Genomic DNA, 115,343 nt, shown 5'->3' on the forward strand with positions numbered 1-115,343 from the left:
TACGCACTACGGCGCCACCAGGTTTATGCACATTATTGGAGCCGCCAATCACCACGATGCTCTCTGGCTGAAGAAGTTGCTTGTTTATCATAGCGTTTTTAGTATTTTGTTGCAAAAATAATACAATTCAGGGAAAAGGCAAAAAGTTTCAAGAGGATTTTTTGGCTGAAAGCATTATTTGTTGTACTTTTGCACTACACAAACCTAAAAACATAGACATGATTTGGAATCCTAACAAAGAGTGCATGAGCCGCGACGAGATGAGCGCGCTGCAAGGCAAACGCCTACACAAAATTGTAGAGTATGTGTACCATAATGTTCCTTTCTATCGCAATAAGTTGCAAGAGATGGACATTCGTCCAGATGACATCCAGACCATCGAGGACATCAAGAAGTTGCCATTTACCACGAAGCAAGACCTGCGCGACAACTATCCCTTTGGTCTCCAGGCAGCCCCGCAGAGCGAGATAATCCGTATCCACGCCTCAAGTGGCACCACAGGAAAGCCTACTATCGTGGGATATACACGTAAGGATATCGGTATATGGAGCGAGACCATGGCTCGCTGTCTGACAGCCTTTGGCGTGTCGCGCGATGACATTTTCTCTGTGGCCTATGGCTATGGCCTGTTTACCGGTGGACTGGGTGCCCACTATGGTGTGGAACATCTGGGAGCCAGCGTCATCCCTGCCGGCACGGGTAACACAGAGAAACACCTGAAACTGATTCGCGACCTGGGCATCACCGGTATTGCCTGCACCCCGTCGTACGCCCTCTATCTGGCCGAGACGATGGAGAAGATTGGCATCAGCAAAGACGATATCCGACTGCGTATCGGTGCTTTTGGTGCTGAGCCATGGACAGAGCAGATGCGCAAGGAGATTGAGAATAAACTGGGACTGAAAGGCTATAACATCTATGGTCTGTCAGAGATTATGGGTCCCAGCGTGAGCTATGAGTGCCAGATGCAGAATGGTTCACACATCAATGAGGACCATTTCTATCCGGAAATAATCAATCCCACCACACTGGAGCCCCTACCCTTGGGACAGACGGGCGAGTTGGTGTTTACCACACTGACCAAAGAAGGTATGCCGTTGCTGCGCTATCGCACACGCGACCTCTGCTCTCTGATACCAGGCACCTGCGACTGCGGTCGTACCAACGTACGCATGGGTCGCATCCAGGGTCGAAGCGACGATATGCTGATTATCCGCGGTATCAACGTATTCCCATCACAGGTGGAGAGCGTCATCCTGTCGCTGCCTGAGTTTGCTCCACGCTACATGCTGATTGTGGATCGTGAGAAGAACCTCGACACGCTGCTTGTTCAGGCTGAATTACGTCAGGAGGTATTTACCTCTACCTTCGACACACCTGCCGCTGTTGATGCCCTGGAGAAGAAGTTGGCCGCTAAATTAAAGAGCGTGCTCAGCATCGCCGCCAAGGTACAGCTCAAAGCACCAGGCACCATTGAGCGCAGTCAGGGTAAGAGCGCCCACGTGATAGATAATAGAAAACTGTAGACCCACCCCCAGCCCCTCCCTGTGAGGGAGGGGAGTAGATAGTTGAAGCTTAGAATGAGTTACAAAACTGCTATTCCTAACAGTTATGGAGTGCTTAAAGCGCATGCACGCGAAAACAGGAAGAATCCAACCCCTGCAGAAACTATTCTATGGGATTGCTTACGGAATAACAGATTAGGAATCAAATTCCTGCGTCAGCACGTCATCGGAGACTATATAGTGGACTTCGTCTCACGACAAGAAGGACTCATTATTGAGATTGATGGCGGTTATCATTCAGAACCTCGTCAACAGATAGACGACAGGCTAAGAGAAGAAGATCTGGAGCAAATGGGCTACCATGTTATTCGGTTTACAAATGAGGAAGTGATTTATGAGACAGAATATGTCACAGAACAGATAAGAAACTATTTCAAATAATTACTAGATGAAACAAGAAAACGACCTAACGACAAAAGTATCTACTCCCCTCCCTCACAGGGAGGGGCCGGGGGAGAGTCCTTTTTTTAATCCTGAACGCGAGACCATGAGTCGCGAACAGATTGAGGCGTTCCAGCTGGAGCGACTCAAGGAGACTGTTCGCCACTGCATGAACAACGAGTTCTACCAAAAGAAATTCAAAGAAGCAGGTATTACACCCGACGACATCCAGACATTGGCCGACGTGCGCAAGTTGCCCTTTACTACAAAGCAAGACCTGCGCGAGACCTATCCTTTCGGCATGTGCTGCGTACCTATGAGAGACTGCGTGCGTCTGCACTCGTCATCAGGCACCACAGGTAACCCCACCGTTATCCTGCACACGAAGAAAGACCTTGACGAATGGGCCAACCAGGTGGCACGTAACCTGTGGATGGTGGGACTGCGTCCTGACGACGTATTCCAGAACTCATCTGGCTACGGCATGTTCACTGGCGGACTGGGCTTCCAGTACGGCGCTGAGAAGTTGGGTATGCTCACCGTACCTGCAGCAGCAGGTAACTCGCTGCGCCAGATAAAGTTTATCAAGGACTTTGGCACTACAGCCATCCACGCTGTTCCCTCTTATGTTACCCGTCTCTACGAGGTGATGCAGGAACAGGGTGTTGACCCACGTCGTGACACCAAACTGAAGGTGCTGGCTATCGGCGCAGAGCCCCACTCTGAGGAACAGCGCAAGCGTATCGAGGATATGATGGGTGTCAAGGCCTACAACTCATTCGGCATGAGTGAGATGTGCGGTCCTGGCGTAGGTTTCGAGTGCCCTGAGCAGAATGGTCTGCATTTCTGGGAGGACTACTATATCGTAGAAATCGTAGATCCAGAGACATTGGAGCCAGTGCCCGATGGCGAGATTGGCGAACTGGTGCTCACCACGCTGTGTCGTGAGGCCATGCCGCTGCTGCGCTACCGCACCCGCGACCTCACCCGCGTATTGGGACGCAGTTGTCCCTGCGGACGTAATCACGTACGTCTGGATCGTATGCGCGGTCGCTCAGACGATATGATGGTGCTGCGCGGCGTCAACATCTTCCCCATCCAGATTGAGAAAATCCTGATGCAGTTCAAGGAACTGGGCAACAACTACCTGATTACCCTGACCACCGATGAGGACAACGACAACATGACTGTTGAGGTGGAACTGGCCGAGATGTTTACCGACGACTACAACCGTCTGCAACAGCTCAGTAAGGACATCACTCGCGCCCTGAAAGACGAGATCCTGCTCACGCCCCGCGTAAAACTCGTACCCCGCGGCACACTGCCCGTAAGCGAAGGCAAGGCCGTGCGTGTGGTTGACAAGAGAAAAGTTTATCAATAAAAATCTATATATTATGACAATTCATCAATTATCCATCTTTATCGAGAACCGCTCAGGCACCCTGATCAAGGTTCTTGAAGTACTGAAAGAGGCTAAAATTCAGATTATTGCCTCTACCATTGCCGACACGGCAGAGTATGGTATCTATCGACTCATCTGCAGCGAACCTCTGCGTGCCTACGATGAGCTGAAGAAATCTGGTGTCGCCGTGGCCCTGAGCGATGTACTTGCATTGGAACTCGACGACGAACCAGGACGTGCTGCCGACGCCGTGAAGATATTCAGCGATGCAGGCATCAGCATTGCCTATATGTACACCTTCCTGCTGCGCGGCAAGGGAATCCTCGTATTCCGTACCGACAACCGTGAGAAGGCACGTGAGGTCATCATCCTGAACAACATGAAGTTTATTGCAGAACAAGACCTGAGTAAATGGGCATAAACACAGTAAAATACTTGCTGTCAGCGCTGCTCTTAGTGAGTTCGCTGACAGCATTTTCTTATGAACATCCTCGCCGCCACATGCTACCACGTAGCATCAGCAGTAAGCGCGCTGCAGCGGCAAAACGCGCCAAATCATATATTGGTGATAAACGTCAGCTGGTAGTCCTTTCCTCTTTTAGCGACCTGGACTTTGAGAGTGAGGATCCCCTTATGCTATGGAACCAGATTCTCAATCAGCCCAACTATCACGAGGGCAACTATCAGGGGTCTGTACACGATTATTTCTACAACCAGAGCTACGGCAAGTTCAACTTGCAGTTCGACCTGTATGCCTTTAAAGTGAACAAAGAGCATGCCGTCTATCACAGTACTGCTACCGATGACGAGAATGCCTCCATGCTATTTGAGGCACTGGCCGACTCCTTGAAAAATACAGTGACAGACTGGGCACCCTACGACTGGGATGATGATGGCTACATAGACCAAGTATTGGTAATCTATGCCGGCATGGGACAGAACGATGGCGGCGACAAGAACACCATCTGGGCTCACCAGGCAGCACTCTCCATATACGAACACGATCCTGTCGTCGTGAATAGTAGCGACAAGAACTACAAAATAGATAATTATGGATTTATACCTGAGATAGGTAATACCTGTGCGACCTTCGGCACATTCTGCCACGAATTCGGGCACTGCATGACACTCCCTGATTTCTACTTTAACAACCTACAGATCGTTGGCAACTGGGACATTATGGATCATGGCAATTACAACTATAACGGCTATTGCCCGCCCAACTATTCTGCCCACGAACGCATGATACTGGGATGGCTCGACGTGAAAGAACTGACAGAGCCTGCATACATCACCAATATGCCAGCCCTCGGCGATGAGCCTGTGGCCTACATGATACGCAATGATGCCTATCCCAATGAGTATTATATCCTGGAGAATCGTCAGCAGCAAGGATGGGACAGATACCTGCCTGGCAGCGGACTTGTGATCTTCCACATCGACTATGACGAACATTTATGGAAATACGAATATCCCAATAAGTATACAGACAACCACTACAGCATCTTTCCCGCCAACGGCATGAACTATACCGTTATGGAAAGCGGATGGGCCTATCCCTATGGAGAGAAAGACTCGCTGACTAATAACTCAGTCCCTGCTGCCACACTGCGTCATGCGGCACAGGACGGCACCAAACTGATGTCGAAACCCATTACGAATATCCGTGTGGACAACGGACTGGTATCTTTTGACTTCATGGGAGGCAACAATAGTCAGACAGCCATTCAATCCCAAACCTCAAACCTAAAACCTCAAATCAAGGAGGTTTACGATCTGAGCGGACGTCAGATTCCTCAGGGAGCAATGGGAACAGGAATGTATATCATCAAATACGCTAACGGCCAGACCAAAAAGGTGGTCCGTCGCTAGCGGCATTTTTCTTTCTTCTTAATCTTCAACGAACGTGATGCGCCCCTGCGACCTGGCATAGGCGGCATCCACCATACCGTTGGCAAAGGTACTCAGATAATCAGCCACACATTCGGCATACAGTTGAGCTGTTACGGGCAACTGAGGACAATTGTTCATCATGCCACCCTTCAGCGTATAGTCTATAGTGCCTATGGTATAGCGACGCTGCAGGTCAAGAGGCTTATAAGTATTGCTCGCTGGGTCGAGCACCTCTACATCCGTCACCCTGTGACTCTTGCTATGCACGGTGAAGCGCATGCCCGACACATGTGGGAAGTTACCCTCTTCGGCGGGCAGTTGTGAGGTACATTTCTCGAGCATCGTCATAATCTGCTGACCAGTAGCCTCCATCTTGATGACATAATTCTCGAAGGGTAACGTATTGAGCACATCACCATAAGTAATCACTCCAGCCTTGATGCTGTTGCGCAGTCCGCCACCATTGGTCAGACCTATCTCAGCCTGCACAGCCTTACGGTATGCATCCGTCACGAGGTCGCCAAGATTCGTCTCACCGCTGCGCACCAGTCGTTTACCACTGGCATCATTGATGGTCAGTTCAAAGTCCGACTTGCACAACCGTCTTGAAGTTTGCTCACTAATTTGTGCCTTCACATCAGCCAGCGTAGCAGCCACCTTCACGCTCGTATAGGTATTCTCAGCAGCAGGCACGAGGGTGGTATATACCTTACCATCCTTGATAACCAGTTTGCCGAAATTAGCAAACTGCGTTCCTGTAGAACTGACTGGCACCTTCTTGCCATCCAGATTGGTGATATCCGTTCTGGCATAGGTGTGATGTGTATGTCCGTCGAGCACCGCATCGATGCCGCGCGTCGCAGCAGCCAGTCCGTAGGAGTCCACACCCGTATCAGACTCCAGTTCTCCCAGATGGGCCAGCACGATGACATAATCGGCTCCCTCCTTGCGTGCCTTGTCGGCAGCCTGCTGCACCATCTGATAGGTCTCCTTTGTATGCAGGTCGTACAACTGGCGACCCTTGTCGTCAAAGAAAGAGTAAGCCTCAGCATCCATCGACTCAGGCGTACTGACACCCACGAAAGCCACGCGCTGACTGCCATACTGCCTGATGACATAAGGCGCCATCAGCGGTTCTGTACCCTGATAGTCGTAGAGGTTCACACAGACAGCCGACGTATTTAGCCCTGGCAGCAGTTCCATGAGGCGCGGCATACCGAAGTCGTACTCATGATTACCCAGCGTCACGGCATCATAGCCCACGCTGTTCATCAGCGTCACGATATACTCACCCTTCCTTAGCGAGCAGGCCACACCACCCGAGAGATAGTCGCCACAGCTCACCACAGCCGTCCAAGCCGTATCACTCTGACTGATGGCATCACGCAGACCGGCCAGTTTGGGATAACCGTCAATCTGTCCGTGCACATCATTCTCGTAGAGCACCACGATACTTTTCTGATGCTGCTGTCTGGCAACATGCTGACCTGTAGAGCAGCCTATCAAGGCACCCACTGTCAATAGCAGGATACAAAGGTTCTTTTTCATAGGTATTTCACTTTTATGTTACAAAGGAAGTGTCATCACGAAGCGGGCACCCGGCTGGTAAGTGGTATCCAGTTCCACATCGCCACCCAGTCGGCGGGCAATAGAACGAGCCACCGTCAGACCGATACCCGTACCATCATAGTAGTTGTCCAACTGCACGAACTCCTCAAAGATATGCTCGGCCTCAGCAGCGGGTACACCGATACCCGTATCCTCCACCACGAAGCGCATCATCTTGTCCGTCTTCTCCAGTATCAGCCTGACGCTGCCCTGCTTGGTGAACTTACGTGCATTATCCAGCAGGAGCATCAGGGCACGTGAAGCCTGACGCATATTCGTGTGCAGCATAGCAGATTCCACATCGGGTGCCACCTGCATCTCGAAGGTGATATGACGATCCTGTTGCATACGTGCCTCTTCTGCGGCCTGCGATGCTATCTGCGGAGCCGACACATCATCATGGCTCTCGATCACAGCCGTACTGTTGGCATCACTCAGTTCCAGCATCTTGTTGACCAGTCCTGTGATACGGTCCGTACTCTCGATGATACGTGTATTGATATCATTCTTCGTGGCCTCATCAAGTTTCACATCCGGTGCCGTGATAATCTGCGTAAAGCCGGATAGCACATTCAGCGGCGTGCGTATCTCGTGCGAGATCTGCTGGATGAAGTTGGTCTTCATCTTCGAAGACTCCTCTGCACGGGCGTTGGCCACCTTCAGCAAGGCATGCTCACGGCGCAACTTTGCTGCTGCCACATGTCTGAGATACATCGCCAGCAGAAGGGCTACGACCAGTACGACAGCCATACCGATGAGGAAGCGCGAACGCTCCAACTGGGTCTGCATCTTCAGTTCGTCAACCTTATAGAGCGTGTTCAGCTCGTCCAACTGGATACGCATCTCGCGGTTAAACACTGAGTCCTTCTGATAATAGAGGTCGCGGAAGGTCTTGGCAGCCTCATCCATCCGTCCCATCTGCAGATAGGCCTCACCACGGAAAGCGGCCACATCGCCACCAGCATTCAGGTCGAGCGCCTCCAGACTGTCGCAATAGGCCAGCACCTGCTCTGCCTGCTTGGCAGCAAGGGCATAGTGCACACGTACGTAATATATACGGTATTGTCCCAGAGGCGTACCACAAGCCTTCTGCATCTCCTCCGCCTTGCATATCTCCTGTTCAGCTTCCTCAATTCGGTTCAGTCCGGCAAGGGCCGAAGCCTTATTACAACGACAGGCGATATAGGTGGGAAAATGCAGTTCTGGGAATGCCCCCTTACGCTGCAAGCGACGCAAGATGCCCTGTTCCCACTCGTTGGCAACATCGAGCTCCTCAGTATAGCGGTGACTCTCGTCAAGCGTCTGACAAAGGTAGTCGAATACCGTCGTGAAGGCCTCCACCTCGCTCTCGCGCTGTTTCAGCTGTTTGATACACTCACGAAACACATCGATAGCCTGGTCATACTGACCCATGCTCTCATAGACCACACCCATCAACTGATAGGCAGCAGCCTTACCGAAGTTGTCATCATTCTTCTGGGCATCGGCCAACATATCCTGGGCTTCGCGCAGGGCCGTCTGGATACGTGAGGAATACATATAGACGCAGGCCTTACTGTCCCACGTATCATAATAACGGTTCCACTGACGGTGTTTCTTAAACCACGCCATCTGCTCAGGAGCCTCCTTCAGCAGCATGGAGTCCATGGCACAGTTGGTCAGTACGGCCACCTTGCTCCAGCGGGCTTTTCCCTCGCCTTCGATATTATGCTCACCCTGCTCGAAAGCAATCCATTCATCCAGGCAGTCGAGGGCTGCCTGCGGATTATCTTCGCTACTGAGCAGTTGCGAGAGTTTCATATAGGCCTTAGAACGCTCATTGCCTTTCAGCGTGGGAACAACCTGGCGCAGGGAGTCGATGGTAGACGCACCCATCTGCAGACAGATTCCGCATAATAGTATGATAGCTAATTTTATGATTCTCATTATTTCCTCTATACCTTATTCTATTCAGTTTGCAAAGGTAAGCAAAAAAATGCATTCCCGCAAAATTTAATAATAAAACTTAAAAACAGAACAATTTCACTTAACTACCCTCAATTTATTTGGAGGGTACGGATTATTGTATTAATTTTGACAAAACAAAACCATTAAAAGGTACAATTAAACTTTTTTTGAAAAAAAAATCGCGAAAGTGCGAGATATTTTCCTAAAACTGTCGTATAACAAATAGAGATAGACAAAAAGATGAGTGCTCTGACAGAGACAGAACTTGTAGAGGCCGTCAGGCAAGGACGGCGCGAGGGACAGACAGAGATGGTCAGTCGCTATGCCGAGCGTGTCTTCGCCATGATAGCGAGACAGGTGCCCGACATGATGGACGCCCAGGAGCTGACACAGGACACCTTCCTGCGGGCCTTCAGTCATATCGACAGCTACGCCCCTCACAAGGCTTCGCTCTCCACCTGGCTCTGCCGCATCGCCTACCGGCTGACACTTGACCATCTGAGACGACGACGGCCTGTGATTGTAGCGATGGAAGACAATACTGACATCAGCGACGAGGAGCTGGAGGCAGAACTGAGCACTGGGCGCGAAGAGAGGATAGAGCAACTGATGGAGGTGATTGACGAACTGCCAGACGACGAGCGAATGCTCCTGACACTCTACTACTTCGAAGACCGTCCGCTCGCAGAGATAACCTATATCACAGGTATCGAACCTGCAGCACTGGCCAACCGCCTTTACAGGACGAGAAAGAAACTCTATCGCAAGTTAAATAATTGAAGATTCATTCAGCGCTGAAAAGAATGTTTCATGTTTAATGATTAATGTTTAATGAACAAGATAAAAGATACAGACCTGCGCGAGGCGCTACATAGGAAATATGCTGAGACACCCAAGCTGCCTGCCGACTTCATGACGAAGATGGAGGAGAAGCTGAAAGCCGCGCCTTCCCGCGTGCCCAGCGATCCTGTCGCAGGGAAAGCACGCCGCCATTGGCGCTGGATAGCCGCAGCCGCCTCGCTACTCCTCCTCATCGGCATAGGCGTCACGCTGATGCCCTCAGGAGAAGAGGGAGAGACAGGAGGTCTGACAGCACAACATACTGAGACAACGGAGCAGCCCTCTATTAGCAAAACGACGAGCTACGACCAGCAAAACGACGAGTTGCCATCAGCAATACAACGAGTTGCTGTCAACGACAAGGAGGCCGCAATTGAAGAAGAGGTACCCACGGAGGAAAAAGTTCCTGCCTACACCTCTGCAGACGATCCGAACCTGCATTACGCATCGAACGAAACTAAGACAGATACAGTGCCCTATCAGAATCCAGCCCGTGTGGACGAATTCATCACCAAGTTTGCCAATTATTACAAGGTGAAGGAAGGTGAGTTGAAGTGCTCCGCCCAGAACGACAGCAACGTCGTCAGCGCCGTTTACGTCTTCCCTGACACAAAGGAAATAGACGTTTTCAGCAGATTACTGCAAGCCGCCTGCTGGTATAGCGACGAGACACCCGGCTATCTGTTGAGTTTCTCTCACCAGCAGTTCTTCTTCGAACTGAAGGATATGCGGAAGCAGTTGCACTACCGTTGGATTGCCGAGCGTGTAAATGGAAAGATTCTGCTCTACTGCACCCACGCACCATTGGGCACCAAAGAGTCGTCTACCTGTTATCAAGAATATCGCGATGAGCTCATGCATATAAAGAGTATTAACAACAAAACAAGGAAAATATGATTATGAAATGTATTCTAACCTATAGTCTCTTGACTATCGCCTGTCTGTCTATACAGGCGCAAACAACTTGGTATCAGGCAAAGCCTATGCCGACGCAGAAACAGAAACAGAAACAGGACGTCAAGTTCCTGGCAAAATGCGATGCTTTTTTTATGGCAGCCGTCCCTGAAGCAACCATTGATAAGAAAACCAAGAAGAAGACTGTTGTCTGGAAAGACACAGAAAACAACTCCTGGCACGAGAACATGGGCTTTGTGAAGAATGTGCCCACCATCGACAGCCTCGAAAGCATCTTCCCCAATTTCATAAATCGTGAAGATTATGCCTACCTTCCCGTTGTATGGCAATTGACAGAGGAGAACGACGAGACCGTGCTCCATTGCTATTTCCGTATGCCTGCCGACATCGTAACGAACCTATGGCTCTGTAGCGACGAGTGCGTCATCCTCGACAAGGAAACAGGCGTTATCTATCAGTCGCGTCGCACAAATCCCGATTGCTACGGTAAGGTGTTCAGCGTGAAGGAGAAAGAAGGCACCATCCTGGACTTCCAGATCTTTTTCCCCAAGCTGCCTGAGACCACCAAGGAAATCTGCATCTATGGTGTGCCCAACTGGTATATGCGAGGCATGGATGTGAACCTCAACACACAGACAGGTCACTTCTGGCAGGAATACAGAGGATTAGGCTCCTGGGACAAAGCGCCTAAGTTCCACGAGGCCCACCTCGTGAGCGAGGCAAAAGATTATGACAAAGACAACTACCAGTCATGGGCTGTCTATAATGATGCGCATCTCATCAAGCCAGTACCAGAAGGCACCTATGCTATGTGGTGTACGCCTGAAGCCACCTATCTGGCTGAGGCCTGCGAGATGAACTGGATGCGCGAGTATTTCGGTCGTGGCGGCAACAATATTCTTGTTGACCAGCGGGGTCATCAGTATAAGTGCAAGGACGTGATTGGTTATCCTAACAACGATCTATTCTGGGTAGAGGGATGCACAGGCGACTACTTTGCCATCGTAATGGTATTCGAACCCATACCTGATGAGACAGAGACAATTACCTATATTGTTCCTGAGGGCGAACCTTTCGCCATGTGGGGAGCCAACTGGAGCGGCTCGGTAAAGAGCTTCAACATCAAGGAACTTCGCGACAACCAGAAACTCTTCGAGTATCATCCAAGGAAAGTTGTGAAATAAATTACTCATCATAAATAAAACAAGTTTTTCTCACCCTAGGGGCAAGACATGGAACGCAGAGATTGCGTCCCATGTCTTTGTCCGATAAAGTGATAAAGAAATTTAAAAGTACATTTTTTTCGTCAACTACTATTAAATGGTTTTGGCGTATATTACAGAACATACTATATTTGCAGTACTAAAACTATAGTACGCCCTAAAACTCTAATAGACACGAGTATCTAACAGTAAACCAATTTTTAATCATTATGACAAAAAACATTATCGGCCTCATGTTACTCATGAGCAGTTTGACATTCACAGAGACACGCGCTCAAGGTAACAACGACTTCAAGATTGACGTCAAGGTAACTCAGGGCATCGAGGATGCCGGCTACCTCGTTCAGGTCTTCGACCGTAACCAATCAGCACGTAAGTTCCTCGGAAAAATTGACGTTGTCAACAAGCGCTCTGCATTTGAGACCCATTTGGACGAACCACTCGTTGGTGACCTCACAGCCATCTTTCCTAATGGCGAGGTCTGCACGGCCTGCGTCCGTTTCCCCTTCGTACCAGGCGAGGAATGCCACATCAAAGTGAAGAACGGTACTTTCGAGCTCACAGGCACAACGTTCTATCAGCAGTGGGCCGATGCTGATGATTTAGAAGAGAATGCCCATAAGTATTACAAGCAGTGGGAGACCGACTCCATCATTCTCAACTACTTCAAGAAGCACGCCAACGAGGAGGGTTGTGTAATGCGCTACTGGCAGTACGAGGTATTGCCTCGCCCCACCATTCTGAAACTCATACCCGACAATATGCGCAACGGACGCTTCAAGTCTTTCTTCGACCAGCATAACGAGGACTATGTCGCAGCCATCGTTTTAGACAAACCAGATACGGTCGCAGTCTACGATGCCGAGGTCGATGAAGACGAAGTCGAGGTTGATGAGCCAGAAGGAATAGATGTGATAGAGATGCCCGATGTTCCTGACATAAGCTTCAACTTCGATTTTGACAGCAATGCACCCAAGATGAGCCGCAGACAGATGAAGAAGGCCATTAAGAAGCAGATGAAGGTACTGGAGAAACAAATGACCAAATACATGATAGAGATGCAGAAACACATCGAGAAAATGGGTCAGGAAATCGAGAAACGCAGCTAGGAAGGCTGCTATTGAGTACAGAAAAAAAAATTGCAATCATGAGATTTAAAACCATTATCACTTTACTGCTTGCCCTTGTCGCTCTGACAGGACAAGCTAAAGACATTATTTGGGAGAACCCCTCAGCCTTTATGGGAAACTATAACGGCATGTTTTTCATCAATCAGGTAGAACTGAAGCCTACGGAGACAGTGCTGCACATCACAGCCAACTACCTGCCTCACAATTGGATTCGCTTCGATAAGCATTCCTATCTGCAGACACCCGATGGCAAGAAATACGGAATTACAAATGGTCTGAAAACCAACGAACAGGAGTCAGACCTTACACCCGACTCACTCTTCTGGATGCCTGAAAGTGGCATGGCCCAGCTGGCCTTGCATTTCAAGCCCGTACCCCTCGACACCAAGGTGATGGACTTCTTGGAGAGTTATAATGATGGCGACTTCAAGTTCTGGAATATCTGCGACGGCAAGACGAAACGGGAAGTGGTGATTCCTGAGGACTGGAAGAACGTGAAATATGCCAAAGACGAGACTCTGCCTGCCGCAAAGATCAAAAAAGGAATAGCCACCATCAAGGTGAAGATGCTGGGCTTCAAGAAGGGTATGGAGTTGGATTTCTTCATGCACAACCTTCAGCCACTGGGTTCTAATGACCGATTCAATAAAGTGTTCCGTTTTGCCGACGATGGTACGGTGAAGTTTGAAGTGCCTCTGTGGCTGACACGTGAGGTGACCGTAGGCGTAGAGGGGATGGCTAATGCCAATATCGTTATCGGCCCTGATCAGGAGACCAACATCCTGATGAAGGTCACCTCCGCCCATCAGCCGTTTGTAGCTTTCAAGGGCTACATGGCAAAGACAAACATGGATCTCACAAAAGCAGATAACGAATTTGAGACCTTGATGGACGAAGATAACACCTACCTCAAGGTCAGGGAGTGCAACACGTCGGCAGAACGCCTGCAATGTCTGACGGACATCTTCAACCAGCGCACCGAAGCCATTAAGAAAACCAAGTACACCACCGCAGCCAAGGACCTGCTGTACATGGAGGCCGAAAGACAATTCGCGAAATGGACTCGCAATTTTGCCAGCACATTCAGTCTATATGGGCTGACAGCAAACGGTATGGTGTATAGGGGAAATGACCATTATCTTGAAGATGTAGAGAAGAACAAGGATATGCTTACCCTTCCCGCCGGTGAAGCGAATTACACCTGGAAATACCTCAATGAGCCAGGCTCACCATGCAGCGCGGCATTCTGGAATACGGAGTTGAGATCTTATGACTTAAGAGCCTCTGAGAAGAGTGTTTTCAATACGGATGTGTGCTTGATACCTACCCTTTTGAGAAACATCAAGGACGATGCTTCCGATGATGTAGTAAAGGAAATGCTTACTGATGAGGATTGCAGGAATGTGGTCCGGGAATACATGGCTGAACAACGGCGCATTGCCCAGCAACTGGGCAGTCAGGAGCATGTATTCTATCAGAAACTCGACAACGTTGCGCCTGAGAACATCCTACAAACCATCCTCGATAAATATAAGGGCAAGGCCGTGCTTATCGACATCTGGGCTACGTGGTGCGGACCCTGCAAGGCTGGTCATGCGGCTATGAAGCCTTGGAAGAAGGAGTTAAAAGGCAAGAATATCCAGTTTGTCTATATCACCTCACCTACTTCGCCCCTCGCCACTTGGCAGGAGATGATCAAGGACATCGACGGCGACCACTATTATTTGACAAAGGAGCAGTATAACTACATCCTCGACAAGTACGAGTCGCAGGGCATTCCCACCTATGCCATCTACGATGCTCAGGGCAATCAGACCTTCAAGAACATTGGTTTCCCAGGTCTCAAACCCTTCAAGGTGGCAGTAGATAAAGTGCTGAAGTAAGGGTAAAGGGTAAAAAGTAAATAGGTAAAAAGGAAAAAGCAATGAAATCAACCATCATCACTATTCTGCTCGCCCTGCTCAGCGTGGGTATTGAAGCAAAAACCTTTAAGACCATCAAGAACCCCGTGGCGATGGCACACAACATCCACGGGGGTGAGTTGAAAGCCCGCGAAGTTGTCTTCAGGGATACGGCGACGACCGTTCATTTCACCTTAGACTATCCCAAGGGACAGAATTTCAGCATCAGCAGCACCAGTTTCCTGATTGACGAGGAAGGAAATCGCTACCCATTGCGCTCGGCCGAGGGGATAAAGCTGAATTCATTCGGAGAATCAACTGGGTCGAAAGACTTCACGCTGCACTTTGAGCCCATGCCCAAAAAGGTGAAACTGTTTGACTATAGGGAGGCCGACAATATGAGGGCGTTCTATCTGATGGGCATCCACGACCAAAAGACGAAGCTCAAGGTTCCCACCTTACAGGAGATACAGACAAAGAACCCTTACAACGTACCTGCCGACTGGTTCAAGACAGACACGATCACTATCAAAGGTCGCATTGAAGGGTATAACGCAGAGCAGTTTGGTTTCACCTCAATGGAGTGTGTCTTTGAGGATGTCTTCGAGAAGGATGATGCCACGCAAGTGCTCGATATCAACCCAGACGGCACCTTTCAGAAGAAGTTCCAGATCAGCTATCCCATCTGGCAGACATTCCATACATACGACTCCAAAGTTGGCTTCGACGCCATACCGTTCTTTGCCCGTCCTGGCGAAACGATTGACATCACCGTCAGGAAAAATACTCAGGGGAAATATGAGTGCTATTATAATAGTGGTAGCAGCAAGGATGTGGAGCGTCTGCTGAAATCAGAGCACCTCTACCAAAGTCTCTGTTTTCCGCTAGCTTACTTCAAAGGCAAATACTGCGAACTGCCAGCCATAGCTGAAAGCACATGGAAGAACATGCTCTACCTGTTCAACAACGAATGTCGTGACAGGCATTACACGCCATTCGAGGCACAGCTGGCCCTTGCAGATTTACTGACTCTCTATGCTGAATCTATCTTAGACTATGGCATGTATCATGAGATGGACCTGATGAAGCAAGAGCTACGCGATGGCATCTATTACACAGAAATCCTGGATAGTGTGGAATGGCAGGAACTGTCAAAGATGGACAACTACAAGCCGCTGCACCGCATAGATTTCAACAATCCGCTGATGCTCTCCAGCAGTAGCTACAGCCATCTTCTCAACCGCGTTCAGTATGCCACGCCTGTCAGGAATCTCGTATTCAGTACATTGAATATCAACGACAAGGATGAGGGGATGGCCATTGAGGCCACAATCGAGAACGAGGTGAAAAGCATGCAACTTAGCTACGACGGTTGGCGTCAACTGATGGGATGTGACCACGATAACCTGATAGCACAAGTCAGCACCCACAAGGATTTCATGAATAATTTCAATGACTGGCGTCAAAACGGATGGATTGATGAGCTTACGCCCATTTGTGCCAACAGATACGCCAATGCCTATGTCCGCCAGAAGACAGAGCAGTATTACGAGCGCAAGATGGCGCAGAAGGAACTCTCCACCCCTCTGCCAGAGAATAATGTAGCTGCTGATTTGATTCGCAGCATCTCGGCTAAATATCCAGGCCGTTATCTGATGATTGACTTCTGGGGCATGGGATGCGGTCCATGTCGCTCTGCCATCCAAAGCAGCAAGAGCCTGCGTGCCAACATTGCCAAACGCGATGACATCAAACTGGTATTTATCGCTGAGGAACGCATTACCGGAGGTAGCGATGCCTACAAGAAATACGTAGCCGAATGGCTGGCCGATGAAGAAGCCATCTGCATCTCAAGTGCCGAATTCTCCCGCATGCAGGAACTCTTCCAGTTCAATGGCATCCCCCACTACGAAGTCATCACACCCGACGGCCGCCGCGTCCGCGATGACCTCCGTTTTCATGGCTATTATAACCTGGAAATGCAATTAGATCAACTGAAAGAGAAGCTCAAATAAGAACATATATTATATCAATATATATACTTTAAGCAAAAAGAAATGAGAAAGAGGATTTATTTTCTTACAGCGTTGTTCGCGTTTTCTTGCGTCGTATATTGTTTTGCAGAATGCTCCAGTGCAAATCGGAAACTGAAAAAACCAGTTTTCATTGCGAGCAATGATGGATCAAAGATTTACGATATAAAAGCTACCGACAACTACGACAATATCTTTTCATATCATATGGAGATGGTTCAGAATGAGATGGGAGGTGTCAAAGTGAAGCTACATGATGTCGACACTAATGGAAAAGAACTTGTCGATTCGATTTCCTATGCAGGTGTTTTCGTCGAGAAATTCGTATTTCACAAAAAGGGCTTTGAGGACTCCGATACTTTATACGCCTGGCGCGTGCAACTTCATTATGGAATGGAAAATGAAATCATGTTGAATAATGTAGGTACCACGCTAAAGATCTTCGGCAAGAATTATGGCAAGAATGTCTCCGTTTCCACTTCAGATGGTATAATTGCTTCCGAAAAGACCATAACGGATGGTGTTACAGAGATCAGCATTCCTAAAGGAGTGGAATATCTCAATGTAGATATAAAATATGACGAACAAAAACACTTCCATTTCAAGTATCCAGTAAGATAGCAACGATAAAAGAAAAACAAATCGACCAATGAAAAAATCTATTATTGCCTTTCTGCTCACCCTGCTCATCATTCCTATAGGCATGGAGGCAAAGAAGAAAGTGAAGAAAGAAGAGGTGCCACAGTTGCTGAATTATCCCAGCGCAGACTGGAACGAATACCGTATGCATGGTGGTGAGATGGTCATCAAGGGTCATGTAACAGCAGATGATTCTGCTAAGTTAAAACAACTGAGTAACAACGTCAGAATCATCATGCGTGACTACATTGTGCGCAAGGAGGAAACCATCCCCTTCAAAGTCGAGGAAGACGGCACATTTTCGCTCAATATCCACGTACCTTATCCTATGTTTATACTCTTCTATCCGTTGGCAGGCGTGTATGCCTGTCCTGGGGACACAGTCGAGTTGACGTATGACGCTACGAAACCCATGCAGAGACCAGGCGACAATGTCACATTAAGTGGAAAGGGTGTCAGTGCCGAGGCGAGCAAACTTTTCTTCCCTCTTATGTACAAGTACCTTGTTACTCTGAAAAGCCAAACACACGTGGCACATCCTGACTCGCTGCTGAACTGGAGGGATGCGCAGGTGGCAAAGCTGGATGATTTGGTGCGCCAGATGAATGCTGGACTGCCCGAACTTGAAGGTTGCTCACCCAGGACATCCGACGTCCTCCGTACGTATTTGGTTTCGCAATACTTGTATGAAATCTGCCACCGCTACTATATGTTCATGGACTTCGTAAAAGAGAATGACGGCGTTTACGACATTGACAAGGAAGCTTACTGGCAGCAGTATTTCAGCTTCTTGGCACCTCGCGAGAAATACCTGCTCGACAACCCATTGCTGATGATTGCCGCTGACGAATTTTTCTTCAACAGGATGGAGTACACGCTCATGGAACCCGTGCAACAATCTAGCATCAAAGGTTCTACATTAGCCATTGACTATTATCTAGAAGCAGCAGAAATATTGACGGAAAACAGCACATTAAGTCTACGTGAAGCGAGGAAACTGGCTATGAACGAGCTGCACGAAAAGCTGAATCTCAGCCCCACAAACTTCTGTGCTCAGGTTTGTATGGTTCGTGATCTGTTCTACAAATTGGAATGGGGTACCGACTATGGTGTTGCTGCCGAGGAGGTGGCAAGTACACTGCCCTATATCACCAACCCCGAGCTGATGCGCCGTGCCGTGTTGCAATACCGCGAGTTCGTGAAGGTGAAAGAGTCGGAAAAGCAATTTGTCGATGCCAACAGCATCCGTCCATCTACTGATGTGGAGGGCATGAGCGATGGCGAGAAGATACTCCGCAAACTCATCGAACCTTATCAAGGCAAGCTCATCTATGTGGACATCTGGGGAACATGGTGCGCTCCTTGCCGAGAGAACCTGAAGGAGTCGTGGAGGGTGAGAGAAGCCCTGAAGGACTACGATATTGTCTATCTCTTTCTGGCCAACAAGAGCAGCGACGAGGCGTGGAAGAGCGTCATCTCAGAGTACAACCTGACGGGGCCTAACTGTGTTCACTACAACCTGCCCGCAGACCAGCAAAGCGCCATCGAGCACTATATCGGTGTCAACGGCTATCCCACCTACAAGCTCATCGACAAGCAGGGTGTCATCCACCCCCTGAACTGGCAACATGCCGACAACTTGAACACCCTCATTGAAATTATCGACAAATTCAGCAAATGAAATGAAAATGAACAAGAAAACTATCATCACCATACTGCTCGCCCTCGTCGCAATGGCGGGACAGGCAAAAGAGAAAGCGATTGTGTGGGAACAGCCCACTACGGAGTTTGGAACCAGCTATGGCGACGGATTCTTCTACCTCGCCCTTGATGTAACGAAAGTAGAACTGAAGGCCGACGAGACGGTGGTGTATATCACTGCCCAGCAGCGTTCTGACGATCCCGACTACTCTTTTCTGTTTGCCGGCGATACCTACCTGAAGGTGGGCGACCAACGCTATACTATCACGTCAGCCGATAACATTGAACTCAACAAGTTTGTACAGACGAATAAGAACGGTCAGCGCGACATGGCGTTCCATTTCCCACCGCTGCCGAAGGGAACGAAGGTGTTCGACTTCATCGAGGGCGATGGTGATAGGGCTTTCCAAATCAAGGGCATCAAGCCTGTGGAGGAACGATGGAAACAACTGTTCCCTTCCTATTGGCGCGACAATAACGGCGACTGGAAGATTGCCTTCTTCGAGGACTGCGCCATCTACGACTGCAAGTTCTGGAACTACAAGCAACGCGACGTGAACCAGAAGACTGGCGAGGCTATCATCCTTATGACTAACGGCAACGATGAGTTAAAGGTCATGGTCGGCAAGGACAAGAAAGGCCAGCGTCCGATACAGATTGGCAGCGACAAGAAGGTCTATTCGATGATAACCACCCGCTTCCTGCCCGACTATCCCACGAAGGACACCCGTGAGGGCTTTGTGGATACTGGCTACAAGGAGGATACCATTACCGTCGTGGGTTGGATTAAGGATATGCCGGAGCAATTCAAGCAGTTGAAGACCTTTGATTTCGGTTACGAGAACATCTATACGGACGAGCATCAGTCTGTCAGCGCCGACTTGGACGAGCTGGGACGCTTCATAGCAAAAATTCCCGTGCTGAACAGTACGGAGTTCTTCATTGACTGGGAGCGTTGCTTCGTCCGCACGATGTTCGAGCCTGGCAAGACCTACTTCATGCTCTACGACTTCAAGGAGGGCCGCCGTTATTTCATGGGCGACGACTGCCGATTGCAGAACGAACTCTTCAAGTACCCGCTCGACTGGAAGTCCATACGTATGGAGGATGGCGACAAGGATTTCAACAAGTATATCGCTTCGGTCGACAGCCTCCTGAAGGTGCAGGGTGCCGTCATCAACCAACTCTGCGAGGAGCACCCCACGCTCTCCACCCGCTTCAACATATTCAGGAAGGGCAACACGCTGATGCAGCAAGCACGCGACTTCGGACAGTCACGTTTCAGAGGTCCCAACTTCCAACTCCCTGACAACGCCCGCCGTTATGCCTACGACAACTTCTGGACGAAGATGAAGAAGCCCTACACCCTGCACCGCGACATCGGCAGTTTCCTGAACGACTATCTTGATGACGTTATACGCCGTCGTGAATTCAATTTCTCCTACTCCTACATTGACCACTTGCCAGAAATAGCCGCAGATGAGCAGGAACTCAACCTCCTCAATCGTTGGAAGGACTGGATTGCTGATGCTCAGAAGAAAGTGGACGCTGCGGCCACGGACGAAGAACGACATCAGATTGCAGACAAGTTGAACGCCGACAATGCCGAGATGATCGAGCAGGTGAACAAGATTCTCAACGGCTCGCGCTTCAACCGAATGATGGACAGCAAACTCCTCTTTGCGCAGATGAAAGAGCAAGTTCAGGTGCTCGACTCGCTGGGTGCCGACCAGTTTATCAAGGATTTGTGGCTCGCACGGGGGATATATAAGGAGATAGACAACCGTCGTACGGCGATGCTCCCAGAGGTCATCGACACCTTGAAGACAATGGTCAGCAACCCCGTCTGCATCGCGATGGTGGAGAAGCAGAACGACTACTACCTGGCCATCGAGAACCGCGAGTTCGACAAGCTGGTGCTCAAATCGTCAGACAATCTGGCTGACCTCAGCGAGGGCGAGGCACTGCTGAAGAAGATTCTCGAACCCTACAAGGGCAAGTTCGTGCTGCTCGACATCTGGGGCACATGGTGTAGTCCATGCAAGGAAGCCCTCTCGCACTCTACCGAGGAATACGCCCGCTTGAAGGACTACGACATCCAATATCTATATCTGGCCAACGGCAGCCCGCAGACGGCGTGGGAGAATGTCATCAAGGAGTATAATGTCAGCGGCCCGAACGTGGCTCACTACAACCTGCCCGCCGAGCAGCAGGCCGCCATTGAGCACCACCTCAATATCCACAGCTGGCCAACGTACAAGCTCTTCGACCGCAATGGCAACCTGCTCGACCTGAAGGTAGACCCTCGCGACCTCGAAGGTCTCGCTCGCCTACTGGAGCAGATGAAATAAAAAACAGTCATGTACAAATAAACCAATGAAGAAGTTTTTTTTTACGATGCTCGCCCTTGTTGCATTGACGGGGCAGGCGCAGCCTATACCACAAGACTGGTTCCAAACAGATACCATCACCATCAGAGGACGTATTGAGAATTTCGATGCTGAGAAGTTTGGTTTTACAACGATGACATGCTATGATATGGATGTGTTAGAGCATGAGGAAGAAGTAATTATACTCAATATTGCTGCTGACGGCACGTTCGAGACAAAATTCCAAGCCAACTATCCAGTCTTTAATGAATTCTTCAACTCGGATTCAAAGGTCGGTTTCAGAGATATGTATTTCTATGCCCGTCCTGGCGAGACTATCGACATTACCGTTAAGACGAATGCCGATGGTCAGTACGAATGCTTCTACAACAGTGGCAGCAGCAAAGATTTGGAACGTTGGCTGAAGTCGGGATTGACTGTAGAAAACCTTAGCCGGAGTCGTACTTTAGCCCACTTTGAAGGGAAGTTCAGCGAAGTAGGTAAGGAGGCAGAAAGAACGTGGCAGGATATGCAATCTCATCTGCAAGAAAAAGGCAGTCAGTTGCACTTTACGCCTCTAGAAATGCAGATGGCTTTGGCCGATCTGCAAGTGATTTTTGCCTATGCCATGATAGATTATTCATGGAATCATTGGCAAAAGGTCACAAACATAGAAGAACGTGACGGTGTCTGGCATCAAGAAGTTACGGACAGCGCTGAGTTGAAGGAGTTTGACAAGCCGGAGAACTATAAGCCGTTGCGTCACGTAGATTTCAATAATCCCCAACTGATAGCAACAGCATTATTTCCTATCACTCTCAACCGCTTACAATTCTTTTTACCCAGTAAAGCTGCTAAATGCGAGATTTTGGGAACTGATAACGACAATCTCATGGTGCAGCTTCACAACTATAGGAATATGATAAGTGAATTTAAAGAATGGCGTGCCCATGAGGAAGACATTCCAAAAAAAATGCAGGAATATCTCAGCACCGTCACCCATCCCGTCATCCGACAAAAGGCCGAAGCCTTCTATGCTCTGCAGATGGCACAGACAGAGACATCCTCACCCCTGCCTGTCAATAACACTTCAGCCGACCTCATTCGCTCGCTGTGTGCAAAATATCCTGGTCGCTATCTGATGATTGACTTCTGGGCAATGTGGTGCGGATCCTGTCGCTCGGCTATTCAGAAAAGCAAGGAACTGCGTGCCAAGGTGGGCAAGCGTGATGACATAAAACTAATCTTCATCGCTGGCGAGCGTACTGCCGAGGGTAGCGAGGCCTATCACAATTATGTCAAGGAATGGCTTGGTGACGAAACGACAATTTGTCTCACCAATGAAGGATTCTCCCGTCTGCAAGAACTCTTCAACTTCAACGCTTTTCCTCACTATGAGACCATCACCCCTGATTGTCAACGTGTTAGTGATTTCTATCAGATTCACGGATATGACAACTTAGAGACTGAATTGGAATTACTGAAAGAGAAACTCAAATAAGAACATATATGAAATCAACAATCATCACTATTCTCCTTGCTGTCGCCGCTTTGACAGTGCAGGCCCAGACGAAAGTTTGGGACAACATAGTTATGGGCTATGCCAACGCCCCCATCATCAACGTGAACCGTGTAGCTCTCTATGCAGACCGCACCGATGTAAGCCTGCATATCGACTACCGTAAAGGTCGGCAGATGGGCTTCAGTCGGGGAACAGCCCTGAAAGCTGGTGGCAAGGAATATAAGGTGACTGGAGCCACCGTCATCAAACTGGACGAGCCTTACACGATGACGGAAGACACGCTGAATCTGACGTTGACGTTCGAGCCACTGCCTGTGACAACGCAGAGGTTTGACTTCACGTCGCCCGACGGTCTGCAACTGCTGAACATCCGCAATGCCAACAGCCTGCCAGAGGATATCACCAACACCTACTGGCGCAACGAATCGACGGGCGACTGGATGATTGGCATCACACCGAACCACGTCATCTACAAGAATAAGGTGTGGGACATCGTGAGCCAGACGGAAAAGAAGGACGCCTATACGCTGACTATCAACGACGGCACAATCATCAAGGTCGGGAAGATGAAGAAAGGCCAGAGAATCATCACCATCGGCAAGGAGAAGCCCGCGACGTGTAGTCCTATCGTGACGGCAGCACTGCCCGACTACCCCACAAAGGATATGCGCAAGGGTTTTGTGGATAATGGCTACCGAACAAATGACAGCGTGACCATCATCGGATGGCTGAAGGATATGCCCCAACAGGCGTGGGAGCGAGGAAAGGAGTTTAGCGTCGGTATTGAAAACATCTTCAGTGACAAGGAGGAGAGTTCTTATGCCAAGATGGACTCTCTGGGACGCTTTACACTCAAGATGCCGATTCTGAACTCCTCGCAGGCATTCCTCGACTGGGGACGCACATCGAACAGTACCCTGTTGGAACCGGGGAAGACCTATTTCTTCCTCTATGACTTCATGGCAGGACAGATGCTTTGGATGGGCGACGATGTCAGAGTGCAGAACGAACTGTTGGCCCATCCTCACGATTGGAATGAAGACCGCATTGCTGATAAGGAAGAAGGCAAGGTAACAGCTATGCAGTTCAAGGTGCGGACGGACGCCTCGCGAGCCGCCAGCATGACCAAGCTACAGAACTGCCTGACCCAGCATCCCAACCTCTCACAGCGATATATCGACTATCTGACCGGCTATTATCTGACCGATCAGGGCGAATCGATGATGCAGGCCCGTTTCTCCATACCTGGGTACGATCTTCCCAAAGAATATTTGGACTATGTGGGCAACGAACTCTGGAAGAAAGCCTGCAAGCCCTATACGCTCTATCGAGACTTCAGTACCTTTATTCGTGACTATCTCAATCACCTCAGAGACACGCAGCAAGGTGACTGGGGCATACTTTTCAGAAACACGGCCCTGCGTTTAGAACAGCAAGGTGCGGTGACCCTGACCGACAAAGAACGTGAGGCGTTGAATCATTATATCATCATGCGCAATCAACTGGAGGCTGGTGTCAAGAACGATATCTCACAGCAGGAGCGCGACTCCCTTATCAAGGCCTTCAACAGCAGCGAGACCGTCACCGCGCTAAACGCCTTGATAAAGCGCCTGGGGAAACCGCTGCAAGACGAGATGAATCTTGCCAGTTACCGCCAAACATTGGCAGTCCTTGATTCCATAGGCTGCGACCGCACGCTACGCTACATCTGTTTGGCACGCCAGTTCTATCGGGCTATCAACGAGTCGCGCGGGCCCCTCCCCGATGCCGCTGTCAACATGATGGAGCAGGAGGTGCAACTGCCGTCGGCAAAAGCTGCTGTCATGGCATTGCAAAACAAATATCTGGAAATACAGCAGCGTGACATCACGAAGTCGGGCATTCTGAAGAGTAATAACGACGTGGCAAATATGAGTGATGGCGAACAGATACTCCGTAAAATCACAGAGCCTTATCGCGGTCGCCTCGTCTTGCTCGACATCTGGGGCACGTGGTGCGGCCCCTGCAAGGAAGCCCTTTCGCACAGTCAGGAGGAATATGAGCGACTGAAGGACTACAATCTCGTGTATCTCTATTTGGCCAACCGCAGCCCTGAGGATGGATGGAAGAATGTCATCAAGGAGTACAACGTCACGGGCGAGAATGTCGTACACTACAACCTGCCCGCCGACCAGCAGAGTGCCGTAGAGCATTTCCTGCAGGTTCACAGTTGGCCTACCTACAAACTCATTGACCGCGACGGAAAGGTGCTTGATGTCAATGCCGACCCGCGCAACCTCGAAGGTCTTGCAAAACTGTTGGAGAATTTGAAATAAAACATCATATGAAGAAAACTATCATTATCCTCCTGCTCGCCCTCGTTGCAATGACGGGCTGGGCGCAAAAATTCACCATTAGCGGTGACCTGTCAGTCATGACCAACAAGTTCGACCTTCCCCCCGCAAAGGCAAATATCGTATATATATGGAACGACTCTTTGAAGGGTACGCCTATAGAATACGCCGTGAAGGACGGGAAGTTCGAGATAAGCGGAAACGTCAGCCGCCCCATCTATTCGAAACTCATGGTACAACTGGAAATAGAAGTTGAGGGGAGAAAAGACACAACTACCGAAGGCATTCCCTTTATCCTTGAGCCTGGTAATATCAAAATGGATAGCAAATGGGCGCTGTTGAAGGGGACACCCCTCAACGATGCGAGTATTGCGATGTGCATAAAATTAAGCGAGTTGGCGAAGGCTGGCGAGAAAGAGAAACTGAAACAGGAGGCTTTCAACTTCGTGAAGCAACATGCCGCTGACCCAGCATCAATCTTTGTCATCGTTCAAGCACCAAACTTTATGGAAGCCAAGGACATTCTGACTATGATAGATATGTGTAGTGAGGAGATGCAGCACACCAATATCGATTTTTCCCTGCTGAGAGAAAAAGTGACGCTAGAGGCACATGCACCTCAGGAGGGCGACAAGTTTGCCGACTTCGCCGTAGAATACGAGGGCAAGACGACCCGTCTCAGCGACTACGTAGGTAAGGGTCAGTATGTGCTCGTAGATTTCTGGGCATCCTGGTGCAGGCCCTGTCGCCAGGAGATTCCCAACCTCATCGCAGCCTACGACAAATACAAGGATCGTGGTCTTCAGGTTCTCGGCATCGCCGCTTGGGATAAACCAGAGGACACGAAGAAGGCCATCGCAGAAGAACAGATTCCCTATCCGCAGATTATTAACTCGCAGAAGATTGCGACTGATATCTATGGTATCAGCGGCATCCCTGAAATCATCCTTTTCAGTCCCGACGGCACTATCCTTGCCCGCGGCCTGCGAGGAAACCAAATTGAAATCAAACTGGCGGAAGTATTCAATAACAAGAAATAAGCATCTAATTATCTGGTCGTTTGGATTTTTCTGCTCTTTCCAACTTAACTTTTATCCCCCTGATGCGTAATATAGATGTATGACACGCACAGAATTCGAACATATAGCCGCGCAACTGCGCCAGCGAGTACTGAAGGTTGGACTCGACTTCTTTGGCAACCAAGAGGATGCCGAGGATGCAGCCCAGGAGACTATGGTACAGCTGTGGCGCTACTGTGAGCATATTGACGCTGAACGGAATGTGGAGGCGCTGGCAGTCAAGATGGCAAAGAACTGCTGCATCTCTATGTATCGTAAGCGGCATCATGCCGAATCAGGGGATGAGGTCTTTGATTCCCTCCAGAATCACGCAAGCACCTCTGTCGATTCAGACCCACAGGCACAACTGGAAGCCGAGGATATGCAACGGATGCTGGATGCTGCCATGGCCCGATTGAACCCAAGGGAGCGGCAGTTGTTTGAGATGCGCCACGCAGAGGATCTCTCAACAGACGAGATAGCCCAGCAGACAGGCATCCCCAAGGCCTCCGTCGCCGCGATGGTCTCTACAGCACGCCGCAAGGTCATCATCGCCCTGCGTATCATTCTCTCTACAGCAGCCACCTATCTGGTGGGACTGTTCCTCTGGTTGCAGCAAGAGCCCGAGGCACCTGTAGAAACCGTAGCCAAAGAGCACCATACCGAAGAGGTCAACATCCCTTGCAAGGAGGGTACACTCATGGAACAGGCTCAGTGCTATCTGGAGCAAAAGAGGAACCAGCCAAAGACCTATAGTATAATTAAAAAATTGCTTTATGAAAACCAACAGTAGAATTTTCATGGCATTGATGCTGGCATTACTCGCCACCTCATGCAGGAACAAGGACGACCACATGCTCACCGTTATCAACGAAGACGGCACCTGCAGTCGTGAGTATACCTTCAAGACCACCCAACAGTGGCTGGCAGCATCGGCCGACGAGGACTATGACAGCATCATCGACAAGAGTTGGGAGCGCACCTGGTCTGTACAGGGTACTGACTCCGTACGCTATCCTGTACCCCTGACTGAAGCCCAACTCGACAGTATGCAGGAACTGGACCTCAACAAACCGTTGGGCAATATGCTGCTGGTGCACGCCAAGAAGACCTATGACAGCGTGGAGGAGATGAGCGCCGAACTATACCGCTCGGATAATCATCATCTGAAGAAGGTGGAAGGCATCAAAGCCACCAGCACGCTGGAGAAAAGTTTCAAGTGGTTTTATACCGACTACACGTTCAGCGAGACATTCACCTACGAAGGCGAGCCCATATTCCCTATTCCCCTCAGCGATTTTACGAGTGCCGACACCGCCTCGTTCTGGTTCACGGGTCAGCCCGACTTGACACAATACCTGAGTGGTGCAGAGCAGAAAGAGTTGCTGGATAAGATTGAGAAGAAGATAAGCCAATGGAGCAATGCCAACTGGTTTTATGAGATCTGCAACATCATCATCGACAACTACGACAGCATCCAGAATACTCCCGTCAGCAAGGAGCACTTCACCAGTCTGCGCGACTCGCTGGTTATGCAGCCCAGCGTACTGAATGGTAATGTCGAAGACAGTGGCCCAAAGGCATTCCTGTCACAAATAGAAGGCATCCTTCATACAGATGTCTATACCAACTTCCTAAAGACATATGAAGGTGGACCTGCACAGTACGGACAACTGCTCTCCTTTGGCTACCCCTACGACCTCATGATGCCAGGCACCGTAACCGATGCAGGCATGGGCGAATATGATGGCAAGGTGATTCATTACCAGTTGGGCGGCGAGCGCCTCATCACTGGTCCCTACGCCATCACCGCCTCATCACGTGTCGCCAACGTCTGGGCCTATATTGTGACTGCCCTCATCATCCTCCTAGCCCTCGGCAGTTTGTTACTTCATAAGAAGTAAAAACGAAGTGTCAAGATGATTAATAGCCAAAGGGTTTATTGTCTATTTTCCTGACACCAATGGTATATTAGAGGATCAATGCCTTGGAATACGATTTGAAACGGGTATAGGCAAACGGTTGTTGGGGTATAGGCACATGACCGTTTGGGTATAGGCAAATAATAGAAAGAAGACGTTTCTCTCCCTGCAAGCCTTAAGTATAATCTTATCGGTCACACGGTCACAGCTGTGACCGTGTGACCAGTGTCATTTTACGACAGTCCCTCAATCTCACCATTAACGATGGTGATACGCTCAGCCTGCGGACTCTTAGGTAGACCAGGCATACGGAGCATGTCGCCGGCAATAGCCACAATCATCTCACTGCCACAGTTGAGGATCACATCGCGAATGCGAATCGTAAAGCCCTCAGGCGAACCATAGCGGGTAGCATCGGCCGAGAAAGAGTATTGCGTCTTGGCGATACAGATGGGATAGCTACTGATATCCTTGTCGTCAGCAAAAATCTCACGGATAGCCTCCAGGCGCTTCTTACCAGTCTTGGTAAACTCCACAGCAGCAGCGCCATAGATGCGCTTACATACCTTCTCTATCTTACCCTCGATGGTTTCACTTTGAGGATAGGTGAAGTTGATAGGCAGAGGCTGGATGCGCTCGATGGTATCCACCACCTTCTGAGCCAGTTCCACTGCACCTTCGCCACCTTTCAGGAAAGCCTCGTTGACAGCGAAGCCCACGCCACGGTCCTCACAGTTCTTGCGGATGATATCTATCTCCTCGTCTGTATCAGAGTCAAAACGGTTCAGCGTCACAATAACGGGCTGTCCGAAACCTTGCATATTATTGATATGACGATTCAGGTTCTTCAAGCCCTCCCTGAGCCCGTCGGCATTGGGTTCCTTGATATGGTCAAGAGCCACGCCACCGTGCATCTTCAATCCCTGTGTCGTAGCCACGATAACCACCAGCTGAGGCTGCAAGCCAGCCTTACGGCACTTGATATTAAAGAACTTCTCAGCACCCAGATCGGCACCGAAGCCAGCCTCCGTCACCACATAGTCACTAAAGGTCATCGCCATCTTTGTAGCCATCACACTGGAACAGCCGTGGGCGATATTGGCAAACGGGCCACCATGAATAAAGGCAGGCGTCTGTTCGGTAGTCTGTACCAGATTGGGAGAAAGGGCATCACGCATCAACACGGTGATGGCACCGCCCACACCCAGGTCGCGAACGCGGAAAGGCTTGCCATCGGAAGTGATACCCAGGAGGATGTTTTCGATTCGACGACGCAAATCGTCCTCGCTGGTTGCCAGACAGAGGATAGCCATCAACTCGGAAGCGGGCGTAATGTCAAAACCAGTCTCTGAAACCACACCATCGCCACGCAAGCCCGTGACGATATTACGCAGGGCACGGTCGTTCACATCGAGCACACGCTTCCAGTAAATCTCACGCAGAGAGAACCCATCCTTGCGATGCTGATAGAGATAGTTGTCCAAGAGGGCACTAATCGTGTTATGGGCAGAAGTGACGGCATGGAAATCACCAGTGAAGTGCAGGTTGATCTTCTCCATCGGCAACACCTGGGCATAGCCACCTCCTGCAGCACCACCCTTCATGCCAAAACAAGGGCCGAGCGAGGGCTCACGCAAAGATACGGAAGCCTTCTTGCCAATCTTATTCAAGCCCATAGCCAAGCCAATGCTGACAGTAGTCTTGCCGATACCCACCTTCGTAGGACTGATGGCTGTAACCAGAATCAAACGGCTTTTCTTTACTCTCTCTTCATCGATGAGCGACACGGGCACCTTCGCCATAAAGCGTCCGTAGGGCTCCACCTTCTCAGGTGCTATGCCTAACTGTTCTGCAATGTCACTAATCGGTCTCAGCTCGCTTTCGCGAGCAATCTGAATGTCTGTCTTCATATTTAGTTTTACGGGTTAACAAAAGAAAAGAAAAAAAGCAAGCGATGTAGCTGAAGTCACACCGCTTGTTTTTCTCTGAAAAGAAGCTTAAGCCAAGAGTTTCTTTACAATCTCTGAGATGACTCGGCCATCAGCCTTGCCTGCCAGCTGCTTGCTGGCTGTGCCCATTACCTTTCCCATCTCCTTCATGCTTGTGGCTCCCACCTCAGCAATAATCTTCTTCACTTCTGCCTCAACCTCCTCATGGGAAAGTTGTTTCGGCAGATAACTCTCCAACACTTCCACCTGTGCCAACTCTGCGTCAGCCAAGTCCTGACGACCGGCCTGAGTATATGTAGCAGCAGTCTCCTTACCTTGTTTAGCCAACTTCGAGATAATCTTCAGCGCATCAGCATCAGCCAATGTGTCGTTGGCCCCTGGAGCAGTCTTTGCTTCCAAGAAAACTTTCTTAATGTTGCGAAGCGTCTCAAGACGTACCTTGTCGCGAGCTTTCATCGCGGCCTTAATATCTTCACTAATTTGATCGAATAAATCCATAATACCGTTATTATTATCAATCAATACATATTTATGCTGCAAAATTAATCATTTTCCATCTGAACAAATCACTCTTCTAGAAAGATTTAGTTTTATTTAGCGATTATGCCAAGCAAAGCCAATGTTCCATAAAAAGTAACACCCCGCAACCAATATTTCCGCGATTACGGCGTATATATAATAAAAGGTAAAAATAAATTTGAAAATAAAATGAACGATTTGATGTTTCGTGTGTATGCTGTCATGAAATAACCCCAAAACAAGAACAGTATGAAACGGAAAATGATGACATTACTGGCAGCAGCCACGATGATGACCACAGCTAGCGCACAGCAAACAGAACGTATAGACAGGCACCAGATTCTGACCCTATACGGCAACGCAGAGAAGACGGATAGTCTTTACAACTTCTGGAACACCTACGTACAGGTTCATCCAAAGGATGAGGTGGCTTGGCGTAACCTCTTCGAGGTATCGGAGAAGAAGGTTTTCCGCTGGGTCAGCACCACCAAGGACTGGAAAGGCGGTGAGGATTATCGCAAGCAGCTGAACGTGGTGGGACGCATGGAGAAAGCCATCCCTGGCACTTACACCTTTTATTATAGTGCATACGAGGGCAGCTATCTGCCAGAAGAGGTAGAGAAAGAGGCAAAGCAGTATAATATGACAACGTTCTATATGCACCACGATGCCTATGCCGATTCGGCCATTGCCGCGCTGCCTGCCGATGCCTTGGCTGGCGACTACGAGCGCTGGATACAACACCTGATTCCGAAGTGTGACACCGTGAGGATGGACCAGTTGCTGAAGCGCTGCTATGAGAGCGGGCAGTTTCCTGAGGAGACCCTGCAATACCATTTCAACGAACTGCAGGGCATGGAGACGGGCGGTGTCTATTGTGGTGCCCACGAGGGCGACATCATAGGCAAGCTCATCCTGCAACGGGTGCTGGGCGTGCATCAGGACAAGATTCTCTATGACGAGAATGCCTCTATGGATCCCGAGTATGTGAAGGCTGTGTTTGGACACATCGGCATTGCCTTTGATAAGGCGTGGTACTGGGAGGGATACGAAGATCAGATGGAAAAGCAGCGGACTATCATGCGCTACATCTTCGACCATTCCAAGCGACCCGTCTATCTGTCGGCCCACAACATGCAGGGGTATGTTTTGGGATATGGCCTGCCAGACGAGTTGAAAGCCCGCTTATACAACGAGGGGCTGACTATACGTTACTCCACCAAGCCCTACGACAATATGGCCGTGAAGCGTCGCAATATAGAACAGCGCTACCGGCTGGAGTATCTGCGCATGCCGTTCCATCCGAAAATGAAGGACACGCAGCTCTTCTCGTTCAGCGCCAATGCATACGCCATGAACTATATGCGGCTGTTGCACGACCAGCTGCCCTACTACAAGAAGCACAACCGGGAGCGCTATCAGTGGTTGCACGGCATCTTTACCGACATCATCGATCGGTTAGAGAAGGAAAACTTTGATGTGGATGAATTCAAAGGCTATCTGAAATGAGCATCTTCCATTTTAAACCACTGCGCCAGCAGACCGATGAACAACTGATGGCACGTGCTGCGGCAGGCAGCGATACAGCTTTCGAAGAGCTGTATCGCCGCTATGCGCGTAGATTAAAAGGGTTCTTCTTCCTACAGTTAGGTGGCGACGAGGAACTGGCAGCCGATGCCATGCACGATGTCTTTCTGCGTGCATACGAGGCAAGGAGCAGTTATCAGGAGGGACGCCGGGTTGATACGTGGCTCTTCACCATAGCCTATAATATCTGTCGCAACCACTATCGCAGCAATGCCTACGAGGCGCAACTGTTAGCCACCCTCGATTCTGAGCCAGTGAATGATCAGCAGATTGAGGTTGAGTTGGACGAAGCCACATTAGACCAAGCTTTGGAACAGGCGTTGGCAGAACTTCCCCCGTCATTGCACCAAATCTTCTCTCTACACTATCAGGAAGAACTGACAATTCCGCAGATAGCCGAGATTGTAGGCGTTCCTGAAGGTACTATCAAATCGCGTCTCCACAAGACAATGAACATTATCCGTAAAAAACTGAAGAAATATGAAGATAAGTAACGAACAGATTATCCAGTCCGCCCGCCGTCAGCGTGAATCAGTAAACAGCCGTATGGGCGTTGAAACGTGGCATCCCCATCATCGTCATAGCCGTGGCATAGCAGCCGCGATAGCCATTGCCGCCAGTTTCATCAGTTTTATTGCTGGCTACGGCGTTCATGTTAACATGTCACAGTCTGACATCCAGCCAATGGCACAAAACATTCTTGTGCAACACGACACCATTGTGCATACCGAGACCGTCCGAGACACCGTGTATCAGACACGCATTGTCACTAAGTATGCAAAGCCCTTGACTGCTCAGACCTCTCCAGTAATCGACCAAATGGTAATGGATAATCAGATCATTGAGAATGATGCCGAACAAGCGGCTTGTTCCATGCTATGCGATAACATTCCTTATGCCCTATTGGCCACCCCATGAAATTGAAAATTAAACGAAATTATTAATTACAAGCCTGCCTGTAGCAATTACTGGCAGGCTTATTTTTTCGGAGTCTTACATGTGAAATCCACGGAAAATGCGTTACGCAAATTTGTATAATTGTATTTTTAATCCCCTACCACTTCCCAATGGCCCCCCTTATTTGGGCCTATATGCTTAATTTTACCAGACTCTTGTAGTAAATGAAGGTGCTTGCTGATTCCACTTCTAGCCATTTTCAGATTCTCAGCAATCTGCCTTGATGTTATGTTCGGATTATCTGTCAGAAGTTTTATTATTCTTTTCTGGGTAGTTTTTGGTCCACTTTCTGGTCCACTTTCTGGTCCACTTTTCTGTCCACTTTCGGCATCTATGGACTGTAAAGTAGGAACATAAGGAATCTCTATGCGATAAACGTCCTGCTCCTCAATGACGGGTTCCTTGCCATTAGCGTATAGAGGAGTGTACTTGAACATCTTTCTCATACCACTACCAAGCTCTTCTACGATTCCCATTTGAGAGAACACCTTGGCTATCTTTGGGTTCTTACGATGCGGACGCATGGTCTGAAGATCGATATGCCCATAGACGTATGGAATATTCCAGTTCTCCGTAACGATGCTATCTCGATAGATAGTAAACGTCGTAGGATAAGCACTGCTATACTCACGATGTATAATCATGTTCAGAACCACCTCTCGTAAGATTGTGTCACGAAGGCTGAAACGCTGTATGCCTTCTATATAGGGTTGCTCTGGCAGATGCTTCTTAATGAAAGCCATCGTGATAGGGTAAGCCTTCAGCAGATTGCAGCTCAACAATTCCCGGTCATCATAGAGTTCAGTATTGTTTACGCGGCAAAGCAAATCAATGCGATAAGCAGGAAGGGCAGTGGTGATGGCATGGTTATTACCAAACAAAAGAATGGCAGCCAGCGTCAGTCCTTCTTTACCTGTGTCTGGGTCAATAGCAAGTAATTCTGCCGAGCGTATAATTTCTTCGTTCGACAGATTGAGCCAAGGGTGCTGTGAATTCTCAATACGGATGCCCCGTCTCAACTCATCGAAGGCTTCCTCATCCAAATCCTTCATTCCCAACATCGGATAAACCCTATCCTCAGTCTTAAACTTACTCTTACGTATAAACAAGTTCGCAATCTGTTCGGTACTGCGTAGTTCAAAGTCACCGTCTTGATTGCGGTCATAGAAAACACCTTTATAGCTGTGTCCCTGAGTGCTTTCTGGCACATAGAAGTAGATGACCTTCTTGCCATCTAAATCCATTGGTTCAAAGTTCAGATAGTAAGTAGGTTTGAACAACTGAGGGTTGTTCATATCCTTTGCCAACTGGTCTAACTGCTCCTGAACTTTAGAGGGATTGATACCGACGACGTTTCTATCATCATCAACTCCCAACACGACATGACCACCTCTGCGATTCAGAAACGCACAGATGGATTCATAGACCTTACGAGCCAAGCTGTCTTTCGACTCTTTCAGCTCGACTTCAGTTCCTTCGCCTTGCGATATAATCGCTTTTAGCTTTTCTGGTGTCATCATTATTTCTGTTTGACGCTGCAAAATTACAATTTTTCGTTGAGATTCTTTCACTACAAGGCTTCAAAATGCTGATTTTCCGAAAGTTTGTTTCAAATTGGCTCTAACAAGCCAAGATTTAGCACAAACTATATAAGACAATAAAACACCAACGAGACAAACAGATAGAATTTGCTTATCTCGCTGGTATTAAATAGTTTAGACTTAAAGAAGCCTATCAATACTCATCCTCGTTGAACAGGAAGTCTTCTTTTGTGGGATAGTCGGGCCAGATGTCCTCGATACTCTCGTAAACGTCACCTTCGTCCTCAATCTCCTGCAAGTTCTCGAGCACTTCGAGTGGAGCGCCCGAACGGATGGCATAGTCAATTAACTCGTCCTTGGTTGCGGGCCAGGGAGCGTCCTCCAGTTTTGATGCTAATTCTAGTGTCCAATACATATTCTTATTCTTTTTATGTTAGTCGTTTCCACTATTTTTGCCAATCGGTTCTTAAATTGGGCGCAAAAGTAGTAAATAATTTTTTATCTACAAGGTTTTTGCCACATTATTTCATGTTGATGAGCGTTAAAATTTATTTTTTTTGCTAAAACGAAGAGATAATCGCTCAACCGGTTGACATATTTGATAATATCCGTACCCACTTCTGCCACATCGGCAAGGGCATCTATTCGACGCTCGGCACGACGGCAGACGGTACGACAGACATGACACTGGGCAGCAGCTATAGTACCACCAGGTAATACAAAACCAGGACACTCCGGCAGGAGGGGCAGTATCGCATCAACACGCTGTTCCAGGGCCTCCGTCTCGCCCTCTGGCAGGATAGCCGATGGATAGAGCGGCGTCTTACTCTGATCGGTAGCCAGATGAGAGCCCACGATGAAGAGGTTGCTCTGCGTGTGAATCAGGAACTCGCGCTCATCATCATCCTGAGGCAGTTGGGCAACCAATAATCCGATATGTGAACAGAGTTCGTCGATAGTGCCATAAGCCTCCAGACGGACATCACTCTTCTTAATACGTATGCCACCCACCAGACTAGTCATACCTTTATCGCCTGTGCGAGTATAAATCTTGGTCATTTTCATAAGTTTTGAGATTTTAGGTAAGAGGTTTTTAGAAGTTTATGATATAGTTTTGTTTCACGCGTTTAGGGTCGAAGAACACGATTCCACAGTAATAGAGGTCAAAGGTGACTGTTGCCCTTGGGTCGCGCTCAATACTGTGCCAGTATTCTGGGGCACGCCAGATATCTTGAATCACCACCACCGACTTGTCGCTGCATTTCGCGAACAGGAGTCTATAGTCTGTCTTGACAGGCACGATAGCCATATCCACCGCATCGGCATTGTCAACAATCTGCGCCTTGCGACATCCAGCCTGCAGATAATCATGGAAGCCCGTCTTATCAATAACAGTGCAGGGCTGCAGCTCATTAGCCAGACGAAAATAAAGCAGTCCCAGTTTGCGACGCAGCCAGCGGTCATCCGGTCCCAACTCCTCATAGGCATAATACGGCCAGTGCTCGTTGATGACATAGCGCACAAAACGGTAGTCGGTAGGCGACTGGATGCCGAAGCCCCTGCAGTGCCCTATGCGCCTAAGCCATACGAATGCCTGTTGCAGTCTATTCATAGTTGATATCTGGAATTTAAGCGCAAAGATAATCAATTATTCCTAATTATTTAGTAACTTTGCAGCAAAATTTTATGATGATGACAGAAAAGATTAAAGTCATTGCCTTCGATGCCGACGACACCCTGTGGGACTGTCAGGGCTATTTCGAAGAAGTAGAGAATCACCTATACCGCCTTATTGCCCCCTATTGCGAGGATCCCAAGAAGGAACTCTTCAAGACCGAATCGGGCAATATGGCCGACCTTGGCTATGGGTGTAAGGCTTTCACCATCAGTATTTTAGAGACCGCCATGCGCATAGCAGGCAACGACCTCTCAGTGACGCAGCTGGACGAACTCCTGCAAGACTGCAAGCGACTGCTCCACCTGCCTGCCACACCCCTGCCTGGCGTGGAAGAGACGCTGAAGGAGTTGAGAGACAGAATACAAGAGTCAAGCCTCTCACCTCTCACCTCTCACCTCTCACCTCTCAAACTGGTCTGTTTCACCAAAGGTGAGTTGCAGGATCAGGAGAATAAACTAAGGCGTTCTGGTCTGCTGAAATATTTCGATGATGTAGAGATTACCTCCGACAAGACCCAGCGTGAGTTCCTGGCCCTGTGCGAACATCAGGGGATTCATCCTTCAGAACTGCTGATGATAGGCAACTCCCTGAAAAGCGACTGCGCCCCGGCACTGGCCATCGGAGCATGGGCCATCCATATTCCCTTCCACGTGACGTGGCAGTTGGAGCATTTTGAGGATATAGACCACGAGCGTCTTATAAAAGTTGATAAAATCAGCGATATTCTCAAATATATTTAGTAATTTTGCATCCGAAAAATTAATAATGTATATGGAACAGAAAAATTATAAGAGAATAACTGTGACCTCTGCCCTGCCCTATGCCAATGGCGGTGTGCATATTGGTCACCTGGCTGGCGTCTACGTACCGGCCGACATCTACGTACGTTACCTGCGTCTGAAGAAGCGCGACGTGATGTTCATCGGAGGTTCTGACGAACACGGTGTGCCCATCACCGTTCGTGCCCGCAAGGAGGGTATCACCCCTCAGGATGTGGTTGACCGTTATCACAAGATGATCAAGGACTCGTTCGAAGAGTTCGGTATCTCATTCGATATCTATAGCCGTACCACCAGCGAGACACATCATAAATTTGCTGCCGAGTGGTTCAAGAAGCTTTACGACGAGGGCAAACTGGTGGAGAAGACCACTGCACAGCTCTACGACGAGGAGGCCAAGCAGTTCCTGGCCGACCGTTATGTTGTAGGTGAATGTCCCTACTGCCACAACGAGGGTGCCTATGGTGACCAGTGCGAGAAGTGCGGACGCGACCTGAGTCCTACAGAACTGATTAACCCCAAGTCAACCATCAGCGGTTCTACGCCTGTATTGAAGGAGACAAAGAACTGGTACCTGCCTCTGAACGAGTATCAGGACTGGTTGAAGCAGTGGATTCTGGAGGGTCACAAGGAGTGGCGCTCAAATGTCTATGGCCAGTGCAAGAGCTGGTTGGATATGGATCTGCAGCCACGTGCCATGACGCGCGACCTCGACTGGGGTATCCCTGTACCTGTAGAGGGTGCCGACGGTAAGGTGCTCTACGTATGGTTCGACGCACCTATCGGCTATGTATCAAACACCAAGGAGCTCTGCGAGCGTGAGCCTGAGAAATGGGGCAACTGGGAGCAGTGGTGGCAAGATGAGGATACGCGCTTGATACACTTCATCGGTAAGGACAACATCGTGTTCCACTGCATCATCTTCCCTGTGATGATGAAGGCTCACGGCAAGTATATCATGCCCGACAATGTGCCAGCCAACGAGTTCCTGAATCTGGAGAACGACAAGATCTCTACCTCTCGCAACTGGGCTGTATGGCTCCACGAGTATCTGGTAGATATGCCTGGCAAGCAGGATGTGTTGCGCTATGTGCTTACTGCTAATGCTCCTGAGACCAAGGACAACAACTTCACTTGGAAGGACTTCCAGGATCGCAATAACAACGAGCTCGTGGCTGTTTACGGCAACTTCGTGAACCGTGCCCTCCAGCTCACCAAGAAGTACTGGAACGGTGTGGTTCCTGCTTGTGGCGAACTGCAGGATGTAGATAAGGCAGCCCTTGAGGAGTTCAAGGATGTGAAGGGTAAGGTAGAGGCGCTGCTGGAGCAGTTTAAGTTCCGTGATGCCCAGTTCGAGGCTATGAACCTGGCTCGTATCGGCAACCGCTATATCACAGAGTGTGAGCCTTGGAAGGTATGGAAAACCGATCCGAAGCGCTGTGAGACCATCCTGAACATCTGCTTGCAGTTGACAGCCAACCTGGCTATCGCCTTCGAGCCCTTCCTGCCATTCAGCAGCAAGAAGCTCCGCGAGATGCTCAATATCGACAGTTTCGAGTGGGAGCAGCTGGGTTCTACCGATTTGCTGAAGGCTGGTCATCAGTTGGGTGAGGCATCTCTGCTGTTCGAGAAGATTGAGGATGAGGTGATCCAGAAGCAGCTCGACAAACTGGAGGCTACCAAGAAGGCCAATCAGGCTGCCGCCTATAAGGCCGCTCCTATCAAGGATACCGTTTCGTTCGACGACTTCGAGAAGCTCGACATCCGTGTAGGCTTGGTGAAGGACTGTCAGAAGGTGAAGAAGAGTAAGAAGCTCCTGCAGTTCACCATTGACGACGGTTCTGGTACAGACCGTACTATCTGTTCTGGTATTGCTGCCTTCTACGAGAAGCCTGAGGAGCTCATCGGCAAGCGTATCCTGTTCGTGGCCAACTTCGCTCCACGCACCATGATGGGCATCGAGAGTCAGGGTATGATTCTCAGCGCCGTGGATGCTGACGAGAGTCTGAGTGTGGTCACCACAACGAAGGATGTGAAGCCTGGTTCACAGGTCGGTTAAGATAAAAAATGTGTTCTAAAAGACACAATAACATAATAACATGAAATGAAGAGGCTAATATTTTTGGTCATGTGGTTGCCCTTGCTGGCAACGGCACAGTACAAATCATCGGTATGGTGTCCGGACAATGGTGATGGCACCTATACCAACCCAGTGATTAATGCCGACTATTCAGACCCAGATGTCTGTGTGGGAGCCAGTGGTGAGGACTACTACATGACAGCCTCCTCGTTTCAATGTACACCTGGTTTGCCTATCCTGCATTCCAAGGACTTGGTAAACTGGGAAATCATCAACTATGCATTAGGCAACCTCTACGAGGGCAATGACGCGCTCCTTGCCCATTTCAGCAGTAAGCCCCAGCATGGTGCCGGAGTATGGGCACCCAGTATCCGCTACCACAATGGCTGGTACTATATCTATTGGGGCGATCCCGACTTTGGCGTGATGATGGTGAAGACCCAAGACCCAGCAGGAAAATGGGAGGCCCCCGTGTGTATCATCAAGGGCGAGGGCTATATCGACACCTGTCCGCTGTGGGACGAGGACGGACGCTGCTATCTGGTAAACGGATGGGCCAACAGTCGTTCGAAGTATGCCTCTGTACTGACTGTCCGTGAGATGAGTGCCGACGGCATGAGACCTATTGGACAACCCGTCATCGTGTTTGATGGCAACGGCACAGAGAACCGCACCTGCGAAGGACCTAAGTTCTACAAGCGTGACGGCTGGTATTGGATCATGTGTCCTGCCGGTGGTGTGCCAGAAGGCTTCCAGCTGGCCATGCGGTCTAAGTCGCCCTATGGTCCCTACGAGCACAAGATTGTGTTGGCACAAGGCAAGACCAATATCAACGGACCTCATCAAGGCGGTTGGGTGCACACGAAATACGGTGAGGACTGGTTCCTGCACTTCCAGGACAAAGAGGCCTACGGACGCGTGGTACACCTAAACCCCGTAGATTGGAGCACAGGATGGCCGGTGATGGGAAGACTCACCCCCAACCCCTCTCTGGGCAGAGAGGGGAGTAGATACACCGGAGAGCCCGTAGTAACATATAAAAAGCCGAAAGCTTCGAGCACACTCATCCAGAATCCTGTCGAGAGCGACGAGTTTAATGATACGAAACTGGGGCTCCAGTGGCAATGGCACGGCAACTACGATGAAAAGTTTGGTACTGCCACCGCCTTTGGCTGCTATCGTATCTACACATATAAGATGTCTGATGTAAGAGGTCAGAAGGAAGATGTTTCACCCAACCTTTGGGAGGTGCCCAACATGCTCCTTCAGAAGACACCTGCCGACGAGTTTACAGCAACAGCAAAGATACGTTTCACCTCGAAGGCCGACGGACAGATGGGTGGACTCATCATGATGGGCCTCGACTATTCAGCCCTCGTGGTGAAGCGTGTAGACAAAGCGTTCCAACTGATACAGATGACTTGCAAGGATGCCGATAAAGGCAAGCAGCAGACTGAGACCGTGCTGGCCACGCTGAAACCCACGGCAGAAGACAAGATAGACTATAAGCCCGGTATCCACGAAGATATCTACCTGCGCCTGCAGGTGACCAATGCCGAGGCAGGTGCTGCCCACGGCGGCAAACCCATGGTACAGTTCTCCTATAGTCTGAACGGCAAGAAATTTCAGAATTGCGGCGAACAATTTAAGATGCGTCAAGGCAAATGGATTGGTGCGAAATTCGGTTTCCTCTCTGTAGAGACCAACGCTAAAGTTGACCGCGGATGGGTGGATGCCGATTGGATAAGAATAAATAAGAATTAAAGATAAGACCTAAAAACCTGAAACCGCCAATGATGAAAATAATTCTCCTGGCTACCGTCCTACTGACGGCATGCCTGCAGATAAAGGCACAGACACTTGCCACTGAATACAAGGGTACCGCCAGTGGCAATCCCATCAGCGGAAGCGTGTTCTGTGCCGACCCCACCGCCATTGAATACGATGGTCGCCTCTATGTCTATGGCACCAACGACCACCAGCAGTATATCAAGAACGGTAAGACGGGCAGCAATGGCTACGGCAATATCAAGTCGCTGGTCGTTTTCTCAACCGATGATATGGTGAACTGGACCTTCCACGGCACCATCGACGTGAGTAAGGTATGCACCTGGGCAGGACAGTCGTGGGCCCCCTCAGCCGTATGGCGCGAGAAAGAGAATAGCAATGGCACAAAGACAAATGAATTTTATATCTATTTCGCCAATGGAGGCGGTAGCGTAGGTGTGATGAGGAGCACGAAGTCACCCCTTGGTCCGTTTTCCTCGCCTCTCAGTCAGCCCATGATACGTCACGGTATGGCTGGCGTCGACCCCTGCAACTGGCTGTTCGACCCAGGTGTGGTGATCGACTCTACAGGCACGGCATGGATTGCTTTTGGAGGCGGAGACCCGCAGTCGTCAGGTTCCAAGCTATGGCCTGGCAACTCGCGCATAGCAAAGCTAAAGTCCTCGATGACAGCCCTCGACGGTGCTGCCGTGAATATGCCTGCCCCCTATCTCTTTGAGGCCAGCGAACTGAATATCATCGGCGGACGGTTTGTCTATACCTATAACACCTCCTGGGGCGACCGTCCCAACTGGAACACCTACGAGAAGCGCAACGGTCAGGCAGCGCCCTCGGCCTGCAGCATGTGCTACATGGTAACAGACACGCCACTGGATCCTGACTCATGGGAATACCGTGGAGAGTATGTGCCCAATGAAGGCAGTTTCAGCAGTCTGGGCGCCGACTACGGTAATAACCACACCCACCTGCATAAGTTCAATGGCGAATACTACCTCTTCTATCATGGCAATGTGCTTGAGAAGACGATGAAGAGCAAGAATGCGATGGATGGAGGCGCCTCTGGCTACCGCTCCCTCTGCGTCAACAAACTGACGGTGAACGAAGAGACGCAGAAGTTGAGCAAAGTCAGCATGAACAAGACTGGCACGACTGCCATCAAGAATATGAATCCCTACACGCTGCAGCAGGCCGAGACGATGTCGACCTCTGGTGGCGTGAACTATGAGGACTTCAAGAATATCAAAAGCGTATCCAAGAGTTCGCTGGGCAATGATGCCTCAGAGAACCTGTACGTCAAGATGGCTGCAGGCGCATGGACAATGGTCCGCAAGGTGGACTTTGGCACAAACGGTGCCCGCCAGTTCACACTGAGGGCGCGAGGCACAGGTAAACTGGAGATTCGTATTGACAGCAAGACAAAGGCTGCAGCAGCCACAGTGGAATTCTCGTCAACCACGTTCCTGGACTTCACCGTCGACCTGGACCCTGCCCTTTTCAAGAAAGTACACCACCTCTATTTCGTTTTCACCGAATCCACCAATGCCCAGTTTGACTCCTGGCAGTTTGTGGAGTACGACCCCACTGGTGTTTTCGAGATTGAGACGACAGAGGATACACAGTCAGAGAAGCAATTCTTTGACCTCAGCGGACGCCGCCTGCCGAAGGACAGTAAGCATCGCGGCCTCGTGATAGAACAATACACAGACGAAAACGGTACGAAGAAAGTACGCAAGCATTTCTAATTTATGAACTACGCAGTGATTATCGCCGGTGGGTCCGGCAACCGTATGGGACAGGATATTCCCAAGCAGTTTATCAATGTTTATGATAAGCCTGTCCTGATATATACTTTAGAAGGTTTCCAGCGCCATCCGATGATTGATGCTATTGAGGTGGTATGTATTGAAGGCTGGGAAAGTATCGTACAGGCCTATGCCAATCAGTTTAATATCACTAAACTACGTTGGATAGTCAAAGGCGGCAGTTCTGCACAAGAGTCAATCCGTAATGGCGTCTTCAACCTTGAAGGCAAACTATCGCCCGATGATACTGTTATCATTCACGACGGCATCCGTCCGGTGATAGATGATAGCGTGCTGACAGATGTCATAGAAGTGGCCCATCAGTATGGCAATGCCGTTACGTCACTACCCTATAACGAACAGATTTTTGTGGTCAGCGCCGATGATGCCAACACCACCACGCAGTTTATCCCCAGAGAGACCCTACGCCGCGTTTCTACCCCACAGGCTTACACCTTCGGTCTGCTCGACGAGAAATATCATGAGGCCTTCGAGAAAGGCATCGGCATCTATGGTTCCCATTATGCCAATACGATGATGGTAGAACTTGGTGTGCGTCTGCACTTTGCAAAAGGTTCAGACAAGAATCTCAAGTTGACAACAAAGGACGATCTGGAAATATTCAAAGGTTATCTGACTAAAGAAAAAGACAGTTGGTTGAAGTAAGATGAATAAGCAACATCCATTATACAAGGAAGACATTACCAGGATTCTTTCCATAGAAGGAATGAATACCCTGTCAGGAAAAACAATCCTAATCACAGGAGCTACAGGTATGGTTGGCACCATGCTGATTGATGCGCTGATGGCCAAGGGCGATGTGAATGTCATTGCCGTGGGACGTAGTCGTGAGAAGGCTTCCGCAAGACTTGGTATGCATTTCGATAACAAGCATTTTAGTTTCCTTGAACAAGATGTTTGTCAGCCCTTCCCTGCCGATATCCATGCCGATTATATCATCCCTATGGCCAGCAACACCCATCCGTTGGCCTATTCTCAATATCCCATTGAGACAATGATGATTAATCTCAAAGGTGCCGAGCATGCCTTGAATCTTGCAGAAAAGACAGGAGCAACAGTTGTCTATACCTCTACCAACGAAGTCTATGGCAATGCCATTGACGACCAGTCATTCACAGAAGGCAGCAACGGTCTGCTGAATCTCAGTAATGCCCGTGCGTGCTACAACGAGTCCAAGCGTTCTAGCGAGGCCTTGTGCCAGTCGTATGCAGCCGAGAGAGGTGTCAAGGTAAAGATTGCCCGTTTGTGCAGAATATTTGGTCCCACCATGCTGATGGAAGATAGCAAAGCCTCTTCACAGTTTATTCGCAAGGCTGTCGATGGCGAGAATATCGTGTTGAAATCTGCTGGCAACCAGTACTTCTCCTATACCTATGTGGCTGATGCCGTGATGGGACTGCTGACAGTATTGCTCAGAGGCGAGGATGCCGTTGCCTACAACGTCAGTAGCGAGAAGACCAATATCTGCCTGAAGGACTTTGCCCATATCTGTGCCGAGTGTTGTGGCAGGAAGGTGGTATTCGACTTACCTTCTGAGACAGAATCCAAAGGCTATTCCGTAGCAACAAGGTCTATCTTAGCCAATGAGCGTATCAAGGGGATTGGTTTTACCCCCTATTACGACATCCACGATGCCATCAGCAGAACAATAGAAATTTTAAAGACTTAAGCGAAGGGATTCTCTACGCGCTGGTGCATGTCGAAGAAAGCCTTCACGTGGTGGGGCACGCGTTTCTCCTCAGGGGGCAACTGCATATAGTCGCCATACACGCCGCGCAGGTATTCGTCATAACCAGGCATCATACGGATGGCGATATTCTCAAACGGCATATCTACAGGTTTGCCATCCAGTACCCTGCTATCAAATAATTCGCGCATAGCATAGGCACCACCATAATTAATAAGGTGGTGGGTTGAGCCGTAGGGATACTTCAAGCAGATTGCACGCATCTGACGGAGTAGCGAGCGGCGCATGTACTGACGAAAGAGGAATCCCAGTGTCTTGTAGCAGAAGCGACCCCACTCATGCGGCTTCGTGAGCAACATGATATACTCTACAAACGTGCTGCGCGTGCAGATAGCCTCATGTCTGTTCTGCAGTTTCTTATAGCGATACACCAACGCTTCTACCTCAGCCTTATCGTTGCTTGTGCTGTCAAGTGGGAACACATCGATATACAGACCTATGACGCAAGGCACGTCAGCCCGCTCTATCAATGTGGTGTGCTTGTTGCAGAACTTAGGAAACGGCAGGTTGTAAGCCTCGTGCGTCTCGTCCGACACCAGTTCGTAGTCACCAAAATCCGTGGTGCGACAAATCTCCATGAAGCGCTCAAAGTCGGGTCGCGGCATACCCACATCGATATCATCGTCCCAGGGGATGATACCCTGATGACGTACGGCACCGATAGCCGTACCTCCGATGGCATAATAGGTCAGTCCGTACTTCTCGCATATCTCATGGAACGCCCTGAGCACATCCGTGATGATGGCCTTCCACTGGGTCAGTTCCTGTTCTGTCAGTTCATGATTCATCTTGCGTCTTATTTTTTATTGCCTGCAAAATTAGTGATTATTATTTGAACATGCAAATTTCTGTGGAGCAACTCGTCGTTTCTGTGTGGGTAACTCGTCGTTTTTCTATTTCTGACAATTCTGACACCTTTTATTTGTTACATTCATATATTTTTCTTAACTTTGCAGCAAATAAAAAAGATTGTCAGTATAACATATGAAAATAAAAAAGTACATACCAACGAGACGTATCGGTAATGTTTTCAATCAATTAGTATTTCCCTTTTGCATCGCCATTTACACTCTTATTCCTTTTTATACTGAGGTCGGCATAGCATATTACGGATTCCTCGTTTTTGTCTATTCAGTCTTCATGTATTGTCTCATCATGTCTTTTACACCCATGGGGTGGATAAGACGGAGGAATAACTGGCTTACTAACGACCCTAATAATCCTATAAAAAAAGAGAAAATAGAAAAATACAGAATACTGTGGTTTAAAGATGTGAAAAATGGTGTGGCATGCTATTACTATCCATCAGACAAGAAATTCGTCCTTTCACACATCATGTTCCTCAATCCTGCCCGCTATGAGAAAGAGTATGGGGAACGGAAATACCAGGCACAGGTGCGGACGGACCGTATCAGCATACCCCATTACACAGCGATTTCTGATTGCGACAATTGTTTTTCCTTCAATGTGGGTGTCATCATTGACAAACAATCTGCAACAAAAGCAAATATATGCAAAATCCGAGATGAGATAATGGAGCTGGCTAAGGACGACTACGACCAGCATATCTTCGTCCGATTCTCATTCGATGAGGATACCCTATATATGGAAATACACCAATTAGAACACATCAAGTCCGTTCTTGTAAACAAGGACAACGAGAAGGAGTATTACATACCAGAAGAATACGAAAAAAACAACATAACCATCTCTGACCGATTCTATAATATTTTAAATACTATTTCTATTGAGAATTATCTCGGTTCTTTAATGCCAAAAGACATTATTTCAGAAGAAGAGTTTAAAAAGGTATATGGATTAGGAATCGTTTGAAAAGCATAAAGCGTTTGCTAGGGGGAAAAGTGAAATCACAGCATTTTTCCCCATTCTCTTGCATAATTAGATTTTTGTTTGTACATTTGCAGGGTCATCAAGATGATGATTACCTGTGAATAATAAACCTAAAACAATAAAATTATGAAACATCTAAAACTTTTCGGCCTGTTATCAGGACTTCTATTCTCGGCGTTGGTAATGAGTAGCTGTGGCGATGATGAAGAGGATCCATTTGGAGGAGCCAGGAAACCCAGCGATATCCAGTGGGCGCAGCATAGTTATCAGATACATTGCTCTGGCGAAAGCTGGACTGAGATAAAATGGGAAGGCTATTATGCCTCTATCTATGACAAATGGACCTTCAACAAGGGCAGCAAGAAAGACCACAGGATTTTCTTCTCGCACTACAGATGGTTCCCTGCGGACTACGGACCAACCTACTGGACAGAGAAGCTGGACAATGGCGACTGGTATTACGAGGGGCGCTACAGTTCCCACGAATATGAAAGCAAGACCTTGGGGAACGACAGCACACTGATTACCTTCGAGATGCAAGGCCGTACGTGGCATGGCGTTATCACCAATGGCGACATCATTCTTACCACACCCAACGGAGAGGCCTCTGTAACCCTGAAGCGCTTAACCGTAGAGCCCTACGACGGCTCGTATGACGAGACTCTGAAGGATATCCTGTAAGTTGAAACGGATACAAAAAAAAGAAAGCCCGATCTCTCATGGAATCGGGCTTCTTTGTGCTGAGTATTTATCAGGTCCTGCCAAACAGCCATTTCTTCAGAAACGGACTGATGCGCAGGATGTTTGAGGTGATAATGCTGAAACCAATGACCAGCAGGGCAAAGAGCACGGAGAGCGTGGTATCAGTGATAAAATTGTGCTGATAGCTCTTGAAGAACAGACCCACGCTGGGCAGACTGGGCACGAAGAGGAAATGAATCAGATAGATATCCAGCGTGCGACGGCCTATATACTGCAACGAGGCGCCGATGATGGTCATTTTGGTGAAGTAGTGCTTGTAGTTGCGGAAATACATCAGGGCGATGAGCAACAAGAGGAACATGGCTCCCGTCTGGGGGATGATAGCCCACGCCATACGCAGGGTGCGCCATTTCAGGGCATCCATCGTACAGAGGATAGCCAGCAGCACGATGATGGGGAAGAAACACTTCGAGTCCATCAGTTTCTGGAAACCATTCCAATAGCGATGGGCAATATTACCAAAGAGGAAGAACGGCATCCACAGCATCAGTTGCCCCAGACTGGAATCCAGCAGGAAGCGGTGGATATCGGTCATACCGCCACGATAGCCCTTGGCCCATGAGAAATAACGGGGCTGATAGCACGAGTCATAGAAAGCCAGCGAGACAAGGAACAGCAGGGTGATGAGTGCCGCGGATATCCAGAAGGCCTTGTTTTTCGAGAAAAGCGAGGTAATCTTACTCTCCAGATAGGCAAAGGGATAGTAGATCAGGAACATGTAGAGCAGCACCAGCGTAAACCAGTAGCCACCCTTTGTGGGCGAATGGAACGACTCTTCAAGGCCAGGCCAGAAACTGGGTTTCAGGATGGCTGTAGCCAGGAGGAAGAAGCAGATGGTGGGGATGAGTTGCACGCGCATCTTCTTCAGCACCAGCGTACCCAGGTTACGCAAGTCCCACACCTGCGAAGCTTTGTAGGCCAAGAAGCCACTGATGAAGAAGAACAGCGGCATGCGGAACAGCAACAGGAACTGAAGTGAAGAAGAGTGCTTCCACTGTTCCTCGAAACCTATCTGCGCCACGTGGTTGGCCACCACCATAATCATTGTGAAGCCGCGAAGGGCATCGAGCCACTCCATGCGTGGCTTCTTCGTTTGTGTTATTTCATTCATGGCTGCAAATTTACTTAATTTATTTGGAACTTCAAACAAAATGTCGTATTTTTGCATGTTGATATGGAGAATCTGAAGGAAAAGACAGCTCGCGGACTGATGTGGGGAGCCGTAAACAATAGCACGATGCAGGTATTGAACCTGTTGATTGGCATCCTCGTACTCCGTCATCTGACGCCAGAGGATACGGGTCTCATCGGCATGCTGGCTATCTTCTCGGCCATCGCAGGCAATCTGCAGTCAAGCGGATTCTCTACGGCACTCATCAATGAGAAGACACCCACCAAGGAGCAGTACAACAGCGTGTTCTGGTTTAATATCCTGATGGGTGGCGTGCTCTATCTCATATTGTTTTTCTCGGCACCGCTCATCGCGTGGTTTTTCCATCAGCCACGGCTCACTGACCTGTCGCGTTTCCTGTTCCTGGCGTTTTTCATCTCATCATTTGGCATCTCTACGAATGCCTATATGGTGAAGAACATGATGAACCGCGAGATTACGATTGTCAACCTCTCGGCACTCCTCATCTCTGGCACCTCGGCCATCATTATGGTATGGTGCGACATGGCCTACTGGACCCTGGCCTGGCAACAGGTGATCAATGCTGCCGTACTGGTCATTGGCCGATTCCTCTACGTGAAATGGAAGCCTACATGGCATTTCTCATTTGACTATATCCGACAAACGTTCTCGTTCTCAATGGGAATACTGGTCACGATGATTGTGAATACTGCCAACCAGAACGTGCTAACCGTCATCTTCGGGCGCCTGTTTCACGATGCCCGCGTGGTGGGAAATTTCTTTCAGGCCTACAAATGGGACTCGATGGCTTTTCAGACCGTAGGCGGTATGGTGGGACAAGTGGCGCAGCCCGTCTTAGTGAGTGTGCGCGAGGAGCACAACCGCGAGCAGCAGGTATTCCGAAAGATGATGCGCTTCACGGCCTTCCTCTCCTTCCCTGCCCTCTTTGGACTGGCATTGGTGTCGCGCGAGTTCATCCTCTGCACCATTGGCGAGAAATGGATTAACATCGTGCCGCTGCTCCAGATACTCTGTATCAGCGGTGCCTTCATGCCCCTATATACACTCTATCAGAACCTCGTTATCAGTCATGGGCGCAGCGATATCAATATGTGGCTCAACATCTGTCAGGTGTTGCTCCAGATGGGCGTCATCTTCGCTTTCTATCGTGAGGGGATGACCATGATGGTGGTGGCCTACTCGGCATTCAACATCCTGTGGCTGGGTGCCTGGCAGATATTTGCCAAACGGATTATCGGGGTGAGCACAATGGACTTCCTGAAGGATGTAGTGCCGTTTATGCTGTGCGCGGCAGTGGTGATGGGCGTCTGTCATCTGGCTACGCTGAGCATCACGAACAACTGGTTGCTGCTGGGCGTCAGACTGCTATTGGCTGGTCTGCTCTATTATGGCGTGATGCGTCTGATGAACGTGGTCATTCTGCGCGAATGCATACAATTTGTGAAAAGTAAAAAGGTAAAAAAGTAAAAAAATAGAGAGATGGAGATATCTGTCATCATACCCGTCTATAACAAGGCCGAATACCTGGATAAATGTTTTGTGAGCATTTTTTCGCAGGCGTTCGATAGTTTCGAGGTGATTGTCGTGGAGGATGGCAGCACAGACGGCTCTGGCGATATCTGCGACCAATGGGCTGAACTGGAACCGCGCCTGAAGGCTTTCCACAAGGAGAACGGAGGGGTGACGGCAGCGCGTCGCTACGGATTGGAGCATGCTGAGGGCAGATTCATCATGTTTGCCGATGCCGATGACCTGTTTACGAAGGATGCCCTCGCCATGATGTACAGACTCATCAACGAGACAGGCGCCGACGAAGTGATTGGCACCTACGATGACCAGTACGGACAGCGCCACGACTCAGGACTGAGGGGCTGGGTGGAACCAGAGCATCTGATTCGCGACCTACTGGCCCTGCGCAGTCAGTTCTGCGTGCTGTGGGGCATCATCTTCCGTCGTGAACTGCTGGAAGGTTGTCTGGGTACACCTCGTGAGGTCATTGAGCGCGAGGACTCGCTGATGCAGATAAAATGTCTGATGAAACAGCCCAAAGTCTTTTTCACAGAACAGGCGGCCTATCTGCACTACGAAGATGTGCCTAACAAGCGCAAGGAGACGCTGGACTGGATTCGTATCTATGACGAGGAGTTGCGTCAGACGTTACAGCCGGAGTGGGCGCGCTACCATTCGGCTTTCGTGCATCATCAGATTAAGGTGTACGAGAAATTCATCGACAAAAAACAATTCCAGGTGCTCGATGCGTATTATCGCCCTCTGCGCCAACAACTTACCAACGATATTCCCTTCATGGACCGTATCGCCATCCAACTGCCGGCACGTCTGGCTTATCTCTTGATTCATACTTACAAGACTCTGCTGAAATGGAAGAAATAAAGAAATATCCAGCACAGAACGATGTGGCTGTGCTGCTCATCATTTTCTCTCGTACGGAGACACTGAAGCGCACCTTTGGTGCCATCCGCCAGTGCCGCCCCTCACGTCTGTTTATCTATCAGGACGGTCCTCGCAACGATCAGGAAGCGCTGAAGTTGGAGGCTGCACGACAGATTGTGGATGACAGCGAGATAGACTGGGAGTGCGATGTGCAACGCAGTTACCACAACGAGAACTCTGGTGCCTGGCTGTCGAACCATAAGGCTCAGACATGGGCATTCTCATTGGCAGATAAAGTAATTGTGTTGGAGGACGACTCCACGCCTTCATTGTCGTTTATCCCTTTCTGCAAGGAGATGCTCGACCGTTATGAGCACGATGAACGTATCACGATGATAGCTGGTTTTAATCATGAGGAACAGACGGATGCGCCCTACGATTATCTCTTCACCACAGCCTTCAGCATCTGGGGATGGGCTTCATGGCGCAGGGTCTTTGAGCGTTGTGAGGTGGGTTACCCTATTGCTGATGATGCGTTCAACATGCACCAGTTGGAGGCTTATGTAGCCAACAGGCACGAGGGTGGCAAGGAGATGCTGAAGAAGCTTTACAAGCACAAGGCTTCTGGCAATCCTATCTACGAGACACTAATCTGGACGGCCTGCACACTGAATAGCGGACTGACCATCGTACCTACAAAGAACCTGATACACAATACAGCCGTGAGCGAGGAGTCGGCTCATTTCCAGAGTTCACTGAACACGCTCCCCAAGGCGATGCAACGACTGCTCACCATGCCCAGTCATGAGCTGCAATGGCCTTTACGCCATCCAAAATATGTCATCGAGAATGTGGAATACAAGCGTCGCATCTATCGCATCATGGCATGGGGACACCCATGGGTGAAGATTGGTCGCTCTATCGAAGAACTGATACGCAACCTGCGCTATGGCAACATGAAACAAATCAGGGAGGCTGTCAAACATAGGATTAGTAAGCTGACAGGGAGATACGATTATCAGTAGTTCTTTTTTGGAGTTAAGGAGTCAAAGGAGTTAAGAAGTTAAGACGATAGACTTTTCAGGAGTTAAGACGATAGTTTTTTTCTACGAGAGGGATGATACTATCAGGCACCAGCCCCTCGATACTTTCACCAGCACGCACACGCTGACGAATTTCCGTACTTGACACAGGAAGCAGAGGCACATTGATGGTGCCAGGATAGGACTCACGCGGATAGGCTATCACCTCGTGATGATCCATAATATCCTGCCAGTTGCGCCAACGCTGGAAATGAGCCCAGTTGTCGCCTCCTATCAACAACGAGAACTTGCAGTCAGGATAGTCCTTGCTCAGATGCTTCAAGGTGTTCCAGGTATAAGAGGGTTTGGGCAAACGGAACTCATAGTCGCAGGCCTTCACGCCCTCAACACCCTCAAGGGCTTTCTGTGCCATCTCCAAGCGCAGATGGTCATCCAGCAAATCGGCATCATTCCGTTTCAACGGATTCTGGGGCGACACCATCAGCCATACCTCATCTAACGCACATTGCCTCAGCACGGCCTGTGCTAAGGCAATGTGTCCGTTATGGATAGGGTTGAAAGAACCACCAAAGATACCGATTGACCTCATCCCAGGAACTCTTTGACGATTCTCAAGGTCTCCTGCTTGGCTGTCTCCAAGTCATCATTCACGATGATATGGTCAAACTGAGAAGCGAAGGTCATCTCGTATTCTGCCTTTGCCAGACGCTCGGCAATGGCTTCTGGTGTATCCGTAGCACGACCTTCCAGGCGTTTGCGCAACTCCTCAACAGAGGGGGGCTGGATAAACAGGCTCAAGGCCTCATCGCCATAATATTTCTTGATATTGATGCCACCTTTCACATCGACATCAAACACCACATTCTGTCCTTGGTTACGCTGGTTCTCCACCTGCTGTTTCAGGGTGCCGTAGAAGCGGTCCTGATAAACCTCCTCGTATTCCAGGAACTCATCGTTCTGAATCTTCGACTTAAACTCCTCTGGTGTCAGGAAGAAATACTCCACACCATTCTGTTCAGAGCCTCGTGGCGCACGACTGGTACACGAGATTGAGAAATAAAGCCTCAGCTCAGGATGCTCCTTCATCAGCCACTGCACGATGGTTGACTTTCCACTACCCGAAGGCGCAGAAACAATTAACATTTTTCCTTTCATCACAGCGCGTTCAATACTTGTTCCTTTATCTGCTCCAGCTCGTCCTTCATCTGCACCACGATGTTCTGCATCTCGGCCTGATTGGACTTAGAACCAGTGGTATTGATCTCGCGACCCATCTCCTGAGCAATGAAGCCAAGCTTCTTACCCTGTCCGTGACCATCACGCATCGTCTCGCGGAAATACTTCAGGTGGTTGGTCAGACGCTGTTTCTCCTCACTGATATCCAGTTTCTCGATATAGTAAATCAGTTCCTGCTCCAAGCGGTTCTTGTCATAATCCACACCAGGAATCTGCTGTAGTCCGTCAACGATACGCTGACGAATTTTCTCTACACGACTCTTCTCGAAAGGTTCAATCTCAGCCAGCAGACGTTCGATATTATCAATCTTCTCAGCAAACTTCTTCTCGAGCGCAGCACCCTCCTGCTTACGGAAATCCACCAAGGCAGCAATGGCGCCCTCAACAGCCTTACGGGCAGCATCCCACTCCTCGTCAGTGAGTTCCTCCTGCTCTGTCTTGGACAGTACATCAGGCATGCGGGTCAGGGTGTACATCCAGTCCTCGGGCTCAGGGATACCCACCTTCGTAGCTACGTCCTTCAACTGATGGTAGTAGTTCTCCACGAGAGCGGCATTCACAGGCGTTGCATCCACTCCGGCCTCTTTCTCAATCCAGAGAGAGAAGTCCACCTTGCCACGCTCCAATGAGGCGGCAATCATCTGACGAATCTCCATCTCCTTCTCACGATAGAGTGGAGCAATACGCGTCTGCAGATCCAACTGCTTAGAATTGAGTGATTTGATTTCTGCGCTAATCTTCTTGTCCTTAAAAGCCACGACTACCTTGCCGTAGCCTGTCATTGATTGTATCATGTATCTTTATTTTATTTTTATTCTAGGCTGCAAAGGTACAAAAAAGAAGTGTAAAGTGGTGAGCGAAAAGTGAAAAATTTACTGCCGCTGCATAATTATTGCTAATTCATAATTTGTTATTCATATTTTTTTCGTACCTTTGCAAATCATATTATATAATAAGGTACAAAGCAATGGCTTGCATACTACATATTGAAACAAGCACACAAGTGTGCTCCGTAGCTGTCTCTGAAGACTCGCACGTCATCTTCCAGCTGGAAGACCATAGCGGGCCAAATCATGCCGAGCGTCTGGGTTCCATGGTGGACGAGGCGCTCTCGTTTACTGATAATCATGCGATCCCGTTTGATGCTGTCGCCGTAAGTTGCGGCCCTGGCTCCTATACTGGTTTGCGTATTGGCGTCTCTATGGCCAAAGGCATCTGCTATGGCCGTAACCTGAAACTCATCGCCGTGCCCACACTGGAACTGATGTGTGTGCCAGTATTGCTGCGCGAGATGGTGGAAGAGAACGCCCTTCTCTGCCCGATGATTGACGCCCGCCGCATGGAGGTCTATGCCGGCATCTACGACCGTGCCCTGAAGGAGGTTCGTCCTGTAGGTGCTGATGTGGTGGACGCAGAGACCTACAAGCAGTGGTTGGATGAGCGTCCCGTGTATTTCTTCGGCAATGGTGCCGCGAAGTGCATGGGGACCATCAATCATCCCAATGCCCACCTCATCGAGGGTATCGAGCCATTGGCAAAATGGATGCAACCCCTGGCAGAACGCCGTCTGCTGAACGGGCAGACCGAGGACGTGGCTTATTTCGAGCCTTTCTACCTGAAGGATTATGTGGCAAAAATGCCAAAGAAACTGATTTAACACTATGAACATACAAGGTTTAGACTACAACACTCAGCGTGAACTGCTGCAGATGCCTGAATACGGACGCGAGATTCAGCGGATGATAGACCATGCCGTCACACTCCCCACGAAGGAGGAGCGACTGCTCTGTGCAAAGACTATCGTGAAGCTGATGGAGACAAAGGTGCCACAGATACGTGAAAACAGTGGTTACGAGCAGACGCTTTGGGATCATCTGTATATCATGAGTCACAAGCAGCTGGATATTGACTGGCCCTACGATATCAGCGGGGCAGAGAAATTCCACGATAAGCCCCAGCCCATGAAACTGCCTCAGAGTAATGTACGCCTGCGTCATTACGGCAAACTGGTCAGTGAACTGCTGGAGAAGCTCAAGGACATGCCGGAAGGTGGCGAACGCGATGAGTTGATACGTCTGACAGCAAATCAGATGAAACGTGACCTGGTACAATGGGGACACGGTTCGATTGACGACGAGAAGGTTGCCGATGATATGGCGCGTATGACTGACGGTGCCGTACAGCTGGACCTCAACAATTTCGTCTTCGAACGTATCAATATCAGCGAACCACAACAGAAGCGTTCATCTGGAAAGAAAAAGAAGTAAATGGCAGCATTCATTATTGAAGGAGGACATCCGCTAAGCGGAGAGATACAGCCACAGGGCGCCAAGAACGAGGCCCTGCAGGTGATTTGTGCAACGCTGCTGACCAGCGAGAAGGTAACCATTCATAACATTCCGCAAATCAGGGATGTGATGACGCTCATCCAGTTGCTCAAGGATGTAGGGGTGAAGGTTGCTGCTGATGGCAACACCTACACCTTTCAGGCCGATGAACTGAATCTGGACTACCTCCAAAGCAATGAGTTCGTGCAGAAATGTGCACAGTTGCGTGGATCAGTCATGATGATTGGTCCGCTGCTGGCTCGCATGGGTAAGGCTACGATTGCCAAACCTGGCGGTGACAAGATAGGACGCCGTCGCCTGGATACGCATTTCCTGGGCTTCGAACGTCTGGGTGCACAGTTCCATCATGTGGCAGAGCGCGATGTCTATGAGATACAGGCCCAGCAACTCAAGGGCTGCTATATGTTGCTCGACGAGGCATCTGTCACAGGTACTGCCAATATTGTGATGGCTGCTGTGATGGCCAAAGGCACCACAACGATTTACAACGCTGCCTGCGAGCCTTATCTGCAACAGCTCTGCAAGATGCTCAACAAGATGGGTGCACGCATCAGCGGCATCGCCTCGAACCTGCTGACCATCGAGGGTGTAGACCACCTGAACGGTACAGAACATACCATTCTGCCCGATATGATTGAGGTAGGCTCGTTTATTGGTATGGCAGCCATGGTGGGCAACGGCATCCGCATCAAGGATGTCTCTATCAAGGACCTGGGTATCATCCCCAACACATTCCGCCGCATGGGTATCACCATCAAGGAGGAGGGCGATGACCTCTATATCCCACAGATGCGCCACTACGAGATACAGTCGTTTATCGACGGCACCATCATGACGCTGGCAGATGCGCCCTGGCCAGGACTGACACCCGACCTGCTGTCTGTACTTATCACCGTGGCCACACAGGCACGCGGTTCTGTATTGGTACACCAGAAGATGTTCGAGAGTCGTCTGTTTTTCGTTGACAAGCTCATCGACATGGGCGCGCAGATTATCCTCTGCGACCCACATCGTGCCGTCATCGTTGGTCATGACCGCAAGCTGCAACTGCGCGGTGGACGTATGTCGAGCCCCGACATCCGTGCAGGTATTGCCCTGCTGATTGCCGCCCTGAGTGCAAAAGGTACCAGTCGTATTGATAATATTGAACAGATAGATCGCGGCTACGAGGATATCGAAGGTCGTCTGAATGCCCTTGGCGCGAAGATCACCCGTCTCCCTTAAAGCCCATTAACCCCATTATCCCCATCCCCATATCCCCCATGATTAGAAAGGAAGATGTCTACAAGATAGGTTGCATAGGAAAGGCACACGGCGTCAAAGGCGAGGTGTCATTCAATTTCGATGATGACGTGTTCGACCGTGTAGAGGCCGAATACCTTATTCTGGAGGTAGATGGTATCCTGGTACCATTCTTCATGGAGGAGTATCGCTTCCGCTCAGACAGCACCGCACTGGTAAAGTTCGAGGATATCGATACCCAGGAGCGTGCCCGCGAGCTGACCAATTGCGACGTCTATTTCCCACGCGACCTTGCTGATGATGAAGAGGAAGTCCTCACCTACTCTTTCCTCGTGGGCTTTGGCATCATCGATGCCAGCACAGGCAAGAAGGTGGGCACCATAGCCAGCATCGACGAGAGCACACTGAATATCCTCTTCGAACTGGAAGACGGTACGCTGATACCTGCCAGTGAGGAACTGATAACTGACATTGACAAAGATAATAAAACGATTACAATAGCCCTGCCTGAGGGCATCTTAGACTTATGAAAAGACAAATAGCCATTCTTGGCTCTACAGGAAGCATCGGCACACAGGCCCTCGAAGTGATTGAGGAGCACAGCGACCTCTATGAGGTGTACTGCCTGACTGCTAATAATAAAGTGGAACTGCTGGCCGAACAGGCTCATAAATTCAAGCCTGCAGCCATCGTCATTGCCAACGAGGCACGTTATGACGAACTGAAACAGCTGATGAGCGACATGCCCGACGTGAAGGTGTATGCTGGTGCACGCGCCCTCGACGAGATTGTAGAGGCAGGTCCCATCGACATGGTACTCACCGCTATGGTGGGTTTCGCAGGACTGAGTCCTACCATCCACGCCATCAAGGCACACAAGACCATCTGCTTAGCTAATAAGGAGACACTGGTGGTGGCTGGTGAACTGATTTGTCAGTTGGCTATGGAGAACCACTGTTCTATCCTGCCTGTGGACAGCGAGCACTCAGCTATCTTCCAGTCGCTGGTAGGTGAAGACGAGAATCCCATTGATAAGATTCTGCTCACAGCCAGTGGCGGTCCCTTCCGCTTGAAGTCCATGGAGGAGATTGCCCACGTTACAAAAGCCGATGCCCTGCGTCACCCCACATGGGATATGGGTGCCAAGATTACCATCGACTCTGCTTCCATGATGAACAAGGGTTTTGAGGTTATCGAGGCAAAATGGCTCTTTGGCGTTGATGCCAAGCAGATACAGGTACTGGTTCATCCACAGAGCATCGTGCACAGTGCCGTACAGTTTATGGACGGTAGTGTGAAGGCACAACTAGGCGTGCCCGATATGCGTCTGCCTATCCAGTATGCGTTCTCGTTCCCCAAGAGATTGCCGCTCAGTGGCGACAGACTAGATTTGTTTGCTGCACAGCATCTGGATTTCTTTGAGCCCGATTTGAAGAAGTTCCGCTGTTTGGCTATGGCCTACGAGGCCTTGAACCAGGGAGGCAACATGCCCTGTATCGTCAATGCGGCCAACGAGATTGTGAACCGTGCCTTCCTGGAAGACCGTTGCGGATTCCTGCAGATGGGCGACATCATTGAAGCCACCATGCAGCGCGCCACCTTCATCCAGAAGCCTACCTATGAGGATTATCTTCAGAGTGATGCAGAGGCACGTCGCATAGCAACAGAGTTGCTTAAGGGAAGAGTGAATAGTGAAAAGTGAATAATTTGCTACCGCTATCCCTATACAAGAAATAAAGATAATAATTAACTAAACGAATAGAAAAAGTGCGGAAGCAAATTTTTCACTTTTCACTATTCACTTTTATTTAAAAAATGGAAGTATTTCTGATAAAAGCCCTGCAGTTTCTGATGGCTATCAGTCTGCTGGTACTGCTCCACGAACTGGGCCATTTCACGTTTGCAAAACTCTTCAAGGTACGTGTCTCAAGGTTCTACCTCTTCTTCAATCCTAAGTTCCACATCATGAGCACCTACGACACCTGGGTACGCCGTCTGTTCAGACTGAAGCCCGAGGTGGTGCCCACCGTCAAGGACGAGGATGGCAAGGAGAAGAAAGAATATGTGGGAACGGAATACGGACTGGGCTGGCTGCCCCTGGGTGGCTATTGTGCCATCGACGGTATGATTGACGAGACCAACCAGAAACTCTCTGAAGTAGCCCAGCCCTGGGAGTTCCGCACCAAGCCCACCTGGCAGCGTCTGCTGATTATGGTTGGTGGCGTGCTGGTCAACTTCCTGCTGGCTCTGTTTATCTATTCCATGGTGCTCTTCACATGGGGCGAGACATACGTTCCCCTGCAGAAGATGTCACAGGGAATGGAATTCAATGAACAGGCAAAAGCGATTGGTTTCCAGGATGGCGACATCCTGGTTTCTACCAACGAGAAGGACTTCAAGAAGGCTGATGCCGATATGTATCGCATGCTCTGCAACGCCGAGGAAGTTCATGTTCTGCGCCATGGCAAGCCCGTCACCATCCAGATGCCGGAAGGTCTCAGTCTGGTAGAGATGGCACAGACCATCCCCACCTTTGTACGTCCACTTCTTCCTGCCGTCATCGACAGCGTCATTCCTGACACGCCGGCAGACAAGGTAGGATTGCTGAAGGGCGATAAGATCCTGGCAGCCAATAACCAGCAGGTAAAATCATTCTACGGCTTTACAGACGAACTGACTCGCATGAACGATGTGCTGGCCTCAGCAAAGACACATGCAGACAGTATCAATGCACGTCTGCTGACAATCGTTTATCAGCGTGGCGAGAATATCGAGACCGCCTCTACCCTGCTGGCAGAAGACCTGAAGTTGGGCTTTGCTCCTGCTACTCTGTACGAGCCCACCACTTTCGAATATGGTTTCTTTGAGAGTTTCCCTGCAGGCATCAAGTATGGCTGGAACACCCTGAGCAGTTATGTGAGCGACCTAAAATACCTGTTCTCAAGCGACGGCGTGAAGCAGTTGGGTGGCTTTGGAGCTATCGGCAGCCTGTTCCCTTCAGCATGGGACTGGCACCAGTTCTGGTTGATGACAGCCTTCCTCAGCATCATCCTGGCCTTCATGAACATCCTGCCTATCCCCGCATTGGATGGTGGTCATGTGCTGTTCCTGCTCTACGAGATGATTACACGCAAGAAGCCCTCAGAGGATTTCCTCATCAAGGCTGAATACATCGGTTTTGGAGCCCTGATTCTCTTGATGGTTGTAGCGAACATGAACGACATCCTGCGCTATCTGCACATCATGTAATGGGTGGCACCCGCTGTAGTATTCGTAAGGAGAAATAGACACAGAAGAATACTACATACAAAAGACATATCTGAAGAACTGACGGATGAAGACCGTCAATACTTGCACAAGGCATTTGGGAAACCCACCCAAGTGCCTTGTTCAGTATACCCACAAAGCCTAACAGTACTGGAGCCAGCGAAGGTATCATCACCACGAGTAAGGCACCATACAGAATCATCGTGGCTGCAGGAATCACGATAAAGTTAGTCAGCAGGAAATAAGTAGAGAAGCGTCCGAAGTAAAAGGCAATCAGAGGTGCCACACCTACCTGTGCTGCCACAGAGAGTCCCACCATATTATATATATAGTGCTGCAGCGGACGCCCTTCGAAATAATGTTCAGGGAAGAAACTCTCAAACAAGGGCATCAGCAGCAGGATGGCCAGGACCGCCGAGAACGATAGCTGGAAGCCGATATCGAATAAAGAGGCAGGATTCACCAATAGCATCACGATAGCCGTGAAGCACAGGATATTCACGGGAGAGCGGTGACGTCCACCCACAGAGAACAGGGCGTAGATACTAATCATCGTAGCCGAACGGACCACGCTCGTTGACAGTCCCGTCAAGAAGGCAAAGGCCCAGATGCTCAGGATAATAGCCACCTGCGACAGCCAGAAGCGTCTTCTACCTAAAGTCAGTCGGAAAAGCAGAAGATAAATAATGCCCAGATGCAAGCCACTAAGGGCCAGGATATGCGAGGCGCCCGTCTTTGAGTAGGTCTCTCGCAGTTCTTTGGTCAGGGCCGACTTATCTCCCAGCGTCATAGCAGCCAGCACAGCATACTCATCATCCGCCGCCGACGACGTCCTGTAGCGGTCTAACAATGTCTGTCGGTAATCCAGGCATCGCTGCTGTACACGTTCCATGCGAGAGAGAGGCCGTTGCGCGGTGAGCGACGGTACCTTTCGCTGGTGGCGATGCGGCCTTTCAGCACGCTGCCCTACCAGCATACCCATCAAGAAAAAGCACAATAGGACAGCCATACTCTGTACTAGTGCCCAACGGTGGAGCAGCCACGCCATCAGGATACAGACAATCAACAACGTCAGGATGATACCCGCATGAGGTATCATGGGCGCCACAATGATACCTATAGCCATGCTTACAGCTGGCATCAATAAAGGTACTGTTTCCGTTATCCTCTGTTTCACAGCATGCAAAAGTACAGAAAAAAAATGGTGTAGGCAATCATTACAACATTTATTTGCCTACAATTCAACTTTTACATAGCAAGAAAATCTATTTTCATGGCATGAGAACAACAGCCCGTGCCACAAAAAAAAGCAAGCCATCACACACGTAAAAAGCGTTCCACGACGTGGGATAAGAATTCCACGACGTGGTACAAATATCCCACGACGTGGAACAAGTATTTCACGTCGTGGGACAAATTAAGACTGCGCGATTAAAGTTTTAAGGTCTGCCCTGAATAGAAACGGATAAGGGCCAACTGATAAAGATACTCGTAACGAGCCTGCGTCAAGTCGCTCTCCGACTTCAGCCAGTTATTCTTTGCCTCATTAAACTCCGTAATCGTGGACTTGCCCTGCTCATACTTTGCCTGAGTCAAACGGAAAGCCGTCTCACTGCTCTCGCTGGCCTGCAGACTGCTTGTCAGCTTCTGATTGGCAGCAACCGCATTGTAATACACCTGCTGAATCTCCTTATACAAAGCCTTCTTCGTATTGTCAAGCTGCAACGTCTGGTTCTCGCGGTCCAACTTAGCCGAACGGACACTATTGCGTGTCTGGAAACGGTTGAAGATGGGGATATTCAGGTTGAAGCCCAGATACTGACTGAAGTTATTCTTCATCTGCGTAGAGAAGTCATCAGCCTTGAAACCAGAGGTCTTGTAATAGTTAGAACCCAGTCCGGCACTGAAGCTCAATGTAGGATAATAGCCTGCCTGTGCAATCTTGATACTGTTCTCCGTAGCACGCAGACGCAGCTGCTGTGCCTGAATTTCCGGTTTGGTGGCCAAGGCATCGGCATAGATGTCATCAGGAGTCGCGATAATATCGCGACCTACAGAACTGATTTCAGGACGGACCACGGAAAAGCCCTCAGGACTTTCCAGTTCCAGCAGTTGCGTCATAGACAGAATCGCCAACTGCAGGTTATTATTAGCCTGTGTCGCTGTCAACTGACTCTGCGCCAGCGTAGCCTTCTGCTGGGCAAGTTCTGCCTCACTGGCCCTGCCGATATTGAGGAGCGCCTGCAGACGAGCCACCTGTGCGCTGTCGATACTGATCTGACGAAGAGCCACATCAGCTATCTCCATATCATAGAGTATCTGCACATAGGCCTGCGCCACCTGCGTACGGATATCATTCTTCGCCTTCTCCAGGTCCTGCGTAGCAGCCTCAAGGTTCAACTGGTTCAGTTTGATATTATTAGGTATCTGGAAACCAGTAAACAACGGCACACTCGTACCCAACGAGAACGAGGTAGACGAGGTATTGGTATTCGTGTACGTATTCTGAGCTGTCAGTCCACGTCCGAAGGAGAAGTTCTGACCAGCACTGCCACTCAAATCAGGCAGGCGCTGGTTCCTGGCAGTCGAGAGCTGAATCTCCTGCTGGCGACACTGGTTCTCCTGTTGCTTGATGGTGATATTATGCTCTACGGCATAATCGCAACATTGTTCCAGTGACCAAGGCTGCGTCTGAGCATGCATGGGCATAGCAAACAACACAGCAAGCAGTCCAAGTATTACAATAATGATTGGCATAATAATTACTCGTTTTTATCGTCTTCTGAAATAATCTGCGGGCCACGCACCTTCTGGTCTTTCTTCAGGCCCTTTCTAATCTCAATATTCACGCCGTCACTGAGGCCTGTCACCACAGCCTGACGCTCGTAGGTCTTCTGCTTGCCCTCACCCTTCACCACATAGACGAAGGTGGAGTCGCCCACGAACTCGATAGCACTCTCAGGCACACAGAGCACATTGTTGGCCTCAGCCAATACAATCTCGGCATTGGCGCTATAGCCAGAACGAATCTTACCATCGGAAGGTACAACAACAGCCGCCTTGATCTCAAACTGATTGGCACCGTTGCTCTCAGTAGCCTTTGGCGAGATATACTCCAGCACGGCATCAAACTGCAGGTCCTGCAGGGCACCAATGGTAATCTTCATGGGCACGCCGATAGCCAACTGTCCCACTTCCGTCTCGTCGATATTTCCACGGAAGATGAGGTCATTCATATTAGCCACCGTAGCAATCGTCGTACCATCATTGAAGGTGTTTGAGTTAATCACCGAGTTACCCACCTTGACAGGGATATCCAGGATGATACCGCTAATCGTTGAACGAATCAGCGTGCTCGATGCAGAAGCGTTCGACTTCGACACACCATCACGCACCACCTGCAGGGCATCCACAGCAGCGGCTTTCTCTTCCTGAGCCTGCTTCAACTGCTGACGCGCCTTCTCATAATCCTCGTCACTCACCAGTTTTTGGTCATGCAGATTCTTCGTGCGGGCATAGTCGGTCTCTACCTGTTTCAGGTTGATATCAGCCAGTCGCACACGACTCTCTGCACTCGACAGCTGTCCCATATCAGGAATCACCTTTACCTTGGCAATCACCTCGCCCTGCTCCACACGGTCGCCAGGCTGCTTCATCAGTTCAGCGATGATACCACTAATCTGAGGTTTTACGTTGACCTCATTACGAGGCTCTATCTTACCCGTAATGATAGTTGTCTTACGGATGCTGTCCGTAGCAGTTGAGAACTCCGAATACTGAATCTCCTTTGGCTGACTCTTCTGCCACAGGAATACGAAAGTTCCGATGAAAATCAGCGCCACAATAGCAGCGATGACCAGTTTGAAATACTTTTTCATATCTATATCCTTTTATTTTTTTTACCCTTTTACTTTTTCACCTTTTTACCCTTACTCGTCTCTCATAGCATCTACCGGTTTGATGCTCATAGCGCGTGCAGCAGGCGCCAATCCGGCCAGCACACCCATCGCCGCAATAGCGAGCGCAGCAAAGATAGCCGTCCAGAAGCCTACCTGGAAGTGGGCAGCCAGGATACCATCCTCTGTATTGGCCAGTTCCAACATCTGCAGAATCATCACGGCAAAGAGGATACCACTCATGCCTGCCACCATCGTCAGTACAATACTCTCGGAGATAATCTGCGAGAGAATCATCTTGGGCGTGGCACCAATAGCACGACGGATACCTATCTCAATGGTTCGCTCGCGCACGGTGACCATCATGATATTCGACACACCGATGGCGCCAGCCAGCAAAGTGCCCAGGCCAACGAGCCAAATCAGGAAGTTGACACCCTTAAACAGACTGTCAAGCATCTGGAAAAGCACCTCTGTATTAAACACCATCACACCCTGTTCATCCTCTGGGTCAATGGTATGGGCACGGGCTATCGTCTCACGGATACGGTCTGTGACAGTTGACATCACCACACCCTTCTTACCCGTTACGGCTATCATGTGCACATTCTGTCCCATGTTATAAGTCTGTTGCATCAGTGTGATAGGCAGGAGCATCGTGGTGCCCGATTCGCCACCGAAGCTAATACCTTCGGCAGAACTATAGTCAACACCCACAATCTGGTAATAGACAGAGTCAACACGGATGAAACTGCCACAGGGGTCACCACCTCCAGGAAAGAGATCCTTATAGGTCTTCTTCTGAATGACGCACACCTTACGACGCTGTGCCACATCCATATCGTTGAGGTAGCGCCCATAGCGCATCTTAGGTTCACTCACTCGCTGATAGTCCTCCTGCACACCGTTGATACTGACAGTGGTCTTACGATCACCGAAATAGGCCGTACCACCATTAGAGAAAAGCACAGGACTCACCACTTCGAGTTCAGGTATGCGACTTTTCAGACGTTGCACGTCCTTGTACTCCATATCCCATCGACGCCCCTTGCGAAAACCCTTGTAAGCCTTTGTGGTAGGTTGTGCCCAAATCATAGCACTATTGGTAGCGAACCCCTCGAAGTTCTGATTGAGCAATTCCTTCATACCCTGTCCGCCTCCAATCAGCGCCACAAGCATGAAGACACCCCAAAACACCCCGAAGCCCGTCAGGAACGAACGACTCTTATTGCGCGTCAGCGTGTCGAGAATCTCTCTATATGTATCTATATCTAATCTCATATCAGTTCACAGTTCATTATTAGTCGGCACGGAGTGCTTCTATGGGACGGATTCTACTTGCTTTAAAGGCAGGAATAAGCCCTGCAATAGTACCTGCGATAATCATGACCATCGTTGCCTCAAAGCACACATCGAGCCCCACCGTGGGGTCCAGGAACATGGTGGCCTTGAACAGACCTGCATCCACCTTCGTATGACCCAAAGTGGCATCCATATACTCATTGGCAGCAATGCCGAGAATCATACCGATATAACCAAAGATAGTGGTGATGATGATACTCTCGATGATAATCAACTTCAGGATGCTCCAAGGTTTGGCACCAATAGCCTTACGGATACCAAATTCATGGGTACGCTCCTTCACCGTTATCAGCATGATATTCGAGACACCCACGATGCCACTCAGCAACGTGAAGAGTCCCACTACCCACAGGGCCGTACGGATAATACCGATACCTTTCTGCATCTGCAAGTTCTGCGTGTAGCGGTTCCACAACCAGATAGCACTTTCGTCATCTGGATGGGCTTGATGTGCCGTATTGATGCGCTGACGGTATTCCTTTTCAAAGGCCTCGTTATCACCTTCCGTCTCCAACCCGTGGAAAGTGAACTCTATGCGTCCTGCGTCATCCGTCTTGGCACCATAAATACTTTTGATAGTGCTATAGGCAGAAAACATATCAGCGCGTCCGTTCTCCTGTTCTTTGTAGATACCCACAATCTTAAAGGCGAAATTTCCCACCTTCACATACTGTCCTACATGCGTTTTGAGTTCTTTTGCCTGTTTGTTACTAATGACCAGCACCTTACGTTTTCCGTTGATATCAATAGTGTTGATAAAGCGTCCTTGTAACATTTCCACCTTATCAATCTTGATATGATTAGGATAGACACCAGCAATCGAACCCGTCAGATACTGCTGTCCGTTGCTCACCATACCAGAAGTACGATATTGGGCACCCACCTCATCAATAACGGTCTGAAACTCTTCACTGCTAATGTCGATGTCGCGTGCCTTCAGGTTGATCCAACGCCCCTCCTGCATACCCTGATAAGGCATAGACGTTTCACCACCATAGACCACCATTGAGTTGCTCAGGAAGCGATTCATCTGTGTCATATTGGCATTGATGAGTCCATTACCAGCTCCCAGCAGCACGATGAGCATAAAGATGCCCCATGCTACAGCAAAACCGGTCAGTCCCGTACGCAACTTATTGCGACGTGCCGTCTGCCATATCTCATTCAATAATTCCATCCTTGATACGAATAATGCGATTGGTTTGCTCTGCCACACCTGGGTCGTGGGTCACGATGACCTGTGTGATATGTTCCTGAGCATTCAGATCTTTGAGCAGCTGCATCACCTCAACAGAGGTCTTCGAGTCGAGCGCACCTGTTGGCTCGTCGGCCAGAATCATCTGTGGTTTTGTAATCAAAGCACGGGCTATGGCCACACGCTGTTTCTGTCCACCCGAGAGTTCATTGGGATAGTGGCCGGCCCAGTCTTTTAAACCCAGGCGCTCCAAGTATTCCATGGCAAGGGTGTGTCGCTTCTTACGCGACACACCTTGATAAAAGAGCGGCAACTCCACATTTTCCACAGCATTCTTAAACGAGATGAGATTAAACGACTGGAATATAAATCCAATCATGTGATTACGATACTCGGCAGCCTTGCTCTCGGAGAGGTTCCAGATACGCACGCCATTCAGGGTGTAGAGTCCCGAGTCGTAGTTGTCGAGGATACCCAGGATATTCAGCAAGGTGGACTTGCCCGAACCTGAGGCACCCATGATACTCACGAACTCGCCTGCCTCGATGTCGAGGTTGATTCCTTTCAGTACATGCAAGGGCTGAGCACCAAAGTAAGTCTTGTTTACGTTTTCTAAGTGTATCACTTTGTTCTAGTTTACCTTTTTTATTTCGTTAGACGCAAGGATTGTCATGTTTGTTGCAAATCATACGCATCTTTAACATCTTCTAACGTTATGCCCAGCAACTGCATCTGTCGGAACAGTTCCGGCAGTTTCTCTTTCATGAACGCCTGCTTGCGTTCTTTCAAGATTTGCTTCTTGGCTCCTTTGGTAACAAAGTAGCCTAAGCCTCGTTTATTATATATAATGTTCGCGCGAGCCAACTCATCGTAGGCTTTGACGGCAGTATTAGTATTCACCTCCAAGAGTACGGCATACTCTCGAACAGAAGGAATACGGTCATCATCCTTATATTTGTCTGCGAGAATCTCATCACAGAGGCGATCGGCCATCTGGATGTATATCGCTTTATCATTAGTAAAAATCATACGTTCAACCATTTATTGTTAATAACCTGCATGCGGGTAAACAGCTTATACGAAATCCAATAGTGGATGGGGATGAGGAGAGTGACCACCGAATTAATAATATAGAAGGAGGGATGGAATGTCTGTGTATACGTGTTAGTCTTCTCGTCCCAAGTACCCGTTATGAATTTGAAGTCAACGCTGTTCCAGTCAATCTGATTCAGAATCATAGTCAGCAGAATGACGACAACGGCAATCGTACCGCTGGTGAACAGGAATTGCTGACGACGGAACAGGGTACCGCCTACAATATAAAGTGAATGGATGTAGAATACCCAAGCTAAGCCCATCCAGGTAGTCTGCCAATACTCGACGACAGCATTTGTGCCGAAAGGTTCGAAAAGTTTGGGGATACCCCAGATAATGACACGTCCTGTCAGCAAGTCGACAAACACACGCAGACTATCAGCCAACATATAGGCGGCAACCGTCAAAATAGCCATCAACACAAAAGCGTGCAGGAAACTGACAATGTATTTCTCCATGTTGCTGACGGGCCACAGCAGATAGGCAGAGCGCTTGCGCGTGTCTTTCATCTGTGAGAACATGCTCGTGGCACCAAACAGCATAGCGATGCAGAAAAAGAAGATGCCAAAGGATACACTCTGTACTACATGCTGATTATAGGCACGGAGAAGGTCTTCCTTAGGCCAGGTCTCCATAATAGAGTATGAGAATCCCTGCACACGCGTCCAAAACAGGTTTGCCACAAACAAAACCAGCGTATAGATGCCGAAGAGGCGAATCCACGACTTGCGACTTACTAAGAACTGGCACTTCAATGCCTGTGAGAATCTATTGAAATTAAATGAATTCATAATTGTATGCGTTTTTAAAGGTTAGGCTTTGGTTTGTGTCTTATAGTTAAACAATAGTTCGAGGTTCACTTGCGTCTCGGCATCACCTTCCTGACGATGGCAAATAACAGCATTACCCTGCAGGGTGGGCTCGGCATAGAGCACGCTATCGTCCATCTCCTGTGGTGTACGGTATTCGAAGGTGTATTGATCCTGAATCTCCTGCATCGAGGCATTCAGCAATACAGAGCGCTGGTCGAGCATCACAATATGATCTAACATCTGCTCTACGTCGTGTACCTGATGGGTAGAGATAACAACGGTGCGATTCTCCGTCATGTGCTGGGCGATGACTTTGCGGAACTGCGACTTTGAAGGGATGTCCAATCCATTGGTAGGCTCGTCCATCAACAAGTACTTGGTGTTGGTTGCCATCGCAAAGGCAATATAAGCCTTCTTGCGCTGACCCATTGACAGTTCACCCAGATGAACATCTGCCGGCAATTCAAAGTCGGCCAGACAACCCTGCAGTATCTCATCAGAAAAATGAGGATAGAAGGGCTTGTAGAGTTTCACGTATTCAGAGAGGCAGATGGCTGGCATCTCGAACTCCTCCGTTACGAGGAAAACCTCACTCAGCAATTCTGGGGTTCGCTTACATGTTGCGATGCCATCACAACTAACCGAACCAGAGATGGGGCGCAAGAGGCCCGACAAAAGATAAAGCAGAGTAGACTTGCCTGTGCCGTTCTTACCCAGCAAACCATAGATTTGGTTCTCTTCCAACTGAAGACTGAACCCGTCAAAAACAAGTGCCTTCTGGCCCTTGTACTTAAAATTAATGTTGTTTACGTTGATCATAATTATCTTATAACTTAAAAACGTCTCTGTAATAGTGTACCAGTTGAATAGTACACTGCAAAAGTAGAAGTTTTTATCATACCAACCAAATATTTGGCTGATTATTTTACGTGATTAACAAAACTTTAACAATTCCACCTTATTATATTTATTACTGACCGATGGTAACAACTTGGTCGCAATAATTAATAACGGCAGGACGATGCGTCACGAAGATAACGGTGCGACGATGGTCGCTGAGGATGTTTTCCAGCACCTTCTTCTCCGTCTCCACATCAAGCGCACTTGTAGCCTCATCCAACAACATGATACTACCTGGACGGAGCAAGGCACGCGCAATAGCGATGCGCTGGGCCTGTCCCTCACTAAGTCCCCCACCCTGCTCGGAGAAACGAGTATCAAGTCCATCAGGCAGTTCGGCTACAAAATCAGCACAAGCCATCTGCAAAGCTTCCCTCATCTGATGATCTGTAGCCTGAGGACTTCCCAATTGCAAGTTCTCGCGCAGCGTGCCACTGAGCAATGTATTGCCTTGAGGCACATAGACAAAGTTGCAACGATGAAGGGGGGTAAGTGAAGAGTGAAGAGTGAAGAGTGAAAAATTTGCTTCCGCCTTCCCATCACCATTTCCGCTATAAATCTTTATTTCTCCATGTTGCGGCTTTACCAATGCCAGAAGCAAACGAATGAGCGTCGTTTTGCCAGTACCCGTCTCACCCATCACTGCAGTACAGGTGCCAGGTTTGAAGTCAACAGAAAAGTCCCTAAGTGCAGGCTGCTGACCTGGAGCACCATAATTGAAAGTGACTTGTTCGAATCGAATGCCACAAGGAGCCGGCAACATGCAGGACTCACCCTGTTGTTCCTCAGGAATATCCTCCAACTCCATCAGGCGCTCTGCAGCAGTAAAGACACTCACGAAGGCAGGCACCAGTTTTGCCAGGTCACGGGCAGGTCCTTGAATACGGTTTACCAGTTGCAGGAAAGCCGTCATGCCACCAAAAGTCAGTGTGCCAGCATACAAACGGAGAGCGCCCCAAAGGAAAGCCACCAGGAATCCAATAGAAAAACCCAAGTTCAGAAAGAAATTGCTAGCCACAGAGAAGGCCGTGCGTTTACGCACCCACTGGCGCAACGTCTGTTGGGTATTGTCCAGTCGCTCCAGCATCTGCCCGTCGGCCTCCATCGTCTTCACCAGCATACGATGCTGCATGGTCTCTGTCAGCAGACTCTGAATCAGGCTGTCCGTATCACGTACCCTTCTGTTGTACCTGCGCATATAAGCGATGTAGATACGGCTCACCAGGATAAAGATGGGCAGGATAGCCACCGTTGTAACAGCCAGCCACGTATCCATCTGAAACAGATAGACGAAAGCACCCACAAACATCGCCAACGTACTAAGCGTAGAAGGGAGCGTCTCTGTGAGGAAAGTGACCACCGTCTTCACATCCTGTTCCAAACGGTTGATGATATCACCACTATGCATCGCCTCGCGTCCTCGCCACTCAGAACGAAGCAACCGTGCTAAGACACGCTGCTGCATACGGTTCTGTGCTTTTACACCAAGGATATTCCTCACCCATACACGTGAGATGCCCACAGCAAACTCACCCAGGATGAGGGCAGCCATCACCCCTACCGCAACATAGAGCGACCCGTCAAGTGCCCCTGATGCAATATCGATGGCACGCTGCATCGCCCAGACAGACGACAGTCCCAGGCCAACGCCAAGCAGTCCGATAGTCGCATTGAGGACTGCCTGCAGGCGATTACCCTGCAGCACCTTCCATAACCACCGGAATATCTCCTTTGCAGTAAAGTGATTATCAGGAATCTCGAAAAGACGTTTCAGTTTAGCGAACATCCGCCCCCCACATTAGCTTTTCCCTCAGTGTGGAGAAATAGCGTGTACTACTGCGCTTCACCACCTGTATATTATAAGGTGCACGACGTAATGTGATACAGGTGCCTTCGCCACATTTCTCCGAACGTCCGTCGGTAGCCACCAGGAAAGAGTGACTGCGGCTCTCCACGTCAAGGGTTATCACTGCATTGTCAGGAATAACGACAGGACGGATATTCAGGGAATGCGGTGCAACAGCCGTCATCACAAGCACGCCAGTACCAGGTACGATGACAGGACCGCCGTTAGACAAGGAATAAGCCGTAGAACCTGTTGGCGTAGAGACAATCAGTCCGTCGGCCTGATACGTTGTGAGATACTCGCCATTGATACTGGTACGGATAGATATCATAGCGGCAGTATCCCGTTTCAGGATAGCCACGTCATTCAGTGCATACGAGCACTCGTTCAAGGGCTGTCCGTCGGCCTGGACCTGAATCACGGCACGACTCTCTACAGCATAGTCGTCATCATGCAAGGCTTGCAGACAGGATTCGATATCATCAGGCGTGATATCAGCCAGGAATCCCAGACGTCCCATATTGACACCCAGGATAGGAATATGTTTGGCCCCAACCCTGCACGCCGTCTTCAGGAACGTACCGTCGCCACCCATCGAAATGGCGAAGTCAGCCTCGAAATCATCACCCACAAAGGTGGTAAAACGGTCTTTCTCAGCATCCAGGATACGATGCACATTACACATCTCATTGATGAAGTGATAGTATTCCTCATCAATGACGACACGTGCGCCATGCACTTTCAAACAAGCCAGCACCTCTTGTATGGCAGCAGATTTCTCACGCTGATAGAGGTTGCCAAAGAGAGCAAATGTAAGGGTCTTAGTTGACATATTTCTCCTTTTTCTTTTGCATTTCGCAAAGTTTTTGTATCTTTGCGTGCAAAAGTACAAATTTAATTTCAAAATATGGCAAAAGTTTATGTTTTTCTTGCCAACGGCTTCGAGGATGTGGAGGCGTTGATACCCGTTGACGTGTTGCGTCGTGGTGGCGTAGAGGTGATTACAGTCAGTATCACTGGTGACTCACAGGTGGTTGAGACTGCCCACAACGTACAGATTGTGGCTGATGCCATGATAGAGGATTGCGACTTCAGCGATGCTGACCTGCTGTTCCTGCCAGGTGGTATGCCGGGTGCTTCCAACCTCTATGGGCACGAGGGTGTGCGCCAGGCTGTTCTCGCCCAGGCCAAGGCTGGCAAGAAGGTTGCAGCCATCTGTGCCGCTCCTGCTGTGGTATTGGCACAGCTGGGCATACTCGATGGCAAACGTGCCACATGCTATCCTGGTTTCGAGCAAATGCTGACAAAAGCCGACTATACCGCCGACCTTGTCACCGTTGATGGCAACATCACTACTGCAGAAGGTCCTGCAGCAGCATTTCCCTTTGCCTACGAACTGCTCTCACAACTTGTCAGCAAGGAGGTAAGCGACCAGATAGCAGAAGGTATGCGTTTTAAGCACTTGATGGCATAATGGACTATATCATCATCGTGGCAGGCGGCAAAGGCCTGCGTATGGGGGGCGACATCCCCAAGCAGTTCCTGCCTATTGGCGGAAAGCCCGTATTGATGCGGACCCTGGAGCGTTTTCACGAATACTCCAAGGATTTGCAGATAATCCTTGTACTACCAAAAGCTCAGCAGAACTACTGGCAACAGCTTTGTGAAGAATACAGCTTCAAGATAGAGATACGGCTTGCTGACGGTGGAGAAACGCGCTTTCACTCAGTGCAAAACGGCCTTTCTCTGATTCCCGACGACGCAGAAGGCGTTGTCGGCGTACACGATGGTGTGCGTCCGTTTGTCAGCGTCGACGTCATTCGAGCATGTTATGACACAGCACGCACAAGACAGGCAGTCATCCCCGTGACACCTGTTGTCGAGACCTTACGCCATATCCCCACGCAAAAGAATGTATTGCGTAGCGATTACTGCATGGTACAGACACCACAGTGCTTTGACATCCAGTTGCTCAAGGCAGCCAATAAACAGCCTTATTCCGACAACTTTACTGACGACGCATCTGTCGTAGAAGCCTACGGACATGAGGTGACAATGGTTGAGGGAAACCGCGAGAACATCAAGATCACCACACCTTTCGACCTTAAAATAGCAGAGACACTATTATAGATGAATATACTCGATCAGGATATCATGTATTTGCCTGGGGTAGGTCCCAACCGCAAGAAGATGCTCAGCAAGGAGTTGGGCATCGAGACCTATGGTGACCTGCTCGAGTATTATCCATATAAGTATGTGGACCGCTCGAAGGTCTATACCGTTCACGAGCTCACTGGCGACATGCCATTCGTGCAGGTCGCAGGTCGCATCCTGAGTTTCGAGACCTTTGAGATGAGGCCTCGCAAGGAACGTGTGGTGGCTCATTTCTCTGATGGCACAGGCATCATGGACCTCGTATGGTTCAATGGTGGCAAGTATGCCAAACAGACATACAAGATAGGCACGAAATACCTGGTGTTCGGACGGCCAGGCGTCTTCAACAATCGCATTCAGGTGCAGCATCCTGATATCGACCTGGCTGAGAAGGTGGAGCTCTCCGCCATGGGCATGCAGCCCTATTACAACACGACGGAGAAGATGAAGAAGGCGGGCATGAACTCCCGTGCTGTCGAGAAACTCACGAAGACGCTGGTCGGCGTTTTGAAAGACCCGTTACCAGAGACCATCCCTGATTTCATCACCGCCCCACTCCATCTGATGAGTCGGGATCAGGCTTTGCGCAACCTGCATTATCCGCAAGACACGAAAGACCTGGAGCGGGCACGCGTACGCCTGAAGTTCGAGGAACTCTTCTTCGTACAACTGAATATACTAAGGTATGCCAGCGACCAGCGACGCAAATACCGTGGTTTTGTGTTCAATCGCATCGGTCCTCTGTTCAACGACTTCTACCAGAAGAACCTGCCCTTCGCCTTGACAGGAGCACAGAAAAGGGTGATGCACGAGATCCGCAAGGATATGTGCACAGGCCGTCAGATGAACCGTTTGCTACAAGGCGACGTGGGTAGCGGAAAGACACTGGTGGCCCTGATGACCATGCTCATTGCCCTGGACAATGGTTATCAGGCCTGCATGATGGCACCTACGGAGATTCTGGCAGAGCAACATCTGCAGAGCATCCGTGAGTTCCTGAAAGGCATGCCTATCCGCGTAGAACTGCTCACTGGCATCGTGAAGGGCAAGAAGCGTCAGGAGATTCTCGACGGACTCCGCTCCGGTGATGTGCATATATTGATTGGCACACACGCCGTCATCGAGGACACTGTGCAATTCGCACAACTGGGTACTGTGGTCATTGACGAGCAGCACCGTTTCGGTGTGGCCCAACGAGCCAAGCTATGGGCAAAGACAGAAGGCAACACCATCCCCCACGTCCTTGTGATGACAGCCACGCCCATTCCGCGTACACTGGCCATGACCCTGTATGGCGACCTTGACGTGAGCATCATCGATGAGTTGCCACCAGGCAGAAAGCCCATCCGCACCTCCCACGTCTTCGACAATCGCATGACGTCGCTCTATGACGGTATCCGCCGGCAGATTCACGAGGGCCGGCAGGTCTATATCGTATTCCCCCTCATCGAGGAGAGCGAGAAGATTGACCTGAAGAACCTGGAACAGGGCTTTGAGACCCTGCGCGAGGCCTTCCCTGATTTCCGTCTCAGTAAGGTACACGGCAAGATGAAGGCCAAGGAGAAGGAAGAGGAGATGCAGAAGTTCGTCTCCGGCGAGACACAGATACTTGTAGCCACCACCGTTATCGAGGTGGGCGTCAACGTGCCCAACGCCTCCGTCATGGTGATTCTGGAAGCCCAGCGCTTCGGTCTTTCACAGCTCCACCAGCTGCGCGGACGCGTAGGCCGTGGTGCCGACCAGTCTTTCTGTATCCTGGTAACACCCTTCAAGCTGTCCGAGGATACCCGCAAGCGCATCGACATCATGTGCGAGACCAACGATGGTTTCCGTATTGCCGAGGCCGACCTGAAACTGCGTGGTCCCGGCGACCTGGAAGGCACCCAGCAAAGTGGTATGGCCTTCGACCTGAAGATAGCCAATATAGCACGCGACGGCCAGCTTGTGCAATTAGCCCGTGACGAAGCACAGAAGATTATTGACGAGGACCCACAATGCCAATCGCCTAAATATCAGATGCTTTGGAACAGATTGCGCCAATTACGCAAGACAAATGTTAATTGGGCCGCCATTTCATAAGGTTTATGTTAAAAGACCACAAATAATTGCACATTTTACAATTATTTCTCATAATTATTTATTATCTTTGCAATCGAATTATTGACTAACCAATGCATATGTCATTAAAGAGATTGAAAAAATTTGCCGTCATGGCTATTGCTTCACTTGCCGTGTTGCCTGCTGCTGGTCAGGATCTTCTGGCCAACCAAGCACCTATTGACCGCAAGATGAAAGTCGTAGACTCATTGATGCTACAACAACTGATTACAAACGAGGTATGGGAATCACCTGCCGCCGAATTATATGAAGACTGGGACAATATCTATGCTCACAAGGCTACGTCATTGCCCGACTCTTTTACTGTCAACCTACGTGATTTCTGCATGCCCACCACCAGCCGTCTGGTAACCTCAAACTTTGGTGCCCGCTGGGGCCGTCAGCACAAAGGCCTCGACATCAAGGTTTATATTGGTGATACCATCCGTGCTGCCTTCAATGGTAAAGTACGTATCGTCAGGAACGAAGGAGCCCGCAAGGGTTATGGTAAGTATATCGTCATCCGTCACAACAACGGACTGGAGACCATCTACGGTCACCTGTCTGCATGGCTTGTAAGCGAGAACCAGGAAGTTCGCGCCGGCGATCCTATCGCCCTCGGTGGTAACACTGGCCGCAGCACCGGTTCACACCTGCACTTCGAGACCCGTCTCTGTGGTGTTGCCCTGAACCCTGCCGTGATGTTCGACTTCAAGAACCAGGACGTCGTAGGCGACACATGGACCTTCAACCGCTCTACCTACAACCGTGAGTCAGCAGAGGCAACCCGTCTGCGCGGTACAGGTGGCGTCTATCGTGGTGGTGACGGGCTGAACTACGCAGAGGTTCCCACCAGCAGGTCACAGGCTAGCAGCAGCAATGTACGCTACCACAAGGTGAAGAGCGGCGAGACCCTCTCAGCCATTGCCCGCAAGCACCACACCACTGTTTCGGCCCTGTGTAACCTGAATCGCATCAAGAAGACGGTAACACTCCGTCCTGGTCAGATTCTGAAATACAACTAAACATCTTATCACACCATAAAAAAAAGGCTTTAGGCGAAAACCTAAAGTCTTTTTGTGTGTTCTGATGCTTCCCCTACAGACTTTCCACAAAGGCGCGGGTTGTCTGGAACGAGTGCTCTGCCACGGTATCCCAGAAATTATGATACTGTGAGGCATCGGTGTCGCGCAGGGGGATGTCGCTGATCACGCGGAACGAGATAAACGGCACCTTATTAATATAACAGGTCTGTGCAATGGCACATGATTCCATGTCAACCGCCTTCGCCTCCGGGAAATGACCGATAATCTCGCGCATCTTCTCCTTGGAGTCCACAAACCAGTCGCCAGTGACAATCAGTCCCTGATGAAGCTTGATGCCTGATGTCTGAATGCAGAGTGCCTTACGCAGCAGTTCCGGGTCGGCCTGATAGCGTGCGGGAAGTCCCTGCACCTGTCCATAGACGGTTGTATCGTCAATAGCCTTTCCACAGTAGACATCATGATAACAGAGTTCCTTACTGATGATGATATCCTGAACATTGACATCGTCACCATTACCGCCGGCACAGCCGCTGGAGATAATGCAGTCAGGATGAAACTCATTGATCATACGCTGGGCCCCCAGTGCCGCATTCACCTTGCCGATACCACATTTCTGTACCAGCACATCACTATTCCTAAAGACTTCCTGAAGCTGTTTCAGCTCCTTGTCCATTGCCACAATGATTCCTATTTTCATATCCGTAGTTTTATTTGTCTGACTGCAAAGGTACGATTTATTTTTGGGAATATGAAGAAAATGGTGTAATTTTGCACGTTGAAACTAAATCATGACGGAATGGAACCAATTAATGACTTCTTCTCGTTTCTCAGTTCCCTGCTTTGGGGCTGGCCCATGGTGATTCTCCTTCTGGGCACGCATGTCTTCCTGACTTTCCGTCTGGGCATCCCCCAGCGTAAGCTACTCACAGGCATCCGTCTCTCGGTCAGGAAAGACCCGGGAGCCAAAGGCGATGTCAGTCAGTTCGGTGCCCTGGCCACGGCCCTGGCAGCCACCATCGGAACGGGAAATATCGTCGGTGTGGCTACCGCAGTAGCCCTGGGCGGCCCCGGTGCCGTACTGTGGTGCTGGCTCACAGGTATCTTTGGCATGTCCACCAAATACGCCGAAGGACTGCTGGCCGTGAAATACCGCGTAAAGGGAAGCGACGGTCATACCTACGGCGGTCCGATGTATGCCCTGGAGCGCGGGCTGAACATGAAATGGCTCGCCATCCTCTTCGCCATCTTCACGGCACTGGCCTCGTTTGGTATCGGTTGTACGGTACAGGCCAACTCCATCGCGTTGCTAGCCAGTGAGACATTTGCCATCCCCACCTGGGTCGTCGGCCTTTTCATCTGCATCCTCACGGCATCCGTCATCCTTGGCGGTGTGAAGGCCATAGCCCGTGTATGCACGGTATTCGTACCCTTCATGGCAGCCCTGTATGTCATTGGCTGTATCGTCATTCTCATCATGAACAGCAGTTATGTATGGCCAGCCATAGAACTCATCGTACAGTCGGCCTTCAACCCCTCAGCAGCCGGTGGCGGTTTTGTAGGAGCCACGGTGATGATGGCGGCACGCTATGGTATTGCCCGCGGTCTATTCTCCAACGAGAGCGGTATGGGATCGGCCCCTATTGTGGCTGCAGCGGCACAGACCCGCAACCCCGTACGCCAGGCTTTGGTGTCGAGCACAGGCACCTTCTGGGACACTGTTGTCATCTGTGCCCTCACAGGCCTGGTACTCGTCAGCAGCATCCTGGCCTATCCTGACATCAGCTATTCCGATGGCGCAGCACTGACCAAGGTAGCCTTCTCCAAGATACCCTATGTAGGTGCACCGCTGCTGACATTCGGCATCCTCACCTTTGCCTTCAGCACCATCCTGGGCTGGAGCTATTATGGCGAGTGTGCCGTCAACTATATTGAGGCACGACGCACCAACCGTTTCTATCGCATCCTGTATATCGTGGCACTATTCTTCGGTTCCATCATCAGCCTGGACATCATCTGGAACATTGCCGACTGCATGAATGCGCTCATGACGATACCCAACCTCGTAGCCCTGATCCTGCTCAGTGGCGTTGCCGCCCGTGAGACCAGGAAATACCTGTGGGGCAACCGTCTGGACGAGGAGATGGAGGAATAAGCACCTGCAGGGCCTGTTACACGGCCTTTTTTGCAGAATCGTGTTGCACTTTAAGAAAAAATTCGTAATTTTGCGGCCAGAAATTTAAAACTAGTAAGTAATATAAAAATGAAATTGATTAAGCAGTGGCTGCCCGATGTGCTGGCAGTGGTATTCTTTGCTGTATTGGCTTTTGCCTATTTCTATCCCGCTGACGTACAAGACCGTGTGTTAAGTCAGGGCGACGTATCAGCCGGAATGGGTATGGGCGAGGAGGCTTCCCAGTATTATCAGAAGACGGGTGAGCGTACACGTTGGACAAACTCACTGTTCTCCGGTATGCCTACCTATCAGATATCACCCTCATACGACAGTACCGACCTGCTGTCGAAGGTGGAGAATGCCTACCATCTGTGGCTGCCCGATAATGTGTGGTACCTGTTCGTGTACCTGTTGGGCTTCTACATCCTGCTGCGTGCCTTCGATTTCCGTCAGCAGCTGGCCGCACTGGGCTCCGTGCTCTGGGCCTTCAGCACCTATTTTCTGATTATCATCGCTGCCGGACACCTGTGGAAGGTGATGGCGCTGGCCTATCTGCCGCCTATGATTGGCGGTATCGTCCTGGCCTTCAGGAAGAAATACCTCTGGGGACTGTTGGTTACCGCCCTCTTTGGCGCCCTTGAGATACATGCCAACCACGTACAGATGACATACTACTACTTGTTCGTCATCCTCCTGATGGTACTGGCATTCATCGTGGATGCCGTGATGAAAAAGGAGTACGCACACATCGGCAAGGCGCTGGGCGTCTGTATCGTTGGCGGACTGCTGGGCGTGATGGTCAACGCCTCCAACCTCTACCACACATGGCAGTACTCCAAGGAGACCATGCGCGGCAAGAGCGAACTGGTCAAGAAGAACACCAGCAACCAGACCGACAGTGGTCTGGAGCGCTCATATATCACTGACTACAGCTACGGCATCGGCGAGACATGGACACTGCTGGTACCCAATACCAAGGGCGGTACTTCCATGCACCTGCTCTTTGAGGACGACGCCGCCAAGAAAGCCATCAAGGATATGTCGGTCAACGTAGGCAACGGACAGGTGATGAAGGCCTCACAGGTATTCGACTACCTGAGTCAGCAGGGGCTCTACTTCACCCAGTACTGGGAAGAGAACCTGGAAGAGGGTGCCAACGGCACCATGGGTCCCGTCTACGTAGGTGCCTTTGTGCTGATGCTGGCAGTGCTGTGCCTGCTGATCTGCTATCGCAACCCACTGACATGGGGCCTGCTGGCAGCCACACTCCTGAGTATCATGCTGGCATGGGGTAAGAACTTCATGGGACTTACCGACCTGTTCATCGACTACATGCCCATGTATGCGAAGTTCCGTGCCGTGGAGTCCATACTGGTCATTGCCGAGTTCACCATCCCGCTGATGGCCATGCTGGCACTGAAGGAGTTGGTTATCTCTGAGAAGCCTCAGACATCAGACATCAAACCTCGCAACCTCAATCCCCAGATCCTCATCGCCTTTGCCCTGACAGGTGGTATCGCCCTGCTGTTTGCCGTGGCTCCCACCATGTTCTTCGACTTCTACACGGATGCAGAGGCCAACATCTTCCATCAGATACTCCCACCGCCGGCTGATGCCGACGCCCTGCTGGAGGCTCTGAGTGAGGCCCGTCAGGCCGTGTTCACAGCCGACTGCTGGCGTTCATTCTTCATCATCGTGCTGGGCACACTGGTACTGCTGCTCTACCGTGCGAAGAAACTGAAGACATGGATGATGGCTGCACTGCTGCTGGTTATCTGCCTGGTTGACCTGTGGCAGGTAAACCGCCGCTATCTGAACCCCAACGACAAAAAGCAGTTCATGAAAAAGGTGGAGCGTCAGCAGATTCGTCCGCTCACAGAGGCCGACCAGCGTATCATGGATGATCCTACGCTCTATTACCGCGTGCTAAACCTGGCTCCGAACGTGTTCAATGAGAACGAGACATCGTATTACCATAAGAGCGTGGGCGGATACCATGCCGCCAAACTGCGCCGCTACCAGGAACTGATAGAGCACTATATCTCCAGTCAGACCAATGCCGTGAAGGAGTCCATCCAGTCGTTCTATGGTGACCTGACACAGGTCAACGGTGACAGCATCTGGAATGTGCTCAATATGCTCAACACCAAGTATTTCCTCCTGGCACAGCAGAACATCGAGGTACAGAACCCCTATGCCTATGGCAATGCCTGGTTCGTGGACAAGGTGAAGTATGTGGACAATGCCAACCAGGAACTGGATGCCCTGGGACAGACAGACCTGAGACATGAGGCCGTGGCCGACAAGCAGTTCCAGCAGGTACTGGGCGAGGCCGTGCCACAGGATTCCACCTCAACAGTGGAACTGACAGCCTACGAGCCCAACCAGCTGACCTATAGCGTTGAGAGCAAGAAGGGTGGCGTGCTGGTATTCTCTGAGATATACTATCCGGGATGGACTGCCACCGTGGATGGTGAGGAAGTGGAACTGGGACGCGTCAACTACGTATTGCGTGCCATGCCTGTCACCGCCGGCCATCATGAGGTGGTGCTCAGCTTCTTCCCCAAGTCACTGGACACCACAGAGACCCTGGCTTATGTAGCCCTGACACTGATACTGCTCTGTGTCGTGGCACTCATCGTTTTGCAGATAAGACGTAAACCAAAAGCGTGAAAGATATGAAGAAAGGAGTGATTTTCATTTTAGGCGTGCTCCTGCTGGTGAGCAGCTGCACATCGAATACCGCCGTGGGAGCCCACATGGGCGGTGAGTTCGGACACGTCATTGGCTCTGCCATCGGCGGACTGACAGGTGGCTGGCGCGGACACCACACGGGTGCCATCATCGGTACCGTGGGCGGCATCGCGGCCGGTGCAGCCATCGGATCGGCCATAGACAAGGCGCAGGAACGGAAATACGAGGAGCGCATACCCCAGCGCCGTCAGCAGCCTGCCGACGATATCATCTATATGGACGATGAGATATCTATGCTGGAGATCCGCCATGCCATGATTACCGAGACACAGCACGACGGCGTACTGACACGCGGCGAGGAGTGTTCGGTGGTGTTCGAGATCCACAACACGTCCGACAATACCGTCTACGACGTCTGTCCGTTCGTGGAGGACGTGACGGGCAACAAGCATATCAATATCTCGCCCAACCTGAAGATTGAGAGTATCGGTCCGCGACAGGGCGTGCGCTATACGGCAACCATACTGGCCGACAAGCGACTGAAAGATGGGGAGATTATGGTACGTGTGGGTGTAGCACAGGGAGGCAAGGAGGTCACCTCACAGACACGCCAGTTCACGGTGCCTACGGCAAAGAATGTCCATGAATAGGTTTCCAGGGGAATTCCTCTGTCTCTACAGCCTCATAGACCCTCGGGAGGATATTGTCACGGTCTCTCTTCATGGGAATATGGAAATGTTCCAACGGTTCAATAATCACGTTGGCCACACCTGTTGAGAGGATGCCCAGTACCTTGGCAGCAGCCCACGACAGGTCCACGATACGTCCGCGGACAAAAGGACCGCGGTCGTTGACCCTCACCACAATCATTCTTCCGTTGGAGGGATTGGTAACCTGCAACAGTGTGCCGAAGGGATAGGAGCGATGGGCACATGTCAGACTATCATGATGCAACCGGTCACCACTGGCAGTCATGCGTCCCGTAGCTCTCTTAGAATAATATGAAGCCTTACCGACCTGGATCTGGCCCAGAACGGTAAGGCTTACTGTTAGCATGAATAATAATATCTTTTTTCTTATACTCATACAATTCCCTGGGCGAGCATGGCCTTGGCTACCTTCATGAAGCCAGCCACGTTAGCGCCCTTCACATAATTCACATAGCCAGAAGGCTCCTTGCCGTATTTCAGGCACTGCTCATGGATACCCTGCATAATCTGATGGAGCTTCTGGTCAACCTCCTCGCCAGTCCAGGAGATACGCATAGAGTTCTGTGTCATCTCCAGACCTGAGGTAGCCACACCGCCGGCATTCACTGCCTTGCCGGGTGCGAAGAGCTGGCCTGCGGCAATGAACTTATTCACAGCCTCGGCAGTACAACCCATATTCGACACCTCAGCTACGCACAGAGGCTTGTTGGCCAGGATACGGTCGGCATCCTCACCGTTGAGCTCGTTCTGTGTAGCACAGGGCAGATAGATATCGGCCTTGGCCTCCCAGGGTTTCTTGCCCTCGAAGAACTTCGCCTCGGGGAACTCCTCTGCATAGGGAGCACAGATATCATTGCCACTGGCACGCAGCTCCAGCATATAGTCAATCTTCTCGGCATCCAGGCCGGCCTCATCCAGGATATAACCGTCGGGACCACTGATGGTGATGACCTTTGCTCCCAGTTCGGTAGCCTTCTTGGCTGCGCCCCATGCCACATTTCCGAAGCCGGAGAGGGCCACTGTCTTGCCCTTGATATCCAGGTTGTGGGTCTCCAGCATATGGTGTACGAAATAGAGAGCGCCATAACCAGTAGCCTCGGGACGCAGGATACTGCCGCCCCACTCCAATCCCTTGCCGGTCAGTGTGGCACCATGGAACTGTGACGTGAGTTTCTTGTACATACCAAACAGATAGCCAATCTCACGGCCACCCACGCCGATATCACCGGCAGGTACGTCCATGTCAGGACCGATGACCTTGAACAGCTCTGTCATGAATGCCTGACAGAAACGCATAATCTCTGCATCACTCTTTCCACGGGGTGCGAAATCAGAACCGCCCTTGCCACCGCCCATAGGCAGCGTTGTCAGTGCATTCTTAAAGGTCTGTTCGAAGCCCAGGAACTTCAGGATAGACAGGTTTACCGACGGATGGAAACGCAGACCGCCCTTATACGGGCCGATAGCGCTATTGAACTGCACGCGGTAACCGATATTCACCTGTACCTCACCCTTGTCATCAACCCAGGGCACACGGAACGTGGTGATACGCTCGGGTTCCACGATGCGCTCTACTATTTTTGCCTTTTCAAATTCAGGATGCTGGTTGTACACGTCCTTGATGGACTCCAGTACTTCACGAACAGCCTGAAGGTACTCTAACTCGCCCGGATGCTTGCGCTCCAAAGCTTGCATTATTTTCTCAACTTCCATAGTTTTTTTAAATTTTAAAGTTAATCAGATGGTTTTTATAACACCGCAAATTTAAGAATAAAATAATTTACAACCAAGGAAAAAGAACAAAAAATAACACTTTTCACTTTTCAAAACCCACTTTTCACTAAAAAAAACGTACCTTTGCACTCGCAAACCTAAAATTGCAAAGAGCATATGGCAAATGTACCACAGGAATTCAATACCTTTTATCTGAAAGATGTCTCGTTTGTGAACCTGATGACCCGCCGCATCTTCAACGTGCTCATCGTGGCCAACCCCTATGATGCCTTTATGTTGGAGGACGACGGACGCGTAGACGAGAAGATCTTTGATGAGTATACCGAACTGGGCATGCGTTTCCCGCCTATCTTCACACAGGTGAGTACCATCGAGGAGGCACGCCATGTGCTCGACGAGACCAGCATCGACCTGGTCATCTGTATGCCGGGTACTGCCGATAACGATGCCTTTACCGTGGCACGCGAGGTGAAAGCCATCCAGCCTTCGGTGCCCTGCGTGGTACTGACGCCTTTCAGTCATGGTATCACCAAGCGCATGCAGAACGAGGATATGACCATCTTCGACTATGTGTTCTGCTGGCTGGGCAATACCAACCTCATCCTCTCCATCATCAAACTGATTGAGGATAAGATGAATATCGAACATGATATCGAGGAGGCAGGCGTGCAGATGATCCTGCTGGTAGAGGATAATATCCGTTTCTACTCCAGCGTGCTGCCCAACCTATATAATTATATCCTGCAGCAGTCAAAGAACTTCTCTACGGAGGCCCTCAACCCCCATGCTGCCGCACAGCGTAAGCGCGGCCGCCCGAAGGTGGTGCTCGCCACCAACTACGAGGAGGCCTTGCAGATCTACGAGAAGTATGCAGAGAACACCCTGGGCGTGATCAGTGACACGCGCTTCCCCATGCAGACCCCCATCGGTCGCCTGAGCCATGTGGAGGAGGGTGATCCTGAGGCCGGACTGAAACTGCTGCGTACCATCCGTCAGCACGACGAGTACGTACCTCTTATATTAGAGAGCAGTGAGGTGGAGAATCGTGAGAAGGCCTGGGCAGAGGGATTTGACTTCCTGGACAAGAACTCAAAGAAATTCAATGTGGACTTGCGCAAGATGATTGAAGAGCACCTGGGATTTGGCGATTTCGTGTTCCGTGACCCAGAGACCCACGAGGAGGTGGCTCGTGTCAAGACACTGAAGGAGCTGCAGGATAATATCTTCAAGATACCGCACGACTCACTGATGCACCATATCCGCCGCAACCACATGAGCCGCTGGCTCTGCGCCCGCGCCATTTTCCCTGTATCACAGTTCCTGAAGCAGGTCACGTGGCACAAGCTGCAGGATGTGGATGCCCACCGTCAGATTATCTTCGATGCCATCGTACAGTACCGACGCATGAAGAATATCGGTGTGGTGGCCGTGTTCGACCGACTGAAGTTCGACCGCTATGCCCACTTTGCCCGCATCGGTGAGGGTTCGCTGGGCGGTAAGGGCCGCGGCCTGGCTTTCCTTGACAATATCATCAAGCGCCATCCCGAACTCAACCAGTTTGGCAATGCTACCGTGCAGATTCCCAAGACGGTGGTGCTCTGTACCGACTTCTTCGACCGCTTCATGGACGACAACAACCTGTGGTCCATCGCGCTGAGCGATGCGCCCGACGAGGTCATCCTCCAGCACTTCCTCAAGGCACAGCTGCCCGATGACCTCATAGAGGACTTCTTCATCTTCTTCGACGCCATCAAGACACCTATCGCCATCCGTTCATCGTCCTTGCTGGAGGACTCCCACTACCAGCCCTTCGCAGGTATCTACTCTACGTATATGATACCCTGGCTCGACGACAAATACGAGATGCTGCGCATGCTGGCCTGTGCCATCAAGAGCGTCTATGCCTCGGTCTATTACCGCGACTCCAAGGCCTACATGACCGCCACGCAGAATGTCATCGACCAGGAGAAGATGGCAGTGATACTCCAGGAGGTGGTGGGCCACCGCTATGGCGACCTCTACTACCCCACGTTCTCGGGTGTGCTGCGCTCACTCAACTACTACCCCATTGGCGACGAGACGGCCGAGGAGGGTATCGCCTCACTGGCACTGGGTCTTGGCAAGTACATCGTGGACGGCGGACAGACCCTGCGCGTCAGTCCCTACCACCCGAACCAGGTGCTGCAGACCAGTGAGATGGAGACGGCGCTGCGCGACACCCAGACCCGTTTCTATGCGCTGGACATGAGTCATGTGGGCGACGACTTCAAGGTGGACGACGGCTTCAACATCAAGAACCTGCGTGTGCGTCAGGCCGATGCCGACGGCTCGCTCACCTTTATCGCCTCTACCTACGACCCCATGGACCAGGTCATCCGCGACGGCATCTACGAAGGTGGCCGCAAGATCATCTCTTTCTGTGGTGTGCTGCAGCAGGGTGTCTTCCCCCTTCCCGAACTTCTCCAGATGTCGCAGAAGCTCGGTGCCGAGGAGATGCGCCGTCCTGTGGAGATCGAGTTTGCCTGCAACCTCAATGACGACCGCACGGGCGAGTTCTACCTCCTGCAGATACGTCCTATCGTAGACTCCAAGCAGGTGCTCGATGAGGACCTGCAGCAGATTCCCGACGAACAGTGCCTGTTGCGCTCACACAACTCGTTGGGCCATGGTATCTCCGAGGATGTGACCGACGTGGTATATGTGAAGACCGACGAGAACTTCACGGCAGCCAACAACCCGATGATTGCCGACGAGATAGAACGTATCAACCGCAAGTTCCTCAATGAGGACAAGAACTATATCCTCATCGGTCCGGGCCGCTGGGGCTCCAGCGACTACTGGCTGGGCATCCCCGTGAAATGGCCGCATATCTCGGGCGCACGCGTCATCGTGGAGGCCGGCCTGAAGAACTATCACGTGGATCCCTCGCAGGGCACCCACTTCTTCCAGAACCTCACCTCGTTTGGCGTGGGCTACTTCACCATCAACACCTATACGGGCGATGGTGTGCTGCAAAAAGAAATCCTCGACAGCATGCCTGCCGTCGAGGAGACTGAACATGTGCGCCATGTGCGCTTCGAGCGTCCGCTCAAGGTGATGATGGACGGCAAGAAGCAGACGGGCGTCGTACTACTGCCTCAGGAAGGGACGGAAGAGCCGGCATAGGCTGCTACTGTCCGCCGAGTCGTGAGAAATACTCAATGATATCTTCCCATGTCTTGAAGGTATCAGAACCATATTCCAGGAGGGTGGCCATCGTGTCGCCCTCTTTTTTCTTGCTGATCAGGTAGTCGCCATAGAGCAGGTCACGACGGTGCGTATAGATGGTATGGCGCCATGCCGGCACGTTGACATACTCCTCCAGCCACCGTCCCCAGCGCTTTTCCGCTGGGTATTCATCCTCACACACGAAATACACCTGATAGTTCTCTATCAGCAGGCGCACCGCCTTCTGACTGCTGCTGTTGGGCTTATTGTAGGCATCCACCAGCGTCTCTATACCTATATATATAATAGGACGCTGACGGTTCTCCTGCCGGTCGTCGATCCAGCGTATCACGGGCACCACGGCATGCATGAACGAACGGTCGTCCATCCTGTGCTCCCCATGGAAATGGGCCGCCTTGGGGTAGCGCTCACGAAACATATCAAACGTATCCACCAGGTCGTCCTTGTCGCCAAACAGACCATAGACGCGATTTCTCTCCTTCTCCAGTTCCTCGTCGCTCAGGCCTTCCAGTCCCGAGAAACGCTGTTCGCTCACCTGCCGGTACTCCTTCACCAGGGCCTTGTCCACATAGAACTGCTGCACGCCGTCCAGGCGCGGGTTCTGGAAAGTCTGCGTACCCGTCATCCCGTGCTGCTGCATGGTATCGGCCAGGCACAGGGCGGGATTCATGCAGATACGGTCATAGCCGTAGAGCTGTTCGGTATACATACCACCCATCGAGGTACCCAGGATCAGGTCCGGCTGCTCCTTCTCACAAAGCTCGCGCAACAGGGCCTGCGCCTCTTCAGGGTGGATGGGCAGGTCGGGTGCTATAACGTTGGCATTGGGCAGGATGGTGCGCAGGCGCGTCACCGTACCGCTCTGTCCGCTACTGCCGAATCCGTGGAGATACATCACTGTTTTCCCCTTCATCAGTTCGGGAAATTGCTTTACGTATTGGTTCTGTTGTTCCATAACGCATACAAAGGTACGAAAAAAATAGGTATCGTTGCAACATTTCCCCGACTATTTACGTCTAACGGATAAAATGTAGAACTAAAAAAGAAAAAGTAAGTATGGAAAAAATGATTGTATGTGGATTCATTTCCACGATGCTGTTTTTATCGTCGTGTGTCAGCTTCAACATCGATAAGGTGAAGCCAAGTGGCAATATCGTCAAGGAGGAGTACCAGATGGAGCCCTTCAATGAGGTGGACCTCGACCTGATGGGCAATGTGAAGATTGTGCAGGGCAAGGGTGATGACTACCGTGTGGTGATATCGGCTCCTGACAACTACATCGAATTCTACAAGTTCAGCGTGGACGGTCACGAACTGAATGGCGACATCATGCACAGTGGCGCCCTGGATACAGACGATGTGAAGATCACCATCTACACCCCCGAACTGCGTTCTTTGGAGAATGAAGGTCTGGCAACCATCATCATCGACAGTCTGACAACCAGGTCCCTGTCTGTCGAGAACTCGGGCGTAGGTGCCATGAAGCTCCGCAATCTCAGTATCAACAAGCTGGCCGTAGAGTGCTCGGGCGTGGGCGGCATCACGATGAGCGGCCAGGCCGCATGGGTCAGACTGGACTGTTCCGGCGTGGGCAGCATTGACGCCAGGAACCTGAAGGCACGCCGTGTGCAGGGAGAAGTCAATGGTGTGGGCAGCATCAATTGTCACGCCACCGACACACTGAAAGCCACGGTCAACGGTGTAGGCTCCTTCAAGTTTGCCGGAAACCCTGGCGTGAAGAAGCTCAGCGACAATGGCGTTGGAAGTATATCTGAACTGTGATAAAAAAGTACAGCGATGCGTAATTGTAATATGAACACGCTTTAAGAGGCATTTCACATTGATATAAATCAATTATATTGCAGATTGAAAGAAAAATCGCCAAAAAAGTTTGTATCTGAAAGCAAAAAGGTATAATTTTGCATCGTGTTTTTCATAGTATTAGATTTAAGGTTAACAAAGGTTGGGTCACAGCGGTGACCCTTTTTTTATGCCATAAAAAAAATTAAAAACCGCACATTTCCCCGACAAAAAGGCATAAAAATTCTATAAATAGACAAATTCTGCCTATATTATTTCATTATATCGGAAATTGTTTCTAATTTTGCACCGTGAAAATGTAAAAGTAATCAAAACGACAGACATTAACATGAAGCAATTTATTAACAAGATAAAGGTTGGAACGAAAGGGATGATACCCCTTTTTCTTTTCGCCTTTATACCCACCCATGCGCAAAAGCAGTGGACGATGCAGGAATGTATTGACTATGCCATGCAAAACAATATCACCCTGCAGAAAGCACGTCTCAGTCAGCAGTCGGCCGTAGAGGATGTCAAAGGCTCCAAGGGCGCCCTGCTCCCTACCGTCAGCGCATCGGCTAACCAGAGCCTGGGCTACCGTCCCTGGCAGGACACGGGAAGCACCACGGTGACCAACGGTATGGTCAACACCAAGGTGGACAAGACCTACCTGAACGGCTCCTATGGCGTCAATGCCCAGTGGACCGTATGGAACGGCAACAAGAACACCAACAATGTGAAGCTCAACAAACTGTCGGGCCAGCAGGCTGAACTGCAGGTGGCCGAGACAGCCAACAGTATCCAGGAGCGCATTGCCCAGCTCTACGTACAGATCCTCTATCTCGACGAGAGCATCAAGGTGAGCAAGGCCAGTCTGGAGACCAGTCAGAAGAACGAGGAGCGCGGCAAGGAGATGGTTGAGGTTGGCAAGATGTCAAAGGCCGACCTGGCACAGTTGACCGCCCAGCGTGCCTCCGACGAATATAATGTGGTGGATGCACAGGCACAGATGGCCAACTACAAGCTGCAACTGAAACAACTGTTGGAGCTGACCGGTGAGGAGGAGTTCGACGTGGTCATCCCGCAGACGACCGACGACCAGGCCCTGGCCGAGATTCCCGCCCTGCAGAACGTATACCAGCAGGCGCTGCTGAGCCGTCCGGAGATAGAGAGTTCCAAACTGGCCATCGAGAGCAGCGACCTCAACGTGAAGATTGCCAAGGCCGGCTGGCTGCCCAGCCTCAGCCTGTCGGGCAGTTTCTCTACCAGCACCAACTCCCTGTCGTCCAACGGATGGAGCAATCAGATGAAGACCAACTTCAGTACGCAGGCCGGACTGACCCTGAGCGTTCCCCTGTTCGACGGTCGTCAGACACGTACCTCGGTGAACAAGGCCAAGATCCAGCGCCAGCAGGCACAGCTGGACCTGCAGGATCAGCAGAAGACGCTCTACCAGACCATCGAAGGCTACTGGCTGGATGCCAATACCAACCAACAGCGTTTCCGTGCGGCCCAGACCACGGTAGAGAGTGAACAGCAGAGCTATGACCTGCTGGCAGAGAAGTTCAACCTGGGTCTCACCAATATCATCGAACTGATGAATGGCAAGGACAAGCTGCTGTCGGCCCAGCAGAACCGTCTGCAGTCCAAGTACCAGACCATCCTGAACCAGCAGTTGCTGCGTTTCTATAGTGAAGGAAGACCCACCCCCGATATCACGAAATAAAAATAAGACAAGATATGAATAACAAAAAAACTTGGGCCATCGTCATTGCCGTTGTGGCTGTCGTGGCTGTCGCCGCCTACCTCCTGTCGGGCGGCAAGAAAGAGAACACCGTCTCTTTCGAGACGGCAAAGGTGGAACGTACCAGTATCAAGAGTTCCATCACTGCAACAGGTACCATCGAACCCGTTACCTCCGTCACCGTAGGTACACAGGTCAGCGGTATCGTATCCAAGCTCTATGTTGACTACAACTCCGTGGTGAAGAAGGGTCAGGTCATCGCCGAACTGGACAAGACCAACCTGACCAGTGAACTGAAGACGGCACAGGCCAACCTGTCGTCGGCACAGAGCACGCTGAACTACGAGCAGACGAATTTCAACCGCTACCAGACGCTGTTCAACAAGGGGCTGGTGAGCGCCGATGAATATGAGACAGCCAAACTGTCGTACCTCAAGGCCAAGGAACAGGTGAACACCTCCCGCGAGAGTGTGCAGAAGGCACAGACCAACCTGGGCTATGCCACCATCACCAGTCCTATCGACGGTGTGGTACTGTCGAAAGCCGTGGAAGAGGGACAGACCGTGGCTGCTTCTTTCAACACCCCTGAGCTCTTCACCATTGCACAGGACCTGACCGATATGCGCGTGATTGCTGATATCGACGAGGCCGACATCGGTGGCGTGAAGGAGGGACAGCGTGTCACCTTCACCGTGGATGCCTTCCCCGATGACCATTTCGAGGGACAGGTCACACAGGTGCGCCAGCAGGCCACCACAGAGAGTAATGTGGTGACCTACGAGGTAGTTATCTCGGCTCCCAACAATGATCTCAAACTGAAGCCAGGTCTCACCGCCAATGTCACCATCTACACCATGGAGAAGAATGATGTGATGGCCGTTCCCTCAAAGGCACTGCGCTTCACGCCCAACGAGGCCCTGCTCACCGAACAGCAGAAGGTGGAGGATTGCGAGGGCGACTTCAAGGTATGGACCAAGGAAGGTGATGTGTTCAAGGCCCATAAGGTGGAAGTGGGTACCACCAATGGCCTGCTGACCGAGATTGTCAGTGGCATCGCCGAAGGTACCGACGTACTGGTTGACTTCAGTATCGACGGTGGCGACGGTGCCGGTCAGGACCAGCAGGCACAGAACCCCTTCATGCCGCGTCCAAGAAACAACAGGCAGCAGAACGGACAACAACAGAAAAAGTAAAGACCCACCCCCGCCCCCTCCCTGAATGGAGGGGAGTAGATAGAGATAATCATATGAATGAAGACAAGATAAAGACTGAGAACGGGCTAACCACTCCCCTCCCTCGTAGGGAGGGGCAGGAGGAGGGTCGCGTCGTCATTGAGCTGCAGAACGTCAAGCGCTACTTCAAGGTGGGCAGCGAGACGGTGAAGGCCCTTCGCGGTGTCTCGTTCAAGATATATGAAGGCGAGTTCGTCACCATCCAGGGTACGTCAGGCTCGGGAAAATCCACCCTGCTCAACCAGTTGGGCTGCCTGGACACCCCTACCAGCGGCGAATACCTGCTCGACGGTATCTCCGTGCGTGAGATGTCGAAGACCCAGCGCGCCCATCTGCGCAACCGTAAGATCGGCTTTGTGTTCCAGAACTACAATCTGCTGGCCAAGACCACGGCTGTGGAGAATGTGGAACTGCCGTTGATGTACAACCCCAGCGTGTCGGCCACCGAGCGCCGCGAACGTGCCATCAAGGCCCTGCAGGCAGTAGGACTGGGCGACCGCCTCGACCATAAGTCGAACCAGATGTCGGGTGGACAGATGCAGCGCGTGGCTATCGCCCGTGCCCTGGTCAACGAGCCTGCCGTGCTGCTGGCCGACGAGGCTACGGGTAACCTGGACACACGCACCTCCTTCGAGATGCTGGTGCTCTTCCAGGAACTGTACCGCCAGGGCCACACCATCATCTTCGTGACCCACAACCCTGAGATTGCCGAGTATAGCAGCCGTAATATCAACCTGCGCGACGGCAAGATCCGTGAGGATACCTACAACGAGAACATCAAGTCGGCAGCAGAGGCTTTGGCAGCCCTGCCCGTGATGAACGATGACTAAGGGAAAAGTGAACAGTGAAAAGTGAAAAATTTGCTACCGCATGAATTTATATAATTTATTCAAGATAAGCATCAGGGCCGTAGGCAACAACAAGATGCGCTCTTTCCTCTCCATGCTGGGTATCATCATCGGCGTGGCAGCTGTCATCATCATGATGTCGATAGGACAGGGCTCCAAGGAGAGTATCCGCTCGGAACTCTCCACCATGGGTACCAACCTGCTCACCATCCGTCCGGGTGCCGACATGCGTGGCGGCGTCCGTCAGGACCCGTCGGCCATGCAGACCCTGAAGATGGCCGACTACCAGCGTATCATCCGTGAGAAGAAATTCGTCACGAAGGTATCGCCCGAGGTAACGGCCAGCGGTCAGGTGGTCTATGGCAACAATAACACCACGACGACCATCTATGGTGAGAGTACGGAATACCTGGATATCAAGCAGTGGCCCGTGGAGCGCGGCGACTGCTTCACCGAAGAGGATATCAACAAGGCCGCCAAGAAGGTGGTGGTGGGTAAGACCATCGTTACCGAACTCTTTGGCGAGGGTGCCGACCCCATCGGCAAGACCATCCGCTTCAAGTCCATCCCGATGACCATCGTGGGTGTGCTGAAGGCCAAGGGCTATAACTCATGGGGCATGGACCAGGATAATGTGATTATCGCGCCCTATACCACCGTGATGAAGCGTATCGCTGCCCAGACCTGGTTCTCCAGCATCGTCTGTTCGGCTATCACCGAGGACCTCTCGGATGCCGCCATCGAGGAACTCACCCAGATGTTGCGCGACAACCACAAGCTGAAGGGCGAGGCTGCCGACGACTTCACCATCCGTTCTCAGGCTGAGATGATGGAGACCATGTCAACGACCATGGACATGGTGACACTGATCCTCGTGGTGGCTGCCGCCTTCTCCCTCCTGGTGGCCGGTATCGGCATCATGAACATCATGCTGGTGAGCGTCACCGAACGTACCAAGGAGATTGGTCTCCGCATGGCCGTAGGTGCCACGGGAGCCGTCATCTCCCTGCAGTTCCTTATCGAGTCTGTATTAATCAGCGTGACGGGCGGACTGTTGGGTATCATCGTGGGCTGTAGTGCCAGCGAACTGCTCGTACCGTTGTTTGGCATGCCCAGCAGCGTACCGGCATGGAGCATCTACGTCTCCTTCCTCGTGTGTGTTGCTATCGGTGTTGGTTTCGGTTATGTACCGGCCGTTAAAGCCGCCCGTATGGATCCTATAGAAGCTATCCGTCATGAATAAGCATATCGCAGGCATGTGCCACATTGCCCTTTGGGCATTCCTTTTCCTGTCGCCCCTCACCTACTGGAGGGGTATGGGCTTTAACGGGGTCCACTACTTGATGACCTGTATGCAGCCCCTGTTCCTGATGATTGTGTTCTACCTCAATTATCTGGTGCTGGCGCCTAAGTTCTTTGTCGAGGGCAAGCACCGCTACGACCTGCTCATCAATGTGGTGCTGATCACCGTGTTAGGTGTCACCCTGCACTACTGGATGCAGTACACCAACGAGATGTTCAACCTCCATCATATGCGACGTACCTACGACCTCTTAGGAACGATCTCGTATATTGTACGCGACAGTCTCAATCTGGCAGTCTTCGCAGCTGGTGCCACCGCCCTGGCCCTGGCACGTAAGTGGGTCACCACCGACCAGAAACTGAAAGATACAGAGGCAGCTCGTGCACAGGCAGAATTGAAGAACCTGCGCAACCAGATTAATCCTCATTTTCTGCTCAATACCCTGAATAACATCTACGCCCTCACCGCCATCAGTGCCGAACGGGCTCAGGAGGCCATCATGGAACTGTCGAAGATGCTGCGCCACATGCTCTATGAGTATCAGGAGCCCACGGTGCCCCTGAAGGAGGAGGTCGATTTCATCAGAAACTACGTCAATCTGATGAAGTTGCGCATGCCGGCAGGGGTCGATGTGTCGTTTGAGGTCAACTGTCTGTCGTGCGACCTGCGCATCTCGCCCATGCTCATCATCTCGCTTGTAGAGAATGCCTTCAAGCATGGCATCAGTCCCACGGAACCCAGTTTTGTGCATATCCAGGTGTTTATCGACAAGGCCAACCGTGTGGTGACCTTCGATATCCGCAACTCCAACTTCCCCAAGACGGAGGAAGACCGCAGCGGTCACGGCATCGGCCTGCAGCAGGTGGAGCGCCGACTGCAGCTTATCTATCCGGAAAAACACATCTGGGAGAAAGGAGTTACCGACGATGGTAAGACGTATTACTCAAGAATCACAATAGATACTAAATAATAAAACACAAAATCCAATGGTTATATCTTGTGCTATCATTGACGACGAGCCTCTGGCTGCGGGTCTTTTAGAGAGTTATGTGAAGAAAACCCCTTATCTTGAACTGAAGGGTACTTACAACAGTGCCGTGACGGCTATGCGCGACTTGCGTGACGACCCCGTACAACTGCTGTTCCTGGATATCCAGATGCCAGAACTCAGTGGTATCGAGTTCGCCAAGATCCTGCCCCATGAGACAAAGGTCATCTTTACCACAGCCTTCTCGCAATATGCCATCGAAGGCTTCCGTGTCAGTGCGCTCGACTACCTGCTGAAGCCCATCGGCTATGAGGATTTCCTGAAGTCCACGGACAAGGCGCTGGAGTTGTTCTCCACACAGAAGAAGCAGAACGTCCATCTGCAGGACCGTTTCCTCTTTGTGAAGAGCGAATACAAGCTGCTGCGCCTCGACCTCGACGATATTCTCTATATCGAGGGACTGAAGGACTACGTACGCTTCTACCTGGAGTCGGGTGAGAAGGTGATGTCGCTCATGTCCATGAAGCGTCTGGAGGACTACCTCCCCCACCCCGAGTTCCTGCGCACCCACCGCAGCTATATCGTCCACATGTCCAAGGTGCAGTCTGTCGACCGCCTGCGCATCGTCTTCGGCGACCAGTACATCCCCGTGTCCGACAACTACAAGGATGAGGTGATGAACTTTCTGGAGCAACACACGCTGGTGTGAGGGTAAAGGGAATAGTGAAAAGTGAAAGGCAACGGGTAGGCGACGGTACGTCGGGAATGAAATTTGCTACCGCACAGGTAATTGTGAATGAAAAATTTGCTACCGCTTTGATAAGTGTGATTGACAAAATCAGACTTTATAGTCTGTTGTCATGGCAAATTATCTAAAAAAAGGAGCCATGGCAGCAAATTCTTCACTTTTCACTTTTCACTCTTCACTTTTTTTTCGTAACTTTGCGCTCGAAAATTTGAGATAATATCTTTTATAAATAAAAAAAATTATGGTAAATTACAAGGATTTGGGTCTCGTAAATACCCGCGAGATGTTCAAGAGAGCAGTGGCTGGTGGCTATGCTATCCCCGCTTTCAACTTCAACACAATGGAGCAGATGCAGGCTATCGTTATGGCTGCTGTTGAGACAAAGTCACCTGTTATCATGCAGGTTTCCAAGGGTGCCCGTAACTATGCTAACGGTACCATTCTCCGCAACCTGGCCAAGGGTGCTGTTGAGTATGCTAAGGAGCTCGGCTGTGAGCATCCTGAGATCGTTCTGCACCTCGACCACGGTGATACCTTCGAGCTCTGTAAGGACTGTATCGACAACGGTTTCTCTTCAGTGATGATCGACGGTTCTTCACTGCCTTACGAGGAGAACGTTGCCCTGGCTAAGAAGGTTGTAGAGTATGCTCATCAGTTTGACGTAACCGTTGAGGCTGAGCTCGGTGTGCTCGCTGGTGTTGAGGATGAGGTTTCTTCTGCAGAGTCTCACTACACCAAGCCTGAGGAGGTTATCGACTTCGCTACTCGCACTGGTTGCGACTCTCTGGCTATCTCTATCGGTACTTCTCACGGTGCTCACAAGTTCACTCCTGAGCAGTGCACACTCGTAAACGGCGTGCTCGTTCCACCACCATTGGCATTCGACATCCTGCACGAGATTGAGCAGAAGCTTCCTGGATTCCCCATTGTACTTCACGGTTCTTCTTCAGTTCCTATGGACGAGGTTAACACCATCAACAAGTACGGTGGTCACCTTGAGGCAGCTATCGGTATCCCCGAGGAGCAGCTCCGCAAGGCTGCTAAGAGCGCTGTATGTAAGATCAACATCGACTCAGACTCTCGTTTGGCTATGACTGCTGCCATCCGTAAGCATCTGGCTGAGCATCCTGGAGATTTCGATCCTCGTCAGTATCTGAAGCCCGCTCGTGAGAACATGAAGAAGATGTACATCCACAAGATTGTGAATGTGCTCGGTTCTGACGGCAAACTCGCTCAGTGCTAATCCAATCATTCAGATAAAATTAATCCCCGCCAATTTGGTGGGGATTATTTTTTGTTTATATCTATCGTCTTTAACTCCTTAACTCCTTATTTCGGTTGTTCCGCTTCCAGTCGCTCTACGCCACCCGTCAGACTGTTGAGCCACAGGTGTGTGGTATAGCGCTTGTTGAACAGTTCACCACTGAGCAGTTCCACGTTACCAAACTGTGCCGCAGGCTGTTCGCTGGTCTGGATGGCCTCAATGCCCTGATAGAGCGTCACGCGCATACGTCCGGGCACGTTCACATAGACACCGGCCTCATAGCCCTTCTTCTTAGCCTTGGCAGCCTTCTCGTCGTACACCGGCTCGGGTACCGTCTTCAGGTCCGTCACACTTATATAATAAGGTGCACCCGACAGGTCGTCCTTGTCCACCAGTCCGTTCACCTGCGAGAGGCGGAACAGCAGCTGACGGTCGAAAGAGCCGTCAGGACAAACCACGATCTCATGTTCGGTGGTATCACACTCATACGTACCCTTGAACATGCTGGTCAGCGCCTCGTCCTGCGTATCTATCTGATGCAGCATCAGTCGCAGCTGTTCACCATCCTTCGGCATAAAGTCGGCCTGTCCCTTAATCAGCAGGTTACGGTTCTCGCGCAGGTCGTAGATCTCCTGGGCGGTGAGCTGTGCCATCTTGGCGGTACTGCCGGCCGAGAGGATATCCTGGTTCATCAGCTGACGCGGGTTGACGCGCTGTGACTTGGGAGCAGCCTTGAAAGGCGCCTCCTCCATATCCACATTGGGTTCGGCATTGATGGCCAGCAGGCGTCCGTCGTCTGCCAGTGCCACATTGGCGGCCACTGTCTTCGCATCAAACTTGATCGCATATTTCTTCGTGGAGTCGGCCACCGCAACAGGCGTCTGCTTGATCTGCAGGATACGGTATTGCGTGCTGGGCTCCTGCGACACATCCCTCAGTCGCATATAGCGCTGTGCATAGGCAGCGAAATCACCCGGTATATAGGTTGTCTTCTCCACCAGGAAAGTAAAGCGCACGGCCGTCTTGGGCAGGAAATACACAGCCCCCTCCGTGGTCACGCCGGGCTTATATTCCGTCAACTGTGTCTGAGCGTTCACCGTTCCGCAGAATACGGTGCCCAGAATCAGGAAAAGTAACTTTCTCATGTATTTTATTTTTTTACCTTTTTACTTTTTTACCTTTAAGAACGCCTTCGGCAGGTACTGGATGATATCACTGGCTATCAGGCTCTCCTCGCCCAGTTCGCGGGCGGCCAGGTCGCCTGCCAGTCCGTGCAGGTAGACACCCAGTATACAAGCCTCGCGTTGCTGGTAGCCACGCGCCAAGAGTCCCGTAATCATGCCTGTCAGCACATCACCGCTGCCGGCTGTTGCCATACCGGCATTGCCGGTTGTATTGAAAGCCACGTGTCCGTCGGGCATGCAGATAGCCGTATAATGCCCCTTCAGGATCACATAGCCCTGCAGTTTCTCTGCCAGCTGGCGCGCCTTTGTCAGTCGCTCATAACTGTCGATGCACTGTCCCTCCATCCGTTCCAGTTCCTTGGGATGGGGCGTCAGGATAATGCCCTTGGGCAACTGCTGCATCCATGCATGCCGTGCCGCCAGGATATTCAGGGCATCGGCATCCATCACCACCGGACACTGTGCACGGCGCACCTGCGATATCATGGCGATACCGGTCTGCTCGGCCGTTCCCAGTCCCGGACCGATACCCAGCGCACTGAAGTCCTCCGTGGCCACAGCCTCCGAGAAGAGCGTCTCCTCACGGTCCATATGAAGGATAGCCTCGGGCACCGTTGTCTGCAGAATCTGCGCGTTGCGCTTCGGCGTATGCACCGTCACCTTGCCGGCTCCCGAACGCATGCATGCCTTGGTGGCCTGCACGGCAGCACCTGCCATGCCATAGCTGCCCCCGATAATCAGGGCATGTCCCATCTGTCCCTTGTGTGCAAAGGCATTGCGCGGGCGCAGCATCTCACGGATGTCGGCCTCTTCCGTACAGGTATACTGGGCCTCCATCTTGTCCATGCCCTCCTTGCTCAGACGGATGTCCAGCACCTCCAGTTCACCGATGAACTGCTGGTTCTCGGCAAAGAGGAATGACAGTTTCTTCTGCTGCAGCGTCAGGGTCAGGTCGGCCCTGATGATATTGGCACGCACGTTGTAGGTATTGTCCTCGGTCATCAGACCCGATGGCACGTCGATGCTCACCACCATGGCCGACGAGGCATTGATATATTTCACCAGCGAGGCAAAACCGCCTGCCAATGGCTTATTGAGTCCGGAGCCAAACAGGCCGTCGATCACCAGCATTCCCTTTTCCAGGCGTGGCGGGTCAAACTCCTGTGTCACCTCGGTAAACAGGCTGTTTCCGCGCTTGCTCACCAGCCGGTCCTTGTTCTCAGCACAGTCGGCCGACAGGCGTCCGGAGATATTGAAAAGATAGGTCTGCACCTGGTATTCCTGCTCGGCCAGCATCCTCGCCACAGCCAGTGCATCGCCGCCGTTGTTACCAGGTCCGGCAAATACCACCACAGGCACGTCGCTCATCCATCGCTGCGTGATAGCCTGCGTAATGGCACGAGCCGAGCGCTCCATCAAATCTATTGATTTTATGGGCTCGTTCGTAATGGTATATTTATCAAGTTCTTGTATCTGTGTGTGCGTAAAAATCTTCATAACGATGCAAAAATACTAAATAATTGGTAATAAGTGACTATTTTTCTCATTTTTTTTGTAATTTTGCATCAAAATTACCATTTACTGATATGAGTAGAGTAAAAATTTTGGATAAGACGTTTGAGACGTCGATGCCGGAAGCGCAGATTAAAGCACGCGTAAAAGAGTTGGCCCAACAGATTTCCAAGGATATGGAGGGCAAGAATCCATTGTTCCTGGCCGTGCTCAACGGTGCATTCATCTTTGCAGCCGACCTGATGCGTGAAATGACCATCCCCTGTGAGATTTCGTTTGTCAAGCTGGCCTCTTACCAGGGCACCATGTCAACAGGTAAGATCAAGGAGGTGCTGGGTATCAACGAGGACATCGCCGGCCGTACCGTCATCATCCTCGAGGATATTGTGGAGAGCGGACTCACCATCCGTCAGATGATCGACTCACTCGGCACGCGCAACCCTGCCTCAGTGCATGTCTGCACGGCCTTCTTCAAGCCCGAGAAGCTGAAGGAGAACCTGAAGATCGACTATGCTGCTTTCGAGATTCCCAACGACTTCATCCTGGGCTACGGACTGGACTACGACCAGCAGGGCCGCGGTCTGAAAGACCTTTACACCCTGGTATCAGAATAAGCGGCGTTATCACAAAAAAAGGAAAAAAGATTAGGATAACCAATAAAAAATATAACTGGATTATGAAGAATATTGTAATTTTCGGTGCACCAGGCTCAGGCAAGGGCACACAGAGCGACAAACTGATTGAGAAATATGGACTGGAGCATATCTCTACAGGTGATGTACTTCGTGCAGAAATCAAGAAGGGTACAGAACTTGGCAAGACGGCTCAGGGCTATATCGACAACGGTCAGCTGATTCCCGACGACCTGATGGTAAGCATCCTGGCATCTGTATACGACTCTTTCGGACGTGAGCACAAGGGTGTCATCTTCGATGGCTTCCCCCGCACCATCCCACAGGCAGAGGCCCTGAAAGAGATGCTCAACAAGCGTGGCGACAAAGTGGCTGCCATGATTGAACTGGCCGTACCCGAAGATGAACTGATGAAGCGCCTGATTCTGCGCGGACAGCAGAGCGGACGTGCCGACGACAACGAGGAGACTATCAAGAAGCGCCTCGTGGTCTATCACTCTCAGACTCAGCCCCTGATCGAATGGTACAAGCAGGAAGGCCTGCACCACCACATCGACGGTCTGGGTGAATTGGATCGCATTTTTGCAGACATCTGCAAGGTGGTAGATAATATCTAGGAATTCCTAGGAAAACCTAGGACATCCTAGGTAATCCTAGAAAAAACAAAGTATGGAAAGCAATTTCGTAGACTACGTAAAAATCATGTGCCGCTCGGGTAAGGGCGGTAAGGGCAGCATGCACCTGAAGCATGTGAAATACAATCCTAACGGCGGTCCCGACGGTGGCGACGGCGGTAAGGGTGGTAGCATCATCCTGCGTGGCAACCACAACTACTGGACGCTGCTCCACCTGAAATACGAGCGTCATATCTTTGCGGAGCATGGCGGCAACGGCGGACGCGACAAGTGTCATGGCACCGACGGCAAGGATATCTATATCGACGTACCCCCCGGCACGGTGGTCTATAATGCCGAGACGGGAAAGTTCGTCTGCGACGTGGCCTACGACGGACAGGAGGTGCTGCTCCTGAAGGGCGGACGCGGCGGTCTGGGCAATTTCCAGTTCCGCACGGCTACCAACCAGGCACCCCGCTATGCGCAGCCCGGTGAACCGATGCAGGAGATGACCGTCATCCTGGAGCTGAAGCTCCTGGCCGATGTTGGTCTGGTGGGCTTCCCCAATGCGGGCAAGTCCACGCTGGTCAGTTCGCTGAGCAATGCCCGTCCTAAGATTGCCAACTATCCCTTCACCACGATGGAGCCCTCGCTGGGCATCGTGGGCTATCGCGACGGCAAGTCGTTTGTGATGGCCGACATCCCCGGTATCATTGAGGGTGCCTCTGAGGGTAAGGGCCTCGGCCTGCGTTTCCTGCGCCATATTGAGCGCAACTCCCTGCTGCTCTTCATGGTCCCCGGCGACACGGATGATATCAAGCGTGAATACGAGATTCTGCTCAACGAACTGAAGCAGTTCAACCCCGAGATGCTCTCCAAGCACCGCGTGCTGGCCGTCACCAAGTGCGACCTGCTCGACGAGGAGCTGATCGAGATGCTCAAGGACACCCTGCCCCAGGATCTCCCTGTGGTGTTTATCTCTGCCGTCACCGGTTTCGGTCTGGAAGAGCTGAAGGATGTGCTGTGGCGCGAACTGAATGCCGAGAGCAACAAGCTGCAGGCCATCACTGCAGAGGATACCTTAGTACACCGTGACAAGGATATGTCCGTCTTTGCCCAGGAACTGGAAGATGAGGGTGAGGACGAAGACATTGAATACGTGGATGTTGAGGACGTTGACGACCTCGACGATTTTGAATACGAAGACGAAAATGAAGACGAATGAGACATCGACTGTTTGCAGCCTTTCTGATTTCCTTCCTGGCTGTTGTGACCTCCTGGGCACAGCCGCCCCTGAAGTTGCCGGGCTACAGGCAGAGTCTCATCAACTATAAGTCACTTCATTTCGAACTATACCCCTTCATGACCGACTTCTCGATGCCAAGGCATGCCATTGTGCCTATGGCACCGGGAAGTTATGTTTATAACCCCTTTGGCGGCGGCACCCGGTTCATCCTTCACCTGGAGAATTTCGCCGATTCCGACTGGTGCTACCTGCTCAGGAAATCCAAGGTCATCAGTCCCTATGGCGGACGCGGTGGCCGGCACCATTCCGGCACAGACATCAAGAGTTTCCCCAACGACAGCGTGCGGGCCGTCTTCGACGGTACCGTGGTGATGGCGGGTCCTTTCTCGGGCTATGGCAACTGCGTGCAGATACGCCACATAAACGGACTCACCACCCTCTACAGTCACAACAGTCGCAACCTGGTGAAGGCAGGCGACCAAGTCACTGCAGGTCAGGTTGTTGCCCTGGAGGGACGCACCGGCCGTGCCACCACTGACCACGTGCATTTCGAGGTTCGCGTGGCCGGTCGCCATGTCAATTCCAACCTCATTTTCGACCACGAGCACCACCGCCTCCACAAGCACCAGGTTGTATTCGAAAAGAACGGTAATGCTCATATTCGGAAGTAGATGTGAAAAAAAAATGGCAAGAAACGCAAACGTTTCAAAAAATTTTCGTATTTTTGCAACGGAAAAGCAAACCTTAAATAAAAACAAAAACATTTATGCAGAAGAAACTATTCTTTCTGGTTGCCCTAATGTTGACAATGACCTTGTCAGTAGTGGCACAGGTGACTACTTCCAGCATGACCGGTAAGGTCTCTATGGAGGGTAGTAACGAGGAGATTATTGGTGCATCTGTGCAAGCTGTGCATGAGCCTTCAGGCACACGCTACACCGCTGTGACCAATGTGAACGGACGCTTCACCATTCAGGGTATGCGTACTGGTGGTCCTTATGCCGTGACCGTGTCTTACATCGGTCATCAGACCAAGACGATGAAGGGTATCACCCTCCAGCTTGGTGAGACCTACAACCTGAACGTATCACTCTCTGAAAACAGTAACGACCTCGCCGAGGTGGTGGTAAGCGGTAAGGCTTCCAAGTTCTCTGCCGAGAAGACTGGTGCCTCAACCAACATCAACAACGAGCAGTTGATGATGATGCCTTCTCTGGACCGCAGTCTGGCTACCGTGGCTAAGCTGTCACCTTATTCCGGTGGTGGCATGAACCTGGCCGGTGCCGACCCCCGTTCTACCAACTTCACCATTGACGGTGCCAACTTCAACAACAGTTTCGGTCTGACTTCCGACCTGCCTGGTGGCGGCACGCCTATCTCTATCGACGCCATTGAGGAGATGCAGGTGGTCATCGCACCTTTCGACGTGCGCCAGACCAACTTCATCGGTGGTGGTATCAATGCTGTTACCAAGTCGGGTACCAACGAGTTCAAGGGTACTGTCTACGGCTTCTACCGCGACAAGTCCATGCGTGGTAACAAGATCAACGGTCAGGACCTCGGCACCCGTGCTACCGACACCAAGAAGACCTACGGTTTCACCCTGGGTGGCCCAATCCTCAAGAATAAGTTGTTCTTCTTCGTCAACTATGAAAAGGAACTGACCCCGAAGGAGGTTGTACAGTACCGCGCACGCGAGGATGGCGAGACTCCTGGCGGCATGGTATCACGTACCACCAAGACGGATATGGAGCGCGTGGCTAATTTCCTGCGCACACAGTATGGCTACGACCCAGGTTCTTACACTGACTTCCCCGCCGAGGATACCAACGAGAAGTTCCTGGCCCGTCTGGACTGGAACATCACGGATGCCCATCACCTGGCTCTGCGCTATAACAAGACCAAGGTAGAGGACTGGCGTCCTACAAATGCTATGTCAAGCGATGTTTCCCTGTATGGCGGTACCAAGTTCAACCTCGGCCGTATCAGTGCCAGCAGTATGGCTTATTCAAACAGCCTGTACTATTTCCACAATGACGTGGAGTCTTTCTCTGCCGACCTGAACAGCCGTTTCGGTCAGAAGGCCAGCAACCAGTTGCTGTTTACCCATACTTTCCAGGACGACAGCCGTGGCACGCCTTCAAGCAACTTCCCCTTCATCGACATCCTGTATGATGGAGCCTACGAGCCTTATATCTCTGCCGGTTATGAGTTGTTCTCATACAACAACGGTGTGAAGACCAAGACTACCAACATCACGGACAACTTCACCCTCTACATGGGTTCTCATAAGCTCACTGCCGGTGCCCGCTTCGAGCATATCTATGCCGACAACTCTTATCTGCGTAACGGTACAGGTTACTACCGTTTCAAGAGCGTGGACGACTTCCTCAACATGAAGGCGCCCGATGCAGTAGCGTTCACCTACGGCTATGATGGCATCAGCGATCCTACCAGCGCCGTGCGCTACAACCAGATTGGCCTGTACCTGCAGGATGAGTGGCAGGCTACCAACCGCCTGAAGCTGACCTACGGTCTTCGTGCCGACAATATCATCTTCGACGACCAGGATATCGCACGTAATGATAAGATCTACGCACGCGACTTCGGTGGCTATCATATCGATACTGGCCGCTGGCCTGAAAGCAAGTGGCAGCTCTCTCCACGTGTGGGCTTCACATGGGATGTATTCGGCGACAAGAGCCTGAAGGTACGCGGAGGTTCTGGTCTCTTCCTGGGACGCTTCCCCTTGGTTTACCTGACCAACATGCCCCAGAATGCCGCTATGTTCCAGTTCAACTATGCTGCCGGTTATACCGCAACAGGCACGGCTGCCGAGAACCTGGAGCGCACCACACCGATTGATATTGATGCCAAGCTGCAGGGCCTGGCTGGCAAGCTGCTGGGTGTGAACGACCTGAAGAACTACTTCGAGGTGCCCCTGACCAATGCCGACCACGTGGATGCCAAGAGCATGACTGGTGTGAGCAACGACTTCAAGATGCCTCAGGTATGGAAGTCAAGCATCGCCATCGACTATCAGCTCCCCGTTTCGTTCCCCTTCACGGTGACCGGTGAGTTCATCTACAACAAGAGCATTAATGCTGTCTACATGGACAATATCAATATCAAGGACGATGATCCTTCTTCTATGCAGCACTTCAACGGAGCAGACAGCCGTATTAAGTATACCAGCAACGACTTCTACTACACACCGAATAGTTCATACTATGCTGTGATGCTGAAGAATACGTCCAAGGGCTATGGCTACACCGCCAATATCACCCTGAACGCAGAGCCTGTGAAGAACCTGAAGCTGATGGCTGCCTACACACGCACCGAGTCTCAGGAGGTATCTGGTCTGCCCGGACAGAACGCCGTGTCTACATGGACCAGCACCCTGTCGGCCGAAGGACCTAACTCTACCAAGCTGCACCGCTCTAACTACGTGACACCCGACCAGGTGATGGCATCTGTCAACTACTACATCCCTGCCAAGGTATCAAGCAGCTTCCTGCTGGGCACGCACGTGAGCCTGTTCTACAAGGCCTACTCTGCAGGCAACCTGAGCTACTTCTACAGCAATGATATGAATGGCGACGGTGTGTCTATGGACCTGATGTACATCCCTGCCAACGATAACGAGATCCAGTTCAAGAGCGAGGCCGACCGCGTTGCTTTCTGGCGCTTCGTAGAGCAGGACGACTATCTGAGCAGCCACAAGGGTCAGTATGCCGAGGCTTATGCCGCCCGTGCTCCCTGGCTCCATCGCATCGACTTGCACCTGGCAGAGGACTTCCAGCTGACTATTGGCAAGACCAAGCACAAGCTGCAGGCATCACTCGACCTGATCAACCTGGGCAACCTGATCAACTCTGAATGGGGTGTTCCCAAGATTGCACAGGTATGTAACTACGGTCAGATTCTGAAGTACGAGGGTGTTGACGCAACCAACACACCTATCTTCTCAATGAACAAGGTCAATGGCAAATATCCCACCCAGACATGGGATACCAACATGAGCTACAGCAACTGCTGGAAGATGCAGATTGGACTTAAATACTTCTTCAACTAAATTGAAAGAGGATTCCGATATAGCAACTCCCTCCTGTAGGACATCTACAGCGAGGGAGTTCTTTTTAATACACTAAATACACTTAAATACACATATTTCATAAACCCCTTTGCGTACGTATACACACACACGTACGCGATAACTTTTAAGAATTTACGGTATTTAAGTGTATAGTGTATTGAAGGAAAAGAAAACTCATTTTCGGAAAACAATAGGTTAAGGGGTCGGAAAACAGGGACTTAGAGGTTCTAAACCATAGGTTTACGATGTCTAAATCACTGATTTCCGACCTCAAAGTCACTGAACTAGGACCTCAAAATCAGTGGTTTTCATTTTTAGTGCATTTTATCGCATCGAAACGCACGTTGTGCACGAATGGCGGTACCCCAATGTTGTACCTTTGCATCACAACAGAACAAGAACCAAAAGTCAACTGCAATGAACAAATTATTTGCCTACCCCTATATCAAAGAGACCGTCAACCAGAATCGTCTGACCTCCCCAATGTCTACAGGCGCTGGCGCCACCGTCCCTAAAGTCCGTAGACATTATTTCATCCACGGAGTATTTTTTCTAGTCTACGGACTTAAAGGACCTTTAGGACTTTTGCCACCATAGGTAGCGCTGGCGCCACGGTACATAAAGTCGGGGCTTAGCCTATGATGTTCTGTGCCCAGAGGGGGATGTCGTCGGTGTAGCGCTTGAATGGCTTGCCGTCGGTCATGCGGAACAGCAGACGGGCCTCGACGTCATCCACGGAATTATCATAGACATACACGCGGTCGGCAATGGCCGCCACGCGTTTGCAGTTAAGTATCGACTTCTGGTAGCGCGAGATAATTTTCGGGATCGGCACGTCATGACCGCCCTTCATCACTCGGCGAGCAATGCGCGAAGAATTGATTGACGGGTGGTTAGTTGACACGAAGAAGATGCGAATGAAGTAACCAGCCTCGTGGACGCGACGAATAAAGTCAACCTTGCCATCGCTGGAAAGCACTGTCTCGAATATCAGGCTCTGCTGGCTTCGCAAGCACTCCTCACGCTGCTTCTCGCAGTACTGTGCGGCCTGGAGCACGGCTTCGGGCGAGTTCCAGTCGCCAAAGCGGTCCTGCGCCACCTGATCGGGATTGATGTAAAGTGCATTCTCCAGCCATTCGTGCTTGAGGATCTTCGAGGTAATCGTGGTCTTACCAGACCCGTTGGGGCCGGCAATCACGATGAGTACGGGGCGGTGTGCAGTCTGGCTCATGGCTATCTGATGTTTGCGGCTGCACGCCTCAGTTCTTCGAAATAGCGTTGTGTCGCCTCTGCATTCGTCTCGCGTGCCTCCTCGGCAGCCTCACGCATCAGTTGCGAGAGCACCTCGTCGGTAGGTTCCTCCGTGCTGGTAAGCTTGTAAGTGTCGATGCTCATAATCTCAATATTTATTGTTTCTGGCGACAAAGATAGTGCAAATCGAGCGAAATACCAAAGGAGAACTCGTTTTTCTTTGTATTTGCTTTACCTCGCTTCGCGAACAGCGACCTTTGGTTCCGAGATGCAGCCTATCTTCGAGCAAAGCTCAAAGATAACACTTTTTTCCCGATATTCCTACTAAGGGTACCTCTTTTTTTATTTCTACGGACTTAAAGGACCTTTAGGACTCTTCCTGCATAGGTGGCGCTGGCGCCACGGTCCTTAGAGTCCCTAAAGTCCGTAGACGTTATTTCTGCAGCGTTTACGCCGCCACTCCTTCCCTCCTATACTCCTTAGAATGAAATTGGAAAGGAATCACGAGGCCATAAACAAGAAGAAACCCTGATCCGCGGTGCGAATCAGGGTTTCAACATTAATTAGAAGTCGTAGTCTTCTTCCTCGTCATCCCAACTGTTGGAACGAGAACGGTTAGTTTCAGTACCGGAACTGTCGTCTTGACCTCCCGTTGTCGGGTCGCCCGATTGAGAACCGCCTCCGCTCATCGTTTGCATCAACTGAGGAGCTACATTGACAACCAGTAAATCTGGTGTGATATATGCTTTCTTTTTCATTGTTTTTTTTTGTTTACTTAATAACAGTCTTTTTACCATTCTGGATGTACAGACCCTTCTTCAAGTGGCTGTTGTTGTTCATCTTACGACCGCCCAGGTCATAGATGTTATCAACCTTAGAATCAGCATCCACACTCATGATGCCAGTAGTCTGGCTATCACCGAAGTCGAGAACAAACTCACGAGCAGCCACTACATGCTCATCGAACTGGAAGTAAGCGCGACAAGCGTTCAGCGTACGAGCAACACCAGTATACTTCAGCTTATTGCCTACCGTCATGTAGAAGATGTCAGAGTTAGCTGGCGTGATGGGGAATGCATCGTAGTAGCCAATGAACTTCACACAGTCACCGTCGAAGGCAATGTTGCGTTCCGTCTTGTCGATGGTAACACCTCTAAACACGGGCTCCACGATATTCTCTGCAGCGGCATCCCACTTGATGATGTAAGGCGTACCAGCCACCAACTCACTAACGGCATCGCCGAAGGTCAGATGAACGGTAGTACCTGTTACAGAAGCATCAGTCAGTGTCTTAGCCGTAGCACCCTCCAGAGGAGAACCTGCCAACGTCACGTTGAAGGGCAGACAGATAGTGTTCCACTCACCGTCCTTATAGAGTGTGCGGTCTTTGAGAGCGACATTAGTAGTCTTTCCGTCGTTTGCAAGAATCTTCGCGCTATTGTCGGTGGCGTTGTCAGTCAGCTCAATTTTCTCATCAATGCGGATACGCAACTGGTTCTTTACTGACGTGACTGTACCATTGTAAGTTGTCGGTTTCGTCGGATCGTAGTTCTCATTATCATTGTACGCATAGATAGCCTGGCTAGTTGTACTTTCTGATGAGAATACACGGAACGGAGTGTTACTTGTGTAAGAGCCCGTATTATCATCGATGATGATAGCCAGGTTCTTCGTGTTGTCATAGTAGAATGGTGTATCGAGTGTGATAGTGCTCCACTGACCATGAGCGAAGGTCACATCGCCATCGAACACCTTCTCAACACCTTCTTCCATAACATTGATCCAGTCTTTGCTGCCACTGAAACTTTCCTTGCTGGTATTCACCATATAGACAACATACTTACGAGTGCGGTTTTCCCCACCTGCATTGTAGAAGTCGATATTCATAACAGTACCCGCCTGTCCCATCTCAGCAGCAGTATAAATCTGCTGGGTCAAAGAATAATTATACCAATTACTGCTAGGCAAATTTACATCTGTGCCAGTACCTGAGCCAATGACATGCTTAGTTGTAGGCTGGATACAGATTGTTGGGCTCCACTCACTGCTCACCTCATCATAAATGGCCTTAACACGAGCATAGTAATCGACATCAACCGTCAGGCCATCGAACGTTACAGTCTTTTCTGTTACATTCTTGGTATCAAGAATAGAAGAGAAGTCGCTGCTTTCACTGAGTTCAACAGTCCAATTAGCAGCATAGTTGTCGCTCCAAGTCAATGTGGCAGTTGAAGCAGTTAACTCTGAACATATAAAGTTGGTTGGCACTGCAGCATAGACATTGACATTCTTGGTGTAAGAGCCCTTGCACTTTCCACCATCCTTAGCGGTAAAGGTAAATACATAGTCACCAATCCCCTTCACCTCAGTGACAGGATTGCCGTCCTTGGTGATAGTCACCTCATAGTCAGCATCCTTGACAAATGATACGCTCTCATTAGAGATAGCGTAGGTAGGATTGATGCTGATAGCATTGCCCGAATAAACATAACTATCGTCGATGCCGTTAAAAGAACCCTCCACATAGTAAGTATTGCCATCGGCTGCTGTAATCTGACCGAAGAGACCTGTTGTAGGAACATCCTCAGCAGCGAACGCCTGTTTGCCTTGAGTTGAGCCGAATGGAGTCAGGTAGTAAGTACGCGTAAACGAGTTCATACCATTGCGATTGAAGGTAGCACTACTATTGGTGCTCATAGTAATCTCTGCAGGAGCGAACAGACAGTCAGTATACGTGATTTGGGTACCACTGGTTCCGCTGCAATATCCAACGAAACCGCCATTAGATGTAGCATTGGCTCCATTGGCTCCAAGCAGTTTTCCCTTGAAGGCACAGTTGTTGAAATACAGCTTAGCAGAACTCTCGTTCAGAGCTACGAAACCGCCACGAATACCGTCTTTAGAAGTATCGAAGGTGCTGAAAATCGACGCTGTACTTATGCAGTTCTGGATATGGGTAGTACCATAGTTATGAGCTGCGATACTTGCGCCATATTTATATCCTGTGGTAACAGTACCAGCAATGGTCAGATCCTTGACTGTAGCGTTCTTCAGATAACCGAAGGGTGCGCAGTCGTCGGCAGCTCCTGTCAGGTTAAGCGTCATGGTCTTACCTGCTGTGCCAAGGAAGGTTCCCTGGAAGCTGTTTGCCTCACTGTTACCAGCCATGGTACTGACGGTAATGTCGTCAGTCATCTTGACAAACTTGCCACTATAGTTATAATCACCACTGGTGATGTTGCCAGCGAACTTACTCCAGTCTTCATCAGAAGCGATGACATACGGATCTGTCTCAGTACCCTCACCGTTCAAGACGCCATCTACCACGTTGAACTTCAAGGTCTGTGAACCGGCGTAGTTGTCCTTACCCGTAATGGTCAGCGTGTATTCGCCTTTTTCCTTTACGGGTGCAGGATCGGTTGCGAAGGTGAAGTCGGTGTTGGCAGTCAATACTGCGCCTTCGTAGGTAACGGTCGGTGCCAAAGTAATGGCAGAACCAGTGTGCTCTATGAGATCGGCTACATTACCAATAACCACAACCTTCTTAGAGTAGTAGTCCGTCTCGTTAAGAGTCCACTCCTTCTTACAGAATGCCGTCTGAGCACCAGCATAAGCCTTTGTTCCCGTTGCTGCAATATAGTTAGCATCGGTCAGTGTCGCATCGTTGGTGTAGAACGCACCATCGACGTTTACTTCCATCACGGCACCATTGTTCTTAATAGCAATAGGATGGAACTTACCGTTACCACTCTTGCTGGCTGTTACCAGACAGTTAGTGATCTTCAGCTTACCACCATCGCTCCAACCAAGCAGGCCACCGGCATAGTTCTGGCTGTTATACAGAACACCGGTATAAGCTGTATTGCTGATATTGACAGTAGACTGGGCGCCATGACCTACTACACCACCGATGTGATGGTTAGAACCGGTCGCACAGGTAACATTCGTGTTCACCACGCAGTTTTCAATGTAGTTGACACCTGAGCGTGTGAAGCCTACCAGACCTGCTGCATGAGTAGTACCGGTGACGCTACCGTTGACGGTGAGGTTCTTGATGGTTGCACCGGCAATCTCACGGAACGGAGCTGTACCCTGTGTGCTGGTCTCGTTAATGTTGACGTTCAGCGTCTTGCCGTTACCATCGAAGAGACCTGTGAACGGATGCTCCTGTGTACCTACTGTTGCGGTTACTGCAGCTTCTGTGTTGTCAAAGTTGTCTGCCAGCTTGTAATAGTCATCATTGCCTGTACCGTTGTTGACATTTTCAGCAAAGGTAGCCCATTCCTCAGCGTTCTGGATGATGATAGCCTCCTTCACATAGAAGGTTGTCTGCTTAGTACCCGTGTAGTCACCCTTACCAGTGATAGTCAGCGTGTATTCACCAGCATCCTTGACAACGGCAGGAGTAGTTGCAACGGTGTAGTCAGTGCTCTGAACCAGTGTCTCGCCAAGACGCGTCACAACAGGTGAAACAGTGATCTCATCACCAGTATAAGGAATAATTCCACAACGAACGTTAACGGCATTACTTGCAACATCCATCTTGTCAGTATATGAACCCGAAATGGTTACATTGTCGGTAACACCTGACAGAATATGCTTACCATCAATGACATAAGGATAGGTGATAGAACCATTGGATACCGTGTACTGATCGAAGAACTTGCCTGCAGGCATGTTGTAGTTCAACGTAACCTCTGTACCATTCTTATAATAGTTCGTTTCATTATATACCATAGCAGGAGTTTCAGGCAGCGTTACCTGTGTATTCTCACCTGCAGTGACAGTAAATACGATTTCTGCACCAGATTGATCAGTACCTGTGCCTACGTTCTGGGCACCTACGCCACCAGTAGTAGATACAGTGTGGTAGTTGGCAGTGAGCGTACTGCTGTAATACTGTCCGATAACAGAACCCACATAACTCGTACCTGTCACCTCTCCTGCATTGAAGCAATTCGCAATTTTGTCAAATTGCTTGTATCCACAAACACCGCCATATTTCTCACTCATTGTACCGTTGCCCGTTATGCTAGCTAAGTTGATACAGTCTAAGATGGAATACGAAGATGAGTAACCAACGATACCTCCATGGTACTGTCCATTTACATTGTCGGCAGTCTTAATGGCTCCGCTAACACGACAATTAGACATCCCTGTGTAGGTTAAATATCCACATACGCCACCAACATATTTTTTTGCAGTGATATCGCAATCAACGACGACTACATTTTTGATAGCGGTAGAATAGCAATAAGTAACAGATCCAAATAATCCCTGATACTCTCCATCGGGTTTGTTGATATACAGACCACTGATGGTCTTGTTGTCACCATCGTAGTTGCCCTGGAAGCTGCAATTGCCATTACCGATGGCTGTGTGTTCCTTCGTCAGGGTGATGTTTTCTTTCTGCTTGTAATAGCCGTTATAGCGGGCACCGCTGTTCACGATGCTGGCCAATGCCTGCAGGTCTTCCTCGTCAGCTATGAGGTAAGGATTGCTCTCACTGTTGGCTTTTTCCGGATCTAAGAGCGGGAAGTCCACAATGTTGAAGGTCCTCGTCGTTGTGCCCTTATAGCCGTTGATACCTTTCAGTGTCAGCGTTGCCGTACCAACAACGGTGTTGTCAGTGGCCTCTACGATGTAGTCAGTACCCTCTACAAGAGGTGTGCCGCCGTTGGTCACTGTCAGTTCTGGAGTGATAGCTACGCCCTTCCAACGCTGATCGGGGATGGTTGCAATCTCAACGGTGCTCATGTCCACACCGCTGTTGTTGCTAACGATGGCTGAGATAGTGACGTCCTGGTCGGTAATGCTCAGCTTGTGCTCACCGCCAACGGTTGTCAGATTGGTCAGCGTACCGCCCTCACAAGCATAGCTAACGAAAGATACATCAGTCAGATCGGGTGTCAGCGTCAGCGTCCAGTCACCTTTCTTATAATATTTCTTTCCTGTCAGTACGCTCTCTACCACGCCTTCCTCAGCAGCGCTGATACTACCGACATGGTCGCCTGCAGTAATTATATATCCACGCTCTGCGTGACCACTGTGGTTAGATTCATTGAGGGCCTTCACCGTGCAAGGAGATGCATAATAGCAGTTGGTATAGTTGTTAGAATTATTGAAATATCCAGCAATACCACCCCTGCTATTGCTACCCTCGACAGAACCCGTATTCAGACATAGACTGAAACGGTTGGCAGAATGATTCTCATAACCCACAATGCCACCATGATATTTGCCCTCGCCAGTAATATTGGCGGCATTCTCACAAGAAGTGACACTGACATCGGATGCATAACCAATAATACCACCGTAATTCGGGCTGCCGGAAGTGGTGGAAATCGAACCTTGTGAAGTACAACCGGTGATGTCCACACAATAGCCATAGCCTACAATACCGCCATGGTATTCGGCATCGGTGACGGAGCCGACGCTCTTACCGCTAGCGTGGCAGTTCTGGATGGTGGCACGATTGCTTGAGGAAGCGTTTGCATATCCCGCGATGGCACCGACAAAATTCTGACCTGTAATATCGTAAGCATCGACGATAACGTCCTTCACCAGAGCGTTTTGACCGAGCATTCCGAACAAACCCTGATTTTTTTCAAATGGTTTCTTGATAGTCAGGTTGCTAATTTTCCTTTTGTTACCATCGAAGGTGCCACGGAAATATATATATCTATTGTCATAGTATCCACCGATGGCGGTATGCGCTGCCGTCATGGTGATGTCGTCACTCAGTTTGAAGGTCATACCAACACACTCATGACCACTGTTGACATAGGCAGCCAGACGCTCCAGGTCGCTCTCGTCGTTAATGAGATAGACCTTGTCGTCGTCCTCACCTTCAGTAGCAAACACATAGCCATCGAGACTCTCACCTACCATCACGCGGAATGAACGGGTGATAGAGCCGGTGTATCCAGCTTCATTGCCATTCTTAGCAGTGAAGGTGATGGTGTAGTTGCCAAGAGCTGCAGGAGCAGCAGGAGAAATAGCCACCTCGTAGTCAGTGTCCTTCGTCATCGTGGTTTTTCCCATTTTCAGCTTGTAGTTGACGCTGATGGCCTCGCCGTTATTGTAGGCATAGGTATCCTTCAGGTCGCTGAGGATAGCAGGCTGATAGACAGTATAGTCCTTGATGGTGCGCGTAAGATAGATGTCCTTAGCAGGAATGGCCGTCACCACCTGATGACAACCATAGTCGTCCGAAATAAAAGAAACGGTGCCAATCTTATTGACATAATAGAGACTTGTGACATAGCTGTTCTGATAAGAGCCGTATGCACCTCTGGGGTTCATCAGACTGAGGTTAGCGTAGGTACCATTCTCCAGACAGTTGGTGGTGTAGGTGTAGGCATTGCCATAGCCGAACATCGCGCCTGCCATACGCTGCTCAGAGGTGCTGCTCTGAATCTTACCTGCAAAGACGCAGTTGGTAAAATAGGTGTAGTTGTTATTGTCAGAAATCTGAACGTTACCCACCAAGCCACCAGCATAGTTGGCACCAATGGTGAGGGTGGCCGTCACCACACAGTCGGTGATGGTGTTTTTCTCGCTAGAGGAGCCGCTACCAGCCCAGCCTACCAGACCGCCGGTATACTGGCTGTCGGAAGTGATGAAGCCGGCTACCGTCAGGTTTTTGATGGTAGCATGCTTGATATAGTGGAACGGAGCCACTCCCTGTTCGTTGACGCCAGTGCCTGTTGCTGCGCTGACGATAGCGGCAGTCAGAGTATGGTTGTCACCGTCGAAGGTTCCCTTGAAAGGAGCGTCAAACAGCTGGTCGCCGCCGTCCTCGCGCAGACCGACC

General features: G+C 50.4%; 95 protein-coding genes (2 of these 95 only partly in view). 60 read left to right on the forward strand and 35 right to left on the reverse strand.

What is annotated here, in order from left to right:
- Window positions 1-91: the 5' portion of an acetate--CoA ligase family protein gene (locus L6468_RS12895; protein ID WP_237793522.1), read on the reverse strand. Its footprint begins 2,078 nt before the window's first position; the window shows 91 of its 2,169 coding nt (coding positions 1-91); it begins with the start codon at window positions 89-91; the stop codon falls past the left edge of the window.
- 127 nt (window positions 92-218) lie between these two features.
- Between L6468_RS12895 and L6468_RS12900 the strand changes: the two genes are divergently transcribed.
- From L6468_RS12900 to L6468_RS12920, 5 genes are all read left to right on the forward strand, one after another.
- Window positions 219-1,526 (forward strand): phenylacetate--CoA ligase family protein, encoded by a 1,308-nt coding sequence (locus tag L6468_RS12900; RefSeq protein ID WP_237793523.1) that lies wholly within the window; start codon window positions 219-221, stop codon window positions 1,524-1,526.
- Window positions 1,527-1,580: 54 nt separating this feature from the next.
- Window positions 1,581-1,946: an endonuclease domain-containing protein gene (locus tag L6468_RS12905; protein WP_091814007.1), complete on the forward strand. Its 366-nt coding sequence runs from the start codon at window positions 1,581-1,583 to the stop codon at window positions 1,944-1,946.
- Between the two features lie 106 nt (window positions 1,947-2,052).
- Complete coding sequence (locus L6468_RS12910; protein WP_237796682.1) at window positions 2,053-3,327, forward strand: phenylacetate--CoA ligase family protein; 1,275 nt, start codon at window positions 2,053-2,055, stop codon at window positions 3,325-3,327.
- A 13-nt stretch (window positions 3,328-3,340) separates the two neighbouring features.
- Window positions 3,341-3,769, forward strand: coding sequence for an amino acid-binding protein (locus L6468_RS12915; protein WP_091852609.1), 429 nt, complete (start codon window positions 3,341-3,343; stop codon window positions 3,767-3,769).
- Entirely contained in the window at window positions 3,760-5,220 is a 1,461-nt protein-coding gene (locus tag L6468_RS12920) for a M6 family metalloprotease domain-containing protein (RefSeq protein ID WP_237793524.1), read from the forward strand. Before L6468_RS12915 ends, L6468_RS12920 begins: the two co-directional genes overlap by 10 nt.
- A gap of 18 nt (window positions 5,221-5,238) precedes the next feature.
- Here L6468_RS12920 and L6468_RS12925 read toward each other — a convergent pair whose 3' ends face one another.
- Window positions 5,239-6,789, reverse strand: a complete 1,551-nt coding sequence (locus tag L6468_RS12925; RefSeq protein ID WP_237793525.1) for a bifunctional metallophosphatase/5'-nucleotidase — start codon at window positions 6,787-6,789, stop codon at window positions 5,239-5,241.
- 18 nt (window positions 6,790-6,807) lie between these two features.
- Window positions 6,808-8,775, reverse strand: a complete 1,968-nt coding sequence (locus L6468_RS12930; protein ID WP_237793526.1) for a tetratricopeptide repeat-containing sensor histidine kinase — start codon at window positions 8,773-8,775, stop codon at window positions 6,808-6,810.
- 261 nt (window positions 8,776-9,036) lie between these two features.
- Between L6468_RS12930 and L6468_RS12935 the strand changes: the two genes are divergently transcribed.
- The 14 genes from L6468_RS12935 (at window position 9,037) to L6468_RS13000 (ending at window position 28,364) form a co-directional block, all read left to right on the forward strand.
- Window positions 9,037-9,576 carry an RNA polymerase sigma factor gene (locus tag L6468_RS12935; RefSeq protein WP_237793527.1) on the forward strand — a complete coding sequence of 180 codons (540 nt, stop codon included), beginning with the start codon at window positions 9,037-9,039 and terminating at the stop codon, window positions 9,574-9,576.
- A gap of 51 nt (window positions 9,577-9,627) precedes the next feature.
- Window positions 9,628-10,533, forward strand: coding sequence for a hypothetical protein (locus L6468_RS12940; protein ID WP_237793528.1), 906 nt, complete (start codon window positions 9,628-9,630; stop codon window positions 10,531-10,533).
- A complete protein-coding gene (locus L6468_RS12945; protein ID WP_237793529.1) occupies window positions 10,530-11,735 on the forward strand; it encodes a hypothetical protein in 1,206 nt (401 codons plus the stop codon). Before L6468_RS12940 ends, L6468_RS12945 begins: the two co-directional genes overlap by 4 nt.
- Before the next feature lie 248 nt (window positions 11,736-11,983).
- Entirely contained in the window at window positions 11,984-12,883 is a 900-nt protein-coding gene (locus L6468_RS12950) for a hypothetical protein (protein WP_237793530.1), read from the forward strand.
- 38 nt (window positions 12,884-12,921) lie between these two features.
- On the forward strand, window positions 12,922-14,787 hold the full coding sequence (locus L6468_RS12955) for a TlpA family protein disulfide reductase (RefSeq protein ID WP_237793531.1): 1,866 nt from the start codon (window positions 12,922-12,924) through the stop codon (window positions 14,785-14,787).
- A 41-nt stretch (window positions 14,788-14,828) separates the two neighbouring features.
- On the forward strand, window positions 14,829-16,820 hold the full coding sequence (locus L6468_RS12960; RefSeq protein WP_237793532.1) for a TlpA family protein disulfide reductase: 1,992 nt from the start codon (window positions 14,829-14,831) through the stop codon (window positions 16,818-16,820).
- A gap of 42 nt (window positions 16,821-16,862) precedes the next feature.
- On the forward strand, window positions 16,863-17,459 hold the full coding sequence (locus L6468_RS12965; RefSeq protein WP_237793533.1) for a hypothetical protein: 597 nt from the start codon (window positions 16,863-16,865) through the stop codon (window positions 17,457-17,459).
- 28 nt (window positions 17,460-17,487) lie between these two features.
- Complete coding sequence (locus tag L6468_RS12970; protein WP_237793534.1) at window positions 17,488-19,158, forward strand: TlpA family protein disulfide reductase; 1,671 nt, start codon at window positions 17,488-17,490, stop codon at window positions 19,156-19,158.
- A gap of 7 nt (window positions 19,159-19,165) precedes the next feature.
- Window positions 19,166-21,529: a thioredoxin-like domain-containing protein gene (locus tag L6468_RS12975; protein WP_237793535.1), complete on the forward strand. Its 2,364-nt coding sequence runs from the start codon at window positions 19,166-19,168 to the stop codon at window positions 21,527-21,529.
- Window positions 21,530-21,554: 25 nt separating this feature from the next.
- Entirely contained in the window at window positions 21,555-23,048 is a 1,494-nt protein-coding gene (locus L6468_RS12980) for a TlpA family protein disulfide reductase (protein WP_237793536.1), read from the forward strand.
- Between the two features lie 8 nt (window positions 23,049-23,056).
- Complete coding sequence (locus L6468_RS12985; RefSeq protein WP_237793537.1) at window positions 23,057-25,384, forward strand: TlpA family protein disulfide reductase; 2,328 nt, start codon at window positions 23,057-23,059, stop codon at window positions 25,382-25,384.
- An 8-nt stretch (window positions 25,385-25,392) separates the two neighbouring features.
- Window positions 25,393-26,442, forward strand: a complete 1,050-nt coding sequence (locus L6468_RS12990; RefSeq protein ID WP_237793538.1) for a TlpA disulfide reductase family protein — start codon at window positions 25,393-25,395, stop codon at window positions 26,440-26,442.
- Window positions 26,443-26,521: 79 nt separating this feature from the next.
- Window positions 26,522-27,253 (forward strand): RNA polymerase sigma factor, encoded by a 732-nt coding sequence (locus L6468_RS12995; RefSeq protein WP_237793539.1) that lies wholly within the window; start codon window positions 26,522-26,524, stop codon window positions 27,251-27,253.
- A complete protein-coding gene (locus tag L6468_RS13000) occupies window positions 27,237-28,364 on the forward strand; it encodes a hypothetical protein (RefSeq protein WP_237793540.1) in 1,128 nt (375 codons plus the stop codon). The genes L6468_RS12995 and L6468_RS13000 overlap by 17 nt, the downstream gene beginning before the upstream one ends.
- Window positions 28,365-28,615: 251 nt before the next feature.
- On the opposite strand, the gene L6468_RS13005 is transcribed toward L6468_RS13000, so the two are convergent.
- Window positions 28,616-30,292, reverse strand: coding sequence for a formate--tetrahydrofolate ligase (locus tag L6468_RS13005; RefSeq protein ID WP_237793541.1), 1,677 nt, complete (start codon window positions 30,290-30,292; stop codon window positions 28,616-28,618).
- Window positions 30,293-30,379: 87 nt separating this feature from the next.
- Window positions 30,380-30,829, reverse strand: coding sequence for a GatB/YqeY domain-containing protein (locus L6468_RS13010; RefSeq protein WP_091814242.1), 450 nt, complete (start codon window positions 30,827-30,829; stop codon window positions 30,380-30,382).
- 270 nt (window positions 30,830-31,099) lie between these two features.
- Between L6468_RS13010 and L6468_RS13015 the strand changes: the two genes are divergently transcribed.
- Genes L6468_RS13015 through L6468_RS13025 form a run of 3 tightly spaced genes read left to right on the forward strand, consistent with a single transcriptional unit; the run spans window position 31,100 to window position 33,355 of the window.
- Window positions 31,100-32,359 carry a hypothetical protein gene (locus L6468_RS13015; RefSeq protein WP_143010054.1) on the forward strand — a complete coding sequence of 420 codons (1,260 nt, stop codon included), beginning with the start codon at window positions 31,100-31,102 and terminating at the stop codon, window positions 32,357-32,359.
- Window positions 32,356-32,931 (forward strand): RNA polymerase sigma factor, encoded by a 576-nt coding sequence (locus L6468_RS13020; RefSeq protein WP_237793542.1) that lies wholly within the window; start codon window positions 32,356-32,358, stop codon window positions 32,929-32,931. The genes L6468_RS13015 and L6468_RS13020 overlap by 4 nt, the downstream gene beginning before the upstream one ends.
- Window positions 32,932-32,983: 52 nt before the next feature.
- Window positions 32,984-33,355, forward strand: a complete 372-nt coding sequence (locus tag L6468_RS13025) for a hypothetical protein (protein ID WP_237793543.1) — start codon at window positions 32,984-32,986, stop codon at window positions 33,353-33,355.
- 128 nt (window positions 33,356-33,483) lie between these two features.
- On the opposite strand, the gene L6468_RS13030 is transcribed toward L6468_RS13025, so the two are convergent.
- The 4 genes from L6468_RS13030 to L6468_RS13045 all read right to left on the reverse strand — a co-directional run bounded on the left by L6468_RS13030 (window position 33,484) and on the right by L6468_RS13045 (window position 36,547).
- A complete protein-coding gene (locus L6468_RS13030; protein WP_237793544.1) occupies window positions 33,484-34,914 on the reverse strand; it encodes an RNA-binding domain-containing protein in 1,431 nt (476 codons plus the stop codon).
- A 214-nt stretch (window positions 34,915-35,128) separates the two neighbouring features.
- Entirely contained in the window at window positions 35,129-35,350 is a 222-nt protein-coding gene (locus tag L6468_RS13035; protein ID WP_021852076.1) for a DUF2795 domain-containing protein, read from the reverse strand.
- 83 nt (window positions 35,351-35,433) lie between these two features.
- Window positions 35,434-36,000, reverse strand: a complete 567-nt coding sequence (locus tag L6468_RS13040) for a cob(I)yrinic acid a,c-diamide adenosyltransferase (RefSeq protein ID WP_237793545.1) — start codon at window positions 35,998-36,000, stop codon at window positions 35,434-35,436.
- Window positions 36,001-36,028: 28 nt separating this feature from the next.
- Window positions 36,029-36,547, reverse strand: a complete 519-nt coding sequence (locus tag L6468_RS13045) for a hypothetical protein (RefSeq protein WP_237793546.1) — start codon at window positions 36,545-36,547, stop codon at window positions 36,029-36,031.
- 74 nt (window positions 36,548-36,621) lie between these two features.
- On the opposite strand from L6468_RS13045, the gene L6468_RS13050 reads away from it, so the two are divergent.
- The 6 genes from L6468_RS13050 to L6468_RS13075 are packed head-to-tail and all read left to right on the forward strand — an operon-like array spanning window position 36,622 to window position 44,752.
- Complete coding sequence (locus tag L6468_RS13050) at window positions 36,622-37,353, forward strand: HAD family hydrolase (protein WP_237793547.1); 732 nt, start codon at window positions 36,622-36,624, stop codon at window positions 37,351-37,353.
- A gap of 31 nt (window positions 37,354-37,384) precedes the next feature.
- Window positions 37,385-39,451 (forward strand): methionine--tRNA ligase, encoded by a 2,067-nt coding sequence (gene metG, locus L6468_RS13055; protein WP_237793548.1) that lies wholly within the window; start codon window positions 37,385-37,387, stop codon window positions 39,449-39,451.
- A 45-nt stretch (window positions 39,452-39,496) separates the two neighbouring features.
- The gene (locus L6468_RS13060; protein ID WP_237793549.1) at window positions 39,497-41,236 is read left to right on the forward strand and encodes a glycoside hydrolase family 43 protein; all 1,740 of its coding nucleotides are present in this window, start codon (window positions 39,497-39,499) and stop codon (window positions 41,234-41,236) included.
- Window positions 41,237-41,265: 29 nt separating this feature from the next.
- Window positions 41,266-43,002 carry a glycoside hydrolase family 43 protein gene (locus L6468_RS13065; RefSeq protein WP_237793550.1) on the forward strand — a complete coding sequence of 579 codons (1,737 nt, stop codon included), beginning with the start codon at window positions 41,266-41,268 and terminating at the stop codon, window positions 43,000-43,002.
- Window positions 43,003-43,005: 3 nt separating this feature from the next.
- Window positions 43,006-43,728: an IspD/TarI family cytidylyltransferase gene (locus L6468_RS13070; RefSeq protein ID WP_237793551.1), complete on the forward strand. Its 723-nt coding sequence runs from the start codon at window positions 43,006-43,008 to the stop codon at window positions 43,726-43,728.
- A gap of 1 nt (window position 43,729) precedes the next feature.
- Entirely contained in the window at window positions 43,730-44,752 is a 1,023-nt protein-coding gene (locus L6468_RS13075) for an NAD-dependent epimerase/dehydratase family protein (RefSeq protein WP_091852539.1), read from the forward strand.
- On the opposite strand, the gene L6468_RS13080 is transcribed toward L6468_RS13075, so the two are convergent.
- The gene (locus L6468_RS13080; protein ID WP_091813920.1) at window positions 44,749-45,618 is read right to left on the reverse strand and encodes a LicD family protein; all 870 of its coding nucleotides are present in this window, start codon (window positions 45,616-45,618) and stop codon (window positions 44,749-44,751) included. The two genes, L6468_RS13075 and L6468_RS13080, sit on opposite strands and share 4 nt — an antisense overlap.
- Window positions 45,619-46,000: 382 nt before the next feature.
- On the opposite strand from L6468_RS13080, the gene L6468_RS13085 reads away from it, so the two are divergent.
- The gene (locus L6468_RS13085) at window positions 46,001-46,663 is read left to right on the forward strand and encodes a hypothetical protein (protein WP_143005701.1); all 663 of its coding nucleotides are present in this window, start codon (window positions 46,001-46,003) and stop codon (window positions 46,661-46,663) included.
- A gap of 144 nt (window positions 46,664-46,807) precedes the next feature.
- Entirely contained in the window at window positions 46,808-47,362 is a 555-nt protein-coding gene (locus L6468_RS13090; RefSeq protein WP_237793552.1) for a hypothetical protein, read from the forward strand.
- A 70-nt stretch (window positions 47,363-47,432) separates the two neighbouring features.
- Here the strand turns inward: L6468_RS13090 and L6468_RS13095 are convergent, their stop codons facing one another.
- Window positions 47,433-48,554 carry an acyltransferase family protein gene (locus L6468_RS13095; protein WP_237793553.1) on the reverse strand — a complete coding sequence of 374 codons (1,122 nt, stop codon included), beginning with the start codon at window positions 48,552-48,554 and terminating at the stop codon, window positions 47,433-47,435.
- Between the two features lie 63 nt (window positions 48,555-48,617).
- Between L6468_RS13095 and L6468_RS13100 the strand changes: the two genes are divergently transcribed.
- From L6468_RS13100 to L6468_RS13110, 3 genes are read left to right on the forward strand one after another with little or no spacing between them, the layout of a single operon-like run.
- A complete protein-coding gene (locus L6468_RS13100) occupies window positions 48,618-50,063 on the forward strand; it encodes a lipopolysaccharide biosynthesis protein (RefSeq protein ID WP_237793554.1) in 1,446 nt (481 codons plus the stop codon).
- A 12-nt stretch (window positions 50,064-50,075) separates the two neighbouring features.
- Window positions 50,076-50,987, forward strand: coding sequence for a glycosyltransferase family 2 protein (locus L6468_RS13105; RefSeq protein ID WP_091813905.1), 912 nt, complete (start codon window positions 50,076-50,078; stop codon window positions 50,985-50,987).
- Window positions 50,975-52,012: a hemolysin activation protein gene (locus L6468_RS13110; RefSeq protein ID WP_237793555.1), complete on the forward strand. Its 1,038-nt coding sequence runs from the start codon at window positions 50,975-50,977 to the stop codon at window positions 52,010-52,012. The genes L6468_RS13105 and L6468_RS13110 overlap by 13 nt, the downstream gene beginning before the upstream one ends.
- A 55-nt stretch (window positions 52,013-52,067) precedes the next feature.
- On the opposite strand, the gene nadD is transcribed toward L6468_RS13110, so the two are convergent.
- From nadD to L6468_RS13125, 3 genes are read right to left on the reverse strand one after another with little or no spacing between them, the layout of a single operon-like run.
- Window positions 52,068-52,619 carry a nicotinate (nicotinamide) nucleotide adenylyltransferase gene (nadD, locus tag L6468_RS13115; protein WP_237793556.1) on the reverse strand — a complete coding sequence of 184 codons (552 nt, stop codon included), beginning with the start codon at window positions 52,617-52,619 and terminating at the stop codon, window positions 52,068-52,070.
- Complete coding sequence (gmk, locus tag L6468_RS13120; protein WP_237793557.1) at window positions 52,616-53,173, reverse strand: guanylate kinase; 558 nt, start codon at window positions 53,171-53,173, stop codon at window positions 52,616-52,618. The genes nadD and gmk overlap by 4 nt, the downstream gene beginning before the upstream one ends.
- Window positions 53,174-53,184: 11 nt before the next feature.
- The gene (locus L6468_RS13125; protein ID WP_091813892.1) at window positions 53,185-54,060 is read right to left on the reverse strand and encodes a YicC/YloC family endoribonuclease; all 876 of its coding nucleotides are present in this window, start codon (window positions 54,058-54,060) and stop codon (window positions 53,185-53,187) included.
- A gap of 173 nt (window positions 54,061-54,233) precedes the next feature.
- Between L6468_RS13125 and tsaB the strand changes: the two genes are divergently transcribed.
- The 6 genes from tsaB to rseP all read left to right on the forward strand — a co-directional run bounded on the left by tsaB (window position 54,234) and on the right by rseP (window position 60,105).
- A complete protein-coding gene (gene tsaB, locus L6468_RS13130) occupies window positions 54,234-54,923 on the forward strand; it encodes a tRNA (adenosine(37)-N6)-threonylcarbamoyltransferase complex dimerization subunit type 1 TsaB (RefSeq protein ID WP_237793558.1) in 690 nt (229 codons plus the stop codon).
- A 4-nt stretch (window positions 54,924-54,927) separates the two neighbouring features.
- Window positions 54,928-55,533 carry a DUF4290 domain-containing protein gene (locus L6468_RS13135; RefSeq protein ID WP_091813885.1) on the forward strand — a complete coding sequence of 202 codons (606 nt, stop codon included), beginning with the start codon at window positions 54,928-54,930 and terminating at the stop codon, window positions 55,531-55,533.
- Window positions 55,534-56,838 carry a UDP-N-acetylglucosamine 1-carboxyvinyltransferase gene (gene murA, locus L6468_RS13140; RefSeq protein ID WP_091813882.1) on the forward strand — a complete coding sequence of 435 codons (1,305 nt, stop codon included), beginning with the start codon at window positions 55,534-55,536 and terminating at the stop codon, window positions 56,836-56,838. It begins immediately after the preceding gene.
- Window positions 56,839-56,876: 38 nt separating this feature from the next.
- A complete protein-coding gene (gene rimM / locus L6468_RS13145) occupies window positions 56,877-57,386 on the forward strand; it encodes a ribosome maturation factor RimM (RefSeq protein WP_237793559.1) in 510 nt (169 codons plus the stop codon).
- Window positions 57,383-58,558 carry a 1-deoxy-D-xylulose-5-phosphate reductoisomerase gene (locus L6468_RS13150; RefSeq protein WP_237793560.1) on the forward strand — a complete coding sequence of 392 codons (1,176 nt, stop codon included), beginning with the start codon at window positions 57,383-57,385 and terminating at the stop codon, window positions 58,556-58,558. The genes rimM and L6468_RS13150 overlap by 4 nt, the downstream gene beginning before the upstream one ends.
- A gap of 113 nt (window positions 58,559-58,671) precedes the next feature.
- Window positions 58,672-60,105 carry an RIP metalloprotease RseP gene (rseP, locus tag L6468_RS13155; protein ID WP_237793561.1) on the forward strand — a complete coding sequence of 478 codons (1,434 nt, stop codon included), beginning with the start codon at window positions 58,672-58,674 and terminating at the stop codon, window positions 60,103-60,105.
- Here the strand turns inward: rseP and L6468_RS13160 are convergent.
- From L6468_RS13160 to L6468_RS13210, 11 genes are all read right to left on the reverse strand, one after another.
- A complete protein-coding gene (locus tag L6468_RS13160) occupies window positions 60,098-61,264 on the reverse strand; it encodes a ComEC/Rec2 family competence protein (protein WP_237793562.1) in 1,167 nt (388 codons plus the stop codon). The two genes, rseP and L6468_RS13160, sit on opposite strands and share 8 nt — an antisense overlap.
- A 290-nt stretch (window positions 61,265-61,554) precedes the next feature.
- Window positions 61,555-62,880, reverse strand: a complete 1,326-nt coding sequence (locus tag L6468_RS13165; protein WP_237793563.1) for a TolC family protein — start codon at window positions 62,878-62,880, stop codon at window positions 61,555-61,557.
- Between the two features lie 5 nt (window positions 62,881-62,885).
- Entirely contained in the window at window positions 62,886-64,001 is a 1,116-nt protein-coding gene (locus L6468_RS13170; protein WP_237793564.1) for an efflux RND transporter periplasmic adaptor subunit, read from the reverse strand.
- A 51-nt stretch (window positions 64,002-64,052) separates the two neighbouring features.
- Window positions 64,053-65,300: an ABC transporter permease gene (locus L6468_RS13175; protein ID WP_237793565.1), complete on the reverse strand. Its 1,248-nt coding sequence runs from the start codon at window positions 65,298-65,300 to the stop codon at window positions 64,053-64,055.
- Between the two features lie 19 nt (window positions 65,301-65,319).
- A complete protein-coding gene (locus tag L6468_RS13180; RefSeq protein WP_237793566.1) occupies window positions 65,320-66,558 on the reverse strand; it encodes an ABC transporter permease in 1,239 nt (412 codons plus the stop codon).
- The gene (locus tag L6468_RS13185; protein WP_237793567.1) at window positions 66,542-67,201 is read right to left on the reverse strand and encodes an ABC transporter ATP-binding protein; all 660 of its coding nucleotides are present in this window, start codon (window positions 67,199-67,201) and stop codon (window positions 66,542-66,544) included. Before L6468_RS13185 ends, L6468_RS13180 begins: the two co-directional genes overlap by 17 nt.
- Before the next feature lie 44 nt (window positions 67,202-67,245).
- Window positions 67,246-67,605 (reverse strand): GntR family transcriptional regulator, encoded by a 360-nt coding sequence (locus L6468_RS13190; RefSeq protein WP_237793568.1) that lies wholly within the window; start codon window positions 67,603-67,605, stop codon window positions 67,246-67,248.
- Window positions 67,602-68,462 carry a hypothetical protein gene (locus tag L6468_RS13195; protein WP_237793569.1) on the reverse strand — a complete coding sequence of 287 codons (861 nt, stop codon included), beginning with the start codon at window positions 68,460-68,462 and terminating at the stop codon, window positions 67,602-67,604. Before L6468_RS13195 ends, L6468_RS13190 begins: the two co-directional genes overlap by 4 nt.
- 21 nt (window positions 68,463-68,483) lie before the next feature.
- Window positions 68,484-69,302, reverse strand: a complete 819-nt coding sequence (locus tag L6468_RS13200; protein WP_237793570.1) for an ABC transporter ATP-binding protein — start codon at window positions 69,300-69,302, stop codon at window positions 68,484-68,486.
- A gap of 151 nt (window positions 69,303-69,453) precedes the next feature.
- Window positions 69,454-71,169, reverse strand: coding sequence for an ABC transporter ATP-binding protein (locus tag L6468_RS13205; RefSeq protein ID WP_237793571.1), 1,716 nt, complete (start codon window positions 71,167-71,169; stop codon window positions 69,454-69,456).
- Window positions 71,159-72,061 (reverse strand): NAD kinase, encoded by a 903-nt coding sequence (locus L6468_RS13210; protein ID WP_237793572.1) that lies wholly within the window; start codon window positions 72,059-72,061, stop codon window positions 71,159-71,161. Before L6468_RS13210 ends, L6468_RS13205 begins: the two co-directional genes overlap by 11 nt.
- A 75-nt stretch (window positions 72,062-72,136) precedes the next feature.
- On the opposite strand from L6468_RS13210, the gene L6468_RS13215 reads away from it, so the two are divergent.
- The 4 genes from L6468_RS13215 (at window position 72,137) to L6468_RS13230 (ending at window position 76,505) form a co-directional block, all read left to right on the forward strand.
- A complete protein-coding gene (locus tag L6468_RS13215; protein ID WP_237793573.1) occupies window positions 72,137-72,703 on the forward strand; it encodes a DJ-1 family glyoxalase III in 567 nt (188 codons plus the stop codon).
- Window positions 72,703-73,359 carry a 2-C-methyl-D-erythritol 4-phosphate cytidylyltransferase gene (locus L6468_RS13220; RefSeq protein WP_237793574.1) on the forward strand — a complete coding sequence of 219 codons (657 nt, stop codon included), beginning with the start codon at window positions 72,703-72,705 and terminating at the stop codon, window positions 73,357-73,359. The genes L6468_RS13215 and L6468_RS13220 overlap by 1 nt, the downstream gene beginning before the upstream one ends.
- The gene (gene recG, locus L6468_RS13225; protein WP_237793575.1) at window positions 73,360-75,462 is read left to right on the forward strand and encodes an ATP-dependent DNA helicase RecG; all 2,103 of its coding nucleotides are present in this window, start codon (window positions 73,360-73,362) and stop codon (window positions 75,460-75,462) included.
- A 98-nt stretch (window positions 75,463-75,560) separates the two neighbouring features.
- A complete protein-coding gene (locus tag L6468_RS13230) occupies window positions 75,561-76,505 on the forward strand; it encodes a M23 family metallopeptidase (RefSeq protein ID WP_237793576.1) in 945 nt (314 codons plus the stop codon).
- Window positions 76,506-76,578: 73 nt separating this feature from the next.
- Here L6468_RS13230 and mtnN read toward each other — a convergent pair whose 3' ends face one another.
- On the reverse strand, window positions 76,579-77,223 hold the full coding sequence (gene mtnN, locus L6468_RS13235) for a 5'-methylthioadenosine/S-adenosylhomocysteine nucleosidase (RefSeq protein WP_237793577.1): 645 nt from the start codon (window positions 77,221-77,223) through the stop codon (window positions 76,579-76,581).
- Between the two features lie 99 nt (window positions 77,224-77,322).
- On the opposite strand from mtnN, the gene L6468_RS13240 reads away from it, so the two are divergent.
- The 3 genes from L6468_RS13240 to L6468_RS13250 all read left to right on the forward strand — a co-directional run bounded on the left by L6468_RS13240 (window position 77,323) and on the right by L6468_RS13250 (window position 82,043).
- The gene (locus tag L6468_RS13240; protein ID WP_091813825.1) at window positions 77,323-78,678 is read left to right on the forward strand and encodes an alanine/glycine:cation symporter family protein; all 1,356 of its coding nucleotides are present in this window, start codon (window positions 77,323-77,325) and stop codon (window positions 78,676-78,678) included.
- A 108-nt stretch (window positions 78,679-78,786) separates the two neighbouring features.
- Complete coding sequence (locus L6468_RS13245; RefSeq protein WP_237793578.1) at window positions 78,787-81,372, forward strand: YfhO family protein; 2,586 nt, start codon at window positions 78,787-78,789, stop codon at window positions 81,370-81,372.
- A gap of 5 nt (window positions 81,373-81,377) precedes the next feature.
- Window positions 81,378-82,043 carry a YMGG-like glycine zipper-containing protein gene (locus L6468_RS13250; RefSeq protein WP_237793579.1) on the forward strand — a complete coding sequence of 222 codons (666 nt, stop codon included), beginning with the start codon at window positions 81,378-81,380 and terminating at the stop codon, window positions 82,041-82,043.
- On the opposite strand, the gene L6468_RS13255 is transcribed toward L6468_RS13250, so the two are convergent.
- A complete protein-coding gene (locus L6468_RS13255; protein WP_091813814.1) occupies window positions 82,018-82,479 on the reverse strand; it encodes a septal ring lytic transglycosylase RlpA family protein in 462 nt (153 codons plus the stop codon). The genes L6468_RS13250 and L6468_RS13255 overlap by 26 nt on opposite strands.
- Window positions 82,476-83,816 (reverse strand): NADP-specific glutamate dehydrogenase, encoded by a 1,341-nt coding sequence (gene gdhA / locus L6468_RS13260; RefSeq protein ID WP_091852518.1) that lies wholly within the window; start codon window positions 83,814-83,816, stop codon window positions 82,476-82,478. The genes L6468_RS13255 and gdhA overlap by 4 nt, the downstream gene beginning before the upstream one ends.
- Before the next feature lie 177 nt (window positions 83,817-83,993).
- Between gdhA and L6468_RS13265 the strand changes: the two genes are divergently transcribed.
- Window positions 83,994-87,002: a PEP/pyruvate-binding domain-containing protein gene (locus tag L6468_RS13265; protein WP_091813808.1), complete on the forward strand. Its 3,009-nt coding sequence runs from the start codon at window positions 83,994-83,996 to the stop codon at window positions 87,000-87,002.
- Window positions 87,003-87,006: 4 nt separating this feature from the next.
- Here the strand turns inward: L6468_RS13265 and L6468_RS13270 are convergent, their stop codons facing one another.
- The gene (locus L6468_RS13270) at window positions 87,007-88,020 is read right to left on the reverse strand and encodes a YqiA/YcfP family alpha/beta fold hydrolase (protein ID WP_091813804.1); all 1,014 of its coding nucleotides are present in this window, start codon (window positions 88,018-88,020) and stop codon (window positions 87,007-87,009) included.
- 101 nt (window positions 88,021-88,121) lie between these two features.
- Here L6468_RS13270 and L6468_RS13275 point away from each other — a divergent pair, with 101 nt between their 5' ends.
- The 8 genes from L6468_RS13275 to L6468_RS13310 all read left to right on the forward strand — a co-directional run bounded on the left by L6468_RS13275 (window position 88,122) and on the right by L6468_RS13310 (window position 96,971).
- On the forward strand, window positions 88,122-88,847 hold the full coding sequence (locus L6468_RS13275; protein ID WP_091813801.1) for a head GIN domain-containing protein: 726 nt from the start codon (window positions 88,122-88,124) through the stop codon (window positions 88,845-88,847).
- A 367-nt stretch (window positions 88,848-89,214) separates the two neighbouring features.
- On the forward strand, window positions 89,215-90,591 hold the full coding sequence (locus tag L6468_RS13280; protein ID WP_091814227.1) for a TolC family protein: 1,377 nt from the start codon (window positions 89,215-89,217) through the stop codon (window positions 90,589-90,591).
- A 14-nt stretch (window positions 90,592-90,605) separates the two neighbouring features.
- A complete protein-coding gene (locus tag L6468_RS13285) occupies window positions 90,606-91,802 on the forward strand; it encodes an efflux RND transporter periplasmic adaptor subunit (RefSeq protein WP_091813798.1) in 1,197 nt (398 codons plus the stop codon).
- Between the two features lie 53 nt (window positions 91,803-91,855).
- The gene (locus L6468_RS13290; RefSeq protein ID WP_091813795.1) at window positions 91,856-92,671 is read left to right on the forward strand and encodes an ABC transporter ATP-binding protein; all 816 of its coding nucleotides are present in this window, start codon (window positions 91,856-91,858) and stop codon (window positions 92,669-92,671) included.
- 40 nt (window positions 92,672-92,711) lie between these two features.
- Window positions 92,712-93,932: an ABC transporter permease gene (locus L6468_RS13295; RefSeq protein WP_237793580.1), complete on the forward strand. Its 1,221-nt coding sequence runs from the start codon at window positions 92,712-92,714 to the stop codon at window positions 93,930-93,932.
- Entirely contained in the window at window positions 93,925-94,962 is a 1,038-nt protein-coding gene (locus L6468_RS13300) for a sensor histidine kinase (protein ID WP_237793581.1), read from the forward strand. The genes L6468_RS13295 and L6468_RS13300 overlap by 8 nt, the downstream gene beginning before the upstream one ends.
- A 16-nt stretch (window positions 94,963-94,978) precedes the next feature.
- Window positions 94,979-95,689 carry a LytR/AlgR family response regulator transcription factor gene (locus L6468_RS13305; RefSeq protein ID WP_091813788.1) on the forward strand — a complete coding sequence of 237 codons (711 nt, stop codon included), beginning with the start codon at window positions 94,979-94,981 and terminating at the stop codon, window positions 95,687-95,689.
- 280 nt (window positions 95,690-95,969) lie between these two features.
- Window positions 95,970-96,971 carry a class II fructose-bisphosphate aldolase gene (locus L6468_RS13310; RefSeq protein WP_091813784.1) on the forward strand — a complete coding sequence of 334 codons (1,002 nt, stop codon included), beginning with the start codon at window positions 95,970-95,972 and terminating at the stop codon, window positions 96,969-96,971.
- Window positions 96,972-97,057: 86 nt separating this feature from the next.
- Here the strand turns inward: L6468_RS13310 and L6468_RS13315 are convergent, their stop codons facing one another.
- A complete protein-coding gene (locus L6468_RS13315) occupies window positions 97,058-98,137 on the reverse strand; it encodes a DUF4831 family protein (protein WP_237793582.1) in 1,080 nt (359 codons plus the stop codon).
- 21 nt (window positions 98,138-98,158) lie between these two features.
- Window positions 98,159-99,673: an NAD(P)H-hydrate dehydratase gene (locus tag L6468_RS13320; protein WP_237793583.1), complete on the reverse strand. Its 1,515-nt coding sequence runs from the start codon at window positions 99,671-99,673 to the stop codon at window positions 98,159-98,161.
- A gap of 89 nt (window positions 99,674-99,762) precedes the next feature.
- Here L6468_RS13320 and hpt point away from each other — a divergent pair, with 89 nt between their 5' ends.
- From hpt to L6468_RS13345, 5 genes are all read left to right on the forward strand, one after another.
- Window positions 99,763-100,302 (forward strand): hypoxanthine phosphoribosyltransferase, encoded by a 540-nt coding sequence (hpt, locus tag L6468_RS13325; RefSeq protein ID WP_091813773.1) that lies wholly within the window; start codon window positions 99,763-99,765, stop codon window positions 100,300-100,302.
- A gap of 62 nt (window positions 100,303-100,364) precedes the next feature.
- Window positions 100,365-100,937, forward strand: coding sequence for an adenylate kinase (locus L6468_RS13330; protein WP_091813770.1), 573 nt, complete (start codon window positions 100,365-100,367; stop codon window positions 100,935-100,937).
- Between the two features lie 52 nt (window positions 100,938-100,989).
- Complete coding sequence (gene obgE / locus L6468_RS13335; protein ID WP_091813769.1) at window positions 100,990-102,159, forward strand: GTPase ObgE; 1,170 nt, start codon at window positions 100,990-100,992, stop codon at window positions 102,157-102,159.
- Entirely contained in the window at window positions 102,156-102,851 is a 696-nt protein-coding gene (locus L6468_RS13340) for a M23 family metallopeptidase (protein ID WP_091852508.1), read from the forward strand. The genes obgE and L6468_RS13340 overlap by 4 nt, the downstream gene beginning before the upstream one ends.
- Before the next feature lie 95 nt (window positions 102,852-102,946).
- Window positions 102,947-106,255: a TonB-dependent receptor gene (locus L6468_RS13345; protein ID WP_237793584.1), complete on the forward strand. Its 3,309-nt coding sequence runs from the start codon at window positions 102,947-102,949 to the stop codon at window positions 106,253-106,255.
- A 652-nt stretch (window positions 106,256-106,907) separates the two neighbouring features.
- Here the strand turns inward: L6468_RS13345 and L6468_RS13350 are convergent.
- The 4 genes from L6468_RS13350 to L6468_RS13365 all read right to left on the reverse strand — a co-directional run.
- A complete protein-coding gene (locus tag L6468_RS13350; RefSeq protein WP_237793585.1) occupies window positions 106,908-107,507 on the reverse strand; it encodes an ATPase in 600 nt (199 codons plus the stop codon).
- A 2-nt stretch (window positions 107,508-107,509) separates the two neighbouring features.
- Window positions 107,510-107,671 carry a hypothetical protein gene (locus L6468_RS13355; RefSeq protein WP_176756932.1) on the reverse strand — a complete coding sequence of 54 codons (162 nt, stop codon included), beginning with the start codon at window positions 107,669-107,671 and terminating at the stop codon, window positions 107,510-107,512.
- A 419-nt stretch (window positions 107,672-108,090) separates the two neighbouring features.
- Window positions 108,091-108,285, reverse strand: coding sequence for a hypothetical protein (locus tag L6468_RS13360; protein ID WP_237793586.1), 195 nt, complete (start codon window positions 108,283-108,285; stop codon window positions 108,091-108,093).
- A gap of 13 nt (window positions 108,286-108,298) precedes the next feature.
- A protein-coding gene (locus L6468_RS13365; protein WP_431356565.1) for a fibronectin type III domain-containing protein crosses the window boundary here: on the reverse strand, window positions 108,299-115,343 show its 3' portion. 2 nt of this gene lie beyond the right edge of the window; 7,045 of the gene's 7,047 nt are visible here — the last part of the coding sequence; only part of the start codon is in view: it crosses the right edge, with 1 base visible at window position 115,343; its stop codon occupies window positions 108,299-108,301.

Source organism: Prevotella communis (assembly GCF_022024115.1).
In the GTDB taxonomy this organism is placed as follows: Bacteria; Bacteroidota; Bacteroidia; order Bacteroidales; family Bacteroidaceae; genus Prevotella; species Prevotella communis.

What these genes read in the sequence shown, in the direction of transcription:
- L6468_RS12900 (WP_237793523.1), top strand. Translation starts at nt 219, where the DNA reads ATGATTTGGAATCCTAACAAAGAGTGCATGAGCCGCGACGAGATGAGC.
- L6468_RS12905 (WP_091814007.1), top strand. Translation starts at nt 1,581, where the DNA reads ATGAGTTACAAAACTGCTATTCCTAACAGTTATGGAGTGCTTAAAGCG.
- L6468_RS12910 (WP_237796682.1), top strand. Translation starts at nt 2,053, where the DNA reads ATGAGTCGCGAACAGATTGAGGCGTTCCAGCTGGAGCGACTCAAGGAG.
- L6468_RS12915 (WP_091852609.1), top strand. Translation starts at nt 3,341, where the DNA reads ATGACAATTCATCAATTATCCATCTTTATCGAGAACCGCTCAGGCACC.
- L6468_RS12920 (WP_237793524.1), top strand. Translation starts at nt 3,760, where the DNA reads ATGGGCATAAACACAGTAAAATACTTGCTGTCAGCGCTGCTCTTAGTG.
- L6468_RS12925 (WP_237793525.1), bottom strand. Translation starts at nt 6,789, where the DNA reads ATGAAAAAGAACCTTTGTATCCTGCTATTGACAGTGGGTGCCTTGATA.
- L6468_RS12930 (WP_237793526.1), bottom strand. Translation starts at nt 8,775, where the DNA reads ATGAGAATCATAAAATTAGCTATCATACTATTATGCGGAATCTGTCTG.
- L6468_RS12935 (WP_237793527.1), top strand. Translation starts at nt 9,037, where the DNA reads ATGAGTGCTCTGACAGAGACAGAACTTGTAGAGGCCGTCAGGCAAGGA.
- L6468_RS12940 (WP_237793528.1), top strand. Translation starts at nt 9,628, where the DNA reads ATGAACAAGATAAAAGATACAGACCTGCGCGAGGCGCTACATAGGAAA.
- L6468_RS12945 (WP_237793529.1), top strand. Translation starts at nt 10,530, where the DNA reads ATGATTATGAAATGTATTCTAACCTATAGTCTCTTGACTATCGCCTGT.
- L6468_RS12950 (WP_237793530.1), top strand. Translation starts at nt 11,984, where the DNA reads ATGACAAAAAACATTATCGGCCTCATGTTACTCATGAGCAGTTTGACA.
- L6468_RS12955 (WP_237793531.1), top strand. Translation starts at nt 12,922, where the DNA reads ATGAGATTTAAAACCATTATCACTTTACTGCTTGCCCTTGTCGCTCTG.
- L6468_RS12960 (WP_237793532.1), top strand. Translation starts at nt 14,829, where the DNA reads ATGAAATCAACCATCATCACTATTCTGCTCGCCCTGCTCAGCGTGGGT.
- L6468_RS12965 (WP_237793533.1), top strand. Translation starts at nt 16,863, where the DNA reads ATGAGAAAGAGGATTTATTTTCTTACAGCGTTGTTCGCGTTTTCTTGC.
- L6468_RS12970 (WP_237793534.1), top strand. Translation starts at nt 17,488, where the DNA reads ATGAAAAAATCTATTATTGCCTTTCTGCTCACCCTGCTCATCATTCCT.
- L6468_RS12975 (WP_237793535.1), top strand. Translation starts at nt 19,166, where the DNA reads ATGAACAAGAAAACTATCATCACCATACTGCTCGCCCTCGTCGCAATG.
- L6468_RS12980 (WP_237793536.1), top strand. Translation starts at nt 21,555, where the DNA reads ATGAAGAAGTTTTTTTTTACGATGCTCGCCCTTGTTGCATTGACGGGG.
- L6468_RS12985 (WP_237793537.1), top strand. Translation starts at nt 23,057, where the DNA reads ATGAAATCAACAATCATCACTATTCTCCTTGCTGTCGCCGCTTTGACA.
- L6468_RS12990 (WP_237793538.1), top strand. Translation starts at nt 25,393, where the DNA reads ATGAAGAAAACTATCATTATCCTCCTGCTCGCCCTCGTTGCAATGACG.
- L6468_RS12995 (WP_237793539.1), top strand. Translation starts at nt 26,522, where the DNA reads ATGACACGCACAGAATTCGAACATATAGCCGCGCAACTGCGCCAGCGA.
- L6468_RS13000 (WP_237793540.1), top strand. Translation starts at nt 27,237, where the DNA reads ATGAAAACCAACAGTAGAATTTTCATGGCATTGATGCTGGCATTACTC.
- L6468_RS13005 (WP_237793541.1), bottom strand. Translation starts at nt 30,292, where the DNA reads ATGAAGACAGACATTCAGATTGCTCGCGAAAGCGAGCTGAGACCGATT.
- L6468_RS13010 (WP_091814242.1), bottom strand. Translation starts at nt 30,829, where the DNA reads ATGGATTTATTCGATCAAATTAGTGAAGATATTAAGGCCGCGATGAAA.
- L6468_RS13015 (WP_143010054.1), top strand. Translation starts at nt 31,100, where the DNA reads ATGAAACGGAAAATGATGACATTACTGGCAGCAGCCACGATGATGACC.
- L6468_RS13020 (WP_237793542.1), top strand. Translation starts at nt 32,356, where the DNA reads ATGAGCATCTTCCATTTTAAACCACTGCGCCAGCAGACCGATGAACAA.
- L6468_RS13025 (WP_237793543.1), top strand. Translation starts at nt 32,984, where the DNA reads ATGGGCGTTGAAACGTGGCATCCCCATCATCGTCATAGCCGTGGCATA.
- L6468_RS13030 (WP_237793544.1), bottom strand. Translation starts at nt 34,914, where the DNA reads ATGATGACACCAGAAAAGCTAAAAGCGATTATATCGCAAGGCGAAGGA.
- L6468_RS13035 (WP_021852076.1), bottom strand. Translation starts at nt 35,350, where the DNA reads ATGTATTGGACACTAGAATTAGCATCAAAACTGGAGGACGCTCCCTGG.
- L6468_RS13040 (WP_237793545.1), bottom strand. Translation starts at nt 36,000, where the DNA reads ATGAAAATGACCAAGATTTATACTCGCACAGGCGATAAAGGTATGACT.
- L6468_RS13045 (WP_237793546.1), bottom strand. Translation starts at nt 36,547, where the DNA reads ATGAATAGACTGCAACAGGCATTCGTATGGCTTAGGCGCATAGGGCAC.
- L6468_RS13050 (WP_237793547.1), top strand. Translation starts at nt 36,622, where the DNA reads ATGATGATGACAGAAAAGATTAAAGTCATTGCCTTCGATGCCGACGAC.
- metG (WP_237793548.1), top strand. Translation starts at nt 37,385, where the DNA reads ATGGAACAGAAAAATTATAAGAGAATAACTGTGACCTCTGCCCTGCCC.
- L6468_RS13060 (WP_237793549.1), top strand. Translation starts at nt 39,497, where the DNA reads ATGAAGAGGCTAATATTTTTGGTCATGTGGTTGCCCTTGCTGGCAACG.
- L6468_RS13065 (WP_237793550.1), top strand. Translation starts at nt 41,266, where the DNA reads ATGATGAAAATAATTCTCCTGGCTACCGTCCTACTGACGGCATGCCTG.
- L6468_RS13070 (WP_237793551.1), top strand. Translation starts at nt 43,006, where the DNA reads ATGAACTACGCAGTGATTATCGCCGGTGGGTCCGGCAACCGTATGGGA.
- L6468_RS13075 (WP_091852539.1), top strand. Translation starts at nt 43,730, where the DNA reads ATGAATAAGCAACATCCATTATACAAGGAAGACATTACCAGGATTCTT.
- L6468_RS13080 (WP_091813920.1), bottom strand. Translation starts at nt 45,618, where the DNA reads ATGAATCATGAACTGACAGAACAGGAACTGACCCAGTGGAAGGCCATC.
- L6468_RS13085 (WP_143005701.1), top strand. Translation starts at nt 46,001, where the DNA reads ATGGGGTGGATAAGACGGAGGAATAACTGGCTTACTAACGACCCTAAT.
- L6468_RS13090 (WP_237793552.1), top strand. Translation starts at nt 46,808, where the DNA reads ATGAAACATCTAAAACTTTTCGGCCTGTTATCAGGACTTCTATTCTCG.
- L6468_RS13095 (WP_237793553.1), bottom strand. Translation starts at nt 48,554, where the DNA reads ATGAATGAAATAACACAAACGAAGAAGCCACGCATGGAGTGGCTCGAT.
- L6468_RS13100 (WP_237793554.1), top strand. Translation starts at nt 48,618, where the DNA reads ATGGAGAATCTGAAGGAAAAGACAGCTCGCGGACTGATGTGGGGAGCC.
- L6468_RS13105 (WP_091813905.1), top strand. Translation starts at nt 50,076, where the DNA reads ATGGAGATATCTGTCATCATACCCGTCTATAACAAGGCCGAATACCTG.
- L6468_RS13110 (WP_237793555.1), top strand. Translation starts at nt 50,975, where the DNA reads ATGGAAGAAATAAAGAAATATCCAGCACAGAACGATGTGGCTGTGCTG.
- nadD (WP_237793556.1), bottom strand. Translation starts at nt 52,619, where the DNA reads ATGAGGTCAATCGGTATCTTTGGTGGTTCTTTCAACCCTATCCATAAC.
- gmk (WP_237793557.1), bottom strand. Translation starts at nt 53,173, where the DNA reads ATGTTAATTGTTTCTGCGCCTTCGGGTAGTGGAAAGTCAACCATCGTG.
- L6468_RS13125 (WP_091813892.1), bottom strand. Translation starts at nt 54,060, where the DNA reads ATGATACAATCAATGACAGGCTACGGCAAGGTAGTCGTGGCTTTTAAG.
- tsaB (WP_237793558.1), top strand. Translation starts at nt 54,234, where the DNA reads ATGGCTTGCATACTACATATTGAAACAAGCACACAAGTGTGCTCCGTA.
- L6468_RS13135 (WP_091813885.1), top strand. Translation starts at nt 54,928, where the DNA reads ATGAACATACAAGGTTTAGACTACAACACTCAGCGTGAACTGCTGCAG.
- murA (WP_091813882.1), top strand. Translation starts at nt 55,534, where the DNA reads ATGGCAGCATTCATTATTGAAGGAGGACATCCGCTAAGCGGAGAGATA.
- rimM (WP_237793559.1), top strand. Translation starts at nt 56,877, where the DNA reads ATGATTAGAAAGGAAGATGTCTACAAGATAGGTTGCATAGGAAAGGCA.
- L6468_RS13150 (WP_237793560.1), top strand. Translation starts at nt 57,383, where the DNA reads ATGAAAAGACAAATAGCCATTCTTGGCTCTACAGGAAGCATCGGCACA.
- rseP (WP_237793561.1), top strand. Translation starts at nt 58,672, where the DNA reads ATGGAAGTATTTCTGATAAAAGCCCTGCAGTTTCTGATGGCTATCAGT.
- L6468_RS13160 (WP_237793562.1), bottom strand. Translation starts at nt 61,264, where the DNA reads ATGCCAGCTGTAAGCATGGCTATAGGTATCATTGTGGCGCCCATGATA.
- L6468_RS13165 (WP_237793563.1), bottom strand. Translation starts at nt 62,880, where the DNA reads ATGCCAATCATTATTGTAATACTTGGACTGCTTGCTGTGTTGTTTGCT.
- L6468_RS13170 (WP_237793564.1), bottom strand. Translation starts at nt 64,001, where the DNA reads ATGAAAAAGTATTTCAAACTGGTCATCGCTGCTATTGTGGCGCTGATT.
- L6468_RS13175 (WP_237793565.1), bottom strand. Translation starts at nt 65,300, where the DNA reads ATGAGATTAGATATAGATACATATAGAGAGATTCTCGACACGCTGACG.
- L6468_RS13180 (WP_237793566.1), bottom strand. Translation starts at nt 66,558, where the DNA reads ATGGAATTATTGAATGAGATATGGCAGACGGCACGTCGCAATAAGTTG.
- L6468_RS13190 (WP_237793568.1), bottom strand. Translation starts at nt 67,605, where the DNA reads ATGATTTTTACTAATGATAAAGCGATATACATCCAGATGGCCGATCGC.
- L6468_RS13195 (WP_237793569.1), bottom strand. Translation starts at nt 68,462, where the DNA reads ATGAATTCATTTAATTTCAATAGATTCTCACAGGCATTGAAGTGCCAG.
- L6468_RS13200 (WP_237793570.1), bottom strand. Translation starts at nt 69,302, where the DNA reads ATGATCAACGTAAACAACATTAATTTTAAGTACAAGGGCCAGAAGGCA.
- L6468_RS13205 (WP_237793571.1), bottom strand. Translation starts at nt 71,169, where the DNA reads ATGTTCGCTAAACTGAAACGTCTTTTCGAGATTCCTGATAATCACTTT.
- L6468_RS13210 (WP_237793572.1), bottom strand. Translation starts at nt 72,061, where the DNA reads ATGTCAACTAAGACCCTTACATTTGCTCTCTTTGGCAACCTCTATCAG.
- L6468_RS13215 (WP_237793573.1), top strand. Translation starts at nt 72,137, where the DNA reads ATGGCAAAAGTTTATGTTTTTCTTGCCAACGGCTTCGAGGATGTGGAG.
- L6468_RS13220 (WP_237793574.1), top strand. Translation starts at nt 72,703, where the DNA reads ATGGACTATATCATCATCGTGGCAGGCGGCAAAGGCCTGCGTATGGGG.
- recG (WP_237793575.1), top strand. Translation starts at nt 73,360, where the DNA reads ATGAATATACTCGATCAGGATATCATGTATTTGCCTGGGGTAGGTCCC.
- L6468_RS13230 (WP_237793576.1), top strand. Translation starts at nt 75,561, where the DNA reads ATGTCATTAAAGAGATTGAAAAAATTTGCCGTCATGGCTATTGCTTCA.
- mtnN (WP_237793577.1), bottom strand. Translation starts at nt 77,223, where the DNA reads ATGAAAATAGGAATCATTGTGGCAATGGACAAGGAGCTGAAACAGCTT.
- L6468_RS13240 (WP_091813825.1), top strand. Translation starts at nt 77,323, where the DNA reads ATGGAACCAATTAATGACTTCTTCTCGTTTCTCAGTTCCCTGCTTTGG.
- L6468_RS13245 (WP_237793578.1), top strand. Translation starts at nt 78,787, where the DNA reads ATGAAATTGATTAAGCAGTGGCTGCCCGATGTGCTGGCAGTGGTATTC.
- L6468_RS13250 (WP_237793579.1), top strand. Translation starts at nt 81,378, where the DNA reads ATGAAGAAAGGAGTGATTTTCATTTTAGGCGTGCTCCTGCTGGTGAGC.
- L6468_RS13255 (WP_091813814.1), bottom strand. Translation starts at nt 82,479, where the DNA reads ATGAGTATAAGAAAAAAGATATTATTATTCATGCTAACAGTAAGCCTT.
- gdhA (WP_091852518.1), bottom strand. Translation starts at nt 83,816, where the DNA reads ATGGAAGTTGAGAAAATAATGCAAGCTTTGGAGCGCAAGCATCCGGGC.
- L6468_RS13265 (WP_091813808.1), top strand. Translation starts at nt 83,994, where the DNA reads ATGGCAAATGTACCACAGGAATTCAATACCTTTTATCTGAAAGATGTC.
- L6468_RS13270 (WP_091813804.1), bottom strand. Translation starts at nt 88,020, where the DNA reads ATGGAACAACAGAACCAATACGTAAAGCAATTTCCCGAACTGATGAAG.
- L6468_RS13275 (WP_091813801.1), top strand. Translation starts at nt 88,122, where the DNA reads ATGGAAAAAATGATTGTATGTGGATTCATTTCCACGATGCTGTTTTTA.
- L6468_RS13280 (WP_091814227.1), top strand. Translation starts at nt 89,215, where the DNA reads ATGAAGCAATTTATTAACAAGATAAAGGTTGGAACGAAAGGGATGATA.
- L6468_RS13285 (WP_091813798.1), top strand. Translation starts at nt 90,606, where the DNA reads ATGAATAACAAAAAAACTTGGGCCATCGTCATTGCCGTTGTGGCTGTC.
- L6468_RS13290 (WP_091813795.1), top strand. Translation starts at nt 91,856, where the DNA reads ATGAATGAAGACAAGATAAAGACTGAGAACGGGCTAACCACTCCCCTC.
- L6468_RS13295 (WP_237793580.1), top strand. Translation starts at nt 92,712, where the DNA reads ATGAATTTATATAATTTATTCAAGATAAGCATCAGGGCCGTAGGCAAC.
- L6468_RS13300 (WP_237793581.1), top strand. Translation starts at nt 93,925, where the DNA reads ATGAATAAGCATATCGCAGGCATGTGCCACATTGCCCTTTGGGCATTC.
- L6468_RS13305 (WP_091813788.1), top strand. Translation starts at nt 94,979, where the DNA reads ATGGTTATATCTTGTGCTATCATTGACGACGAGCCTCTGGCTGCGGGT.
- L6468_RS13310 (WP_091813784.1), top strand. Translation starts at nt 95,970, where the DNA reads ATGGTAAATTACAAGGATTTGGGTCTCGTAAATACCCGCGAGATGTTC.
- L6468_RS13315 (WP_237793582.1), bottom strand. Translation starts at nt 98,137, where the DNA reads ATGAGAAAGTTACTTTTCCTGATTCTGGGCACCGTATTCTGCGGAACG.
- L6468_RS13320 (WP_237793583.1), bottom strand. Translation starts at nt 99,673, where the DNA reads ATGAAGATTTTTACGCACACACAGATACAAGAACTTGATAAATATACC.
- hpt (WP_091813773.1), top strand. Translation starts at nt 99,763, where the DNA reads ATGAGTAGAGTAAAAATTTTGGATAAGACGTTTGAGACGTCGATGCCG.
- L6468_RS13330 (WP_091813770.1), top strand. Translation starts at nt 100,365, where the DNA reads ATGAAGAATATTGTAATTTTCGGTGCACCAGGCTCAGGCAAGGGCACA.
- obgE (WP_091813769.1), top strand. Translation starts at nt 100,990, where the DNA reads ATGGAAAGCAATTTCGTAGACTACGTAAAAATCATGTGCCGCTCGGGT.
- L6468_RS13340 (WP_091852508.1), top strand. Translation starts at nt 102,156, where the DNA reads ATGAGACATCGACTGTTTGCAGCCTTTCTGATTTCCTTCCTGGCTGTT.
- L6468_RS13345 (WP_237793584.1), top strand. Translation starts at nt 102,947, where the DNA reads ATGCAGAAGAAACTATTCTTTCTGGTTGCCCTAATGTTGACAATGACC.
- L6468_RS13350 (WP_237793585.1), bottom strand. Translation starts at nt 107,507, where the DNA reads ATGAGCCAGACTGCACACCGCCCCGTACTCATCGTGATTGCCGGCCCC.
- L6468_RS13355 (WP_176756932.1), bottom strand. Translation starts at nt 107,671, where the DNA reads ATGAGCATCGACACTTACAAGCTTACCAGCACGGAGGAACCTACCGAC.
- L6468_RS13360 (WP_237793586.1), bottom strand. Translation starts at nt 108,285, where the DNA reads ATGAAAAAGAAAGCATATATCACACCAGATTTACTGGTTGTCAATGTA.